The organism is Enterococcus sp. DIV0436a, assembly GCF_051711605.1.
Lineage (GTDB): Bacteria > Bacillota > Bacilli > Lactobacillales > Enterococcaceae > Enterococcus_B > Enterococcus_B faecium.
Window position 1 is genome coordinate 522,672 of record NZ_JBIONA010000001.1, and the last position, 115,343, is coordinate 638,014.

Below are 115,343 nucleotides of genomic sequence, written 5' to 3' on the forward strand. Positions count from 1 at the left end.
CAAAAAATATGCAGCCAACGAAGATGAGATGTTAGGTCACTACGAGCTTGTAGATGAATATACATCTGGTTCGAGAGTCGGCGGACCGGAAGGTAAAGATCCGAATTCCTATTATGAAGGAGAATATCACAAGCTTTCTGTTGTACAAGAGCCCAACATAGAAGGCACAGAGTATGATGAGTTGTATGTCAAACTGGAAATGCGAAATGAATTCAAGCCAATCCACATGAACATCAATAAACTAATTGAAGGAAGTAATATGCCAATCAATGGCGCAGAGTTTGAACTTTATGAAACAGATGGTAACGGACTGGAAATCGGATATCCAGTAGCGAAAGGGCTTTCTGGCGTGAACGAAGTGGAGGAAGAGAAAGGGAGGCTCACGTTCTATTCAGTAGATGAAGACGGGAAATATGTAATCGTGGATGGTGAGAAAGTTATTCATCCAATCGGAGAGCCAGATTCATTTGTTTATAAGGATAGTGAAGAAACTACCAACTATGCAGAATACAAAATCATTGAGAGCCAGAACCCAGAAGGTTTCAAAGAACCTGACGAAAATGACACATGGATCTTGCGACTTTACGATAATGGTATAGGGACTATCCAGCTCAAGCAGACAGGTGAAGAAAATTGGCAATATCTCACGTATACAACAGATGAAGAGGATCGTTTATGGGTAGCATTCACTGCTTACAATACGTTTGATTATCGGGAGATCCGAGTGAGAAAATTAGACCATGAAGGCCATACATTAGATGGTGCAGGTTTCGATATCAGGAAAGTGGGGGATTCTTCCTTCCCGCTGTATCGAGCATACACTGGTAATCCGTTAGAACCAGAAGAATCGAAACGTTTGCCTGGGATCGGATACTTCTATTCTCGTGCCGTAGGAGTAGAAAAGTATGTCGATTTAAATTACGACCAACCTCTGCATCTGTCTATCGGTGAATATGAGGTCTCGGAATCTGTCGCACCAAATGGGTATCGGCTATCTGATCAAGTGTTCCAGTTTGCACTGAATGAAGAAGGTAAGTTTATCATTGAAGATACGGTCATCGAAGACGAAACTGCTCCCTTGCCGGAAGGCTATGAAATCATCGATGGTGTACTACAAGTAACCTTAGAAGATGAACTAGCGCCAATCGATTTGGAACTTTTGAAAATTGACAGTATGAATAGCCGACGTCTTGAAGGCGCAGAATTTTCAATTGAGAAACAAAATAGTGCAGGAGAGTATGAAATCATCGAGGGAGGCTTGGCACCAGATCCAAACGATTCTTCCCTATTCAATGCTTCAGACTTGTTGGAAGGGGTCTATCGGATCAAGGAAGTGAAGTCACCTGACAGCTATAGAAAACTTCCAGGTTACTTTATTTTAGAAATTAGTTATCGAGAAGAACCTGACATAGAAAATGATCGGGTAGTTCCAGGAAAAGAAGCGGGTACACTAAAAGTTGAGATTTCGTATTATCCAAACGAAGAAGCAGAGACGCCTGATCTACAGCAAGAGTTAGAATATGAACTTTTGGAGACAAATCGAATCAGATTACAGCTTAGTGTCGGGAACGATCCTGAAAATCCGTTGCCTGCTACAGGAGGATCCGGACGATTATTCTATATCCTGCTTGCTGCATTCTTCATGGCGCTTGCAGGAGCAGCCTATGGTTTGTTTGTCAGACAATCTAAAAAGGAGGGGGCAAGGTAATGAAAAAAGCTGTTGTGTTTGATGCTTCAATTACTTGTTTTACTACCGCTTGCAGCAGTCCTTCTTCCACAGGCGATGTCGGCAGAAGAATCAGGGGAAGATGTCGTGGAATTCGTGTTGCATAAACGGATGATTCGAGATATCGATTATAACGATCAATTTGAATACCATGAAAATGATGGCTTGGCTATCTCTGAGGAAGCAGGGGAAACAGCAGATATCATTTCACAGACGGTGCCACTAAATGGAGCGACATTTGCCATTTACGACATGACCGATTATTATCATGAAAAAAAAGCTGCTGAAAACATGACTCCTAAAGAATTCGTCCAGCAAATCGCTGAAACGAACAGAAACAATATCCGTCAGCTAATCACAGAAGAAAGGCTTGTCCAAATAGGGACTTCGGTAACAACTGGGAAAGATACGGTTGGCGGATTAGGAGACGGGATTGCACGTATCAAAGCACCTAAGAAAAACCAAGATCGGGATGCAGTTTATTTGATTTTCGAAGAATCGATTGATCCAGAAGTTGGATTGGATGTTGATATCGATCAGACAGCCATCCCAATTGCTGCTATTTTGCCAATTTATCACCCGACAGAATCAACCGAGGAACTGCAAGAGATTCATATCTATCCTAAAAATGTCGGTTATCTAAGAGATCCATACTTCTTCAAGTATGGACGTCAAAGAGGAACAACTGAAAAAGGAAAACCATTAGAAGGTGCTGTTTTTGCTCTATATCAGATGATAGAAGGGGAGAAATATTATTTAGATATGGCTCCTGCTAATGACTTGAAAAATCAATGGATCAAACCAGCAGACAATGATCCTTTGAATGACAAAAATGTAAGCAAATTCATTTCGGATAAAGAGGGCCTTGTTACGACAGGACAACGTTTCTTGCCTTCTGGCACCTATTATTTTGAAGAATTAAAAGGTGTGGAAGGTTACGAGATGGATGAAGCAAGTAAGAGAATCGAGGTCATCATCCCTGAATTTTGGGTGGATGCAAAAGGCCAACCACAATATGTAGTAGTTAACGGACAGGAGATGGCTGAATTAGAATCCGGGAAAGTTCCAGTCTCTGCCTATGAATCCGCAACACCACGTGTTTATAACGAGACCGTAAAAGAAACAACGGACAAACCGAAAGAGCCGAGTGGTCCAAGCAATCCAGGTCAATCAGGAAAATGGTCCGTATTCCCGCAAACGAATGAAGCAAGAACGTTGATTTCTTTACTAGGAATTCTTTTATTGTTAGGTGCTGTTTTATTAATAAAAAAAGAACGGGGAGAAAAAAATGATTGTCACGGGAATGAGTGTACTGTTACTCGTTACTGCGGGAATAGGGATTTTCGGGAACGGAAAACTAGTCAAAGCCGAAGAAGTCGCACAAAAACCAAGTGAAGTGACGATTACATTACACAAAAAAGGTTTCTCATCTGTTCCGGAAGAACGACCGAATAGCGGATTGGTTTCTACGGATTTTGGTGAAGAAAATATTCCAGGAGTCGATTTTGATTTGTTTGACGTAACGGAAGTATATTACGATTTGATTCGAGATAATCCTTTAACACCGGAACGAGAAGACGGTCTTAATTCTGCCGAAGCGATTGAATGGATTCAAAAACGGCACACAGAAAGTTGGTTTTTAAAATATCGACTGACAAGTATTGACAAACAAACAACGAATGAAGCTGGAGAAGCGGTATTTTCTACCGTCCAAGTGACGGAAGAAGCACCTTCTTCTAGAGATAAAGTCTATCTTTTCTTAGAAACTTATTCGCCAGCTCATATTTCCAGAATCGCGTCTCCAATGGTTGTTATGATGCCAGTGATGATGCCTGATATGGTGGATGGTGTGTGGGATGGTTCTACATGGAAAGACACATACAATACAGATGTGCATTTGTATCCGAAAAACGAAATCAGAGAAGCAGATAAACAGATGAATGTAGAGGAAAGCGACCTTAGACAAGTAACGATTATTAATGAAGCTGGAGAACAAGAAACGATTTCTTATATTGATCTAGAAAGAGGAAAAACGGCTTCTTACACGATCACAGCACCTATTCCTTATTTCATCGATTCTGTCCTTGAAAACGGAAGCGCTGTTATCAAAAATTACAAAATCACAGATACGCCTACAGTTGGTCTAACTTATTATGATCAGGAAATAGAAGTGCGAGCCGGCGAGACGATTTTAACAAAAGGACAAGATTATATAGTAGAAGTAGTAAACAACGGGTTTGTCGTGACGATTTTGACAGAAGAAAATGGAGTAGCCAAAGTAGATACTTTAGGTAGATTAGCAGATGCACGTGGAGGAGATTTAACGATCACGTATAATTTGAAGGTTTCCACAGAACTAGAAGCGGATGATTTCCATAACAACACAGCGGTTATTGAAATCGGACGAAATGATGAATTTGATTATGAAGAAGGAGTAGAGCCGCCAGAGAAAGTCACAACAGGTGGAAGAAAGTTTGAAAAATATGATGCATCAAGCAGTGAATTGCTTAAAGATGCAAGATTCGAATTGTGGAATGAAGACCGTTCTGAATACGCAATATTTTATAAAGGGGAGTCGCCTTTAGCTGTTTATGAATCAGGAGCAGATAGAATTGAGTGGGCAACAAGCGGACAAGCAACAGAATTTGTCGCAGATGGAAATGGATACTTTGAGGTTCAAGGGTTAGATTATGGAACCTATCAAATGAAAGAGACCATGGCGCCAGAAGGTTATGTACTTCCAACAGGTGAGGCAGCCTTTACTGAATTTATCATCTCTTATGGAAGCTATAATGAAGAAATTCAGATCGTAGGAGTAGAAAATCCAGGGCCAGAAAGAGTACCGAATATGAAACGCGGGTCACTTCCTGCTACTGGTGGGAACGGGCTCTTGGCATTCTTACTAATCGGAATAAGTTTGATGATTGGAGCGTACAGCTGGTACCGTAAATCTAAAATGAAGTCTGAAGTATAAGCAACAAAAATAAGCTGCAGCAATCGGTTTTATAAAGGTTGCTGCAGTTTTTTTAAATAAGAAGGTGAAGAAAATGAAAAAGAAAACAGGTAATAGACCTCAAACCCAAATCAGTCTTTTATTACAATTATTTATGGCAGTGATGTTTCTTGCCGGAGCTGCAGTTTTTACATATCCATTTTTAGCAGATGCTCTCAGCAATTATTTGGATCAAAGAAGGATCGAGAATTATCAAAAGCAGCTTGAACGCGATAAAGAAGAAAAACATGAGCAACAATTAGCAGTGCATGAAAAGAAAAATCAGACGCTTGCTCATACATCAGTAATCCCAGGAATGGGACAAGTCAAAGATCCTTTTGAGCAAGCGGTTAGAAATGTCCAAAATCCAGGAAAAGAATATTACGAACAACATATGATCGGAGCCATCTATATTCCGAAAATCAATGTTAGCTTGCCTTTATTTGATGAAACGAATGATCTTTTGTTAGATAGAGGAGCGACAGTCCTGCAAGGCACCTCTTTTCCAACTGGAGGAGAGAGTACACATTCCGTGATTACCGCCCATAGCGGTATTGCTGAGAAAAAACTCTTTACGGATCTTGAAGAAATGGAGCAAGATGACCGATTCTATCTTGAAGTGTATGGTCGGATGCTCGCTTATGAAGTCGTTGAGAAAATTGTTGTCCTTCCAACAAAAACAAATACATTAGCAATCAGAGAAAAGCAGGATCTAGTCACACTTATCACTTGTACACCTTACACCGTGAACACTCACCGATTACTAGTGACAGGAAGGCGAGTTCCCTTTACAGAAGAAGTCTCTTCAAAGATAGAACAGACAAAAAAATACCATCTTTATCGATTACTTATACTCCTTCTAGGTATATTGCTAGTGCTAACGCTTTTCGGTTATTGGTGTTATCGAAAATTTAAAAGACAAAAACAACTAAGGAAAAATAACAGATAATAGACCAATTATTAAGAATAACATAATAAATTTAAGCTGCTTGGAAGAGACAAACGCGATTAAATCGCATATTTCCAGTTTTTTTTAACGTTTGCTAAAATGACATTTTCCAGGTAAGCCAACTTGTTTCACAAGGGCTTCTTTGATATTGTAGTAGCAAGAAGAAAGATGGAGGGATTTTTTATGGCAAAAATCATGGTAGTCGAAGACGAAGAGATCATTCGACAATTGATCATGGAGGAACTTGAGAAATGGCAATTTGAAACCTTTGGAACGACCGATTTCAATCAAGTGTTCTCAGACTTTGAAAGAGAAGAACCACAGCTTGTATTACTAGATATTAATCTTCCCGTTTTGGATGGCTATTATTGGTGTCAAAAAATACGTGAAGTATCGAAAGTACCGATCATTTTTATCTCCAGCAGGAATACGAATATGGATATGATCATGGCTATGAACATGGGGGCAGATGATTTTGTGACAAAACCTTTCCAAATCGATGTACTGATTGCAAAAATCAATGCATTACTTCGCCGTTCTTACAACTACACAGAATTATCTAGTGAAATGATGAGCCACAATGGCATTACGTTGAATGTTGACAACGGAAGTATGGAAATCAACGGAGAGATCATTGATTTGAGCAAAAATGAATATCGTCTATTATTTATTTTGATGAAGCACAATGGAAAGATCTTAAGTCGGGAAAAATTGCTGCGAGCACTGTGGGATGACGAACGATTTGTAGATGACAATACATTGACAGTCAACATAAATCGGTTACGCCGAAAAATCGAACAGGCAGGTATCCAAGGATATATCGAAACAAAAGTAGGACAGGGATATATCGTTCCCTGAAAGGATGAGCGGTTAAGATGAATTTTTTTAAATATTTGAAAGATCAGTGGACATTGATCTTGGGATGGCTGTTTTTTATTGCATTGACGATCTTTGTGATGTGGCTGGCGCCAAACATCAAAGTGGATTTGAGCACAATTGCTTATTTAGCTTTGATTGAGGGCGTCTTTCTGATTTTTTATCTGCTGGGTGGTTACTTGAGCAAGAGAAGATGGTGGGGAAAATTAGCCGACATACAAAAAACTTCCCCTTTGCAAAACTATTTGAGCGGTGGACGAACAGAAGAAGAAAAACTTGTGGAAGAATATATCAATCAGCTGATCCGTGAACACCAAGAAGTAATGCAATCAGCAATCAGTAATCAACAAGACCAAAAAGATTATATTGACTCATGGGTCCATGAAATCAAAGTGCCACTTTCCGCTTCTAAATTGCTAGTTCGTTCGATCGAGTTCGATATTGACGATCAAAAGTATACATTACTAGAAAATGAATTATCAAAAATCGATGAATACGTAGAACAAGTTTTGTATTATGCAAGACTCGACAGTTTCTCGCGGGACTACCTCATCCAAGAATATGGACTAAAAGGAATCATTCAGCCTGTGATACGCAGTCAGGCAAATTATTTTATCCAAAAAAATATTCGCTACGAGATTGTTGGTGAGGATCATACTGTTTTGACCGATGCTAAATGGATCGCTTTTATCTTCAACCAATTGCTTAGTAATGCCATCAAATATACGCCGGATCACGGAAACATCATTGTGAGCATAGAAAAGGAAGCACAAGGAGTCAGCCTTTCAGTTAAAGATTCAGGGATCGGTATCCCAGCGGAAGACTTGAAACGGATCTTTGATAAGGGATTTACTGGGAGAAATGGTCGACTTAGCAAAACACATTCAACAGGATTAGGACTTTATTTAGCAAAAAATCTGGCCGAAAAATTAGGTATCCATTTGACGGCTGAATCAACTGAAGGAAAAGGGACAACAATGACTTTATTTTTCCCAATCTTAAATTTTTATAATGAAAAACGTTAGAAAATCGTTAGAAACGAAAAAAAGTGCTTGTGTTGTTAACGTTTTCGCTGATAAGTTTCTTATCATGTGAAATAAAAGGAGATTGGTTATGGAAATTTTAATAGCATTAGTCCCTATGTTGGCATGGGGTAGTATTGGTTTAGTAAGTGGTAAAATTGGTGGCGATGCCAATCAACAAACACTAGGAATGACGATCGGTGCATTTCTGTTTTCTTTAGTTGTCTTTTTCGTTGTTAGTCCTGTAATCACCCCTTGGATTTTCTTGATCGGATTTTTATCCGGCTTAGCTTGGAGTGTTGGACAAAATGGACAGTTCCATGGAATGAAGTACATGGGTGTTTCTGTAGGGTTACCATTGTCTACTGGTTTTCAATTAATTTTGAATACGATTGCGGGAGCCGTTTTCTTCCATGAATGGACACAAACGAAAGATTATGTATACGGTATTATTGCTTTAGCTCTTCTTGTAAGCGGTGCGTATTTGACTGCCCGACAAGATGACGAAGGAAAAATAGATACAGATAATAAAATGCTTGATTTTGGTAAGGGTTTTAGAGCATTGATCTTCTCTACGATTGGTTATGGTGTATATACCATCATCGTCAACTGGGCGAATTTGGATGCGATGTCAATTATCTTACCTCAAAGTATCGGAATGATCTTAGGCGCAAGCTTCTTTGCTTTCCGTAAAGTTAAAGTCGATCAGTTTGTGTGGAAAAACATGATCTGTGGATTATTATGGGGCTTAGGAAACATCTGCATGCTTCTAACAGTCAAATCACTTGGTTTAGCTGTTGGCTTCTCACTTTCACAAATGGGGATCATTATCTCTACTTTAGGTGGGATTTTCATCCTTGGCGAAAGAAAAACGAAAAAAGAGCTCATTTATGTTATTGTTGGTTGCCTTTTAGTCATTTTAGGTGGTATCCTTTTAGGGTATATGAAAACAGTTTAATCGCTGTTTTCCAACCTAAAATGGGGAGGAACTTCAATGGATTTGTTTCGTAAGAAAGAGATCAATCTCAATCATACGAGTGAGATGAAAAAAGAACTAAAAACGTCTGATTTGATCATGCTTGGAATTGGTGCGATCATCGGTACGGGAATATTTGTGGTGACAGGGGTTGCGGCCAATCAAAATGCTGGTCCAGCACTGTCACTTTCATTTGTCTTAGCTGCAATCGTTGTCATTTTGTCTGGACTAAGTTTCGCAGAATTTGCTTCGCGAGTGCCAGTGATTGGTGGGCCATATGCCTATCTGTATGTTGTATTTGGTGAATTTGCTGCCTGGCTGACAGGGTGGTTGTTGATCGGGGAATTTTTACTAGCAGTTTCCTCTGTTGCTTCCGGATGGTCTGGCTATATGCAAGGTTTTTTGAAAAGTTTAGGGGCCGAACTTCCACAAGCATTAACTGGCGGGTACAATCCGGAAAATGGTACATACATTGACTTGATTGCGGTGCTCGTAGTGATATTCGTCACTTACATCGTGTCGCTTGAAGCCAAGAAAGCATTACGTTTGAATAATGCCATGGTATATGTCAAATTTGGTATCATCGCGTTGTTTATCATTGTAGGAATATTTTTCGTTAAACCTGATAACTGGCAGCCATTCATGCCTTTTGGTTTTTCCGGTGTGCTAGATGGTGCAGCTCTTGTGTTTTTTGCTTTCTTGGGATTTGATGCCGTTGCAATGGCAGCCGAGGAAGTCAAAAACCCGCAAAAAGATGTGCCAAGAGGAATCATTGGTTCGATACTGATTGCTACTGTCCTTTACATCATCGTGACGCTGATCTTGACAGGAATCGTTCCGTATACTGAACTAGGAGTCAATGACCCAGTGGCTTTTGCAATGAGGTATGTAGGACATGGAACAGTGGGCGCGGTGATCGCTGTAGGGGCAATTTTAACGCTACTGACGGTAACGATCTCGATGATGTATTCACTTGCTCGTTTACTGTTTGCTGTCAGCAAGGATGGCTTACTTCCTAAGTTTATGACAGAAATCGATCAAAAGCATCGTACACCGAAAAAAGCGACTTATGCCGCTGGTGTGGCAGCTGTATTCTTTGCCGGATTTTTCCCATTGAATGTATTAGCGGAACTAACGAATATCATGGCGCTCGCCTATTTGATGCTTGTTAGTCTAGGCTTACTGAAGTTGAGAAAAATGTTTGGCAAACCAAAAGCTGGAGAATTCAAAGTGCCATTCGTTCCGCTATTGCCAATCGTCTCCATCTTGACTTGTATTGTATTGATGCTTCGTCTGCAAACTGTGACATGGATCGTGTTCGGTATCGTAATGGTTATTGGACTGATCATTTATTTTGGCTATGGCTATGGACACAGCAAGATGAATGAGAAATAGACTCCAATGGAGAAGTTAGAAGAAAGATAAGAAAAACGCCCATCAACAGTTGTAATAAACTGTTGTTGGGCGTTTGTTTTAGTAACAAGCGAAAGGTGATCTATTGGGTTAAATCCAACAGTTTTTGTTTCAGATCTTCTTCCATGTGTCCAAGCTCTACTTCTGCATGACGACGTTTTTCTTTTCCTTCTTTTTGGATACGCAATGTCTCTTGGATTGTTTCGATCAAATCATTTTGAGTGGTTTGAAGGGTCTCGATATCCACGATTCCACGTTCATTTTCTTTCGCTGTTTCGATGGCTGAGATTTTCAGCATTTCTGAATTTTTCTTCAATAAGTCGTTTGTTGTTTCAGAGACTTGGCGTTGAGCAGTTACTGCATCTTTTTGACGAAGCAAGGTCAATGCGATCACGACTTGGTTTTTCCACAGCGGAATGGCTGTAGCGATAGATGCTTGGATCTTTTCAGCCAAGGCCTGATTTGTGTTTTGGATCAAACGGATTTGTGGTGCTTGCTGGATCGTGATCTGTCTAGCTAAGCGAAGATCATGCGTACGTTTATCCAGACGATCTAGGAATTGCGTGTAATCATTGGCAATCTGAACATCCATCTGATCGCCAGTTTCTTCTGCTCTTTTCATCGCTTCTGGAATGATCGTTGTTTGAAGTTCTTCCATTTTCAATTCTCCAGCAGCGATATAAATATTCAGTGCATCAAAGTAGTCTTTGTTTTTCTGGTAAAGCTGTTCTAACATCAGATTATCTTTTAGCAGACCGTCTTTTTCTTTATCTAATTTCACTGAAATCTTGTCAATTTGTGCACCAATCTTTTGATATTTTGCTGTCACTTCATAGATCGATTGTTTGACCTTCCCGAAGACACGCTGGAAGATGTTCCCTTCTCCGGCACGCAGTTCGTCAGGATTGGCTTCTTGGAGACGATACATCAGTTCAGTTAAGGAATCTCCTACAGGACCAATATCTTGTGCTTGCACATGATTCAACATCGATTGTGAGAATTCACTTAATTTTGCTTGGGCAGCCGATCCGTAGCTGATGACAGACTGTGCATCATTAGCATCGATTTTTGCTGCTAGCTGTTTAGCTTGTTCTTGGCGTTCCGCCGGTAGTTTGTCAATTAAACGAGCAGCTGTCTGTTGCTCTTGGAGCTGATCAATCTCCGCTTGTTGTGAAGTGGTCAGCGTATCTGTTGGAGTTGAAAACGGGTTGTTCAATAAATCTTCAAGTGTATCGTTAACTGGTGTAACATCTTTTGTTTCAGTCGGTTTATGATCCATAAAAAATTCCTCCTTGTTGAATCTGTTCTCGATTCTTACATGAATGTCTCTACTTTAGAAAAAGTACTCGAAACAGCCAGACATCATCTGAATGTTCCGAGTCTTCTTTTATGAACAAAAGAGTTAATCCTTTTGTTCTGGTTCATATTTATTATCACGCTTTAAGCTCTGTTTCGCAACAGATATCTCTACGTCGATATCATCTAGATCCTCAGCAACGAATTTTTGATAATCTTGTGCGATTAAAGCTGACAGCTGGTCGATGATCTGCGCGCTTTCTTCTAGTTTTTCATAGGTCTGTTTGTTTTTGATCTCATGGTCATTGATCTCATTATACTTATTTGTCAAATCAACTAGATTCGGCAGATGCGTATAAAGAAACTGACTTGCTTCATGCAGTCGGTTTGGTTCTTTCACCAATTCTTTGAATAAAGCTTTTGCTGCTTTGACTGGATCATGGCGGAGATCGATTGCTTTAAGTTTGGCTGTCTGCTGCATATTCATTTGCAATTGATTGATCTCATTTTTTGTTTGATTCATTGTTTGCCGAAAAAATGAAATTTCATTCGCTGTCATACCGCTTTTTTCATAGTGAGTTTCAAGTTCGTCAGTCAGTGCAGGAATTTCTTCTTGTTTTCCCTTTTTCCTGCGCGAACCAAAGAGTCCCCACAAAACTAAAACTACACCTATCAATAAAAGTCCTAGAACAAAAGAAAAACTATTGTTTCGGACAAAGAGAAATAGCAAGACCAATGCTAGAAGCCACGGCCAATTTCGTTTTATCATAATAAACCCTCCATGTCATTTATCGTTGAGTATTGAATTCTTTTCGTTATTCGATTACATACTTATTTTAGCATACGGACTACTAGAAAGAGTATCGGACTAAAGAAGGATTTTCTATATTTAGAGAAAATCTAAGGTTTATCTATGGTAAACTAATAAGGAGTTTTTGAGAAAAATTGAAAAATGAAAAAAAAGCAGTTATGATTACAAAGAAAGCAGGAGAAGATATGCTGAACAATGAGCAATTTGAAGAAAAAACAATCAGTCGCAAAGAAATCTATAGCGGAAAAATTATTGATGTTGCTGTAGACGAAGTTCGTTTGCCAGATGGAGGAACTTCGAAGAGAGAACTGGTATTTCATCCTGGCGGTGTTGGGATCATTGCTTTTGACGAACAAGATCGTCTGCTTCTTGTCAAACAATTTCGAAAACCTTTAGAAAAAGTGATTTTGGAGATTCCAGCTGGAAAAATCGATCCAGGAGAAGGACAAAATCCCGAAATGACAGCAGCTAGAGAATTAGAAGAAGAAACTGGCTATCGTGCGAAGTCGCTGAGCCATCTTACTTCGATGTATCTTTCACCAGGTTTTGCAAATGAAGTCCTTCATATTTATCATGCACAAGGGGTAGAGAAGGTCGAGAATCCTTTAGCACAAGATGAAGACGAAGTACTGGAGTTGTATCATCTAACTCTTGAAGAGGCGCAACAAGCGATGAAAGATCAGTTGATTTGTGATGCAAAGACGATTTATGCGATTCAATACTGGGAACTATTGACCAAAGGAAAGTAGAGGGATCGGCTTATGGCCAAAGGACCGCTTATTACGCGAAGCGAACTTCGCAAGCGACAACAAGCACAAGCAAGCGAGTCATTAAAAAAACAGCGAAAAGCAGAAACAGCTTATCAGCAAGAAGAAAAAAAGATTGCCAGCTTTTATCGTAAAGAAAGCAAAAAGAATAAACCAATCACGAAAACAAGGATCAGCGAACGGGAAAAGACGACCAAATGGAACTCTTTTTTGATGAAATCTCTTATTATTGTTATCCTAATGTTATGTGTGGTTTTTTTAGCAATCGCATTTATATAGAAAGAAGGAATTAAAAAGATGAAAATCGGTATTATCGGCGCAATGGAAGAAGAAGTAAAAATTTTGAGAGAGAACCTAAGCGAACCATTATCATGGGAACGCGCAGGCGCTTTATTTATTTCAGGTTCATTAGGTAACCACGAAGTGATCGTCGTACGTTCCGGTATAGGAAAAGTCTTAGCATCTATTACCACAAGTCTGTTGATCCAACAATACGGCGTGAACATGGTGATCAATACAGGTTCAGCTGGCGGAATCGGTGAAGGCTTACAAGTAGGTGACATCGTTATATCAGACAAAGTAGCTTATTTTGATGCAGATGCAACAGGATTTGGCTACAAACCAGGACAATTACCAGGAATGCCTCTATATTATGAAGCAAGCACATATTTGCGCAGTGAAATGGTTAAAGCAGCAAAAGCAACGAATTTGAACGCAAAAGAAGGATTGATCGTTACAGGTGATACATTTGTCGACTCGCCAGATAAAATCAAAGAAATCTTAACGAATTTCCCTGAAGCATTAGCTTGCGAAATGGAAGGAGCCGCTGTTGGACAAACAGCTCGTCAGTTCAATATCCCATTTTTGATCGTACGTGCAATGAGCGACACAGCAGATCACTCGGCGACACAAAGCTTTGACGAATTTATCGAAGACGCAGGCAAACGATCAGCAGAAATGGTGATCGAATTTGTCAAACATCTCGTATAAGGAGGACTAAGATGAACGCATTGATCTCGATTGACTACACATATGATTTTGTTGCAGAGGATGGAAAGCTGACTACTGGGACAGCAGGACAAGTAATTGAAAAAAAGCTGACTGCTCATACAAAGAAGTTTATTGATCAAAAGGATTTTGTCGTTTTTGCCATTGATGCGCATGATCCAAAAGATTCCTTTCATCCGGAGAACCGCTTATTTCCTCCGCATAATGTGATAGGAACGGGTGGACGGGAATTGTACGGCTCTTTAAAAAGTTTATACCAAGACTATGAGCAAGAGGAAAATGTTTATTGGATAGACAAACGGCATTATTCCGCTTTTAGTGGAACAGATCTAGACATCCGTTTGCGAGAACGCCAGATCACAGATATTTATTTGACCGGCGTATGTACAGATATCTGTGTGTTGCATACAGCAGTCGATGCGTATAATCTAGGATACAAACTCCATATTTTCAAAGATGCCGTGGCAAGTTTCGATCCCGTTGGACATGAATGGGCATTGAGACATTTTGAATCCACACTAGGCGCAGAAATTTTATAAAAAAACAAAGTAATTTGATAAAATAAAAAGCACAAAATAATAAAAGAAGAGCATAAAACAAACGACTTTGTTTTATGCTCTTTTTTATACGTTATTTTAAAAAAATATTATTCTTTTTACGTTAATAAATCTCTTTATTATCAACAACTTAAGTTATATTTTTTCTTTTTATAAAATACACTTATTATAATTTTGTTTTTTATTGACAGTAAAAATAAATTAGGTAATACTTTAAGTAAACGCTTTCTAATTTGTTGCGGGAGGAATACACTTGTTAAAAAAACGTATAAAATACAGTGCGCTAATGATGAATCTCCTTATGCTCAGTACCCCGGTTTTAATTTCTGTCGTTGAAGTTGCTGCTAACGAACAACAGTCTGTGAACGAAGGAAATGCACACGTGAACATTGAAGGGATGTCAACAATGGAGGAAGTACCAAGAACTAGTGAAGATATGGATACGGAAGAAGGAAATGATCCTATGATGAAAGAATCAGAAAATGAAAAGACAAAAAAGCAATCTGAAGAAGCAAATGAAGAGTGGAAAGGGGTTGTTTTCGGAGAAAGCACAAGTGCTAGTAGGTATGCCATTGAACCATTAGAAGACGGCGTGCGGCTCTCTTCCACGAATAACGGCGGAAAATTCCAGTCAAGCGGATCAGATGGAATGACCTATTATTATCAAGCAATCCCCAAAGACATCAACTTTAGGATGCGGGCGACGATCGAAATAGAATCTTGGACCTATACGAATGCCCAAGAAGGATTTGCTTTAATGGTAAGAGACGCAGTACCAAAAAATCATTTGTTTGGGCAGGCATTTTATTCAAATTCATTTGCCATACTAGGCAGTCGGATCGAATATGTCTGGGACTCGGATAGACAAGAAGTGGTCAACACGAGCGGCAGCAAATATACGATGCGACTTGGATTAGGGACACGGGCAATCACAGGAATATCATCTGAAGATCCGCAAGCTGCGCCAGCTCCTGGGAGTGTCTCAGTGGAAACAACACCTTTAGAGACTTCAGCAGGGTTCTTGGAAAAAGAAACAGGTTCTTATAATATATTCGGAAACGGTCATGGGAATCTGTTTCCGGCCACGAACTCGATTACTAAACTGGACGTAGAGATGAAAAAAACGAATACTGGTTTAGAGGCATATTATTACGATCCTGAAACAGGAGAAGAAATGGCTTCTAACATCATGTATGACTGGGAAAAATTATACGCTTCAGATGAATCGGTTATTTATGCAGGATTTGCTGCAGCAAGGAATATGACGATCAAGGTAGAAGGAATCGAAGTGGCTTACTCAGATCCTGCGACAGATCCTCCTGGACAAGAAAGGCCCATTCGCTTGATTGATCCGATTTACACTGTGACCTCTAGTAATCATTCAGGAAACCAAGACCATACTATGTCCTTTAGAGCAAATGCTGACGGATTATTAACAATCAAAAATCAAGCAACAGGAGAGGTACTTGAGAACGCAAAAGACTTGGCAATCACTGCAAATCGGGAATTTGATTATCAGACAAAACTGATGGAAGGAACGAACGAATTTACTTTCAGTTTTACACCAGATAAAAACTATCCGCCAGAAGAATACGTAGAGATGGCTAGTTATGAAACAAAAGAGATTCTGCATACAGTTGACTACCGTAAACCTAACTATTCGACAGTTTATGTAACACCGGAAGGGTCAGATACAGGAAACGGAAGCAGACAAAATCCGTTATCTCTGACGCAAGCATTGAGATACGCATATGCTGGGCAGACAATCGTCCTGGCTCCTGGAACTTATTCCTTTGAAAGAGGATTGACGATTCCAAAAGGAGTTAACGGGACAAGAGAAAACCCGATTCAATTGATTGCAGAGAAAAATCCAGAAAACAAGCGACCTGTACTTGATTTTAAAGGAACTGGAAATGGGATGACACTGTTTAGTCATTACTGGGTTTTACGTGGGTTTGACGTTACAAATAGTGCCGCTATGCAAAAAGGATTGCAGATTTCTGGAAACCATAATTTGATTGAAGAGATCCATGCTTATCGGAATGGAAATACAGGAATCCAAATCAGTGGTAGCTCAAATGATCCTTTCGAAGCATGGCCAGCGCATAACTTAGTCAAGAACTGTACATCTTTTGAAAATGCCGATCCAGGATTTGAAGATGCCGATGGATTTGCGGCCAAACTGACAATAGGAGAAGGAAATGTATTTGACGGTTGTATCGCGTATCATAATGCAGATGACGGTTGGGACCTTTTTGCTAAAAATGAAACAGGTTCGATCGGAAAAGTAATCATCAAAAACTCAGTTGCTTATCGAAACGGCTGGGTACCGGGAATTGAGGGAGAAGGTAACGGTAATGGATTCAAAATGGGCGGTTCTTCTTTAACGGGCCCTCATGAATTGATCAATAGTTTGTCTTTCGAAAATCTTGCGAAAGGAATCGATTCCAATAGCGGAACAGATATTATCGTCAATAGCAGTACAAGTTTTAATAACGGTTCATATAATGTGGCTCTTTATACCTCTTCAGCAGGAAACACAGACTACCATGCTTCTGGTATCTTATCTTTCCGAACAGAGAATCTTGAGATGAGAGAGCAGATCCGCCCATTGAATCAAAACGAAGATCAAATCTACCACTCGTTGAACTACTATTGGAATGAACGAGAGAAACAATCAGAAAATACTCTTGGACATACCGTATCAAAAGATTGGATCGAGTCTCTAAATACATGTTCGAAAGAAGGTCAGCAGCCTGTTACGCGCTATGAAAATGGAAGTATCCATGTTCATGGACTGATGCAGATTAAACCGGGGAATCGTCAAACAGTAAAGGAAAGAGTGGATGGTCTTCCATTATCTGTAGGTGCTATTTTTGACGGAGAAACCTCGCCGTCTTCGGAATATCCAGAGTATGCAATCGTACAAGAACCAAATCAGACAAAACCAAATGAACAAAATAATCCGATTATTATACAAGAAGCAAATGGTGTGGCGGAGAATGCAGAAGGAAATATCATTGAACTGAAGCCTTTTACAGTTTTTGTGTCAACTTTCACACCAAATCAAGGAACGCCTGTTTTTGAAGATATGCGTTATTTCCCAGAAAAGATCCAAATCGTTGAAACACAGTCAAGTGCTCAATTTTCTAATCATACCGCTATTTTTTCAGCACCTTCAAAAGGAGAATATACGCTAGAAGTCACTTATCGTTCGGAAATATTTGATGGGGAAAAATGGTCTGCTCATACAGAATCTGTTACCCAGCAAAAAGCGATCACTGTGCGAGAAACTGCCGATGTGCCCCCGAGAAATGACAAACCAGAAAGAGAAAATCCAGGAAATGAATCGCCAAATGGAAAACCTTCTCATCCGGATAGGACAGCAAAAAAAAGTAAAAAAGATGGCACTCAAGGACTCCCAAAAACGGGAGAATTTAATAACCCGTTGCTAGCATTAGCTGGAGGAATTTTGTTAATCGGTGTAGTTGTTTATGTCATGAAACAGCGAAAAAAATAAGTGGAATTTCTCCTTTTATGATGTAAAACAATTGACTGAGGAAAGTATAAATAGAAGGAAATGAGACCAATAGATGTCTCACTTCCTTCTATCTTTTTATAGATGAGGTTTTCCTTGCTGCTTTTGATTGGCTGTTCTTATTACTTGATGCAGGACAGCTTTTTCACAATCTCTCCACTAAACGGTGTTCAATCAGCTGACCCTCGGTATTAGCTCAACAAACGGCAAAATATGAGGAACTATTTTTCCGTTTTTTTCTCTAATACTCAGGTCAGGACGCTGATTTCACAACCTCTCGATAAACGGTGTTCAAAAGCCAGTTTCTCGGTAGTAAGTCAAATTTATGCAAAAATGTGGAAAGCCATTTTCACAAAATTTTTCTTACTACTTGAAACTAAGCGACTTTTTCACAACCTCTGATATACGGTGTTCAAAAGCCAGTTTCTCGGTAGTAAGCGGCTTTTTCACAACCTCTGGTACATGGTATTCCAGAAGTAACTTCTTCGAAAAATAAGCCGAAATGTCACAAAAATTTGAGAAGCAATTTTCCCCAATTCCTTCTTATTTCTTGAAGCTGACCACTTCTGGCACATCCTCTTACCAGATTCGCACTCTTTTTTCTGGCGCTAGATACATAGCGTCTTGTTCCGTGATACCAAATGTTTCATAGAATTCGTCAAGGTTTTTTGGTTGCACGTTTGCTCGGAGTTTAGCAGGGGCATGGACATCGATTTGCAGTAAAAGTTGTTGGTATTCTTTTTTTGCTTTTGTACGCCAAATCGTTGCCCAATTGACAAAGAATTCCTCGATAGAAAGATCTGATTCCGTTTTTGCTGCTTCCAATGCACAGCTTAGACCGCCTGCATCAGCAATATTTTCCGAAACGGTTAATTTTCCGTTTACTTTTCCGTCAGCAAAAGGCAGACCATCGAATTCTTCGATCATTGCTTGTGCTTTGTTTTGAAATTGTGTAAGATCTTCTTCTGTCCACCAGTTGTTCAAGTTGCCATATTCGTCAAATAAAGCGCCGTTATTATCAAATGCATGGGAAATCTCATGAGCGATAACAGCTCCGATTCCACCATAATTAGCAGAGCTTGATTGTTCTAGACTGTAAAATGGTGCTTGAAGGATCGCTGCCGGAAAGACGATCACATTCCGAAATGGATGATAATAAGCATTGATCGTGTCAGCACTCATTTCCCATTCTGAACGATCCACTGGTTTGTTCCATTTGCTGAAACGATCTTTTAATGTGAGTTTGCTGAAAACAAGAGTATTTGAAAGCAAAGTACCACCCTGATCTGCAGGTACTGTTTTGAACTGGTCGAATAATGCTGGGATCTTATCGGGGTAGCCTACTTGGATACCTAAGTTATTTAATTTTATGACGGCTTTTTCTTTTGTTGCATCCCCAAGCCAGTCATTTTCTTCTAGACGTTTTTTATAAACGGCGATCATTTTTTTCACCATTTGTTCTACGTCTTTTTTAGCAGCTTCGCCAAAATATTTTTTTCCGTAGTAATCGCCAACTACTTGATCGAATTGTCCAGAGGCAAGGTAATACGCTGCTTTTTTCTGAGGCATTGCTTCGTCTGTTCCAGACAATACGCGAGAATAGATTCCGCTGACTTGGCGGAATTCTTCTGATAAATAACCACTAAGAGAACGTACTGTTTTAATGATCATCCAGCTTTTGAATAACGGAAAATGAGCTTCTGTCAGGATGTCATTCAAATGATCGAAGTACACTGGATCAGTTACGATCACTTTATCTGGAGTTGTCCCAATCAAACCCGTGACAAGTTTTTTCAAGTCCAGTTTATCTGTGTATTGAATAAATGTATCAAAAGATTGCGGATTATACATTTTGCTGTAATCTGCGTTTTCTTCTGCACTTTTTACATGAGGAGCAATCAATTTATCAAATTGCACTGCTTGTTCCGTGATTGCTTCTGCCTGACTTTTTTCTTTGCCGGCAAGCTCTAATAACTGAACAGCCATATCAAAGAAAACGCCTATTAGTTGTGCACCGTTGGGATGGTCTGATGCATAATACGTCTTATCTGGAAGGAATAAAGAAGGCGGATAAGCAAAGAAGGCGTTCGTTTGCGCATTCTTCATATCTGCATCTACATCCAGATTAAATGGCAATGGTAATGTATCCAACAGCCATTCTGGAAATTGCTTATTCAATTCGTCGAAAGACTGCAATGATTCAATTTTTTCGATTATAGGTTGAAGTGGTTGAGCATGCAACTCATTTCTTCGGTCATAATCGTTTGCCAGTTGATAATATGCAAGGAAATGTTTCATTTTTTCTGAAGACACTTTTTCTGGATGGGCAAGCAGATCGTCTGTTTCTCCCATCAAAAGTTGGTCGATCCCGTCAACTAAATCTTGGAAACCGCCTGTAGCTGGTTTATCTGCAGGGATTTTTGCTGTTTTTTGCCATTCTTCATTGACTGCTTCATAGAAATCTTGTTTCAATCGTTCTTTGTTCATTCATCGATCGCTCCTTTTTTGTTTCGTGTGCCCATTATCTTACAAAATGAAGGAATTAACAAATAGAACATAAAAAATTGAAAATTCGAACAATCAAACTGATTTGTTTTTTTCAATCCTTCACTTATAATGAAAAAAAGGAGGCGATCCCAACTGAATCAAGTAGTGGATAAACCTTTATATTTCAAAGTAGATAAAAAAATTAAAAAATTAGCCAGCACTCAGCAGCTGCAGTCAAGAAAAAGTAAATTGCTTTTTTTAGCTCTGGTTTTTGAAGATCAAAGTTATGTGATTATCGATCAATCAGGACATCCGGTAGAATATTCTCCAGCAAAATATACTTATCAAGAGGGTCTTTCTTGTAAAAAATGGAAGCTGATCAATGAAGAGCCAATCGAGTTATCTAGATGGATCAACAGAAAAGAAGATATTCCCGCTTTGATCGAAGAAAAAAGGTCAGGAAAAGAACTCACAAATTGTTGGGTGGGATTGCCAGAAGAACGTTTTTTAAGGTATAAGAAATGGGCTACCCCCTCAGGCTATCTTTGTGGTACTTACGCGGCAGCAGTTCTGCTTGCCTATTATCAAGACTATCGTAAAGAGTGGATGCTTCCAAATGAGATTCGCAAGAAAAATACGGCTGATTCGATGGTTTTGACGAAGGCATTGCGTAGCCAGATCCAACCACTAGGACTTCCTACGATTCCTTTTCAGGTTAGTACAGGGATTTCTAGTTTTTTAAAGAAGAATGGCAATCATGAGCGTGCACGAGCAACTCTTCTAGGTTCATGGCAGCGAGCTACAAAACGTATACGTGAAGGCAAACCTGTGATGATTGGTATTTTGAAAGTACTTGGCAGTACATATGGCAATCATTGGGTGACAGCGTACGCTTATTTTGAAACTGAAACAGGAGAACGTTATTACAAAGTACACGACAACTGGGGCGATTATCATAAAGTCATTCCTGCCAGTTGGAGTAACGGAACAGTTTCACTTCCTTAAGAATTTGCTGAAATTAACAGAAAATCTTGGAAAAATATGTTAAACTATCGAAGAATAGAGAAGTTTTGGGGAGGACTACATGAGTAATAAGTATCAGGATGACACGTTGAAGATTTTTAGTTTGAATGGCAACCGTCCATTAGCTGAAAAAATCGCGAAAGTGTTCGGAACAGAATTAGGTAAAAGCGTCGTGAAGCAATTTAGTGATGGCGAGATTTCCATCAATATCGAAGAAAGTATTCGAGGGGATCATGTGTATATCGTTCAATCAACGAATGCACCTGTCAATGACTACTATATGGAACTACTGATCATGATCGATGCAATGAAGCGAGCAAGTGCGAAAACGATCAATGTCGTATTGCCTTACTATGGGTATGCTAGGCAAGACCGCACGGCGAAACCTCATGAACCGATCACTGCGAAATTGATCGCTAACTTGATCGAAGAAGCAGGGGCAACTCGAGTACTGACTTTAGATCTGCACACGGTTCAAGTACAAGGATTCTTTGATATTCCTGTAGATAATTTATTTACGATGCCGTTGTTTGCTCATTATTACCGTCAATTAGGTCTGACGGGAGATGACATCGTAGTTGTTTCGCCAAAAAACAGCGGTGTTCAGCGTGCACGTAGTCTTTCAGAATATTTGAACAGCACATTAGCCATCGTAGATCATGCAGATGATGCTTCAACTGAGGGTGGTTATGTGATCGGTGATGTTCAAGGAAAGACATGTATCATGGTAGATGATATCTTGAACACAGGAGCAACGCTTGCACGAGCAGCAAATGTATTAAAAGAAAACGGCGCAAAAGAAGTATATGCCTGTGCGTCACATGGATTATTGTCCGATCATGCGAAAAGTATTTTAGACAATGCACCAATCAAAGATATTTGTATCACTGATTCTGTTTTCACAGAAGAAAATCGTCATCCAGAAAACTTAACAATCGTTACATGTTCAGAATTAATGGGTGAAGCGGTCAAACGCATCCATGAAAATACACCGATGAGTCCGTTATTCCGTCTGGAAGAAAAAGAATTCGAATAAACAAAAAAAAGAGGGAAAGAAGTTGTGACAGAAGTGAGCAGCTTCAAGGAGCTGCGACAAGACTTTTGTCACAGCTCCTTTTTTCTATGCCCATGAAACGTCCTCTAGACAAAAATGAGCTCTTCTTTGGTTTGTTCGCTATTTTATGCTAGAATGTGCCTAGCAATAATTTGGAAGGGATGAATGAAGTGAAAACTATTTATCTGGATCATGCGGCAACTACCCCCATGCATCCACAAGTAATTGAAGCGATGACGGCAATCATGCAAGACACGTTTGGAAATCCTTCAAGCATACATGGATTTGGTCGCCACGCGCATGAAAAATTGGAAACAGCAAGACAAATCATTGCAGACAGTCTGCAAGCAAAACCTCACGAGATCATCTTTAACAGTGGGGGAACAGAAGGGGATAATACAGCTATCTTAGAAACAGCGTTCTCGCGTCAAAAAGAAGGCAGACATCTAATCACTACAGCTATCGAACATCCTGCTGTTCTTAATACCATGAAATATTTAGAGACAAAGGGGTTTGACGTTACATATCTGCCTGTAGATGAAAAAGGGAATCTGTCGATCGAAGAGGTCAAAAAAGCGTTACGAGAAGATACGATCTTGGTCTCTGTGATGTATGGGAACAATGAAATCGGAAATTTGATGCCAATCAAAGAAATCGGTGAACTTTTAGCGGATCATCCAGCTTATTTCCATACAGATGCGGTACAAGCGTACGGAAACCAAACGATCCATCCAGAAGAATTAGGAATCGATTTATTAAGTATCTCTGCTCATAAAATCAATGGGCCAAAAGGCGTCGGTTTCTTATATAAACGAGACGGAGTAAATATCCCTGCATTGCTTTTAGGCGGGGAGCAGGAAGAAAAGCGGCGTGCAGGTACAGAAAATTTAGCAGGGATCTGGGGTATGGCAAAAGCAGTTGAACTGCTGTCACCTGAAGAACGTGAAGCACGTAACAACAAATATAAAGGATTACAGCAATTGATTCTTGATACATTAGAAGCAAACGAAATCCCTTATCAAGTAAATGGTGATTTAACGAATAAACTCCCTCATGTGTTGAATCTTCGCTTAATTGGCGAAGCAAATGATTTGCTACTGATGAAGCTTGATCTTAATGGGGTCGCTATTTCTACTGGTTCAGCTTGTACAGCAGGAAATATCGAGCCTTCACACGTATTAGAAGCAATGTATGGAGAAGATACACCGATACTAAAAGAATCCATCCGTATCAGCTTTGGTTTGGGAAATACCGAAGACGACATCCAGTATTTCCTTGATCAATTAGTTCGTGCTGTCAAAAAATAACTAGTGAAGTCATTCTTATATGAACAGATGTCTGAGAGAACGCCTTCATTTTTTAGGGAACTTAACTGAAAAACCTAGTAAAAATCAGGATAAACTTTTATAATAAAGAGAAACTAATTTTATCGAGGTGAAAATCATGGCATTTGAAACAACAGCAACGGTACTGGGCGCACCAATTAGCTATCGTTTGCATCCTGATGCAAAAAGATATACATTGCGCGATAATGGATTTACAGAAACAAACGGAGGCAATTATCAATTGATCCGACCATTAGATGCCACGCCGCAAAGCAAAGAAGGATTCAAATTAAAAATCACTGTATCAAAAGATATTCAAACATTGAAAATGTCGATCACTACAGCAAATGGATTGAAAGCAGTCAATATTTTCAAAGATCCAAAACAGAAAATGAGCCAAGATAAATTTTATTTTCTGATGGATGGGATGATTAGCCGTGGGTTATTCGAAAAAGTCGAATGATCTGTGGATATAAAAAGACAACTAGTTTTGAAACGGCCTATTGTTAGATGACTAACTTTGTAAGGACGACGCAAATTAGTTGTCTTTTTTATTTTTAAATTTAACACATGTTGTTATTTTTAATATTTTGCTGATTTATTGTTTCTAAGTAAAGAAATTTAAATTGAAACGATTGTTATTTAGGGAAAAAGGTATTTTTTGAAAAAAGAATCCCGTATAATGATTGTTGTGCAAACGCTATACAAAATGAAAAAGAAAAGAGGGATGTTTATGGAAAATGAACAGTCGGTCGTTTTAACGAATTGGAAGAGAAATTATTTGTTCTTTTTATCGGGACAGTTTTTGTCAGGAATCACTAGTATGGTCGTCCAATATGCGATCATCTGGTATTTGACAAGAGAAACCGGTTCGGCGACAATTTTGAGTTTTGCTACTTTACTAGGAATGATTCCCATGGTTTTACTAAGCCCATTTGTAGGACCGCTAGTGGATCGCTGGGATAAAAAAGCTCTTTTGATTGTCACGGATATTATTGTAGCGATTTTCGCGCTTATTTTAGCAGTAGTCGGAACGATTTCAGAATCCTTCCCGATTTGGCTAGTTTTTGTGTCTTTGTTTATGCGTTCGGTCGCACAAACATTCCAAATGCCAACGATCCAGTCGATTATGCCGACAATCGTTCCATCTTCTCACATAACAAGGACGAATGGACAGTTAGGAATGGTCCAATCAGCGAATTTCATCATTGCGCCAGCTCTAGGTGCGGCTTTGTTTTCAGTCGTTCCTGTCAATTACCTTATTTTATTAGATGTATTGGGGGCAGTTTTTGGTGTCGGCTTATTGATTTTTGTGAAGATCCCAAAAGTTTCTCCTGAAATATTGGAAGTTCCGCTTACTATTTTTAAAGATGCAAAATTTGGGCTGCAGCAATTGATGGATAACAAAGGGTTATGGTACATAACGATCAATGGTGCATTTGTGATGCTGTTGTTCATGCCAGCAATCAGTCTGTATCCATTGATGACGCTAGATTACTTTGGTGGTTCCGTTGGACAGGCGGGAGCAGTGGAAGTAGTCTACGCAGTCGGAATGCTCTTAGGCGGTGCACTGATCAGTTTTATAGGAACATGGAAAGACCGAATGAAACCTATTATTATAGCCTACATCATTATGGGCCTGACGATCGGTGCAAGCGGATTGGTTCCAAACGATAGTCAAGGGTTCTTGTACTTTCTTATCTTGAATGCAGGAGCAGGTTGTGCAACGCCATATTTCAATACACTGCTGATGGCAATGATCCAGCAGAGTTATGAATCGAATGTTTTAGGTCGTGTCTTAGGGAACTTCAACTCTTTGATGAACCTGGCAGGTCCAATTGGATTATTATTTGCAGGACCATTAGCTGATCGTTTAGGGGTAGAAAAAATGTTCTTGTTTTCTGGAATCGGGATTTTATTATGCGGAATCGTTTTATTTTTAACATCAGCTGCCCGAAATTATGATAAAGAATTACAGAAAAAACTGGTAAAAGAACACCATGAGCAAAAAGACGAATAGTATGGAATGGAGTTGTGACAGAAGTCTTGTTACAACTCCATTTCTGATCCTAATGTTCCTGTGGCAATAAGCCTACTCAAATGAAAAATATGAGTAATTATTTTTATTTGTTTAATACTTGATATAGGGCAGTTTTTTCACGACCTATCGTACTTCCTCTTTGCTTCATAGATTTCTTTGATTTGTTGCTCAGATAACGGAGTGCCAAATGGTAGTTTTTCCTTTAAGAGTTCTCTTTCCGGTGCGTCTACGCCTACATTGACATCGTTCTCGATAGGTACGCTGTAATGATGGATATGTCCATGAAGATTGCGGATAGTGTCGTTAGGCCCGAGCAACATCGGATAATGAGTCAAGTAATATTGTTGATGGTCGAATTTAACGATGGCACCTACATCATAAAAATAAAATTTGGGACTTCCGTCAGTAAGCCTAGGATCATTTTTTTCTAAATAACGGAAAAAAGCGCGACTGTCATGGTTCCCTTTGATCAAGTGGATTGTTCCTTGCAGTTGAGTGACCAGTTCCAAAATTTCTGCATTTGCTTTTTCATATTGCGGATGCATAGCAAGGTCGCCTAGATGATAAACATGGTCGGTTTCTTTTATTACTGCATTCCAGCTAGTGATCAACTGTTGGTTCATTTCATCCACATTTGCAAAGAGCCGCGGAGCAAAGTCGTTTTTTCCTAATAAGCGTTCATGGAAAAAGTGCATATCACTGGTAAAGTAATTCATGTATCTTTTGCCTCCCTTTTTTCTTAGAGTAAACAAAATCACTTATCTGAGCAACTCATAACATCTAAAAAGAAAAGGTTGTAAATGAGACGTGCAGCTTTAAGCGATAAGAAGCAATTTTGAAAAATAGTTTTTCACAATTTACAAAATTATTCCTTATTGCCGAAAGGCTGGCCCTTTTTATGAGTATGCCAATTTTTTATATCGAATGCTCAAAAGATGAGTGATTTTTTGGTTGACTATCATGTTTGTGTACTGAATAGGTCCAGTAGAACAGTATTTTTACGACTTGATAATTAAGGGATGAAATTTTCAGAAATATGACGTATAATGTAAAATACTGAAAAGTTGCGACCTTCAACTCGTAGATGTTTCAGAATCTAATTGAAATGATGGTGATATCATGACAGACAACAGCAAAACACGCGTTGTCGTAGGGATGAGCGGCGGTGTCGACTCATCTGTAACAGCACTTTTGTTAAAGGAACAAGGATACGACGTGATCGGAATATTCATGAAAAATTGGGATGACACGGACGAAAACGGTGTATGCACGGCCACGGAAGATTATAAGGATGTAGCGAAAGTAGCTGCTCAAATCGGGATTCCTTATTACTCTGTGAATTTTGAAAAAGAATATTGGGATCGTGTATTTGAATATTTCCTAGCCGAATACCGCGCAGGACGTACACCTAACCCAGACGTGATGTGCAACAAAGAAATCAAATTCAAAGCATTCTTGGATTATGCAATGGATCTTGGCGCCGATTATGTAGCTACTGGACATTATGCGCAAGTCACTCGCGATGAAAACGGCGTGGTCCACATGCTTCGTGGAGTAGACAATAATAAAGATCAAACTTACTTCCTTAGCCAATTATCACAAGAACAGCTTTCAAAAACGATGTTCCCTCTAGGTGGCATGGAAAAATCAGAAGTACGGGCAATTGCTGAACGCGCAGGCCTTGCGACTGCTAAGAAAAAAGATTCAACGGGAATCTGCTTTATTGGTGAAAAGAACTTCAAACAATTTTTGAGCAACTATCTGCCAGCAAAAAAAGGAAATATGGTCACTCTTAATGGTGAAGTCAAAGGACAACATGCTGGCTTGATGTATTATACGATTGGTCAACGTCAAGGACTAGGGATCGGTGGCGGAGGAGATTCGCAAGAACCCTGGTTTGTTGTAGGAAAAGATCTAGCGACAAACACATTATATGTGGGGCAAGGGTTCCATCATCCTGCATTGTATGCCACAAGCTTGGATGCAAGTGAAATCCACTTTACGACGAATGAACCAATGCCAAAAGAATTCAAGTGTACAGCGAAATTCCGTTATCGTCAGCAAGACGTTCCTGTGACAGTTCGCTTATTGGATGATAATCGTGCAGAAGTCGTATTCGACGAACCTGTACGTGCAATCACTCCTGGACAAGCAGTTGTATTTTATGATGGAATGGAATGTCTGGGTGGTGGTTTGATCGACCACGCATATCAAGAAACAAAAGTTTTACAATACGTTTAAGCGATATTAAATGAATCAAAACAGCTATGGCTAACAAAAGAAACACCTTTTCTTTTGGATAGCATAGCTGTTTTTTTGCAATAAAATTAATTTTTATTCATTTTATACTTGAAATACTTGTGTAAAAAGTTCATAATATCCAATAATATGAATAAAGTTGCTTTTTGTTAAGCAAGAGCAGTTGCAAAATAGAAGGGAATCTTTTGCAAGTGATTTGTTCAATTTTATAAGTGAGGGTGATGGAAATGGAAAAGAAATCAACGGGTATTAGCAAATGGGGACTGGTTGCTCTGGTTGTCAGTTCGTCAATCGGAAGCGGTGTGTTTGGGATCACAAGTGATCTGGCTAGTTCTGCAGCTCCAGGGCCAGCGATCCTTTCATGGATAATCGTTGGGATTGGTATTTTAGCTTTGGTATTATCGCTGAATCATTTAGGAGAAAAACGTCCAGATCTAGATGGTGGTATTTTCGGTTACGCGGAAGCTTCATTTGGTAAATTAGGTGGCTTCATCAGTGGTTGGGGTTACTGGTTGTCTGCGTGGCTGGGAAATGTTGCTTTTGCAACGATGCTGATGAGCGCCATGGGAGAATTTTTCCCGATATTCAAAGGTGGACAAAATGTTCCTTCTATTTTATTTGCAAGTATTTTTATTTGGGGTCTGACTTTATTAGTAAACAATGGAGTTGAAGGAGCGAGCGTCATCAATACAATCGTGACGATCTGTAAATTAGTGCCATTATTCCTATTTTTAATATTTGTATTTATCGCATTTAAAGTGAATATATTCACTGCTGATTTTTGGGGTAACGTATCTGATAATCTAGTGAATGGAACAGGGCAGCAAGGAACGATCTGGTTGCAGATTAAAGGTTGTTTGATGGTTATGATGTGGGTCTTTGTAGGGATCGAAGGCGCAAGTGTTTTAGCCAACCGCGCGAAGAAACGTTCAGAAGCCCAGCAAGCATCGATCATTGGTCTGCTTTGTTTATTGTTTATCTATATCCTTGCTTCGATCTTGCCATACGGCGTCTTATCTCAAGAAGAGTTAGCAACTATTTCACAACCTGCTATGGCAAATATTTTAAAAGGAATCGTGGGAAATTGGGGAGCAGCGCTGATCAATATCGGCTTGATTATTTCGATCATTGGTTCTTGGTTGTCTTGGACGATGCTCCCAGCAGAAACAACGATGTTGATGGCTCGAGACGGTCTGTTGCCGAAAGGTTGGGGAAAAACGAATAAAAAAAATGCCCCAACTTATTCGTTAGTTGTTACTGCAATCTTGACTAATCTATTCTTATTGACTTTCTTAGTTACTGATTATGCCTATCAATTTGCCTATTCTTTATGTACAGCGGCAATTTTGATTTGTTATCTACTTGTCGGGATCTATCAAGTCCAGTTTTCTTTAAAAGAAGGAATCAAAAAACAAGTAGTGATCGGTGGGATTGCTGTAGTTTTTGAATTGATGGGCATCATTTTAGCAGGATTTTCTTATGTCCTTTTATGTAGTATTGCCTATCTTCCTGGTTTTTGCTTCTACTGGATCGCTTGTCGTGAAACCAAACATCAAATTACGGGAAAAGAAAAAGTAATGATTGGGCTGATTTGTGTGGCCGCACTGCTTTCAATCGGGTTGCTTGCTGTAGGCTGGATCAAGATATAAGGGGGAAAGAAACATGAAAATCGCAAATTTCGGTGTAGAAGAATGGCTAAATAAATGGGAAAAGAAAGCGGTATATGATATTGCACAAAGCTCGATCGAAGCATTGACATTAGACGAACTCGTTGGCTTAGATGGGACTAGCGTAAGTGAATTTTTCGAAAAACGCAAAAACGAACCATTGGACTATGGCTGGATCGAAGGATCAGATGTTTTCAAACAAGAAGTCGCTTCTCTTTATCAAACCGTCAATCCGGAAAACATCTTACAAACGAATGGAGCGACTGGTGCTAATCTTTTAGCTCTATACGCGTTAGTGGAAGCAGGAGACCATGTTGTTTCGATGCTTCCTACTTATCAGCAATTATATGACATCCCCAAATCTTTAGGTGCCGCTGTTGACTTTGTTCATTTGAAGGAAGAAGAAGATTGGCAGTTTGATTTAGAACAGCTAGAAGCCTTAGTCAAACCTGAAACAAAAATCATCTGTTTGAATAGTGCAAACAATCCTACAGGCACATTGCTAGATCGGAAAACTTTAGAAAAAATCGCAGAAATTGCTCGTACAGTAGATGCATATGTATTGATAGATGAAGTATATGCGCCTTTAACGGATAAAGGTGAATTCTTGTCGATCGTAGATGTCTATGAAAAAGGTATAGCAACCAATTCCCTATCCAAAACCTACTCCATTCCAGGTATTCGTATTGGCTGGACAGCTACTGGACCTGAGTTGGCAGAAGTTTTTCGAAAGTATCGAGACTACACGATGATTTGCGGCGGAGTCCTGTCAGATGATCTTGCTGTACATGCATTGAAGAATAAAGAAAAAATATTGGAGCGAAACAAAAAGATCATTACAGAGAACCTTGTGATTTTAAAACAATGGGTAGCCAATGAACCGAAAGTTGAACTTGTCGCTCCCAATTACGTCTCTACTTCTTTCATTAAATTAGCCATCGAAGAAGATGACCAGACATTTTGTATCAATTTATTAGAAGAAACAGGAGTACTATTAGTACCAGGAAGTGCCTTTGATTTACCGAAGCATGCCCGACTAGGTTACTGTTGTAAAAAAGAAACCTTGGAAAAGGGATTATTCCTCTTATCTGAGTTCTTGAAAAAACAGGCCTAAACAAAAACACTGCAAGGACAGTCTGTGACAACTGTTCAAGCAGTGTTTTTCATTTACGCTTATTGTCTATGAGAAGGAGAGTGCCCTGAAGATATGGAGACTCCTGAAGCTTTTTCTTCTGCAGTTTCTTGCTGATGGATTTCTTGTGTATTGTGTCGTACAAGCAAGAAGTTGACCAAAACAAGAAGAGAAGTCGAAAGAAAAACGCCACGATAACCAAATGCACTGGAAACACTGGAGCCGATCATAGGCCCTACTACGTTACCAGTTGCTTGGAAAGATTGGTTATAACTGAAGATCCGTCCAGCAGCTTGATGAGGCGAATATTTTGTGATCAATGCTTGGACAGCAGGGAGCAGACAAGCATCAGAGATACCAATCAAAAAACGTAAGGCAGCTAATTGCCAAACATTCGTGACGAATGCCATTGGGATATAAACCAGAATCGCAAAACCCAAACCAATCGCAAGTATTCTTTCACTCCCGATCTTGTCACCTAAGCGACCAAATCTTGGAGCGGCTATCAAAGTGGCAATCCCAGGTATCGAAGCGATGATTCCGCTGATCAACGTAACATTCCCATGTCCATGCAGCAATTGGCGAATGTACAGACTGATGATTGGACTAATGGAATTGTTGGATGCTTGGATGATCATCGTTGTGACGAACATACCGATGACGACGTGTGGATATTTCAAGTCTTTGAAAATCTGTTTGGCAGAAACCATGTTTTCTTTTTTCACTGGGACAAATTTTTCATGGACGAAAAACAGACTCAACAAGAAGACGAAAAATAAGATGATCCCTGTAATGAAAAAGGTAGGGCGATAGCCAAACGCTGAAGCAGAGATCCCGCCAAGAAGCGGTCCAAGTAATGTTCCTGTAACAGAACCAGTTGCTAAGGTTCCAAGAACTTGACCACTTTTTTCTTTTGGCGTCCCAGTTGCGACAAGGGCAGTGGCATTACTGATATAACCAGAAAAAATCCCTTGAAGCAGACGCAATGCGACTAATTGATACACACTAGTCACGCAACCCATCAAAGAAATGACGATTGCCATTCCTAATGAAGCACGCAACAGCATCAATTTTCTTCCTTTTTGGTCGGCTAATTTTCCCCACCAAGGAGAGATCAGCGTAGTCACCAAGAAAGTAGATGAAAAAGTCAATCCGCTCCAAAAGTTCAATTGTGACGTACTATAATTACCTAACGTATCTATGTAAAGTGACATAAAAGGCATGACTAAACTAAATCCGATACCAGCCATAAATGTTCCAAACCATAAGACAAACAAGTTTTGTTCCCAAGTTTCTCTTTTCCTAAATAATTTTTCCTTTATTCTTGCAGCCAATTAGACTCCTTCTTTCTGAAAATTTTCATCTACAGCTCTTTATTATAAACTACAATATGTAGTTTATCAATGAAAGTCTCTTTTTTCTCTTTCTTTTTCGTGGTAAACTGAAAGAGTGAAGGATTTATTTTATGAGAGGAAACATGGAAATGAAAAAAAGAAATCTGTCTCAAGAGAAAATCATCGACTGCTTTCGAGAACTAGCAGAAGAGATGGATGTTCAGCAAATAACCTTTCAGCATTTAGCCAAACGCTTGGATATCAAGGCTCCCTCGCTGTATAACCATTTCAAAAATATTCGTGATGTCAAAACAGCGCTAACAGCGAAACTTCTGCAGGAACTTAATGACCAGCTGCGTCGGGCTCTTGTAGGAAAAAGTGGTCAGGAAGCACTGCAGATCTATGCAGAAACTTATCGATCCTTTGCTTTTTCAAATCAAGCAGTGTATGAGTTACTGATCAGTGTACCGCATACCAATGAAGCTGTTTTATTAGATGGAATCCATGAAACGAATCAGATCATTTTGCAGATATTTGAGGCTTTTCAATTAACGAAAGAAGAAAAAGTTCATCGAAGCAGGGAACTTCGTAGTATGATCCACGGTTATCTTTCCTTACGTTTTTTAGGATACTTTACAAAAGAACCAACAATCGATCCAGAAGACAGCTATTTTTGGATGATCAATGACTTTATCGCTACTTTGCCTTAAACAATCAGATTCATTTGTAACAATTTTAAGATGTTCATTAAATGACCCTTTTATAAGAGAAAATTCTTGCAACTTTCTTGAAAAGTGACTAAGATGAGTCTAGAAAAGCTGAAAGAAGGAGCACGAGTATGTATCAAGTAATTACCATGTTCGGGGACAATGAGCCTTGGTGGTTTTTTGAAGACTGGGAAGAAGATATTGAAGCAGAAGAAACATTCGAGTCTTTCGAAGAAGCACGACAAGCGTACGAAAAACAATGGAACGAAATCCATCAAAATTATGAATATATCAATGCAAAAAGTAACTTTCTCAGCGCCTTTTGGAATGACGGAGATGAGCGCTGGTGTGAAGAGTGTGACGATGATTTACAGCAATACAAAGGACTTGCGTTGTTGAAAAATCATCAGCCCATCACAGTAGAAAGCGGAAAGGAATTTTATGAAACAACTAATTCTAGCGGAAAAACCAAGCGTTGCGAAAGACCTAAGCAAGGTGCTTGGTGCTAATCAAAAGCACAAAAATTATTATGAAGGACCCAAGGTGATCGTTACTTGGGCCCTTGGTCATTTATTAGGATTGAAAATGCCGGAAGATCTGAATAAGGAATGGCAGAGCTGGCAAATGGACACGTTGCCAATGATCCCTAAAAAACTAGGAATCAAACCACTTCCTAAAACAGGACATCAATTAAAAGCAATCAAGCAGCTAGCTCAGCGAAAAGATGTCTCAGAAGCAGTCATTGCGACAGATGCCGGAAGAGAAGGGGAACTTGTTGCTCGCTGGATCTTAGAGTATGTGCATTTCAATAAACCAGTGAAGCGGTTATGGATCTCTTCTCAAACAGATAAAGCAATCAAAACTGGATTCAAGCAACTAAGACCTGCGAAAGAATATGATGCATTGTATGAATCTGCTCTTGCCCGGGCAAAAGCGGACTGGCTGGTAGGATTGAATGTGACCAGAGCCTTAACTGTGAAGTACGCGGATAATTTATCAGCAGGCCGTGTGCAGACACCGACACTAGCATTAGTGAGAGACCAAGAAAAGAAAATCGAGCAGTTCCGTCCACAAACGTATTTCACGATCACGTTGCAAGCTGGAAAAGAACAAGCCAAAATGCTTCAAAAAAATCAATTTGCTTTAAAAACACAAGAAGAAGCACAAAAACTTGTTCAATTGATCAGTACAAGCAAAGGAACTGTCACAGAAGTCCAAGAAAAATTAAAAACGGAATCTGCGCCATTGCCTTATGATTTAACAGAGATCCAAAGAGAAGCCAATCAACGCTATGGCTATTCTGCAAAGAAAACATTAAATCTTGTACAAAGTTTGTATGAGACCCATAAGATCGTTACTTATCCGCGTACAGACAGCAAATATCTGACAAATGACATGAAAAGTACGATGAAAGAACGATTGCAAGCAGTCAGCGACTTTGCTCCTGAGGTCAAGCAGTATTTGAAAAACGGAGCCATCGTCCAACAGACAAAAGTATTCCAAGACAGTAAAGTGACCGATCACCATGCACTTTTGCCAACTGAAAACAGAGCACGTTATGAAAAATTAAGTAATGAAGAGCAAAAAATCTATCAAATGATTGTCTCTCGTTTTTTAGGACTGTTTGCTCAACCCCATAAAGTCAGCCAAACAAAAGTTACGGTTGAATTTGGTAAAGAACGATTCATTTTTCGGCAAAATCGTGTCGTCCAAGCAGGATGGAAAGGCGAAACTGAAACTGAGACGGAAACAGTCAAATGGGAAAAAGGAATGAGAATCAATCCCGATTTCGCCATCAAAAAAGAACTATCTGCACCGCCTAAACCATTGTCAGAAGCAAGCTTGCTTGGTCAAATGGAAAAATACAGTCTGGGAACCCCAGCTACGCGTGCAGAGATTATCGAGAAACTAATCAAATCTGAACTGATGGAACGTACCCCTCAAGGACTGCAAGTATCTCCTAAAGGTAAGCAATTATTAGTATTGGTAAATCCCTCTTTAGTAACACCAGATTTGACAGAAAGCTGGGAAAAAGACCTTGAAGCTATTGCTGCAGGAAAGAAACAAGCAGGAACCTTCTTGAATGGAATCGAAAAAGAAACAAAACGCTTGGTGAATGAGATCAAATCAAGCAAACAAGAATATCAAGATTTCTCGATTACCCAAAAGAAATGCCCAGAATGTGGGGCCAATCTGCGCGAGAAAAACACACGTGACGGCAAAATCTATGTCTGCACCAATTCAGATTGCAACTACCGCAGAAGAAAAGATCCAAAAGTCTCTAATCATCGATGCCCGCAATGTCACCGGAAAATGGAAATCATCGAAGGTAAAAACGGTGCTTATTTCCGTTGTAAATACGATGGAACGACAGAAAAAATGCTTGATAAAAAAGAGCAGAAGAAGAAAATGACCAAACATGAAGAACGACGCTTGCTGAAAAAATATGCACAAGCAGAAGAACCAGAAGAAAGCCCATTAGCAGCAGCACTAAAAGCGGCAATGAAGAAATAATAAGATATGAAAGAGGTTGTGACAGAAGTGGTCAGCTTCAAGAAATAAGAAGGAATTTACGAAAATTGCTTCTCAAATTTTTGTGAAATTTCGGCTTATTTCCGAAGAAGCTACTTCTGGAACACCATTTATTCGGAAAAAAGGACTGTGACAAGACTTTTGTCACAGTCCTTTTTCATTTAAAAAAATGTTTACTTCATTTGACGTATATTATTGGTGAGGCTTCAATTCATTTGGCTTCACTTTTTCTGTTTCTCTTATGATATAAACAGGACGCTGTTTCGTTTCTAAGAAGATTTTCCCGATATATTTCCCGATGATTCCAAGACATAACAATTGGATTCCACCAATGAACAGGAAGATCGAGACCATGGAAGGCCATCCTGATGTAGGATCACCAAACAACAATGCCCGCAAAATAATGAACAAAATTGCAATACCAGAACCGACACAAGACAAAGCGCCGATAAATGAAGCAATCGTTAACGGTGCATCCGAGAAGTTCACGATACCATCAATCGAGTAGTTGAATAATTTCCAGAAGGACCAAGATGTTTCGCCAGCCACACGTTCGCGGTTTTCATAAGAAATATATTCTGTTTTAAACCCGACCCAGCTAAATAATCCTTTTGAAAATCGGTTGTATTCTGTTAATTCTAGGACGGCATCCACCATTTGACGAGTCATCAAGCGGAAATCACGAGCGCCATCGACCATTTCTGTATCGCTGATTTTATTGATCAACTGGTAGAATTTTTTCGCAAAGAAACTGCGTATCGCAGGCTCGCCTTCACGAGTCGAACGCCGGGTGCCGACACAATCGATATCAGAAGTAGTGATCCGGTTGATCATCTCAGGAAGCAGTTCGGGCGGATCTTGCAGATCAACATCCATCACGGTCACTAAATCTCCTGTAGAAGCTTGCAATCCAGCGTACAGAGCCGCTTCTTTCCCAAAATTTCTGGAAAATGAGACAAAGCGGACATAAGGATAAGCTGAGGCTAGCTTCTTGATTGCTGCTAACGTACCGTCTTTTGATCCGTCGTCAATAAACAAATATTCGAACTCATGGGCACCTTTGAATTTTTCAACCTCATCAAAAAAAAGAGGAACAGTTTTTTCTTCATTAAAACATGGGACAACAATTGATACTTTCATCGTTTCTATCCTTTCAATCGTATGTTTATATATGGTTTACATTCAAAATTTAATAAACCTTAAATAACACCTTTAAAATTTGATTTTACGTAAAAGAACAGGTATTCTTTTTGTAAACTAACGTATTTAGTTTACCATGTTTCCTCGGTTTATCAAACTTTTAAGAACAATTTTTATTAGTTGGCAAGTAGTTTTGGATAGAGAAAAAGGAGGAAGTTCCAGTCTATTGACTAGGAGCAAACAAAATGAAAATACACACACCTATCGGCTTTTTATGGTTAGATGCAGATGAATCCGGATTGACTGCTGTATCTTTTCAGCCAATTTCAGAAAGCGAATCAGCGAATCAGCGAATTTTAACGCGCACACAAGAACAGTTTGAAGAATATTTTGCGGGAAAAAGAAAAGAATTTGATGTTCCTTTATCTATAAAGAGAGGTACGCCTTTTCAGCAAAATGTCTGGAAAGCTTTGTCGACCATTCCTTATGGAGAAATCCGAACGTATAAAGAAGTAGCCGTTGCTGTTGATAGTCCGAAAGCTGTGCGAGCGATTGGGCAGGCAAATCGAACCAATCCATTGCCAATCGTTATTCCTTGTCATCGAGTGATCGGGCAAAATGGAAAACTGACAGGATATATGGGAAACGCAATAGATGGGGTTGAAATCAAACGCCAATTGTTGTTGTTAGAAGGATATCTGCAAAATTAAAAACAGTTGTGATTCGGACATTGTTCCATGCGAGAATCACAACTGTTTTTTCATGTTCATTCTAAACTTTGATCAGCCAAATAAATAGTAAAGCCATCACTGTTTGGAGAAGCCCGACAGCTAATCCATAAGATAAGAAGCGTGTACCTTCTTTCATGAATTTTGCAAAGTCTAAACGCAGACCAATTGCCGCTAAAGCAGTGATCTCAAACCAGCTGCTGATAAAATGTGCCGATTGGTCAATAACTACAGGTAAAGAAAACAAGCTGTTGACCAAACAAAAGATCACAAACCCTAATACATACCAAGGAAGCGGTAATTTTCGTTTTTTCTGCGTATCAGTTGGCGTTTCAAACAGAGCTGGTTGTTTCTTGTGCATGAATTTTTCAAACAGATAGACAACAACAACGAGCATCATAATACGTAGAATCTTAAATAGCATGGCGAATTCGACAACAGAATTGTCAAGTAAGCTTGCCCCAGCGACTACTTGACCAACAGATTGGAGTGTACCACCCAAAAGTGCACTTTTTTCAATGAGATTTCCACCAAACAACTGTAATCCAAGAAAAGGGAGAGTCAACATCATCACAGTACCCAGTAGATTGACTAGTGTGATGATCTGTCCTTTTTCTTCCTCTTTCGCATGGATGGAAGGGGCGATTGAAGCAATAGCAGAAGAACCACAAACAGCGTTTCCTCCAGCCATCATCAAAGAAGAAGTATCGCTGAATTGCAGTTTTTTACCAATCAAGTAAGCACCGATGATAGTGACTGACATTTGCAGTAACACAAAAACAATTCCTTTTACACCAATTTGAGCAATCGTTTGAGCTGTGACAGTTGCACCTAGTAAAAAAACAGAGAATTCTAATAGTTTGCTTTCAGCAAATTTTGTGCCGATTGCTAGAACAGGCTGTTTAAAAAAAGTATTTCCTAATAAAATACCCAATAAAATAGCAATAGTCGCTCCACCTAACTGTGGCAGATAAATAGCAAGAAGCCTGCTGAAGGCAGCGATGGCAAAAGAAAGCAGTAAACCGGGTAAGATTTCGCGGACCGCTGAATCCTTTACAGATTTTATTGGATGTGACAATGATTTCATTTGATCGGTTCCTTTCGTCAATAAATACTAAAAGCATACTCGAACATAGTAGCACTAAACCAGTATTTTGACAAAAGAACAAGAGGTCGTGACAAAAGTCTTGTACGACCTCTTGTTTCGAATAAACGGTGTTCAAAAGCCAGTTTCTCGGTATTAAGCCAAATTTATGCAAAAATGTGGAAAGCCATTTTCACAAAATTTTTCTTAATACTCGAAACTAAGTGGCTTTTTCACGACCTCTTGGTAAACGGTGTTCCAGAAGTAGCTTCTACGGAAATAAGCCGAAATTTCACAAAAATTTGAGAAGCAATTTTCGTAAATTCCTTCTTATTTCTTGAAGCTGACCACTTCTTTTACGACCTCTTGGTAAACGGTGTTCAAAAGCTTGCATCTGCGGTAATAAGCCCAACCAGTACAAAAACATGAACAGCTGTTTTTGTTTGGCCGTTCTTATTACTTGATGCAGAACAGCTTTTTCACAACCTATTGAATCGATTATTAAGCGATTTTTTTAGAAACAAATTTTCCATGTTTGCTATGTTCTTTAATTAAGAAACGTACGTAATGAGCAAGAACGTAGAAGACAACTACACTTGCAAACAGACATTCCGCAACTTTTAAGAAATCCAATACGCTACTATAGATACCTAAACTGTTGAAGTAATGAACAGTAGTAAATATAGCTGTTGCAGAGATAACAAGCGGGAATGTAAAGGCTGCATAGCTTGGATAAAAACGAAGCTTGAACAAACGTGGAAGCATAGACAGCACAACGAAATACAATACTTGAGATAAAGCGAACAATGCTACGACAAGATAAAAATTAGGTTCAGCAAAGTTTTTAAGATAACCTGTTAGGCAAAGAGAACCAGGTGCTGCAACGATCGTAATCAGCGGACGTGTCGGATGAGCCATATTTCTTACGAAAAAGACACGTTTGATGATGATCGGCAATAAGAACGCATAGCAGATCAATGAAATCCAAAAGAAAATTTTTCCAATAAGTGGGAAGAAGTTCCCGGCAGTTACAGTGATGACCCCAAATCCAACGTAAATGATAAACCAGCTTGGATAAATTGCTTCAATTGAAAGATCAGCTTTGATAACATGGTGATAATTGAAATAAAAGACAAGGATCACTTGGAAGATAACAGCGCACAGCCAAATGAATTTGACAATTGGTGCAATACTTTCATATGAAACAAAATAAGTACAAATAACCATGAGTGACATCGTAAAAGTTGGTGAAACGGAGGCGATGATTGGATCATGCAACGTTTGTTTCGTGTGTTCGAATAAGATAAACAATTTAACAAAAATGAATATCATAAGAATCATAGAGATACCGCCAGTTAGATTGCCTAAAGCAACATGGTGATAGTCTTTAAACAGATTTCCAAGGGAAGCTAACCCAAGGATCAACCCGCAGATCGGGATCGGAATAATTTTCAAAAAGTTCTTCATATATAATATTCTCCTTTTTATTTAATAGATTTTAGTACCAAGATGAACGAATACATTGTAAAATGAATAGGAATGTATGATTACGAGCAAGCAGACAGCTGATTGTCTTCATCTAAGTTACTAGTTGGATCAGCAACTGTTTTGTTGTACATTTCTATTATAGATGGTTTTTTGTATATTTAAATCAAATAGTTTTTATAGTAATTATCATAAAAAGTTATGGAAGTGGTGCCATGTTTAAGTTATTAACGACTTTTCGAGCAGTATATGAAACAAGAAATTTTTCCAGAGCAGCAGAAGTACTGTTTTTATCTCAACCAGCAGTCTCGAATCAAATCAAACAGTTGGAGCGGGAATTGAATATCGATCTTTTTCAACGTAACGGAAGAAAAGAGATGCTTCCAACTAAGCAAGCCGACTTATTATATGAACGGACACTGGTTTTGTTAGAAGAATGGGAAGAAACTCAGCAAAAATTGCTCAATGAACAAAATGAAGAAGAAGTATGTCGGATCGTTGCTTCCCACACCTTTGCTGTCTATCTTTTGCCTCAGTTGATGAAACATCTGATCAAAAGGTTTCCTAAAGTGCATTTTGAGATCGAAATCGCGAATTCTCATGAATCATTAGAACAAGTAGCGAAACATGAATCCGATTTTGGTTTTATCGAAAAGCCATTAGAGACTTCCGGCGTACAAAGATACTCTTTGATGGAAGACCAGCTAGTCATCGCTGGGGACCCAAAAAGCAAATTGTGGCTTGTAAGAGAAGCAAACTCTGGTGTTTTTCATTACACGCAGCGTTATTTTGAAGAGATGAATATCCAAGATAAGAAGATGATCGTGAAAAGTAACGATGTAATTGTTGCGTTGCTGAAGGAAGGAATCGGTCGCTCGATTTTGTCTAAGCGCTCTGTTCCAGAAAATGTGCCAATGACTCCGTTGAATTTCCATCGATATTTTTATTTCATCCAACGAACCAATCTGGTTTCTGATCAGCTGCTAGAGATTGCCGAAGAGATCCTTCGATACAATGAAAGCACAGAAACTTCTCACAGCGAGGAGAATCTCAGCTGGTAGATAATTGCATGTATCAAAAAAAGTTCTATGATACACTAAAGATAAGCAGTAGGCTTTTGTACTGCATTTGCTCAAGCAACTGCACAAACGGAAAGTTAATTTTTCCCAAATGTCTATGGAAAGACTTTCCATTATCTAACTGGACCGCTATAATAATCAGCAGTATGGTTTTTAAGAAAAGGGATGAAACATGGAAAAAAAATTAAAAGCTTCGAACGATAATCGTATTGATTATGGCGTGATTTTACCAGTCTTTCTGTTATGTTTGATTGGTCTGCTCTCATTATATGTAGCACTTAGCCATGATCCGAACAATCCAGCAGTCTTGAAAGGCGTAGGGATGCAAGTTGTCTGGTATTTAGTTGGAGCGGCAGCAATCGTTGTCATCATGCATTTGAATTCCAAATGGATCTGGAAACTGACTCCTTACCTTTATGGTTTGGGGTTAGTGGTAATGGGACTCTTGCTCAAATTCTATGATCAGAATTTAGCTGCTTCAACAGGGTCTAAAAACTGGTTTCGATTCGGTGCGTTTACTTTCCAGCCAGCAGAGTTGATGAAGATTGCGTACATCTTGATGATGGCACTGATCGTAACTAAACATAATACGCAAGTAAAAGAACGGACGATGAAATCGGACTTTTGGCTGATTGGGAAGCTCTTGATCGTGACAATACCGGTTTTAGCATTGATCATGGCCCAAGATGACTTTGGAACGATGCTTGTCTTTCTTGCGATCTTTGGCGGGATTTTCCTGATGTCTGGAATCTCTTGGCGCATCATCGCACCTGTAGTAATCTTGGCAGTAGTCGTTGGAGCAGGAACGATCTTCTTGGTTACGACTGAAGGCGGAAGAGACTTGCTTTATAAAGTTGGATTCAAATCTTATCAGTTTGCACGTATTGATTCATGGCTGGACCCTTTCCATGATACGTCAGGAATGAGTTATCAGCCGGCCCAAGGACTTTTGGCAATTGGTACCGGTGGCTTGTTTGGTAAAGGATTCAACGTAAGCAATATCTATGTGCCTGTTCGTGAGTCCGATATGATTTTTACCGTTATCGGTGAAAACTTCGGCTTTATCGGTGGTGCATTCGTCATTTTCTTGTATTTTATTTTAATCTATCGTATGATTCGGGTGTGTTTCGATACGAATAATGAATTTTACGCCTATATCGCAAGCGGTTTGATCATGATGCTGCTGTTCCATGTCTTTGAGAATATTGGAGCAAATATCGGATTACTTCCTTTAACAGGGATCCCATTGCCTTTCATTAGTCAGGGAGGATCCTCGATTTTAGGGAACATGATCGGTATCGGGTTGATATTATCGATGAGATACCAAAATGAAGCACCTGCAAGATCTTCAAGGAGGTAAGAAAATTGTACACCTTTTACTGGTACCCGAAATGTTCAACATGCAAAAAAGCCAAAGCGTGGTTAGACCAGCATGGCGTTAGTTATCAAACCGTTGATATGATCAAAGAAGTACCGAAGGCCTCAACGATTGAGACTTGGCTAGAAACGAGTCAAGTACCAATCCGTCGCCTGTTCAACACAAGCGGGATGAAATATCGGGAACTTGGACTGAAAGATCAAGTAGGCGAGTTTACGGCTTCAAAAGCGAGCCAAGTCTTATCGACAGATGGTATGCTGATCAAGCGACCACTGATCTTACGAGAGGACCAGCTTGTTGCAATTGGATTCAATGAAAAAATTTATGAAGGAGAACTGATATAAAATGGCAGGCAAGCATTTGAAGAAAAAGGACAACCTTTGGATCTTATTTAATGGAAAAGAATACTGTGTTGGTTTGACAAATGAAGCGCAAGAAGAACTTGGAGACATCACGTTTGCCAATCTGCCAAAAGCAGGACAATCGCTAAAAAAAGATGAACCTCTGATCGAAGTTGAAGCGGAAAAAGCGGTCAATGAATTTGCCAGCCCGCTAACGGGTACAGTTTCTTCTGTTAATGATAAAATCGGTGAAGATATCAATATCTTGAATGATTCAGATGAAATGAATGCGTGGATCTTAAGTTTCAAAGATGTTGATCCAAAAGAATTTGACGAATTATAAAATCAGAAAATCACTTGAAAAAAGTTGACACTGATTCTTCCAGTTGCTATAATCATAAGCAATCCTATATGAAACGAGAAAGCTTTGAAAAGAAGAGTACATGTCACGGACGTTTGAAGAGAGCCCTGTTTGCTGAAAATGGGTAACGAAAATGAGATGGAAGATGGTCTTAGAGCAGAGTAAGCGAGCGTAAGCAAACTTACTACGGGAGTGCCCGTTACAGCGCGACAGTATACGGAAAGAAGCTAAGTCCAAGTACTGGAAGAGGCTGTTATTGCGAAGTAACGGTAAATCAAGGTGGTAACACGGAAGTTCAAGCTTTCGTCCTTTTGCTTAAGGCAAGAGGGCGAAGGCTTTTTTGTTTGAAAAATCATAAGAGAAAGATGTGAATGGCATGTCATTAATCCAACTAACGAATGTCAAAAAGACATTCAATGGGAAAAACGGAAACATCCAAGCCGTCAATGACGTTTCACTAAACGTTGAAAAAGGGGATATTTATGGAATCGTCGGCTATTCTGGCGCAGGAAAAAGTACATTAGTCCGTCTCCTGAATGGACTTGAGCTTCCCACGAGCGGCGAAGTGATCGTAAACGATCAAGATATTACAAAATTAAAAAACAAAGAATTACGTACATTCCGAAAGAAAATCGGTATGATCTTCCAGCATTTCAACCTGTTATGGTCAAGAACTGTACTTGAAAATATCCAGCTGCCGCTGGAATTAGCTGGCGTACCAAAGAGCAAACGTAAAGAACGGGCAGAAGAACTGTTGCGTTTAGTCGGGTTAGAAGGACGCGGACAAGCATATCCTTCACAACTTTCCGGCGGACAGAAACAACGCGTCGGTATCGCACGAGCATTGGCAAATGATCCTGAGATCCTGCTTTGTGATGAGGCTACTAGCGCATTGGACCCGCAAACAACAGAAGAAGTATTAGACTTATTGTTAGCGATCAATAAGAAATTGAATTTGACCATCGTCTTGATCACACATGAAATGAATGTGATCCGCAAAATCTGCAACAAAGTCGCTGTGATGGAGTTGGGGAAAGTCGTAGAAGAAGGAGACGTATTGACTGTCTTCAGACAACCGAAAAAAGAAGTAACCAAACGCTTTGTACAACAAGACATCGAACCAGAAGCTGATTCGACAGAACTATTAGCTGAACTCATCAAAGAAAATCCAAGCGGCCGTTTGGCAACTTTGACCTTTAGCGAAAGAAATGCCAACGAGCCAGTCATTTCCCAAGCGATTCGACGCTATAACATCGATGTCAACGTTGTGTATGGAAAGATCAAACAAGTGAAAGAAGGTTCCTTTGGTTCATTGACTGTCTTGATGACTGGTGAAACCAAAGAATTAGATCAAGCAGAAGTGTTCATCAAAGAACAAGGAGTAGGAATTGAGGTGATCCATCGTGGATAAAAGCTTTTCAGAAACATATCTAGATTTTAAACAAATCAACCCGGAAACGATGAATCAGGCTATCCTTGATACACTATATATGACATTAATCTCAATGGTCTTAGTGACGATCATCGGATTAGTTTTGGGATTGATCCTTTACTCTATTGGACGCAAAAACAAACCGTATGCTCGAATCATTTATGGAATCGTATCGATCATCAGTAATATTTTCCGGTCAACGCCATTTATGATCCTGATGGTTTTGATCATTCCATTTACTAAAGCAATCGTAGGCACTATGCTAGGTGCGCAAGCAGCCATTCCAGCTCTTGTTTTATCCGCAGCACCATTTTATGCCCGTCTAGTAGAGATTGCTTTTCGTGAAGTCAGCCCTGGTGTACTGGAAGCAGCAGATGCAATGGGAGCAAGTTACTGGGAAATCATCTGGAAGGTCTTGATACCTGAAAGTATTCCCGCATTGATTTCTGGATTAACAGTTACAACGATCTCGATGATCGGATTTACTGCGATGGCCGGCGCGATCGGCGCAGGTGGACTTGGAGGTCTTGCTTGGCAGGAAGGCTACCAGCGTGGTAATCTAACAGTGACATTCGTTGCGACTTTAATTATTTTACTAATCGTATTTATCGTTCAAGGAATCGGTGATTTCTTAACTAAGAAAACAGACAAAAGATAATAGGATATAGGGGGATGTAGGATATGAAAAAGAAAATTTTTGGATTTGCAGCAGCGCTTTTGCTGACTGTAGGATTAGCAGCATGCGGTAACAACAGCGACAGCAAAGATTCAGCAAATAAAGCAGACGACACGACATTGAAAGTCGGCGCTTCACCGACACCGCACGCAGAGATTTTGGAACATGTGAAACCATTATTGAAAGATGAAGGAATCGATCTTGAAATCGTCAAATTCGATGACTATGTATTACCGAACCAATCTTTGGAAGAAGGCGACATTGATGCCAATTACTTCCAGCATATTCCTTATTTGAACAAAGAAATCAAAGAAAAAGGATATGACTTTGTCAATGCCGGTGCTGTCCACATCGAACCAATGGGCTTGTACTCTAAAAAAGTCAAAGATGTTTCCGAATTAAAAGATGGTGCAACAATCATTACTTCAAATTCTGAATCAGACTGGGGACGCATCATCACAATTCTACAAGATGCTGGCTTAGTCAAAGTCAAAGATGGAGTAGATCTGGAAACAGCAACATTCGATGATATTGAAGAAAACCCTAAGAACTTGAAGTTCAACCATACGATCGACCCATCACTTTTAGCTTCTACGTACCAAAATGATGAAGGTGACCTAGTTGCAATCAACGCAAACTTCGCTTACGGCGCAGGGTTGAATCCATTAGAAGATGCCGTATTGCTTGAAAAGGACAACTCTCCTTACGTGAATATTATTGCGACTCGTAAAGGTGATGAAGACAGTGACAAAATCAAAAAACTGATTGAAGTGCTTCACCGCAAAGAAGTCCAAGAATGGATCACAGACAAATGGGGCGGCTCTGTTAAACCAGTAAAGGCTGATGCAAAATAAGGTATGGAACAAAAAAGATGAGAAATAAGTCTGTAATGGCTTATTTCTCATCTTTTTTATACCTATTCTAATTTAGAAATCAAAATTGTTTAATAATAAATAAAAGATATTTGATTTTAGTAAGGAAGGTCATTGCGCTTCATTCTCAATTAGTCTAAAATGAGTGAGAACGAAAGAGAATTTGGGGGTATAATGCATGTCTGTCTTAGAAATAAAAAATCTACATGTGTCGATCGAGGAAAAAGAAATCCTTAAAGGCGTAAACCTAACAATGAAAACCGGAGAAATCCATGCCATCATGGGACCTAACGGCACAGGAAAATCTACCTTATCTGCCGCTATCATGGGCAATCCAAACTATGAAGTAACAGAAGGCGAAATTTTGTTTGACGGGAAAAATGTTTTAGACTTGGAAGTAGATGAACGTGCGCGACTTGGCTTATTTTTAGCTATGCAATATCCAAGTGAGATACCAGGTATCACGAATGCGGAATTCATGCGTGCAGCGATCAATGCGAAACGTGATGAAAACGACAAAATTTCTGTTATGGCATTTTTGAAAAAGTTAGATGAAAAAATGGCTTTACTAAATATGCCAGAAGAAATGGCTGAACGTTATCTGAACGAAGGTTTTTCTGGCGGAGAAAAGAAACGGAATGAGATCCTGCAATTGTTGATGTTAGAACCTACATTTGCAATTTTAGACGAAATCGATTCAGGTCTGGATATCGATGCTTTGAAAGTCGTTGCTAAAGGAGTAAATGAAATGCGCGGAGACAATTTCGGTGCATTGATCATCACCCACTATCAACGATTATTGAACTATATCACACCTGATGTCGTTCACATCATGATGGAAGGCCGAGTAGTCATGACAGGGAATGCTGACCTAGCTAAACGTCTGGAAGCAGAAGGCTACGCTGGTATCAGTAAAGAATTAGGAATCGACTATAAAGAAGAAGAAGCGTAAGGGGGAGCAAGAATGAAAGAAAAAAACTGGCTCGATTATCTTGACGCGGTAAATGATTTTTCTTTAAGTAAAGGCGAACCTGATTGGATGAGAACCTTCCGTCAAGACGCACTAGCGAAAGCAGATGAACTGCCATTGCCGCATATCGATCGGGTGAAATTCCATCGCTGGTCGTTATTTGATGTGAAAGAAACACAAACCATCAGTGAAACAGGCACGATTCCGGCATTTGATGCAATGAAAGACAATCCTGTGCTTGTCCAACAAGGTTCATGGACGATTTTTGAACAACTGCCTGTGGAATTAGCAGAAAAAGGAGTCATTTTTACCGACTTGTTCACTGCAATGATCGAATATCCAGAACTAGTCCAAGAATATTATATGAAAAAAGCAGTAAACATGAACGAAGACCAATTGACTGCACTCCATGTAGCTTTTATGAACAGCGGTATTTTCCTGTATGTGCCTAAAAATGTCGTGATCGATGAACCACTCGAGTCCTTATTCATTCAAGATGGCGCATCCGATGAGCACTTCTTCAAGCATGTGTTGATCGTGGCAGATGAACATAGTGAATTTTCTTATCTGGAACGTTTCCAGACAACCAAAGAACAAGTAGCAAAATCATCAGGTAATATCATCGTGGAAGTCATCGCTAAAGCTGGTTCAAAAATCAAATATTCAGCCGTAGATCAATTAGGAGAAAATATTACTTCTTATATGAATCGCCGTGGGCACATTTTACGAGATGCTTCTGTCGACTGGGCAATTGGTGTCATGAATGACGGTCATGTGATCGCTGACTTTGACTCAGATTTAGCAGGAGAAGGTGCACACGCAGAAGTCAAAATCGTGGCAATCAGCTCGGGCAGACAAATCCAAGGAATCGATACGCGAGTAACCAATAAAGCCCCTCATACGATCGGGCATATTTTGCAACACGGAGTGATCCGAGAAAAAGGAACATTGACCTTTAATGGTATCGGCCACATCTTGAAAGGGGCAAAAGGTGCAGATGCCCAACAAGAAAGTCGTGTCTTGATGCTTTCTGATAAAGCACGTGGTGATGCGAATCCTATTCTTTTGATCGATGAAAACGAAGTAACTGCTGGACATGCTGCCAGTGTAGGACGAGTTGATCCAGAAGAAATGTACTATCTGATGAGTCGAGGATTGCATAAAGAAGAAGCAGAGCGCTTAGTGATTCGAGGATTCCTCGGTTCTGTCTTAACAGCAATCCCTGTAGAACAAGTTCGGAAAGAATTAGTCGAAGTAATCGAAGGGAAGTTGAATGGATGATCGATGCTAAAAAGCTACGCAATGATTTTCCTATCTTATTTCAAGACGTCAATGATGAACCTTTAGTTTATCTGGATAATGCAGCGACGACCCAAAAGCCAAAACAAGTACTCCAGGCATTAGCGCACTATTACGAACACGATAACGCCAATGTTCATCGCGGTGTCCATACGTTAGCAGAACGCGCGACCCATGATTATGAACAAGCAAGAGAAAAAGTACGGGCGTTCATCCATGCAAAAGAAACAGCAGAAGTGCTGTTTACTCGTGGTACGACGACAAGCTTGAATTGGGTAGCCAGAAGCTTCGGCGACCGCTATATCAAAGCAGGAGACGAGATAGTGCTCTCTTACATGGAACATCATTCTAATGTTATCCCGTGGCAGCAGTTGGCAAAACGAACAGGTGCTGTCTTGAAATATATCGAACTAACAGAAGAAGGCTTCCTGGATATGGAGGATGCAGCGAAAAAGATTACGGACAAAACCAAAATCGTCTCCATTGCTCATGTATCCAATGTCTTAGGTGTCATCAATCCTGTTCAAGAATTAGCTGAACTTGTCCATGAAAACGGCGGGGTCATCGTAGTAGATGGTGCTCAATCTGCCCCGCACATGGCCATTGATGTCCAAGCACTAGACTGTGATTTCTTTGCTTTCAGCGGACACAAAATGTGCGGACCAACAGGTATTGGTGTTTTATATGGTAAACGAAAATGGTTAGAAGAAATGGAACCTGTTGAATTTGGTGGCGAAATGATCGATTTTGTCGAATTATACGACAGTACATGGAAAGAACTACCTTGGAAATTCGAAGCAGGGACACCAAGTATCGCCGGCGCTATCGCATTAGGCCATGCAATCGATTATTTGCAAAAACTCGGTATGGACAATATCCATCGATATGAAGAAGAACTAGCCGCTTATGTGTTGCCAAAATTACAAGCAATTGATGGATTGACTGTTTATGGTCCACAAGACCCGAATTTTCGGACAGGAGTCGTTGCATTCAATTTGGATGGGTTACATCCCCATGATGTCGCGACAGCTTTAGACATGGAAGGGGTAGCCGTCAGAGCAGGTCATCATTGTGCGCAACCGCTATTGAAGTACCTTGAAGTATCAGCGACTGCTCGCGCGAGCTTTTATTTCTACAACACAACGCAAGACGCCGACCGTTTAGTTGAAGCAATCATGGCAACAAAGGAGTTTTTCCAACATGGGACTATCTAAATTAGACAATTTATACCGTCAAGTGATCTTGGATCATTCTTCCCATCCGCATCATCGTGGAAGCTTGACTGACTCGACAAGCAAGATCGAATTGAACAACCCCACATGTGGAGATGTGATCGAATTGCAAGTCGATGTAAAAGACGGAATCATCCAAAATATCGCCTTTGACGGCAGTGGCTGCTCCATCAGTACGGCAAGTGCCTCGATGATGACAGACGCCGTCATCGGAAAATCAATAGAAGAAGCAGAACATTTAACTGTAGACTTTCTACAGCTTGTCCAAGGAAAAGAAGTCAAAGATCCCGACCAATTAGGCGATGCTGCTATGCTTGGTGGTGTAGCTAAATTTCCCGCTCGGATCAAATGTGCGACACTTGCCTGGAAAGCACTAGGAAAAGCAATGGAAAACGATGGTACCGCAGCTTTCCATCATTACCACAAGGAAGAGGAGTGAGAACATGGGCGTACCAGAATTAGAAGAATATAAATTCGGGTTTCACGATGATGTCGAACCGGTTTTCAGTACAGGAGAAGGCTTGACAGAAGAAGTGATCCGTGAGATGTCAAGAATCAAAGGCGAACCAGAATGGATGCTTGAATTCCGTCTGAAATCTCTAGAAACATTTAACAAAATGCCAATGCAAACATGGGGCCCCGACCTTTCAGACATCGATTTCGATGCCATCAAATATTACCAAAAACCAAGTGACAAACCCGCTCGTGACTGGGAAGACGTACCAGAAAAAATCAAAGATACATTTGAAAAGATTGGTATCCCAGAAGCAGAACGAGCTTATCTAGCCGGTGCTTCCGCACAATATGAATCAGAAGTCGTGTACCATAATATGAAAGATGAATTCGAAAAGTTAGGAATCGTCTTTACTGACACTGACTCTGCTTTGAAAGAATACCCTGAATTATTCAAAGAGTACTTTTCAAAACTTGTACCGCCAACTGACAACAAATTAGCAGCGCTGAATTCAGCCGTATGGTCAGGTGGCACCTTTATTTACGTGCCAAAAGGTGTCAAAGTCGATGTTCCATTACAAACTTACTTCCGGATCAATGCGGAAAACACGGGGCAATTCGAACGTACGCTGATCATCGTTGACGAAGGAGCAAGCATCCACTATGTCGAAGGTTGTACGGCACCTACTTATTCAAGTAACAGCCTGCATGCCGCCATCGTAGAAATCTTTACAAGAAAAGATGCGTATTGCCGTTACACAACGATCCAAAACTGGTCAGACAATGTGTACAACTTAGTAACCAAACGAGCAAAAGCATACGAAGGCGCAACCGTTGAATGGATCGACGGAAACCTAGGTGCAAAAACAACGATGAAATACCCAAGTGTTTACTTAGATGGAAAAGGTGCACGAGGCACCATGCTCTCCATCGCCTTTGCAGGAGCAAACCAAATCCAAGATACGGGTGCAAAAATGATCCACAATGCACCAAATACATCTAGCTCTATCGTCTCTAAATCAATCTCAAAAGACGGCGGCGAAGTAAACTATCGAGGACAAGTAACCTTCGCCAAAAACAGTGCGGGTTCGATCTCTCATATCGAATGTGACACAATCATCATGGACGAATGGTCGAAATCCGATACGATCCCATTTAATGAGATCCACAACAGCCAAGTCTCTTTAGAACACGAAGCCAAAGTTTCAAAAATCTCAGAAGAACAACTCTACTATCTGATGAGCCGAGGCCTGACCGAATCTGAAGCAACTGAAATGATCGTCATGGGCTTTGTTGAACCATTCACCAAAGAACTTCCAATGGAATATGCAGTCGAACTCAACCGATTGATCAGTTATGAGATGGAAGGGTCTGTGGGGTAATATCTATTTCATTGCTCGAAACGTTGATATTAAAGCGTTTCGAGCATTTTTTTATTTGGATTTTAATGATTGGCTACGTTTAGAATTATTCGCTCATAAATTTTGCGAATCGGTCACCAGTTTTCTTAACAGATTGTGGTGTGACATGAGCATAGATATTCATGGTAGTTTTAATATCTTTGTGACTTAATCGTTCTTGTACTTCTTTTATCGAAGCACCACTTTCAAACAATAAGCTACAGTGGGTATGCCTAAATCCATATGGAGTAATTTGAGGCTCCATCGGTGTCTTTTTATAAATCCAATTTAACCAATCGGTTACTACTTGAGTATAGTGGATCTTGTCTTAGTTTGCAGTGAATAAAAACTATTTTTGTTAATATATATTATATCAATGTCGAATCGTTATGCTCATTCTATTATCCGCCACAAGGAGTTTTACAACTGCTTAGAAATCAGATTACTCGTTCAAATAATAATGCAAATTGAATCAATAAAAGAAGCGTTGAATAAGAGCTCATTCTTTCAACGCTTCTTTTATTAGGAGATTTTAATGACCATATCAACTTCTCTTTCAGGATTAGGTAATTCATGAAAGCTAGTGTTTATAGTGCTTAATTGATCAACTAACCATGTTTTATTTTTTGACTCTTAGACGAATTTAAAATTAATATCATTGTTCTCGTGTTGAAGAGGTGTCTCCAAATAATCTGGTGAATATTCATAATCAACTTAACCTGCTAATACAAAAGAGGGTAATCCATAATTTAGTATCAGATTTAATGGATGGTCGTAAGCTTTTATTTTTTTTAACGTCATATTGTACATATCTTCAGCCATAAAAGTTGAGTTTGTGATTTCATATTGTGTTTCATTAAAAAAAGTTATCCGAATAATCGCTTATTTTTGAAAAGTCTTTATTGGCACCAGCCTCAAAAAATTGTTCAACTTTTTTAGTATAAAGTTGTGCTAACGCTCCTTTTTCAATATTAACTTTGATATTTTCATGTCTATCAATTTGTGTGCTGTTCAGTAAGGGAAGATCAGCTTTTAATTTTATATCGTCTTGATTTCTTTCAATTTCAATTGGCAAAATCTTTTCAGTAGATTCAGTTTCTGATAAAGGGACATCTAGTTTTTTATCATGATAATAAGCTTCAAATCCATTTGGAACCGGAAAAAAATGTATTGGGTAATTCTTTTCTGAGGTTGTTGTACTAGTTTCCGTACTTGTAGAACTTGTGTCAGAAGTGGTACACCCGCTTATAGTTCCGATGAGTAAAACGCAGGTTAAAATGATTGCAAATTTCTTCAGAAAAATTCCTCCTTAAAATTGAATATGGACTAATACTAGTCCCATTGTAGCATACCAAATCTTTAACATTAATAAGAAAAAGGACTAATTTTAGTCCAAAAGGTGTGCTATTCTTGAAAGAGGAAAAAATTATTGATAGAGAAAATGTAATCGGTAGCAATATTAGACGATTCCGAGTAGAAAAAGGAATCGGTCAAACCGAGCTAGTTAGAGACCTACAGCTTAGAAAAATCGCTATAACTAGGGAAACATTGGTTAAGATTGAAAGCGGCCGCCAACACATTAAGTTGGATCAATTGAGAGCTATTAGGGATGTTCTACAGGTGTCTTATGAAGACTTGCTTCAATAACTACTTGTAGTCTTTAGTATAAGAAGCTATTTTTACACCCTTATGTATCACAAAGAAATACTGGTATAATAATGAATGGGATATGTAACGATAGGGTATACTATATTCTCAACAGGTTATACTGAGAATCCAATTAAACGAAATCATTTGAAAGTATACAAAACGTTGTTGGATAAAGCATATGAATTTGTATTTTCAGAACACTTTAGATTCTTAGAAAACTATGATTTACCTAGTTCACTGGATGTTGGTATTGAACTATATGATGGAGTAGAAAAGAAAAATCTAAAGTTAAATTTATCAAAAGATTATAGCAAAAATAGTCCAGTGTTAAGAGAGCTAGAAATGCAATGAATCCAATGATAATTTATCTTAATGTAAATTGCTTAACTCTAATTGTTTCTCGTGATTATGATTTTGCTACTGATGTATATGTTGAAGAAAATAAAGGCTTGAAGTTAGAGCTTACTGGATATAATTTGTCGCAGCAATTGATACTATTAGTGGGGCGGTAAACTCTTTAGCAACCACATACTTCTGAATATAACTTTCAATCAATATCTGTAGGTGAAGATAATGTTGGACAATTGTAAGAGTCTTGTTATCATTTAAGAAATTGAAGGAGGAATCTTGCTAATTGATGAAGTAGACGCAGGTCTTTTTCCAGCTGCACAAATTGAATTTTTTTATGTCTTAACCCAATTTTTTTAAGACTAGGGTATTCAGGTGATAATGACCCAATACTCTCCAACGATGATTAAAAAAGTTTTTATCCAAAGAGATATTAAAAACTATAAATAAACTATTTAACGAATACTTTTGATAAAATTCAAGTGATGACAGATTAAAGCTGGATATATATGCAGATATGTATGTAAGGACAAAAAGTTGATGAAGATTTAATACTGCAAAAAATAAATATTTCAGGAGGTGTATTTTTTGCCAACAACCAACTCCCTTTTGAGGTATCTGGCAGGAAAAAGTCAATTGTATAAATTTGAAAAAAACAATAGACAAGAGTATTGGAGAATATGAAATTTATATCGAGATATCGAGCATTTTGCAGAGGGAGCCGGGGTGGCCCATTCAGCTATTAATTCAAAAGAATATGAAAATGACTGCAATTAATAATTTAGATAAATCTATGCGTTCTTTATGGTATTCAATATTAAATTATCCCAACAAATTTATCAATCTGATTAACAAAACCATTGTAAACATTGAAGAATGGCCAAGACAGAAAGAAATTTGTAAAAAAGAGTTTAATCATCCTTTTTCTTTAGAGGAAGGGTTTGCGACCTTCTTCCTAAATATAACGAACGTAAGTGGTATTACTAGCGGTGGACAGATAGAGGGGACAAAACAAGAAAGTAAGTACAAGGTAGGTTGTTGCTTTAATAAGCAATCTTTAATAAAAAAATAAGGGATATTTCTTTACTAAAAGATTCAATTAACTAATATGGATGTTGAATCTTATACAGATGGTATTTCATTTAATTATCCAAAAGAGACAATGTTCATTTTTTTGAGCCTCCATATTTTAATCAATGTAAAAAAATCTTTATTTGAATTTATTGATAAAGATAAGCATAGCATTAGGGATTATTACTTATGACAATCCAGATGAAATTTATTGAGATTTATAAAGAATTTCGCTAAAAATATAAGTATATGCTTAGATATTCTGTTAATAATAAGCGTAAAGAAAAAGCTTGGGAATATCGTTTTACTAGTTAAATTACAAAAATTGATAATTTTGCTAATGTAGAACCTTTGAAACTAATTGATAAGTAGCTTTTTACCAAAAGCACACCACGTAACTTGAATACGATTGAAAACTAATCATTAAAATTTATTATTAGCAAAGTGATTAATCCTATTCAAAAAGCACCTAGCTTCAATTATCGTCAATGAACTTAATTTCATAGCTGAAGAAAAATCTGAATAAAGAAACGATGGCTGAACCCTTGATAGATAAGGGTTCAGCTCTTTTTAGGAACTTATGTCATAGCCACTTTTTTACATAAATCAGCTAATTAGAGAACAAATTTTGTAATTTGAGATGATAAACTTCTAAAAGACGTTGATACAGATCAGTTTCAAAATCGCTGTAATGACAAAGATCAAGGACTATATACTTAGAAGAATCAAGACCAGCAGGAATCAGTAGAGGTGAACCAAAGATGAAAAAGTCGTATTCTTCAGTGATGGGAAGTGTGAGTCGCTCGATATCTACAAAGGGGATCTTCTTTCCTAAATTCAAGATTTCTGCGGAAATCAGATGTTCAGAGACGTTAACAAACCCAACTTTCAATTTATAGTTTTCATCGATTTCTGAATAATACGGATAAAGTAAACTGGTTTGTAGAAAGACTAATTCACTTACGCATGATTTCAGCCATGTATAGTTTTTTCGTTGTGCGATTTTTTTCCAAAAACCTTCGATTTTGATTGTCAAGATACGTAAAAGTGGGTATTTATCTCTAATATAAGAAGAGACAAATAGTGTGGTCAAAGGAATTTTTTGCTTGAACATGCTAAAATTACCAATTGATAGATAGAGATTCAAAAGCAAAGCTGGCTCTTTTTCAAACTGGAGTGTACCAATAAATGTCTGACAATGCTTCTGAAATTCCTCTAAGATATCTTTGACCTCATTGCTCGGTTGTTCATACGAATGATGAACGATCGGCACACGAATGTCTTGATTAGAGGTAAGAAGCGGCCAGTAATAGAATAAGTAAAACAAAGAGTTTACCTCTAAGATATCTAAACGAAGATTCGCAATTTTGAAGAAGTCGTAAAAAAAGTCAATGTTTGTTTCGCTTGGAATAAAGGAATCTCTTGATAATCTATAGATATCCGTAAAATGATTATTTTCGATCCTCAGCAAACAAATCAGGCAATGGAGGCTGGCTTGTTTTTTTCCTAAATCAAACTTATTCTTGTGTTGCGATCCTTCGTGCTTATAAATCAATGCACGAACTTCTTGGCTGTAAGGAATGCTATCCAGGCTTTCCCCTAATGAAACAAACCAAAAGAAATTGAAAAAGATGATGCGAATCAGCATTTCAGAACCAGATAAGGTAAGATTCGATAAATTCAAGTTGATATTGTATTCCTTCAAATATTCAGCCAATTTTTTTGTTTGCCGAAAACACGTTGAGCGGCTGATAAATTGGCGATTGCAAAAAGCTGCAAGATTTTCATCTTGTTCGGTCAGAAGACTGATCAATAATTTATAAGGAACACTTTCTGTTGATAGGTAATGTTGGTATTGGATATATTGAACAAGTTGTTCAGGAATGGATAACTTATTTTTATTATGTAACAGTTTAATATCAGTAAATTGTTCTAAATCATCTTGTATATCACATAGGATTTTTTTGAAACGAGTCGCACTGAAATAGAAATCTAAGTTTTCTCGTACATGATCTAAACTATATTCCCCCGGCCGTAAGGTCATCACCTTTCCATACACGCTTAATTTCATTCTCGCATGGTCATCTAATAAAATTTTTTCAATCAATTCTTCACCTTCTTTTTATGTTTTTATTATTAATACCGTATTTATTTTTTCTTGTAAATACTTGTCTCGATTTTTTAAAAAAACTATACAGGATTTAGAAATATTTTTTTTTAATTTATCTCAAAATTACCACTTAATGAGTATATTTTTTGAGAGAAAAGAATAAATAACCTATTTTCAATAACTAATTATTAGATATATTTATTAATCTATCTCAAGTTTAATTTCCTTTAAAATAACTCTGATTGAATAGTTAGAGCCAAAAGAGAAGAGAATTAGAAAGATTGGTGAATTTTTTCTTTTTTTTATATTATCTAATTGAATATTAAATTTTTTCTAAGGAGGTATCCATAAATGAAGAAGCGAAATTATTTTATCGTTTTCTGTCTATTTTCTCTATTTTTCGTCACCTATTTCCATATCCAAAAAGGGGAGACTGTGGCAGCCAATGAAGAATCAACCATAGAAGTATTAAACAATGAATACGGCAAAGTAAGTATTAGGAAAATAGATCATCAGCTAACGATCTTGTATCGATTAAATGCGCAAACGCAAGAAACCCGATTTTTATTCCAGCTACATTCAAAAGATGCACCTGAAACGAATCTGCTTTCCTCTTATGTTTCTCAGGAATATCAAGAATACACAGATGAACAACAACGAAAATGGCTAGCAGGTTATTTTTCTCAAACTATTGAAGAAAAAGAATGGACCATTGAGTTGCCGAGTACGAGCAAAGAATTTCAACTCAATATTCAGATAGAAGAAAAAACGGGTCAGTTACTTTTATCCGAACCTGTTTCCTTTTCATTTTCTATAGATAATAAGAATCAGGAAACTGCACAAACAAATGAAAAAACGTCTGAAACATCAACTTCTTATGAAAATCATGAGATATCGGATGATTCATCGTTAGATAAAGACGAATATCGTCCGTTTGAACAACCACAATTATTTAATGCACAGTTGAAACCTAAGGGGTTAGCTACGATTGAACCAGAATATACCACAGATGAGCAAGGAACATACCCTAAGGCAATGTGGCAACCGGATAATAGTCAATATGTGCGTAATCATCAGGGCAATCGCCAAGGACAACAGCAATGGGACGGGCTGAATGGGTGGGATGGCAATCCAACCAATCGCAACAATTCTTATATTGAATATGGTGGGGAAAAAGAGGATGCCGATTATGCCATCCGAAAATTTGCCAAAGAAACAGCGACTCCTGGATTGTTTGACTTGTATCTGAATGTTCGAGGAAATACTCAAAAAAATATCACTCCTCTTGATCTCGTATTGGTCGTAGACTGGTCTGGAAGTATGAACGACAATAATCGGATCGGTGAAGTAAAGATTGGTGTCGATCGTTTTGTCGATACTTTAGCAGATAGCGGTATCACAGACAAAATCAATATGGGATATGTCGGCTACTCAATCGAAGGATATAGCTACAGTAACGGTGCAGTACAGATGGGTTCATTTGATTCAGTGAAAAATCAAGTAAAATCCATTACACCTTCATGGACAAATGGTGGTACTTTTACACAAAAAGCACTAAGAGATGCAGGAAACATGCTATCCGTTCCAAATGGACATAAAAAAGTGATCGTTTTGCTGACGGATGGTGTACCAACATTTTCCTATAAAGTACAGCGGGTACACGCACAATCAAGCAGCAATTATTACGGAACTCAGTTTTCTAATACGCAAGATCGGCCGGGAAATACTTCTCGAATCTCAAGAATCTATGATGCACCTGACCAAAACAATCTATCCAGAAGAATCGACAGTACGTTTATCGCAACCATCGGAGAAGCGATGGCACTCAAAGAACGAGGAATCGAAATACATGGTCTTGGCATCCAACTTCAAAGCGATCCGGCAGCTGGTCTCTCAAAAGCAGAAGTAGAGTCTCGTATGCGACAAATGGTTTCATCAGATGAAAAAGGCGATCTTTACTATGAATCAGCTGATCATGCAACAGATATCTCTGAATACCTAGCCAAAAAAGCTGTACAGATCTCAGCAACTGTAAGCAATGGACAAATAAATGATCCAATCGCAGAACCATTCATTTATCAGCCTGGTACACTTTCAGTCAAGAGTGTGGGGACAAGTCCTACAACGGTCACTCCATCTATTTCCATAGAAGGAAATACCATCAAGAGCAATCAGATCTATTTAGGAAAAGACCAAGAAATCCAAATCCATTACCAAGTGAGAATCCAAACAGAAAATGAGGACTTCCATCCAAATTTCTGGTATCAAATGAACGGCAGGACAACTTTCCAGCCAAACATTGATACCAATGAATTAGCTGAATTCGGTATACCATCTGCTAAAGCTCCCGGAGTCAGTCTTCACATCAAAAAGTTATGGGAAGAATTTGACAACAATCTAGCTGATCGTCCAGATCAAGTTACTTTTGAGATTCAACGGGAACATACGACAAATGCTGCAGCTTGGAAAAACGGATATATCCGCATCACTAAACCAGCTGAAGATACTGCAAATACGTGGGAACGTGCAGACGTCGACAAACTCTCTGCAAATAGTGGAGAAAGTTATCAAGAGATACTATCACTGCCTCAATATAATAATCAAGGTCAAGCATTCAGTTACCAAACAAGCAAAGAACTACCTGTACCAGGATATGATTCTCAACAAATAGACGCACTGACATGGAAGAATACTAAACAATTCACACCGTTAGACTTAAAAATAACGAAAAATTCCTCTACAGGAGAAAAGGATCTTATTGGCGCTGTTTTCAAATTAACAGGAGATTCTATTGATACTTTACTAACTGATAATGGTGATGGGACCTATTCTCTTCCGGGAAATGTCAAATTGCAAAAAGAAATGACTTATACACTGACAGAAACAAAAGCTCCAGAAGGTCATGAATTAAGCAAAAAGACTACTTGGGAAATCAAGATTGCTTCTGATGGTACGGTAACCATTGATGGAAAAACAGTCACTACTTCCGATGATACGATCCAGTTGACCATTGAAAATCCTTTTGTTGAAATTCCTATAGCAGTACGTAAGTATACGATGCAAGGGACGGACAAAGAGATAAATCTTAAAGGAGCAGCATTTTCCCTACAGAAAAAAGAAGCAAATGGTACTTATCAGCCAATTGACAGCCAAACAACGAATGAAAAAGGTCTTGCCAGTTTTGATTCACTCACACCTGGTAAATACCGAGTCGTTGAAACAGCTGGTCCTGCCGGATATGATACTTCGCCGGGAAATTATGAATTCCAAATCGATAAATATGGAAAAATCATTTACACGGGAAAAAATACCGAGATGACAAATAATGTATGGACGCTCACTCATCAAAATCGACTAAAAGCGTTTGATCTAACGGTACACAAAAAAGAAGACAACGGACAGACATTAAAAGGAGCAAAATTCAGACTGCAGGGACCAGAAATGGACTTAGAATTGCCAAAAGATGGACAAGAAACAGATACCTTTCTATTCGAAAATTTAAAACCTGGAACTTATACGCTGACCGAAACTTTTACACCAGAAGGATACCAAGGTCTAAAAGAGCCAGTTACTATAGTTATACACGAAGATGGGTCAATTCAAGTGGATGGACAAGATCATGAATCTGTTCTGTCACCAGGAGCCAAAAACAACCAGATTTCTTTAGACATCACGAATCAGGCAAAAGTACCATTACCTGAAACGGGAGGAATTGGCCGTTTAGGAATCTATCTAGTAGGGATGATTGGTTGTGCGTTTTCTATTTGGTATCTTTTTTTGAAAAAAGAAAGAGGGGGCAGCTAAATATGAAAAAACTTGGTTGGCTTAGTATGTGTCTCTTCTTGTTACTATTTAAACCAGCTTTTACTCAGGCAGCAACAGAAACAGAAACAGAAATGGTTCAGATTACTTTACACAAATTGCTTTTCCCAAACGGGCAACTGCCGAAAAATCATCCAAATGACGGACAAGAAAAAGCGTTATTACAAACGTATCGAGGATTAAATGGTGTCACATTCCAAGTTTATGATGTCACAGATTCTTTTTACCATCTACGGGAAAAGGGCAAAACGGTAGAAGAAGCACAAACAGAGATCGCAAAAAACGGTGCGTCTTCCGGTACGTTTACCGCAGAAGCAACAACTACAACTCTTAACAACGAAGATGGTATCGCTTCTTTTTCTCTGGCCGCTAAAGATCAAGAAAAAAGAGATAAAGCGTATCTTTTCATTGAATCCAAAGCACCAGAAGTCGTCAAAGAAAAGGCAGAGAATATGGTAGTTGTTCTTCCTGTACATGGACAAAACAATCAAAAACTTTCAACTATCCATTTGTATCCTAAAAATGAAGAAAACGACTACCCTGATCCACCTTTTGAGAAGGTATTAGAAGAGCCTAGAAATGATTTTACGATTGGTGAAAAAATCACTTATTCCTTGCATACGACAATTCCTGTAAATATCCTTGACTATCAAAAGTTCGAATTGTCAGATAGTGCGGATGAAGCATTAACGTTTTTACCTAATAGTTTAACGATTTCATCGAATGGAGAAAAGCTGACAGAAGGCTTTGTCATACAGAAGAAACCTCACGGATTTGATGTTTTATTTTCGATCCCTTCGTTGGAAAAATATGCTGGAAAAAAACTGACCATTTCTTATCAGATGCAGCTAAGCAGTACAGCACAGGCGAACAAGGAAATCAACAACAACGGAACACTGGATTTTGGTTTTGGTATCAGTACAAAGAAAGTCTCTGTATATACAGGGAGTAAGCAATTTGTCAAAATCGAGACAAATAAACCAGATAAACGATTAGCTGGCGCAGTATTCCTTATTAAAAGCAAAGCAGGAAATTACCTCCAGCAAACAGCCAACGGATACAAGTGGACAAAGAACGAATCAGATGCGCTTCACCTGATTTCCGATAAAAATGGCGCTTTTTCAATTTCCGGGTTGAAAACAGGAAGTTATCGATTAAAAGAGATCGAAGCACCTTCTGGTTATATTTTAAGTGAAACAGAAATTCCGTTTACCATTTCAACTTTTCTTTCTGAGGATAAAGAGGCGGACAGTATATTGAAAGTAGTCAATAAAAAAGAAAATAGCCGTCCATTTCTTCCAAAAACAAACGAAACGAAAAATACACTTTTAGGCGTTGTTGGTATGGTATTCGCAAGCTTTGCAATCTGGTTGTTTATCAAAAAAAGAACAGGAGTGAAAAAATGAAAAATCATAAAAAAATAAACGTTATGTTAGGAGTACTTTTCCTTATTTTACCATTACTCACAAACAGCTTCGGCGCAAAAAAAGTGTTTGCAGAGGAGACAGCAGCTCAAGTCATCCTTCATAAAAAGAAAATGACTGATTTACCCGATCCTTTAATCCAAAACAGCGGGAAAGAAATGAGCGAATTCGATCAATACCAAGGATTAGCCGATATTTCATTTTCAGTTTATAACGTCACTCAAGAATTTTATGCGCAACGAGATAAAGGAGCGTCCGTGGATGCAGCAAAACAAGCAGTCCAGTCTTTGACTCCTGGTACACCAGTTACTTCAGGAACGACAGATGCTGATGGAAATGTCACTTTATCTTTACCTAAAAAACAAAATGGGAAAGATGCAGTCTACACGATCAAAGAAGAACCAAAAGACGGAGTGTCAGCTGCCGCAAACATGGTTTTAGCTTTCCCTGTATATGAGATGATCAAACAAGCAGATGGCTCTTATAAATACGGGACAGAAGAACTAGATACTATCCATCTCTACCCTAAAAATACAGTCGGTAATGATGGAACGTTGAAAGTTACAAAAATCGGTACTGCCGAAAACGAAGCACTAAATGGAGCAGAATTTATTATTTCTAAAGAAGAAGGAACACCAAGCGTCAAAAAATACATCCAAAGTGTCACAGATGGATTGTACACTTGGACAACTGATCAAACCAAAGCCAAACATTTCATTACTGGTCATTCTTATGACATCGGCAACAATGACTTTGCCGAGGCATCTATTGAAAAAGGCCAGTTGATCGTTAATCATTTAGAAGTTGGAAAATATAATTTAGAAGAAGTAAAAGCTCCTGATAATGCGGAAATGATTGAAAAGCAAACAATCACGCCTTTTGAGATCCTGGCAAATAGCCAAACACCAGTAGAAAAGACCATCAAAAATGATACGTCTAAAGTTGATAAAACAACACCTCAATTGAATGGAAAAGATGTCGCAATCGGTGAAAAAATTCAATATGAGATTTCTGTCAATATCCCATTAGGTATCGCTGATAAAGAAGGAACGCAAAACAAGTACACAACATTCAAACTTATCGATACTCATGACGCTGCTTTAACATTTGATAATGATTCTTCAGGAACGTATGCTTATGCCTTATATGATGGAAATAAAGAAATAGACCCAGTAAATTATTCTGTCACTGAGCAAACAGACGGATTCACGGTTTCAGTTGATCCGAATTATATTCCTTCATTAACTCCTGGCGGTACATTGAAATTCGTTTACTATATGCATTTGAACGAAAAAGCAGATCCAACCAAAGGATTTTCTAACCAAGCAAATGTCGATAACGGGCATACAAATGATCAAACACCACCGTCAGTCGATGTCGTTACTGGGGGCAAACGATTTGTTAAAGTAGATGGTGACGTTACATCAGACCAAACACTTGCTGGAGCAGAATTCGTCGTTCGTGATCAAGATAGTGACACAGCGAAATATTTATCGATCGACCCATCCACAAAAGCCGTCAGCTGGGTATCGGCGAAAGAATCAGCAACGGTTTTTACAACCACAAGTAACGGTTTAATCGATGTGACAGGTCTAAAATATGGCACGTACTATCTGGAAGAAACGAAAGCGCCAGAAAAATATGTTCCATTAACAAACCGTGTAGCATGTACTATCGATGAACAATCTTATGTAACAGCAGGACAGTTGATTTCTCCTGAAAAAATACCAAATAAACACAAAGGTACACTTCCTTCAACAGGCGGTAAGGGAATCTATGTGTATATCGGTGCAGGAGTAGTCCTTCTATTGATTGCTGGACTGTACTTTGCTAGACGCAAGCACAGTCAGATTTAGTCTTTTTGCAAGAATTGGAAAAAGGAGCAGCGGATTACGCAAATGCTCCTTTTTCTTTTATTATCAAACAGTCATCACAAGGAGAACACAAATGAAACCAAAGAAAAGGAAACTTCTAGATCTGCTGATGCTTTTCTTGCTTCTCTCAGGAATAGGGATACTAGCTTATCCATTTGTTAGCGACGCGCTGAATAATTATCTGGATCAGCAGATCATCTCTCATTATCAGCAACAAGCGGTCAAAGAAAATGAAGAAGTCATGGCTAAAATCCAAGAAAACATGACAAAGAAAAACCAGCAATTAGCAAAAGAAGGTGGAAATCCAGGTGCAGATCCCTTTACTAAGAAAAAAGAACCTGTGAAAAAGGATAGAACCTATTTTGAGAAACATACGATCGGTATTTTGACGATCCCCAAAATCAATGTCAACTTACCGATTTTTGATCAAACAACGATGAAACTATTGGAAAAAGGAGCTTGTCTGCTCGAGGGAACCTCATACCCTATTGGAGGCAAATCGACACATGCGGTACTTTCTAGCCATAGAGGCTTGTCGCAAGCAAAATTGTTTACAAATTTACCTCAATTAAAAATAAAAGATCACTTTTATATTGAAATTAACGGACAGTATCTTGCGTATCAAGTCGATCAAATCAAAACCGTAGAACCCACAGAAACAGAAGCGCTGCAAATCCAAGAAGATCAAGATCTAGTCACACTGGTTACTTGTACTCCGTATATGATCAACAGTCACCGTTTACTGGTGCGTGGACACAGAATCGTTGTTGAACCAGAAGAAATAAAGGAATCCTTAGAAAAAGTGAAACAGGCAAAGTGTACTGCATTTTTACTTGTAAGCGGTTTGATCGGTGTGCTCTTGTTGCTATTTTTAGTGATCCTAATAAAATTTTTAAAAAAGTAAGTATATAGTTTACGTAAACAGAATATCTTTTGTGTATAGTGGAATCTCACGAATGAAACGGAGTGTAATAAGATGGAGATAGAATTTAGACGAAAGCACGAATTCATCAATTAAGTATTAAATACAGTTACACATGGAATCGCAGCGTTATTAAATTTGCTTTTCTTCTACATTATTTCATAGTCTAATTTTTATAAAGGTAAAGAAAGTTTTCCAAGTATTCGATCATTGTTCGATCTATCTATCTCTTGATCACTGGTACGTATACACATTTTTGTCTCTTAATAGTACATGGAAAACGACTGATTTGATCTTGCTTAGTGTCATTTGAATACCATCAATAATTGGGAGTGTTTACAAATCTTTGACGTTAACAAAAAATAAATAAGGTGTCGAAAGTTTCAATGATCATTTACAATGTGATGTTCAATCATCGTTGTCTTATCTAATCTCTATCAAAATATTAATTTAACTGAATCACTAATCTTAGTTGTTGGAAGTAGCGCTGATGTTTTTAACTATCTATGTAAGTAATTGAGCGCTAAGAAATACGAATAAATTGGAGGTGTGACATAAGTTAGTTACACTCTATAAAAAATAAAGAGCACTCGAAAATGGCTTATTTTTTCGAGTGCTCCTTATTTTTTATATTTATCTTCAATGTTTCCAGTATCTATTTTTGTCAATCCCATTGCGCTTAAATCATATTTATTCTCTTGGACGACTAAATATAGGGAGAATTGATCTGAAGAGTTACACATGCTTCTTTTTTAGCGACTTATGTCACCGTTTCTTCTTTTTATAATATCTTTATGATAAAATCAACTTTATTTTCAGATTTAGATAATTCTTGCAAATATCTATTGTACTTAATCGATCAACTATCCATAACTTTATCTTTGAGTCGTAAATAAACATAAGATTATTGATATGGAAGAAATTCAAAAAGATATGAAACTAATCAGATAGGTAAGAAATATCTTAAGTTGTAATAAAGAGATACAATAACCCTTAATCAACAATTACTAAAGAGCTTAAAAAAATACGTGAATCATTTAGAAAAAAATCAATTATCTTCAATTATAGTAAATGAACTTAACTTCATAGCTGAAACAGAATAACTTGAATCCTCAAATAACTTCTCTACCTGCTGTTTTGGTTACGATATTGGCTACGTTCCCGATGATAATATCTGCTGCTATATACTGTCAGTCTATAGTAATTTGTTAAATGAAATATCTATACAAAGCTTATTCCTTTACTCTGATTCCCAAAAGAGTCATTGGAAGGGTCTGTGGGGTAATACTTAAATAAAGGCTAGGAACCTGATAACATCAAGGTTCCTAGCCTTTTTATAATAAAATGAAGCGAAAATAATTTCTTTTAAAGAGCCGAGATTATCAGCTATATAAGAGTGAATTTGATGCAAAAAACAGAGCCGAAACAGTCTTGGTGTTCGTAGCTCTGCTTATATGTTTCGAATTTAAGACAAAGAGTTGGCAAAAGATGTTGATAAGGAAGATAAGATAACTGTGTTATATAAACTAGGTAACTAACTGTAACAAGCTAATTTTAAGAGATTCTTATTAGAAGACGTTTAGGAATATAACTAAGAAAATGATTATACAGGTAATTGTCATTTCAATAATGTTTTCTAATTTTCGCGTCTTTGTTTTAAGAAAAAGGCCAGAATCAGTTGGAAAAAAGTTCGTACGATAGTGAAGAGGGGCAAAATTTCCTACTAATATTCCCACTAACAAGAGATAAAACGGCCAGGTTGGTGTGATTCCTCTATAAAAAAATGCCCATGCTACCGAAATCCCATAGATTAACAACTGAACAATTTTTACAATGAAAAAATTGTTCTGCCATTACTCAAAGTCTCTTCCTCCTTGTATCGTTTATTTGTTTCATTTTATCATTATGATAGGCGCTTGAACAATCCATTTTGTATTTTATTGAGTACTCTTGGATAAACTACCAGCGATTATCATATTTATTTATGTTACTGTAAGCCATCATATAAAAGTAAATGAGCAGATCATAGAAATATAAAAAAGAACTAAAATTGATCTAAATTATGTGCAGCTTGACTACGTACCAATCTATATTACTTACTAGATTGGTCGTTAATCTATTCGGATCGAATGAGCAAAATATTTTTGTGAATGTCCATCCTTGATTATGATTCCAAAAAGAATCATTGGGAGGCTGTGGCGTAAATATTATACTATAAGCCAGAAATACCTATCATTCTGAACTTTTTTATTTAGGAACTTTCATCTCAAGGCTTTTTCAATTAATTTGTACCCCTGTTTTTTGGATAAGATCATGTGCATTGATTTTTTCTATCTCTACGTTCATCTCCTACTTAATGCCTATCTGGCTCCTGAGGGCTTCTTTTTAAGGCGTCGTCATAGTCTTGGCTGAGGATTTCTTGGTAATCTGAGGGAATGGCTTCCCAAGTGAGCAGGCGAACGTTCATGACGTGTTTTCCTTTGTGTTTGATTACAGCATGGTTTTTCTCTTTTTCTACCTCTCCAGCGTGAAAAGACAGCCATGTACCATGGCCAAAGATATCATTACATACCCAACGTTCGATGGAATTGTCCACGTATCCTACAGGGAGTGTGGTATAGCCGATTTGTGGTTTCAAAAAAGGATTGAATCGATCGATCGTTTCATTTTTGTATTGATAATTGATAAGAAAAAGATAGACCAAACAAAAGACGAGCAGAAAGAAAGATAGTGTCTTTTTGAGTGAGAAGGGTTGTTTTGATGAATAAGATTTCTTGTTAACAAGAGGTTCATCTGGCAATGTTGGTTCTATTGATTCGGTAGCTGATTCAATAGAAGGAAAATCAATCGGCAGACCTAAAGTATGATGTAAAAGTGACAGCATTTCAAGGTCTGGCATTGTACGAGAATTTTCCCAACTAGAAATCGTTTTATCGGAAACACCAATTTTTTCGCCTAATTCTTTTTGCGTAAGCTTACAATTTCTGCGGTAAGTTCGTATTTTTTCTCCGATGTTCATCTTCTTCTCCTTTCGATTCTACAGTATATAGATTTATTCTACATGACCTATACACTTGATAGATACGTTTTTTTGATGAAAAACGGTATGATTTTATCAAAGAATCATTTAAGTAAGGGAGAGTGGTGATAATCAAAAAAAAGTTCACAGTTTTACTCACAATCATAGTGACCGGTATCATGAGTGGTTTTGCCTTGGTTAGTATAAATAAACAGGTACTCTATCGGACAAATGAATTTTTCCATCAAACAGATACTTATACTCCGATTCGATTGCCACAACATTTTATTGGGCAAGAAGAATATGAGCAGCTAATCATGGTATTTGAAAATGTCTCATCAGAAACTGAGCTTTCTTATATGAAAAAAACAGTAAATGAATCCAATGAAGTAGATACATCTTGGAACTTCAAGATACAGCCAAAGCTTGAAATGACATTGTATTATCAAGGGGATGTCAAATCTTCTCACGAGAAGGTACCCTATTCTAATACCTCCTTTCGCGTAACGTCCATTGAAGAATCGATCAAAATAAAAGATTTTGAAGGTGAATTTTTCTTGATGACGAGAGAAAAAGAAGCCTATGAACGGTTCATTTCACTATTCACTGATCGATTCAATCAAGCATTTCACACTGATTATGCCACTAATATTTTTGAAGACTTTGAAAATAGCTATTCGTATTCGGTTATTTCAAATACAGACGTATATAATTATCGAGTGTATTTAACTATTGGATTGATTCTTTTATTCCTTTTGTTATCATCCTTTTTCTTATTGATGAATAAAGAAATCAGTTTATTGTTGAATAATGACTTTTCATTACATCAAGTATTGTGGTGTTTATTGGGGAAAAAGAAAATCATTATTACATTCATAATTGCAGGAATCATTGGTGGTTTTATTTTTATGTATTATAAGGAGCAATTTCTTTATTTGTTCCAGATGTACGTTTTCTTGTTCAGCGGAATATATGGTATCTCTTTGATTTCTCTTTTATTAGTTGAAAAAATCGCTTCGTTAAGAGAAGCGTTCAACTATATCCAATACATTCTTTTTACATTTGGATTGTTGTTTTCTCTTCTTTTGACCGTTGCCAATGTCGAATTAGCAACTATCGTTTTTTCTTCTTCACAGTTAGCTGTTTCCCATGAACCACCAAAAGAAATCGCTGGTGAGGACTATCATGTATTTTATCCAGTAACCATCGGGAAAAACCACGTGGATTTTATTTATTCCAATCGTTTTGCATCAGCAGCAGATCAGGAATTATATGAAACTTTGAATAAAAACGAAAGTATATTAGTCAATGTATCAGATTACTTGAATGAAGAAAATGAACAGTTTGGCAGAGGGATAAAAATAAATCTGAATTATCTTAAGAAATTTCCTTTGATTGATGTCTCTGGAAGGTTGATCCAAATAACCGAAAAAGAAACGCACCCTGTTATATTGATCCCTGAACGATATAGACATACAGATTTAAAAAATGACCTGGCGCAAATAACAGAATATTATCAAGAAATCAGTGAAAAAGAACCGAAATTTCTATTTATAAAAAACAATCAACCCATTTATACATTTATTCCTTCTATCCCCTGGATCGAACATTATCCGGTTGTTGAAATACTGACATTGAAAAACAGTACGTATTTGGAAAGAAATATTCTCAGCGGAGAAATCTATCCACCGTTAAAGATCAAGATAGGCTCTTTGTCGAAAGAAAGGTTATTTGAGCTGATTGAAGAAAGTCAGTTACGTGATAACTTGCAGTTATCATTTCCGTATACTCAGACTGAAGAGATAGCTGTCAAAGTGTTAAGCAGATCATTTCATTACTTGATACAGATATTTTTACTCACTTTCTTTTCTTTCTTCTTGTTGAGCTATGTCATGTTATGCATATATTTTGTCTACAATTGTCGGAAAATCGCTATCTTTCGTTCAAGTGGTTATTCGCTCTTTGAAACGTATAAAGATTTCTTCATGATGAACCTCATCAAATGGGGAACGACAAGTGTAATCTTCCTTTTTCTTATAGAAAGAGAGCCTAAATATCTTTTTAATATTTTTTTCTTTAGCTTCATTGATTTTATTCTTTCAGTTGTTTTTATTTTGTCTACAGAAAAGAAAAGTCAGTTATTGCTGATGAATGGAGGTTAACAATTGGAGCCGTTGATAGTGATAAAAGGTGCGAAAAAAATCATTCGAAACAAAACGATTCTTCATTTGGATCGTTTCACTGCGGATGCTGGGGATCTTGTGACTGTTGTTGGAGAAAGTGGAGCAGGTAAAAGTACGTTATTGAATATATTAGGATTGAATGATCAGTTCAGTTCAGGACAATTCTATTTGTTCGATCAAGAGACGAAACAATTAACTGGGAGAGAGAAGCGCTTGATAAAAAGAAATACCATATCTTTTCTTTTTCAAGATTTTGGGTTGATTGAATATGAAACAATCGATTTTAATTTAGATATTGGATTGAAGTTTTCGAATTTAAATGTTTCAGATAAGCGAACAGCAAAGTATGAGGCATTGAAAAAAGTAAATATAAACAAGAAGCTAAGTACGCCTATCTACACATTATCTGGTGGTGAGAAGCAAAGAATCGCCTGTGCGAGAGTCTTATTGAAGAATAGCAAAATCATTTTAGCCGATGAACCGACTGGGTCATTGGATAAAAGAAATAAGGATAAAGTAGTTGAAATCTTATCGCAACAAGCTTCCCAAGGTACGTTAGTTATCGTAGTCACGCATGATCCATATCTGACCAAAATAGGAAACAAGAAGATCATGCTTTAAAAATCAAAAAGGAAAGGATGTCGTTTTATGAAAAAAGCAGTTATTATTTGTGCACTAGGGATAGGTTTTGTTGGAGGAAACGCTATGTCATCTGAAGTGGAAGCAAATTCAGTTCACGGTGAAATCTATTACAAATCTTTAAAGCCAGGAGAGATTCATTTTGATGCTAAAGGTAATATTATTAAGTCAAATTTACCAGTAGACCGGGAAATTTCTAGAACAGCAATTAATCATAGCTCTGGAAGATGGGTTTATTATAGTGATACAACTTGTACGAGAAAAACAGGTCATTCTAACCACTATAGTCGTGTCTATAATCGTCACGGTGCAAAAGCGAAAGTTGGAAACTCTATTCGATCAGCAAATGCAACAAAAGGAGTATGGGCCTATGCAAGTGCGACAGGAAATAGAACTGACACATTCTCATGTTGGTACAATCCAACCGGTTGGTATTAAGTATCCAAAAGTTTATATAAAATAGAAAAAACATATAATGAAACAGCGTTAAAAGTTATTTTTGGTAGTTTTAATATATTCATTTTTAGTTGTATAAAAATATATCATAATAAAAACAACAAAAAAATGTCTGGAAAATCGAACATAAAAGTGTCTGATTTGAATATCCCAGCAGCGGAAGAAGAAAAACAAAATCGATAACATTTGTTCTAAGAATTAGTTACGTTAAATACGGAACGCAAGATAGACTTGAAAAACGGTAACAAAAGAAGTAGTATATTAAGGTGTGATGTGCTACTTGACATTTATTCTGCTGAGCGAACTTTCTGGATTGTGTAGCCTTATATCTATTCAGGACGTATCGAGCAGATTAGTAAAGGTGTTCTTGATGATTTTCATCTTGAACACCTTTGTTTTTAGCAATTCGCAAAAAACGAAAAGTAGGAGAATTGATAAATGAAAAAAAGATTTTTAGCACTTGCCATCGTACTAGGCACTGGCTTATTGTCAGGCTGTACGAATGCCGGTGAAAAAACAGCCGTTAGTTATAAAGGCGGTACAATCAGCGAACAAGAAGTAATGGATAGCTTGAAAAAAATGCAAGGAGCAGATTCCGCTGTGCAACAGTTGATCGTTTATCAAGTATTTGAAGATAAATATGGAGATGACGTATCAACCAAAGAAATCGATTCTCAATATGATCAAACAAAGAAACAATTGGGTGATTCATTTGATTCACAATTGAAATCTGCAGGTTACACAGAACAAACATTCAAAGACAGTATCAAACAAAGTCTAGCCTTTCAAGAAGGTCTAAAGAAACATATCAAATTGACCGATGAAGATTTAAAAACGGCTTGGGAATCTTTCCATCCAGAAGTGGAAGCTCAAATTATCCAAGTAGCAAGTGAAGATGATGCAAAAGATGTGAAGAAAGCTGCTGATAAGGGAGACGATTTCTCTAAATTAGCCAAAGACAAGTCAACTGATACTACGACAAAAGAAGATGGCGGAAAAGTGAAATTTGATTCCACTACTACAACGGTTCCGGCAGAAGTCAAAGAAGCAGCCTTTAAGTTGAAAGATGGTCAAGTTTCTGATGTGATCACTTCTACCAATGCTTCAACTTATACTACGGAATATTATGTGGTTAAAATGGTGAAAAACCAAAACAAAGGCAACGACATGGATAAATACAAAAAAGAATTGAAAGAAATTGCAACAGACACAAAATTAAGTGACAGTACCTTCCAGAATAAAGTAATTGGCGAAGTATTGAAAGACGCTAATGTAAAAATCAAAGACAAAGACTTTGAAAATGTTTTGAGTACATTCACTTCAGATTCTAGTACAGCAAGTAGTAAATAAGCGGTATAAATAAAAAATATGAACTATTTAAATCAATAAAACTGTTCATCTAAATCTTTTTATTAGAACTAAATCAACAGTAGTTTAATTACTACTTGATTTAGTTCTTTTTATTTTAAAAATTTTTTTTACTTAGAATCCAGCGACCCTAGATATTTTTCTGTATAATCTTAAATAAAGAAAACAATATCAAAAAATGCACGTAGAAGTAGATAAATGGAGTGGTTTTGCAAATTTCTTTTATTTCTAGAAGTTATTCACGTATACGGATTTGTTTTTCTCACAAATAAAAAGGCAGGAAGTACAATGGATCATTTGTATATAAAATATATTCATCAATTTTCCGTTTTGGTGTTAGGCACACTAATTATAGCGGGGATTGTCGCATTTATTATTCAAGGCCGTGACATATTAACAGTACATCAAGAGTTTTTCAGTTATGCATTTGGTATTCCTCTGATCGCTATAAGGTCTGATAACAAAAAGTGGAAGAAACGCTATTACATTCTCTTGCTATTTTTGTGTTTTTATCTGCCACCTAAGATTTTTACTTTATTAGGTATACAATGCCTATCATTTTCTTTTATTTCCTATATCATTGTTTTAATTTTCCTCAGTTTCATAGTATGGATGTTTTATCTTGTCAAAAAATAAATGAATGTTTCATGAACAGTACTTCATCACAGCCTAATTTTTTTCTTTATGCTATCGTTATATTAAAGAAATCAATCAGAAGGGAAAGAAAGTGATGAAAAAAGTTTTATTAGTGGTAAACCCCAGTTCAGGCGGTGAACAAGCAAAGGAATTTGAGCAATTAGCGATAGCAAAATTGGAATCGGTGTTTGATGAAGTGGTCGTCTTGCATACAAAAAAAGCAGGGGATGCAAAAAACTTTACTCGCGAAGCGGCTACGGAAGGGTATCATAGTGTGTTTGTCATGGGCGGAGATGGAACAGTCAACGAAGGAATCAGTGGAATCGCTGAACAAGAACATCGGCCAAATTTCGGATTTTTCCCATTGGGTACGGTGAATGACTTGGCTCGAGCATTAGGGATACCGCTAGAACCTGAGGAAGCGATCAATCATTTTTCGATTGAATCAGTCAAGCCATTGGATATTGGAAAAATAAATGACGACTATTTTATGAATGTCGTCGCAATTGGCTCTATCCCTGAAGCAATCAATGATGTAGATGCGGAGAAGAAGACGAAATTTGGAAAACTAGCTTATTTCATGTCAGGAATCAAACAGTTAGCTTCCACACAATCCTACTCGTTTCACGTAGAAGTTGATGGAAAGAAGGAAGAAATTGAGAGCAGTACCTTGCTGATAGGACTAACTAACTCAGTCGGCGGTTTTGAAACATTACTTCCAAATGCAAAAGTGGATGATGGTAAGCTCCATTTGGTTTATTTAAAAGATTCTTCTTTGATCGATACGCTTAAAACATTGCCAGACCTATTAAAAGGAGTAGATGAATCTACGAAAAATCTAGCCTACCTTACTTGTGAGCAATTAGTTGTGTCATTAGCTGATGAGGAAGAATTGACGACGAATGTTGATGGAGATGAAGGGGATAAATTACCTGTGACAATCAAAGTATTGCCCTCACATTTACAGGTTTATTGTTAAAATGGAGGTTGTGACCGAGGAGTTGGCGGGAGAACACCGCTTGTTCGGGATAAGGGACTGTGACAAGACTTTTGTCACAGCCTTTTTTTTGTACAAAAAAGAAATTTACACCTAATAGAAAAATTTTTCCATAAAAATACATATTTTAAATATGAAAGTACAATTGGAAATAGATTAAAACGATAAAATAAAATTGTCAAAACGTCAGAGAGGATGGTGGAGAATGAATCAATGTGTAAAAAAGCTGATTGCGTCGATTTTGTTTGTCTTCCCTCTCTTGATGGTGACATCCGTTTTTGCCGATGTAGAGAAAACAAACGAATCAACGCAATCAGAGAATCAAAGTTTTGACAAGACTACTTTTTCAGAAGAATCGATTACTTCTGAAACTACAGAATCTCAAAGTGAGGCTTCTACTAATAAAAGGCAAGAAGAAAATAAGACAAGTGAGACCTCAGAAGTAGCTGAACAAACGTCTGATAGCAGTGAAGCGGCACTGGCAAGAGCTGTTTCAGCGGATGGGTACAGCGAAGCTGCCACAACAGAAGAACTGGCGCAGCTTCTCGCAGACGAATCAGTAACTAAGATCCGACTGATTCAGCCTTTGACTTTAGACAGGGAATTAGAGATCAAACGAGATATCGTTATTGATTTTGGTGGATTCGCTCACAATTTCGGCACACACCATATTTATATCAATGAGATACCTCAGTCGATCGAGTTCCAGAATTTTAAAGGAACAGCTGCACATCCAGGTGGATTGACACCAAATATCGATGGAAATGCCATTATCATTGCTTATATGACCGATTTTTGGGGAAGCAGATATCATTTTACGGGAGAAATAAAATTTACCGGGACACTTGATTTGTATGATGGGTCCAAATTAGGACTGATTTACGCTCCTCGTGCAACTGTCACATTAGATGGTGTTTCCGGTGTGTTGGATGTCCAACCAGTGAAGGAAGGACTGAATGCCGCTCCGGGTAAAGCCTATTTTTGTAGAAGCTATCAATTGAATGTGATCAATGGTAGTCAACTTTATGGACCGTATCTAGGGAAATTCTACGGTTTTCTAGATTCAGGAGATGAGACTGGTAGTGGAAAAACAGCGCCAGGAATCCATATCTTAAGCGGTTCAAAGGTCTCTCTTGATTATGATCGGGCAGATGGCGTTAGCGATGAAGGAGAGGCAGTCGATACGCTACCTGGTAATGTCATGTTTGAAGTCAGTGGTTCGGGAAGCGAATTTTCGGTAAATACAAAGATCAATATTACCAATGACAACAATCGCGGAATCATCCAAATGAGAGGTTCAGGATCGAAAGTCACTGTATCGAATGGTGGGAAAATCACCATCAATACAGCAACTACGGGCGGATTTCGCTTGCAAGGAGATTCTAGTCAAATCCATGTATCAAGTGGTGGACAAATCTCGGTCAAAATGGCTGGAGATGACGATCAACCCGGGAACAATGGGATGCGTTTTGTAGGAAAAGGCCTTTCTTTGATCGTAGAAGGAGCCGGATCAGTTATCGACATCGATAAGCAGAGTGGGCGTTCCAGCGCAGTTCGTTTTGAGAATGGTACGCAAAAGCTGACAGTAACCAATGGAGGCTCATTGAGGGTAAGAAATACAGGTGATGGCAAATCTTACGTGAACAGACTCAATCAAGGAAATCAAGCGATCCAATTTTATGACGCTTCTGGTTTTCTAGAAAGTCCAGGTTCAGCTGATTTTACAGTCACTGGAGAAAAATCAAATATCGATATACGCGCAGATTCCGGAGCAACTGTAGATACAACTGGAGATATTGATTTAAATTTTACGGCAGGTGAAAAAACTTATTTAGTCATGGTCGGGAAAACAGGGGAAGATAAGACCGGCATCATCAGTGGGGATGTGTTGAATGTGGACTTAGAATCTCCTACCTATTTTGATTTCCAAAACAAACGGATTGGAAGCGAGACCAATGGCATAGGCGGCTGGGTATTCCAAGGAAATGGAGATTCTTCTTTAAAGATCGCCCATTCAGAAATCGCTTTATGGCGAAAAACAGGCGCAACATTCGATAACTTTGAAAAAGACCCGGATTATTTTTCTGATATGACAGACTTATCGATCAATGGGACCGACTTAGGCAATTTCGTATCAAGCCCTAGTGCAGGTTTAACAAATGAATTTGCTCAGACAGGTGCCGGAATGAAAAATTATAATCGAATCAGTGCCAATAATCAGCTCCCGATGATTGAATCCTTAAGAGTGCCAACGAATGCAGATAAAAAAATCTATGGGCATGTCGTTGTTCCCGAAGGTGTCGAGGCAAAGCCAAGAGATGCTTGGACAGGCGAAGTAGAAGTGACTTTACGTATTACTTACGCAGATACGACGAAATCATCTGTAGAAATTACTGCTCTCACGCAAGGACAAACAGATGAAAATGAAGGGGCAGGATATAACCCATGGGGAGAAGGCGAACAAGGCGGCTTGTTCGAAGTTCAAGTACCCAATGATGAGAGATTAAAAACGGAGGATCAAGTGCAAGTTGTTGCTGCTAAAAAAGTAAGAGGTGGCCAAGAAGTGACAGAACTGGACTCTGCCAAAACGACAGTCGATGTGATTCCTCCTGAACCTGCTAATTTAAGTACCACATTGATCAATGCAGCTTCTCGCACGATCACAGGTACAGGTGAAGCAGGAGCCTTGGTTTCATTGAAAAAAAATCAAGCTGTTTTGTCAGAAACAACTATTGATGATACAGGGGAATTTGTTCTTTCTATCCCAGAAAATCAACTTTTTGCAGGAGATGTATTAGAAATTGTATTAAACGACCAAGCAGGAGAAGCTACTGCTAAGGGTGTGCAGAACAAGCCAAGTACCAACGATGAAATTGGGAATCACAATCCAAGTGATACGCCAGTTGTTTATCATGATGCCCCGCCTTTTGCACCTGCTACGAAGATCGTAGTAGAAGGTGGTCTCTCATTTCTTGCCCCTTCCAAACTCGATTTTGGTCAGATCAAAGCAACTGGTTTGACACAAGAAGCATTTGGCCAAATGGATATACAGGAAAAATTATGGATTTATGATCAGCGAGAAACGAAAAATCCGTGGATCTTAACGATAAAATTATCTCAGCCTTTCACAAATGATGCAGGATTTTCTATGCAGGATGTCCTATATTTCAAGAAAGGAGAGGAGTATCAATTAGTGAATGAAGAAGAACTGGAAATTGTCAGAGGACAAAATTCAACGAATGTGCAAGCAGATTATTCAGAATATTTAAATAACGGTCGGGCGTTTAAACTTGTCTTAACCAAAGAAAATCAGATAGCTGGTAATTACTCAGCAGAGATAACATGGACATTAGCAGATGCGCCGACAGAATAAAGATCAAGGAGGATGATTGATGAATCGAATATGGAATAAAAGTCATCGAAACAACTGCTCTTTACTTATGATCCTTCTCCTTGGATTCATCCTTTGGCAGACACCTGTCCATGCCTCCGAATTCAATTTTGCGGTAGATTTTGAATTACCGGCTAATCAGATTGATAAGAACAAAACATATATAAATGTAAGGATGGAGCCTGGGAAAACACAGGAAATCCCCTACACGGTCTTTAACCGAACAGATAAATCAGTAACAGTTGAGACATTGATCCACTCCGCTACGACGAATTCAAACGGTGTGATCGAATATGGAGAATCAAAAAGTAAATTTGATGAAACATTAAGTTATGATATGAAAAACTTAGCAAAAACAGTGGGAGAAATAACTGTTCCTCCTCAAAGTGCGGTCACTGAGACACTTTCACTGAAAGCGCCAGAAAAAGAGCTGGCTGGTGTGGTCGCAGGAGGGATCACGTTTCAAGAAAAAAAAGAGAACGTTTCTAACAAAAGTACAGTTGGTGTCGTCAATCAGTTTTCTCAAGTGAAAGCAATCTTGATTTGAAATAGCGAAAAAGAGTCTTCCCCAGATTTGAAATTAAAAAAAGCTTATGCGGATCAAAGCGATGGAAGAAATGTGATTAAGGCGAATCTTCAAAATCCAAATGCTTCTTATATGTTCGGCTTGACTACATCGGTTGAAATCTACAAAAAAGAAACAAAAGAGCCTTACCTTTCAATAAAAAAAGAAAAAATAGATGTAGCACCCAATACAAATTTTGATTTACTTGTCCCATTAGAAGGAAAAAAATTAGCTCCGGGACATTATCAAGCGGTTGTGAAGGGTGCTTGGAAAGAAAAACGCTGGAATCTCCATACCGATTTTGAAATAACTGATGATGCAGCGGACCAATTGAATGAAAAGGATATTGATTTAAAAAATCAGCCAGAAACATTTGACTGGCGATGGCTGATACTTGTTGGAGTCATTCTTATTGGCTTATTTGCTGGATTATTTATTTTAAAAGAAAGAAGGAAAAAGAAATGAAAAAAACAATTGCATTAAGTACCGTTCTAGCTGGAAGTCTATTATTATGTACACAAAGTGTTTTTGCTGAGAATAAGAGCTCAGCCACTACAGAAGGAACGATTTCTGTGACCAAACCAGATGCTGCAAATCCTGAAGACGTTGTTCCAGTTCCTCCTGTTGATCCAAATGATCCTGATACTCCTTTTACACCTGACGAACCAAATCAGGGAACATCCGGATTACTGACGATTGACCAAGCTCCAGATCTTGATTTTGGAACAATCAAGTTAGGTACAGCAAAAACAGTATATGCTGCATTACAAAGCGGAACGGACAGTACTGGAGCACAAACACAAGTACAGAATTTCGTACAAGTAACGGATAAAAGCGGAAATTATGCCGGTTGGAAATTATCAGTCAAACGAACAGAATTTATTGGTACAACATCTGATACGAATAAACTAACTGGTTCAAAGGTGAAATTCAAAAACGCCGTGATTCGAAATAGCGCAACTAATAGCAGTGGAATGCCATCTACCGTTTCTGGAACTGGCGCTGAAGGAATCGAAATCCCAGCAGATCAGGCAGTAGATCTAGTAACTGCAGGAGCAAATGAAGGGATTGGCACATGGATTTATTCATTAGGAGAGAATGTGGAACAAGGGAGACAATCAGTGGAATTATTTGTTCCTGTATCCAATTATGCTGTAGACAACTACGTTTCAACATTCACATGGTCGTTAACAGATGCTCCTACAGAAGAGGAAGCGTAAAATCATATCAACGATTTCAGGGAGTGGAGCCGATTCAAGGCCCACTCCCTGAAATCTGCTATGCTTACGTCTCAGCTCTTATTCATCAACTCGAAGCAGTTTTTTGGAAGTCATGGAAACGTTCCTTTGTCTTTTCAAAGATCTTTCGACCAACGAGTAAGGAGTCACCGTTGAAAAATTCTAACACATAATGAGCAGAATCAATTTTCTGCAATTGCGATAAGTTGATACAGTAAGATTTTAAAAGTAAAAAGTAAGCATACTTTTCTAACTCTGTCTTCAATTGTTTTAAAGAAGTATTCACTAATTTATCTTCTGTAGTTGTTTTGACCATAACTTGGTTTTTCAAACCTTTGATACTTTCAATATATAAAATTTCCCGAGGATACAGGACGAGACTTCCACCTTTTTGATCAATAAAGATTTTATCGACATTTACGATCTGCTGTTCTTTCCAATTGATCTGTTCTAGCACTTGACGAATTTGTTCAGATAAATTCCTGTCTTTTCTGATATATCCAATCGGAAGGATTTTCCGATTGATGATCTCTACTGCAAAATTCGTATAAGCGGTGAAAAAAACAATATTACTATGTGCATTTTTTTTACGTATTTGTTCGGCGACATCAATACCTGTGAGTGATTGCTTCAAGTCGATATCGATAAAGAAAACATCGTGATTATCAATAGTGCCCAACTGGATCAACTGATTGATTTGAGAGACAGAAGTGAGCTGCACGATATTCTCGATATGATGATTGACCAATTCTTTGATGATCCATTCGCTGTGAAACTGGTTATCTTCTATGATAAAATACTTTTTCATATGCAGGCTCCTATCAAAAAAATATGTGTACATTTTGAAACAAAACAATGGAGGAATAAGATGGTCGCAACAGTGACACTTTATTTGACCTTTACTTTGATTTTAGATTTAGGTATCTATTTATTCTTTTCGAAACAACTGCTAGTAAAAAACAGCTTTGGTTGTATAGCTTTGATGGTGGTGACACTTTTACTTCCTATCCCTAAAGTGAGTTTTCCTTACCTAGTTGGCTTATTATTGATGTTTCTTTTTTATTTTACTACGAAAAACCTGTTTATCAGCTGTTTGATCAGTAATCTTTTTTTTGCTATCACTGGACTCAGCTTTTTTCTGGTTTTTGATCTGATGGATTATTTAGGAAAGAGACATCTTGGAACAGCAAGTTTTTTTGCACTACTTATCGCATTTATTTTCTATCTATTAGTAAAAAGTATAGACAAACAGACGAGATTTCTCAACTTGCTTTTTACTTATCCAACTGAACACTATTTTGGAGGTATTTGTATTTTATTAAGTTGGGGCGTGATTTACTTGGTATTGGGAAGTGTTCACTTCCGCTCATCTAATTATCTGCTTCTATCTCTTTTGTCGATAGTCATCAGTTTTTTTCTTTGTTTTTTTCCATTATGTTGATCAGTTTCCAAGTAAAAGAAAGACAACATCAGGAATCGCTTCAACTGTATCAAATAAATGAAGAATATTACCATCATCTAGAGGAATTCAAACATGATTATAAAAGTCTACTGTTTTCATTAAAAATTACTCTTCAAGAAAATAAAAAAGAAACGTTGGAATTTTTAAAAATCTTAGAAGATCATTCTGCAGCTATTTTTGAAAAACCGCAAATACAACAGCTAACAAATATTGTATCCCCAGCTGTCAGGGGTGTCTTTTTAAAATTTCTAGAAAAAGCAGAATCGGAGAAAATCCCGATCCAAGTAGTTATTCCTGTCGAAGTGAAAACAATCCCGATTGATCTGGTTGTTTTTATTCGCTGTTTATCTATTTTTATTTCTAACGCATTCGATCATCGTGTAGCCGATCAGAGTCCGATTACGATCAATCTGCTGGAAGAAAAAGAGGGATTACGTTTTAGTATAGCGAACAAGGCAAATCCAACGAATTTGACGCTATCGGAGATGGTCAAAAGAGGAAAAACCTCTAAAAAAAATGGCGGGTTAGGTCTATACAGTGCGAAAAAAATGCTGGATGTTTACGAAAATGCAGAACTAAAAATCGATTTTTCAAAGCAGAATCACTGTTTCTTTGTAGAAATGTATCTGGCATCTAGAAAGAGCAAATCAGCCTACTGACTTACTGTCAAAGGATAAGCTTGAGGAAAGTCTACACGGAGATAGAGACAACAACACAGCATATTCAAAAGAAACAGAAGCGTGATGACCGTTGTCACCCTTCTGTTTGTTTTGCTATGTAGTTAAACAAAGTAGTTGACACTTCCGCTACTTAGTATTAGTACGAAAGTATACTTCATGATACTAAGTAGATAAGAAGTGAAAAGCGGAACCCACGATCGTCAAAATGCTAACTGCTTTGCTTACACCAGATAAAGGGAAGAGCAATATCGCTTATTTTAGGCGTGGAGAAGCAAGCAAATCCCTACGATCACAAAAAAAATGCTGACCCAGCAGTTAAGAGAGTTAGAACAAGATGAAAGTATCCATCGAAAAGCCTATAACCAAGTCCCGCCTAAAGTAGAGTACTCGCTCACCGAAGAAGGAAAATCATTAAGAGAGATTCTAGTAGCGTTGTCTGTTTGGGAAGAAGAACGTATCGAAAAACAAAAAGCCTCAAGGGAAGAAGACACGCTACTGCATACACATGGTGGCTACCTAAATTATTGATTTTCTATGACATTTATTTTAAATAAAAGAAAACAGGAGTTTTTTTAAAAGCATCATCTATTTTTTATGTAAAAAAATGGTATGATTAATCAAGTAAGAAGTGATTGGAAGAAGGCAAGCAAATGAATAGTATGGAAAAAGTCAACCAGTTTAGAGATGAACGTAATTGGCGACAATTTCATAACGAAAAAGATTTGGCTATCTCTATTTCTTTGGAAGCATCTGAATTGTTAGAACTTTTTCAATGGAAAACGCCGGAAGAAGTAAAAGAAACACAATTAGAACGAATCAAAGAAGAACTGGCAGATGTATTGATCTATTCATACATGATGGCAGACAACCTTCACCTGGATCTAGATGAGATCATTGAAGAAAAATTGATCAAAAATAATTTGAAATATCCTGTAGAAAAAAGCGCAGGTGTACGAAAAAAATACACAGAGTTGTAGAAATGTGTCATTCGGCTGTTGGAAAGAGCAAAAGAAAAACAGTAAAATGAGTCTGGAGGGAGAGAAAATGAAAAAAAAAGGAAAAGCAAAAAGATGGCTAGTCAATATCCTCTTGTTCCTCTTGTTATTAGTAGGACTAGCTTTGATTTTCAATGAACAGATCAAGGATTATCTTGTCAGAGAGACAGGAGATAAATATGCTATAGCGAATGTAACAAAAGAAGATCTGAAAAAGAATAACGATAAAGATGTCAGTTTTGACTTTGATGCGGTAGAACCAATGACGACAGAAGGGGTCATGAGGTCGCAAATGAGAGGAACAGATCTACCAGTGATTGCTAGTATCGCAGTCCCTTCAGTTTCAATCAATTTACCGGTTTTCAAAGGCTTGGATAATACGTCACTACTTTACGGAGCAGGAACATTATCTCCAGATCAAGAAATGGGAAAAGGAAATTATGCCTTAGCAAGCCATCGTGCAACGAACCCTGAATTGCTGTTTACACCGCTAGAAAATTTAGAGATGGGTGCCAAGATCTATTTGACAGATTTAGAAAATGTGTATACATACAAAACATTTTTTAAAGAAAAAGTTGCTCCTACAGATACCCAATTACTGAATGAAGTCGAGGGAAAAGAAATTGTCACACTAATTACTTGTGGCGACATGGACGCCGTCACGCGACTAGTTGTACAAGGAGAACTGGAAAGTGTTACATCGATAAAAGATGCGACAGATGATATGAGATCTGCTTTCAATCTAGAGACAAAAACATTTTAGGATACTGGGACATAAGTCGTTACAGATTAAAAACAGCCAAAGGATATGAATCGATAAGGAAAAACCAATTTGCTGAAAAAAAGAGAAACGCAAAGAGGTGCATCTCTGATTTGGTTGTTTTCTAGATAGACTTGTGTTCCAGTTTTTTTATTTTTTATATGAAAAGGCTTGCATAAATAAAAATTCGATGGTATGATGATTTTGAATAAGAAATGGATTGTTACTGTACGGCAGGCAAAACCAGAATTCAGCTAAGAAACAGTAGGCGAATTCTAGGTTTTTTTATTTTTCTTGAGAGGGCGAAGCAAAATGAAAATTGATAAAATTTTGAATAACAATGTCGTCATTTCGAAAAATGGATTCGGGGAAGAAGTCGTTTGTATGGGAAAAGGACTAGCTTTTCAAAAAAAGATTGGGGACGAGATTTCGCCAGAAGCGGTCCAAAAAGAATTTGTTTTAAGAGATTCTTTTGCTAAAAACCAATTCCAGCAGCTGATGGCTGATATTCCGGCAGAGGAGATCGAATGGGTCAAACAAGTAGTCGAACTGGCTGAAGATAAACTAAAAGTTGAATTTTCGCCTAATATTTATCTGACATTGACCGATCATCTTCATTATGCGATCACACGAGCAAAAGAAAATATCCAACTGCCTAATCCATTATTATTTGAAACAAAAAAATTTTATCCGAAAGAATATCAAGCAGCGAAAGAGGCTCTTTTGTTCGTGAAACAAAAGACGGGTGTGGAACTTTCTGAGGATGAAGCCGGTTTTATTGCCTTTCATTTTGTGAATAGCCAACAAGGAAACGAAGACATGCAAGTGACGATGACCGCTACCACAATGGTAAGAGATATACTGAGTATCATCAGTAAATTCTTCGGCATCGTGTTCGATGAAGAATCTTTGAATTATCAGCGTATCATTACTCATCTGCAGTTTTTTGCCCAGCGTTATCTCAAAGGGGAAGGATCTGACGAGCAAGATGAATTTCTCTACGCATTAGTTCAAGGAAAGTATCCAAAAGCGTTTCATTGTGTCGAACGGATCAATGAGTATCTTCGACAAACGCAAAAACAGGAAATGGGGATCGCAGAGCAGATTTATTTAACGATTCATATTCAAAGAGTAGTAAGTGAGAAAAAAAGCATCCAATCATAAGGATTGTTACTGTATGGCAGGCAAAACCTGGATTGAAAAAATAGGTTCACGAATGTTTGTGACTGTTTTTTTCAATCTGGGTTTTTATTTTTTAAATAAAAAAGAAAGAAGGAAAAAACAATGGATAATCAAGCAGTTGGTCGTCGTGTATGGGAAGCGGTAGGAGGACAAAAGAATGTCAAAAGTTTAGTACATTGTGCTACGCGGTTGCGATTCAGATTAAAAGATGAATCTTTAGCAGATACGCAAAAGTTAAAAGAAGACCCGGACGTGATCCAAGTCGTACAAAGTGGCGGTCAGTATCAAGTAGTGATTGGCAGTAATGTAGCAGATGTTTATCAATCGATCGTGGATGAGGAAGGTCTTGCAGTTTCGGAGGATGGAAAAGAAGAGTCCAAAAATATTTTGAATCGTCTGATCGATATTATCTCTAGTATATTTACACCTTTTCTAGGGGCGATGGCAGCCGCCGGGGTATTGAAAGGATTCTTATCATTGGCAACGGTGATGGGCTGGCTGACAGCTGATAGCGGTACTTATCAAATATTGTTTGCTGCAGCAGATGGTGTCTTTACCTTCTTACCTGTCATGCTTGCTTTTACAGCAGCTAAAAAGTTCAAAGCCAACCAGTTTTTAGCAGTAGCAATTGCTATGGCACTTGTGTATCCAGCTATCACAGCAGTTGCTGGTGCGGGAGAAGCTATCAGTTTCTTTGGGATCCCAGTGATTCTTTCACCATCTGGTTATACTTCTTCTGTCATACCAATCATTCTAGCCGTATGGGTTCAAAGTAAATTAGAGCCATTCGTAAAAAAAGTGATTCCGCAATTTCTGCAAATGATTTTAGTTCCGCTTGTCGTTTTAGTAGTGATGGTTCCATTAACATTTCTTGCTTTAGGACCAATCGGGACGGTTGCCGGTAATGCTTTAGGCGGTCTCTTCAACTCGATTTATGGATTTAGTCCAATCGTAGCAGGTCTAATCATGGGAAGTTTATGGCAAGTATTCGTGATGTTCGGCATGCATTGGGGATTCGTACCGATCATGTTTTTGAATATCGAACAATATGGGTTTGATGTATTGATGCCAATGCTTCTTCCAGCCATCTTGGCACAAGGTGGGGCTGCTTTAGCTGTAGCATTGCGAACAAAAGATACGAAACTTCGAGCATTAGGGATTTCTTCTACAGTGACTTCGTTATTTGGAATCACTGAACCAACTGTGTATGGTGTGACATTACCTTTGAAGAAACCATTCATTGCCGCTTGTATTTCTGGAGGTATTGGTGGAGCTATTATCGGATTTTCCGGAGTAAAAGCTTTCTCCAGCAGTTTGGTCAGCTTATTGACGATTCCGACTTTCATTAATACGGTGGATGGTGTAGAGTCAAATGTGACAGTAGCAGTAATAGCTACAGGAATTGCTTTTGTTCTTGCATTCGTAGGTACATTGATTTTAGGATTTGACGAACAAACACAAGACAATCAATTAGAAAACAAACATGCGAATGCAGGAGAACCGATTACTTCAGCACGGCATACCTTAAAAAGTCCTTTAACGGGTAAAGTACTGCCATTGAGTGAAGTACCAGACCAAGTTTTTTCTTCTGGCGTGATGGGAAAAGGTATCGCTATTGATCCAGAAGTAGGAGAACTAGTTGCACCTGCAGACGGAGAGATCACGACTATTTTTCCAACTGGACATGCTGTAGGGATCACAACGACTGACGGAGCGGAGATTTTGATTCATATCGGGATGGATACAGTAGAATTAAATGGGAATGGCTTTGAGATCTTAGTCAAACAAGGGGATCTCGTCAAAGCAGGAGATTTATTGATTCGTTTTGACATCGAAGCAATTAGAGCAGCTGGCTATAGCGTAATCACTCCAGTTGTCATTACGAATACTGATGCATTTGCCGATATACTTGAATTAGACCAAAAAGAGATTATTGCAAACGAAGATGTTCTGGCAATTGTAAAATAAGGAGGAAATCAGGATGCAATCACGTTTTTCAGAAAAATTTTTATGGGGTGGAGCAACTGCTGCCAAATCAATTAGAAGGGGCTTATGATCGAGACGGAAAAGGACTATCCGTTGCAGATGCTATGCCTGGAGGTAAGCAGCGCTTTGCGATTATCGGCAGTGAAGAATTTGACTGGACGATTGATCAAGAAAAATATATTTACCCGAATCATCGAGGAATCGATCATTACGATCGTTTCAAAGAAGATCTTGCCTTGTTTGCGGAAATGGGATTCAAATGTTATCGTTTTTCGATTGCCTGGACACGAATTTTTCCAAATGGAGACGAAGGTACTCCTAACGAAGCGGGATTAGAATTTTATGATCAGCTGATTGATGAGTGCTTAAAATATGATATTGAACCTGTGATCACGATTTCTCATTACGAAATGCCTCTTCATTTGGCAAAAGAATACGGTGGCTGGAAAAATCGAAAACTGATCGACTTCTATGAACGATTTGCTCAGACAGTATTAGAGAGATACAGCAGTAAAGTCAAATATTGGATGACTTTCAATGAAATCAATTCGGCCTTTCACTTTCCAGCTTTAAGTCAAGGATTAGTAAAAAGCAATGGAGCAGGAGAGTACCAAAATATTTTCCAAGCATGGCATAATCAATTCGTTGCAAGTAGCAAAGCCGTAAAAATCGGCCACGAATTGCGTTCGGATATCCAAATCGGCTGCATGATTATCTATGCAACAACTTACAGCATCGATGCCAATCCAGTCAATCAGGCAGCAACAATGATCCAAAACCAAGAATTCAATTTTTTCTGCACGGATGTCCAAGTACGTGGAGAATACCCTGCATACACAGCGCGTACCCATAAAAAATATGGAGTCGATCCGGAAAAATTAGAGCAAACGGAAAAAGACTTCCAGTTGCTAAAAGAATATCCAGTGGACTACATCGGATTTAGTTATTATATGTCTACGGCAATCAATGAGACTGATCCACAAGCAGCAACTTCAGAAGGGAACTTGCTGGGAGGAGTAAAAAATCCGTTTCTTGAGGCAAGTGAATGGGGCTGGCAGATCGATCCAGAAGGGCTGAGAATCGCATTGAATGAATTATACAATCGTTACCAGAAACCATTATTCATTGTTGAAAACGGTCTTGGAGCCATTGATCATATGGAAGAGGATGGCACGATTATTGATGATTATCGGATCGATTATTTACGTCGTCATATCGAAGCGATGGCTAATGCAGTAGCAGACGGTGTAGATTTGATGGGCTATACGCCTTGGGGATGTATCGATCTTGTCAGTGCATCAACAGGAGAAATGAGTAAACGTTACGGCTTTATCTATGTGGATCTAGACGATGAAGGAAATGGGACACTGAATCGATCAAAGAAAAAATCTTTTGATTGGTATAAAGAAGTAATTGCCTCAAATGGCGTAAACTTGTAATTAAAGCAGCTGAATGAAAAAGAACACACTTCTCACATGTGATTTGTGTTCTTTTTTTATTTTTTATGTGCTATTCTTTTAGTAATAGTAAAGCAAAGGGTGACGTTATGAAAAGGACACGTGTACTATACTTGGAAGTCGCAGATAAAATTAAAGAAGATATTTTCTCAGGAAAATATCCAGTCGGTTCGATGTTGCCGACAGAAAGTGAATTAGAAGAACTGTTTCAAGTCAGCAAAATCACTGTCCGAAAGGCAATCGAACTGCTGGCATCAGATGAATATGTCGCAAAGAAAAGTGGTCGTGGGACGACGGTTCTAAGCAATCGTCCTTACAATCGATTATCCAAAGCGGCAAGCTTTACGCAAATCTTGGAGAACTCCCGATATGAAGTCCGGAAAGAAACGCTGGATTTGCAATTGGTCCATATAAAGAAGGAAGATCCTTTGTTTTCCTTTTTCGGTGAGCAAGCTGTTTGTTTTAAGCGCTTATATTATTTGAACAATCAGCCTTATATTTATTTTGTTCATTATCTTCCACAAGAAATGATGCAATTCAGCAGAGAAGAATTTGGCAAAGAATCTTTGTATCGTTTGCTGACGAAAAAAGGATATACTATTGACTCATTTTCTGATGATTTCTCGGCAGTATTTTTAACAGAAGAAGAACAAGGAATTCTGAAAACAGACGCACAGATCGGCATCAAACGGATACGGAAATCGTCTACGCAAATTGGGGAAATGATTGAATATTCGGAGGCGGTCTACCATACGGAGCTGCATCCTTACCATATTGATTATGAAACATAAATAAAAAAAGAGGTTGTGAAAAAGCTGCCCTGCATCAAGTAATAAGAACAGCCAAACAAAAATAGCTTCTCATATTTTTCGTTTGGTTAGGCTTATTACCGCAGATACACGGCTGTTTCTGGATTACCATTTATTCTGGATAAGGGGGTGTGGCACGATTTTCAGAAGGAATCTATGAACCAATCACTGTATTGATTTTAGCTTCGATGGTAACCCCATTCGGCTTGACGATCGCTTATTTCTTAGGGAAAATCATTCGTAAAAATATACTCAATCGTCAAGAAATCGATACATTGAAGACCGCTTTTCCTATGGGGATCTGTCAGATCACAGAGGGATGTTTCCCTATCGTATTGAACGACTTGGCACGCAATGTCATAGCAACGGGAGTCGGTGGGGCAGTAGGTGGCGGATTAAGCATGTTTTGGGGCGCAGATAGCCGTATTCCGGCATCGGGAATGTTTGCAGTCGCTACGATGACCAGACCATGGGCATTCATTGGTGCATTGTTAGCTGGTTCTTTTGTCACAGGAATAACCATTTTATTATTGAAAAAACCAGTAGATCCGAATGCAGAAATCATCCAAGAAGAAAAAGAGGAAGAAGACATATCTTGGGATGATTTGACAATTAGTTAGGAGAGGCAGAATGGATTACAAGAAAAAAGTACAATAGATGTACCTTGAGGCAGGAATGGTATGAAAGAATCAGAGTTAGAAAGAATCGAATATACAGATTTTGGTTTAGGAGCGATCGAAACTGTCCAGAGCATCGGCACCCTCCTTGAAATGACGATGAAGGAAAAATGAGAACCTTTCGTTGTCGAAAGGGTCTGGTATACCTTATGTCGAAGGAAAGGAAACAAAAAAACTTTCCTGTACTATTCCAAAAAGGAAAGAAAGTTATTATACAGTAAAAAAAGAAATTATTCTTCATGCTAGAGATCAGTACACGTTCGAGCCCAATATCAAACACTAGTTCCAGGCAGGCGCAACAGGTGCGGTTATCACTGAATTTTCTTCCAGCAGTGACGATTCAAGTGATATTTTTACAAATCCAGCTATTTATCGTTAACAAAAAGATTTTTAGGAGAAGCTGATGAACAAAAATGATCAAATTTTGATCGTTTAGTTCGTCGGCTTTTTTATTTAGAGAAACATCATTTATCAGTGAAACATAACACGAGAACAAAATGATTTTTTCGTTAATAAAAGAAACAAGTATTTGTTGTTTAAAATAATACACGTTATTGGCATATAGGACGAAATCCCAGTATCTTCTATAAGTAAGTCATTTCATATCGATGAAAACACGTTATTTATTTTTGTTTTATCTATAAAATAGCTGAAAAATGATTTTTTTCTAAATACTATATATAGTGGTGTCTATCCTATATACCACTAAAAAACTACAAAATCTAGTCTTTTATTTTAAAAAAACACGTGTAGAATGAAGATAGACTTTTGAGTTAGGGAGTGTTTTTTTATGAAACTTACTGTTTTTTGCGGTTCCCGTTTTGGTAATAAAGAAAGTTACAAATTTATTGCGCAAACGTTAGGAAAATACATGGCACAAGAAGAAATCGAACTGGTTTACGGTGGTTCATACTCCGGGATTATGGGAGTGATTAGTAAAACAGTACTGGAAAATAACGGAAAAGTCACAGGTATCTATCCGAATGGGCTTTTTGAAACTGAATTGCCTGGAAAAGATGTTACTACATTTATTCCTACAGAAACGATCGATGAAAGAAAGGTATTATTATTTGAAAAGGGAGATGCTGTCCTCGTTTTCCCTGGAGGTCTAGGTACATTGGAGGAATTCTCACAACTTCTTTCTTGGATAGCAATCGGTCTGACGCCCGACAAGCCAATCGGAATATTGAATATTGGCGGTTATTACAGCGGCTTGCAACAATTATTAGAAACTTTTGCAAAAGAGGATTTTATGGATAAAAAATGGTTGGATCAAGTAATCTTTTCCAACAATCCATTGGAACTGGTCAATGAATTACGAGCAGTATCTATTAAAAATCAGTTATTATTGAAGGAGGCAAAATAATGAGTCAAATATATTTAGCAGGACCATTTTTTTCAGAGGAGCAAATCGATCGAGTAAGTCGTATCGAAAAAGCGTTGGAGGAAAACAAAACAGTCACAAGTTTCTACTCTCCACGTCATCACCAAGAAAGCAATTATGAACTATTCAGCGCTGGATGGGCGCAGGAAGTATACGAAAAAGATATGGAAGAACTGACAAATGCAGAATTTGTTGTTGCTATCCTTGACTTTGAGCATCAAACAATCGATCCAGGAACGGCTTACGAATTAGGTGTGGCAACTATGTTGAAAAAACCGATGATCATTGTACAAGAAGAGACGGTACCTACGAACTTGATGATTACACAAAGTCTCCATACGTATTTAAAATCAGACCAAGCTGTACGTGAATATGATTTTGAAACATTGCCTGTTGAAACTTACGTAGGCGAGTACTTATAGAAGAGGAAGGGTTGTATGTCAGTGATTTTGATTTCAGGAACGATTGGTGCAGGTAAGAGCAGTTTGACGGATATGCTTGCAAAAGAGATTGATTCTAAACCATTTTATGAAAATGTCGAAGATAACGAAGTATTGCCGCTCTTTTATTCAAATCCTGAGCAGTACGCTTTTTTATTGCAAATCTTCTTTTTGAACAAGCGATTTTTAGCAATGAAAAATGCTTTAGTGAACGATGACAATGTGCTAGACCGATCCATCTATGAAGATAGCCTGTTGTTCCATCTAAACGCTGATTTAGGTCGGGTAACGGATATCGAAGTACAGCAGTACGATAGCTTATTAGATACGATGCTAAACGAGTTAGATGATGTTGCTCCAAAAAAACGGCCTGATTTGATGGTCCATATCAAAGTTTCTTTGGACACGATGCTAGAACGTATCAAAAAACGTGGGCGTGACTATGAACAGCTAGAAAGCGATGAGACGTTATATACCTATTATGAAACGTTGAACACCCGCTATAATCAATGGTATGAAGATTTTGATGTATGTCCTAAAATACAAGTGGATGGGGATAAATTCGATTTTGTAGAAAATCCAGAAGATGCAAAAAAGGTGATCCGTCAGATCCAAGAAAAATTAGCTGAATTGGAAGGAAAGCCTGCTGGAAAATATTTTACGGATAACCAGCATGCAAAAGGTCAAGAATTAGGCTAAAAATAAAAAACCAAACGACGGGAAAGAAAAATTACTACGTGATGTAGAATAAGCCTTTCTATCGTTTGGTTATTTTATATTCAAATATTTGAAATAAATAAATCTTTACTCTTTGATTTGTAAACTGAAATGATCCACTGTTTGTTTTACTGATGAAGCTTGATCAAAGGAAGAAGCTGAGTTTGAAGTTCATAAAAATCAGCCATAGTGAGTTTTGCTTGGATTTGTTTATCTTCTTCTACTTTTTACATAATTTTGAACAGGATAAGATTCAAATGTTTTAAATGAATCTTTGACTAGTTTGTGACAGTTGTCGCATATGCTCAAGCTTCCTTGGTCATTAAATTCTGTATGGATATTTTTGTTGTTATTACATGTACAATAATCAGGACTATCGATCATTCATTTCGTCTCCTTTACAATCATCTTGCTTCTTTACTATAGCAGAAAAGAAGGGGAGAAACAAAAGAAGATCCAACAGACGGCACTATAGACTGTAGATGTTGCCATCCTCATCCTTCAAACGGTAATTACCGATTTTTGTAAATATGACTGTTGTTTCTTTTTTATTTTCTTTTCCTGAAATAATATATTCGTCATCTTTGGTAGTGATCTTGATATCTGTCAGCACTGTTTTTTCTTCAGATGATTCAGAAGAATCAGTTCCTTGTGTCTGATACGTGCGTGTCCATTCCATTTTTTTATCTGTAAATGTCAACTGTCCCGCGGATAAATCCATATCTTTACGTACTTTTAGCGTATATACACTGTTGGTGATATCTGCTTTTTCCGCTTTTAAGACAGAAGAATCGGTTGTTTCGTCCGAGGATTGGTCAGAGCCGCCAAACAAATCACAGCCAGTCAATGTCAAAAGTCCCGCAGACAAAATAAATAGTACGATTAATTTCTTCAAAATACTTCCCCCATTTGATAGGATAAAGAAATTATACCATTGGAATGTAAAACTTCAAACGGATGGAAGAGAAAAACGCACAAAACACCCACAAATAGAGTAAATTTTAGAATAAAATTTTAAAAAGGCAAAAAATCCGCCACTTTCAGAAAGCGTTTTAAAAAAAGTGTTGCAATCTTTTAAAAAAATGCTATATTAAAAATGAACCGGTTCAAATACTTGTTTAAGTATAATTAATAGTGAGAGGAAGTTGCTCTACTGAAGACTTTAGTTATATGGATATTGATGACAAGCAACACTATGCAAAGAATGCGGTCATCATAATCGAACAACAAGAAAGAGAAATCAAATGTAACTGGCAGGAGTGAGAATGTATGGCATCGATCCGTGATGTGGCTAAGATGGCTGGTGTTTCAGTGGGAACAGTTTCCCGTTACTTGAATGGTCAGCAACTGAAGGAAAAGAACATGAAAAAAATAGCAGAAGCGATTTCAGCGTTGGACTATAAAGAAAACATCATTGCTAAAGGGTTGAAGAATAATCGAAGCTTCTCTATTGGACTTTTGATAAACGGGATTTCCAGCCGTTTTGGGTCGGAAGTTGTCTCAGGGATCGAAAGAGTAGCTGAAGAAAATGGGTATAGCTTATTATTAAGCGGGTTTGCCGATCAGCCAGAAAAAATTGAACAAAAAATTGAATACCTGATGAAGCATGTGATCGATGGGCTGATTGTCTTCTTATCCGAAGAAGAGTGGTCTGGATTTGAAATGCTCACAAAAATGAGTATTCCAGTTATCGCATTGAATTGTCCAGAAGGACCAGCAGGTATTGATACAATATTAGTGAATGATCGAGAAAGTGTAGCAAAAGTGATCGCTCATCATGGTGAACAAGGACATAAAAAAATCGGATTTATTGCTGCCACTCAAACAGACTACGTAGCAAGAGAACGTTTAGCAGGAGCCAAAGAAGCGGTCCAAAATGATCCATCGATCCAATTAGAGGTCTTTACAGGAGACTATTCTAGAAAAAGCGGCTATTACGGGGCAAAAGCATTATTAGAAAAAGGGGCAACTGCTATTTTTGTCAGCAATTACAATATGTCGATTGGTGCCATCGAATGTTTCAATCAAGAAGGTGTCAGAATCGGGAAGGATATTGCGTTCAGTCACTATGATTATTTAGATAAAAACGATCTGAGTATCCTTCCGAAAATCACGATCACGCCACCAACAGATAAAATCGGGGAACGAGCAGCAGAACAGCTGTTAAAACGAATCAAAAAAGAAGAGGAAGAAAATGAAAAAGTGATTGTGATGGAAAATATCATACATGGAATCAACTAAAACGAACTAAAAAAGAAAAAGAGGTGCTTTGATGAAAAAATATCAATTTCCAGCAAATTTTTGGTGGGGTTCTGCAGCAAGTGGCCCACAAACAGAAGGAAGGATTTCAGGCGATGGAAAAGGAGAGAACATTTTTGATTATTGGTACAAAAAAGAACCGCAAAAGTTCTTTGATCAAGTAGGACCTGAAAAAACCTCGCAAGTTTATACGAAGTATCAAGAGGATGTACAGTTGATGAAACAGACTGGGCATAATTCATTTCGAACATCTATCCAATGGAGCCGTTTGATACCTGATGAATCTGGAACAATCAACGAAGAAGCCGTTCGTTTCTATCATCGTTATTTTGATGAGTTGATTGAAAACGGTATCGAACCCTTTGTGAATCTGTATCATTTCGATATGCCGATGTATCTGCAAGAAAAAGGCGGATGGTTGAACCGAGAAACGGTTGAAGCCTATGAAAAATATGCCAAAAGTTGTTTTGAATTGTTTGGTTCGAAAGTAAAAAAATGGTTTACTCATAATGAACCAATCGTTCCAGTCGAAGCAGGTTATTTATATCGATGGCATTATCCAGAAGAGTCAGATATGAAAAAAGCGATCCAAGTTGGCTATCATGAAGCGTTGGCTTCAGCGTTAGCCATCAAATCTTACCATGAAATGGAGCAAGGTGGTGTTATTGGTATCATCTTGAATCTGACACCAAGCTATCCAAGAGACGAATCAAACCCTGAAGATGTTAAAGCAGCGCAAATAGCAGATGCGTTCTTCAATCGTTCATTCCTTGATCCAGCTGTAAAAGGCGAGTTTCCAAGTGAATTGATTGAGATAGTAAAAGAACTTGATCTCATGCCTGTGATCCATGCAGAGGATTTGACGGTTATCAAAGAAAATACAGTAGATCTTTTAGGTATCAATTATTACCAGCCACGCCGGGTAAAAGCAAAAGAAACACCAATCGATACTAAAAACGGTCCAATGCCTGAGGATTATTTCGACAATTATGAAATGCCTGGTCGTAAAATGAATCCTTATCGCGGATGGGAGATCTATGAACAAGGAATCTATGATATTTTGATCAATGTACGAGATCATTATGGAAATATCGACTGCTTTATTTCTGAAAACGGTATGGGTGTAGAAAACGAAGCACGATTTATCAAAGAAGATGGCATGATCCACGATGATTATCGGATCGAATTTGTCCAATCTCATCTGAAATATGTCCATCAAGCCATTCAAGAAGGTGCCAATTGTTTAGGCTATCATATGTGGACATGTATGGATAACTGGTCGTGGACCAATGCATATAAGAATCGATATGGCTTTATTTCAGTAGACTTAGCACAAGATGGAAAAAGAACAATCAAAAAATCGGGTCATTGGTTCAAAGACGTATCAGATAAAAACGGATTTGAGGCTTAAGAAAGAATAGTTGAGAGCAAATGCGTGAAATTCTCCATTCTTACCATTTTGTGAAAAAGAAGTTCAATTATTTACGATCTTTTTCAACTTTTTTGTCTTTCTATTTCATTTTTTGTATATAATAGAATAGTCAAAATTAAATAGGAGTGGAGGAAAGCATGAGGAAAAAAAGACCGTTTCTTCTCTTTTGGTTATTCGGTTTTTTCTTACTGCTTATTTTATCCGCAGCATTTTCAGGAAAAATGACAGCAGATCTTGCTCAGAAAGAAACAGAAAAAATCGTAGCAAGCAAAGAATCAGTAGATAATTTCAAAAAAGAATTCTCAACTTATTGGTGGGCGGAGTATAAAATAACTGCCAATTACGAAAAAGGCGAATTGGACATTTATTTGCCAAAAGGAAAAGAAGAAAATCAATTTATTAATATCGATGACGTACTTAGTGCGATTTCTCTCAGACAATATCAATTTAAAGACAAGCATTTGACCGTTTTGCTTTTGACTCATGATGGCGACAAAGTAGCCCGTTTGAAAAATGGAAAAGTGATCACCGCTTATTCTGAAAAAGTAGACAAAAAAGTGGTCGCCGATCGTTTAGCGGAATGGAAAAAGACAAATGAACAAGTCAAGAAAACAACTGTCTCTTCTCAAAAAAACGAGTCGACAGGAACAAGTCCTTCAGATTCTGGCAGTGGACAAACGATAACGGGAAGTGAAGAAAATCAAGCCTCAATTATTACGAATGAGTCATCACAAGGACAATATCAATCCTATGGACAATGAAAAACAGAGGTTGTGAAATCAGCGTTTTGACCTGAGTATTAGAGAAACAAACGGCAAAATAGTTCCTCATATTTTGCCGTTTTTTGAGCTAATACCGAAGGTCAGCTGATTGAACACCGTGTATCAAGAGGTCTTGAGCCTGCCGTTTAACTCTGAGCCACAAGGAGCAATTTCAAAAAATAGCTCCTTATATTTTTCGTTTGGTTGGGCTTATTACCGCAGATGCAAGCTTTTGAACACCGTTTACCAAGAGGTTTAAAATTAGCGTCCTGACATAATCTAATACCGAGGGTCAGCTGATTGAACACCGTGTATCAAGAGGTCTTGAGCCTGCCGTTTAACTCTGAGCCACAAGGAACAATTTCAAAAAACAGCTTCTCATGTTTTATAAATATTGTGACTTGTGGCCGAGGAGTTGGCAGGAGAACACCGTTTAAGGAAGAAGTTGTGAAAAAGCTGTCCTGCATCAAGAAATAAGGAGCTGCGACAAGAATTTTGTCACAGCCTCTTTTTTTGTACGAATACCGAGAAACTGGCTTTTGAATACCGTGGAGTGAAGCGGTCACCACAAGACTTTTATCTCTTCATTAGTTTAATCGCTTACATCGCAGCGGTTTTATGCTGTGAAAAGTGGACGGAATAATCTTTAGAAAGAATAAAAAAATCTTAAGATAACAACTTTTTTAGGAAATTTTCATTTTTCAGGAGCAAAATAAGAAAAAATGTGAATAGAGAGAAGTGATATACGTGACACAACTTAAAAAATTGTGCCAAAATCGTTTAGCAATCGTTTTGACAGCTGTTTTCTTTTTCTGGCTGAAGACGATCATTGCCTACTATGCAGATTTTTCATTAGGTGTGGAAGGTACGATCCAGTACTTTATCTTGTGGATCAACCCAATTGCGACTACCTTATTGTTTTTTGGCCTTTCTTTGTATATTAAAAAGCCAAAGCCAGCGTTAGCTATTCTTTTGATCATTGATATTTTAAATACGCTTTTGTTGTACTTGAATATTATTTTTTATCGGGAATTCACAGATTTCATTACAGTCAAATCTGTATTAGGCTTTTCGAAAGTGTCGCAAGGATTGTCAGGAAGCTCCTTTTCTTTGATGAAGCCCCATGATGTCATCTACTGGCTGGATATCGCTGTGTTCATTGGGCTACTGGTTTGGTTGAAGGTCAAGAAAATACCTATCAAAAGCAACCCTGTCGGCAAACCGATGGCTATCGCTGTTACCTGTCTTTCAGGGCTTATTTTTTCAGGAAATCTAGCGCTGAGCGAAGCCAACCGTCCACAATTGCTGCAGCGAACATTTGACCGTTCATATATTGTCAAATATCTAGGAATCGATGCGTATACTATTTATGACGGAATCAAAACAGGAATGACTAGCAGTGTTCGCGCGCATGCAAGCAGTAATGGGATTGATGAAGTTTTAGATTATACAAAGAAACATTATGCAGAGCCAAATCCCGAAACATTTGGGATCGCTAAAGGGAAAAATGTGATCGTTCTCCATTTAGAAAGTTTCCAGCAGTTTTTGATTAATATGAAGGTAGACGGACAAGAAGTCACACCGTTTTTAAATAGTATTTTCCAGAATCAAGCAACGATCAGCTTTGACAATTTCTTTCATGAAGTAGGACAGGGAAAGACAAGTGATGCTGAAAATATGTTGGAAACTGGCACATTTGGTTTACCTCAAGGCTCATTATTCACAGAACTTGGGTCAGACAATGTCTTTCAAGCCGCACCAGCGATCCTTGGACAAAAGCAAGGCTATACAAGCGCTGTTTTCCATGGGAATGTAGCTAGTTTTTGGAATAGAGATCATGTATATAAAAACTTAGGTTATGACAATTTCTTTGATCGATCTTATTTTGATGAATCCGACGAAACGTTAGGTTATGGGATATTAGATAAAGATTTATTCAGAGAATCTGCCCAATATCTTGAGCATCTACAACAGCCGTTTTACACGAAATTTCTTTCCGTAACCAACCACACGCCTTATTATACGGATGACAAGAATTTCGACTTTCCATCTTTGAATACTGGCAATAGCACAGTAGATAATTATGTTCGAACGGCACATTATCTGGATCAATCATTGGAACAATTTTTTACGTATTTGAAAAAATCTGGTATTTACCAAAATTCAATCTTTGTGATTTACGGGGATCATTTTGGGATCTCGAATACAGATAATAAAGATTTAGCAAGCGCTCTTGGTAAAGATCCAGATACATGGGATGAATTTGACAACGCACAGATGCAACGAGTGCCATTGATGATCCATATGCCTGGTTATACTAAAGGGACAGTCAATCATGAATACGGTGGAGAAATCGATGTTTTGCCGACATTACTACATCTATTGGGAATCGATGATAAAGATTATCTTCATTTTGGTACAGACTTATTATCTTCTCAGCATGATCAAGTAGTTGCTTTTCGAAATGGGAACTTTGTGACACCCAAATACACCGTCCTAGGAGGAAAAGCTTACAATAATCAGACAGGAGAAATCATCGATACGAAAGCAGCAGGAATCGATGAGGAAATCTCCAAAGATCAGGAAAAAGTCAAGACTGCGTTAAGTCTTTCAGATAAGCTGAATCAGGAAAATCTCTTGCGGTTTTATGTGCCAAACGGATTTGAGACGATTGATCCGAAAAAATATGACTATAAAAATGAAGCGGAACGTAATGAAGCAATCGAAAAGCAAAAAGGCGAACATTCGACAAGTGTCTTTTCAAAAAATGGTAATAAAACAACAACCAACTTATATCCAGTAACAAGAACAGACGTTGAACAGCAAAAAAATAATCAATAAACAATCAAACCAACCTTCAGTAGTTAGACAACATTCTAATGCTTGAAGGTTGGTATTTTTTATGAAAAAAACATTTTTTTATTTTTTTCGTGTATTTTTCCTTTTTAACGTATCTATTTATTGAATGTGGAAAAATTTAAATTAAAAAGGAGAACTATTATGTATGATGGTGAATTGATCAAGAAACTTCGAGTCAACAAGAAGTTGACACAGTCCCAATTAGCGGAAGGAATCTGTTCTAAGACTTCTCTAGTCGGGATTGAGACAAATTCAGTGAAAAAAATGTCATTTGTAACATTGAGATCATTTTTAGAGCGAATGAACATGACACTTGCAGAATATGAATGGATGCGAAACCAGCTGGATGAACCAATAAAGTTAAAGAAAAAAAGACGAATGCTAGATCGGGTACAAGAAGACAGCTTTGATCCTTATAAAGAGATCAGCAATAACCGTAGGCATTTTAAGAAAACAGAAGATCTGTATTATTTGGTTTTGAATCTTCACATGGTCGAAAAAACAGAAGTATCTGAGACAGAATTTGAATTTTTACGTTATGAATGCCGAATCATTGAAGAATACTTGATGCAGATACCAGACTATGGTCAATTTGAACTATCTATTCTAGCTGATTTTCCTTGGATATTCAGTGATCGGTTCATTGAGAACAATTATTTGAAAATCAAAAAAAGAATGCGACGATTAGCACAGTTGAACAATCATGAGCAGTATCTCTTTACTTTTTTAATGAACCTGACTTCGTTTTATATAGAAAATGGTCGGTTGAAAAAGGCACGTAGTGTGAATGAAGATATGAAACGGAGCTTAGCACATAAAGAAAGAAGTACAGTGATCTATGAAACATTGATGGCAGATTATTATCAAAGATTGATTTCTGCTGCTTTAGGGGAAGAAAAGACGAAAGACTACCAAGAATTCTTCACAGTGCTCGAATATATGTTAGGAAAGAATCAACGGAGGTCCTTAGAGAAAAAACTGCTGGCCATTGCTGAACCCAGCAACTAGACCAGCAGTTTAGAATTTGTATCACTTCGCCGCTTTTTCAGACGGTTTGTTTATATCGAATGGCGGGAAAAAGCGGGCGATCTCTTTTACCGCAGCATCACGGGAATCAGAAGCGTGAATGATGTTTTCAGTCCCCGGCAGCGCGTAGTCTCCTCGGATCGTACCTGGAACAGCATCGGCAGCTTTTGTTGCTCCAACCATCTTACGGACGATATCGATCACTTCCTCGCCGACCAGCACAAGATAAACGACAGGACCGGAAGTCATGTAATCGATCAGTTCATCAAAAAAACTGCGCTCAGTCAAGTGCTGATAATGTTCTTTTGCTAATTCAGGAGTCATAGTTTCAAACTTCATTTCAGCAATGGCCAGTCCCTTTGCTTCAAAACGTTGGATGATGCTTCCGACTAAATGGCGTCTCACGCCGTCTGGCTTGATAATAACAAGTGTTCTTTCCATAACAGCACCTCGTTTCCTACTATATTTCTATTATAGCGGGAGGTGGAAAATGAGACAAATAAAACCGCGTGAGACAGGAATATAACGTGTGTATTTTAAAAAAAGTATGAAAAACATGGAAAATTGATTTGACATCCTCTTTTTTAGTTGTTATATTAACGAAGGAAAACCGAATAAGATTTGTTAGGTGAGGCTCCTATACAAACATAGGCTACTGCCCAAAAACGTCGAGAGACGCCAATGGGTAGAACAGGAATTGTCGAGATAAGGCTTTTCATAAGGTAGCTAAAAGCAGGTATCTGCTTTTTACGTTGTACAGTGTCAAAACTCAACGATGAGATCTGAGAAGCTTTTTTTAATATGCTTTTTCAAACCTTTCGCTGAGTATTTGGCGAGAGGTTTTTTTGTTGCCGCAAATCCCCATCGGTGAAAAATAAAAAGGAGGTGGTCTAATTGGAAAAATAACTATTCGAAAAATGATTGGAAGTCATGAATTAAAATTACTTAGTAAAGGAGATGAGAACAAATGGATGACAGTCATTCGAAAAACAAGGATCTAGAGGAAAGGCCAGGGCTATTATCTATCTGTTCTCAGCCCCTTTCAGTTTTTTCTCTATCGATCCGATGAATAGCTAAAGACCAAAAGCAGCGAGAACAGCTGTCTTTTGGACACAAAGGAGAGATTGAGATGGAAAAAAAGAAAGATACACAAAAAATCTATGCAGCTTTTGCTGGAAAAACGAAACAAGAATTATTTGAACTATTCCATGCATCAGCAAATGGATTGACAGAAGAACAAATCGAACGTTCAAGAGAAAATTACGGTGAAAATGCGATTTCATATGGCAAAAAAACACCATTCATTGTAGAAATATTGAAAGCATACATCACGCCATTTACATTAGTGTTGATCGCATTAGGAATTATTTCATTCATCACGGAATATGTATTAGCAGCTCCTGGAGATAAAGATCTTTTCGGTGTAGCCATTATCTTCACTATGGTTATCGTCAGCGGGACAATGACGTTGATTCAGTCCGTACGTTCCAATCAAGCGGCTGAAAAACTGAAATCACTTGTGAAAGTAACGGCAGCTGTAAAACGTAATGGAAAGTACACAGAGATTCCTATGGAAGAAATCGTCTGTGGAGATCTTGTTCGGCTTTCAGCAGGGGATATGATACCAGCGGATATGCGTTTATTGTCCGCAAAGGATTTATTCATTTCCCAAGCAGCATTGACAGGGGAAAGCTATCCAGTAGAAAAGCATGCGAAAGTATGTGAAGACGATCAGCAAAGCGAAACAAGTTACGAAAATCTTGTCTTTATGGGAAGTAATGTCATCAGTGGAAGTGCGGAAGGAATCATTGTTTCTGTTGGAAATGAAACACTATTTGGTCATGTAGCAGAAACGCTATCTGAAAAACCAATTCAATCAAGCTTTGAATTAGGCATCCATAAAACATCCATGCTACTGATCAAATTTATGTCATTGATGGCTCCAGCAGTTATCGTCATCAATGGGCTTACAAAAGGGGATTGGCTAGAAGCTTTTCTTTTTGGACTATCTGTAGCAGTTGGTCTAACACCTGAAATGCTTCCAATGATCGTTACGACGAATTTGGTCAAAGGAGCAAGTGTGATGGCCAAAAAAGGAACAGTGATCAAAAATTTGAATGCCATCCAGAACTTTGGTGCAATCGATGTGTTATGTACGGATAAAACGGGGACATTGACACAAGATAAAATCATTCTTGAATATCATATGGATTGTGAAGGAAATGAAGATGATCGTGTTTTGCGCCATGCGTATCTAAATAGCTACTATCAAACAGGGCTGAAAAATTTGTTAGATGTGGCTATCATTGATGAAGCAACAGAAACTTTAGATACAGATAAGATCAATTATCAAAAAGTGGATGAAATTCCTTTTGATTTTGAACGTCGTCGTATGAGTGTTGTGGTTGCTGATCCAGCTGGTAAAACACAAATGATCACAAAAGGCGCGATTGAAGAAATGCTGAACATTTCTAAATTTATTGATCTTGGCGGTACTGTTACACCATTAACAAAAGAACGAAAAGAAGCCGTACTTGCAAAAGTACAGTCACTTAATGAAGATGGCTTACGAGTGATTGGTGTCGCACAAAAGACCAATCCAAGCGTCGTTGGAGAATTTTCAGTCAAAGATGAGTCAGACATGGTTTTGATTGGTTATCTTGCTTTCCTTGATCCACCAAAAGAAACAACGAAACAAGCGTTGAAAGCTCTGAAAGAACATGGTGTAGCTGTAAAAGTTCTGACTGGGGACAACGAATTAGTTACACGTTCAGTGTGCCGTCAAGTAGGTCTAGAGATCAATGAATTGGTTACCGGTGAGAAAATCTCGGAAATGAGTGATCATGAATTAGCACAAGTAGCTGAAGACCATGAAGTATTCGTAAAATTGAATCCTCAGCAAAAAGCACGTTTGACGACAGCTTTACGTAAAAATGGTCATACTGTCGGATTTTTAGGAGATGGTATCAATGACGCTCCTGCAATGAAAGTGGCTGATATCGGTATTTCTGTAGATACAGCTGTGGATATTGCGAAAGAATCTGCAGACGTGATCCTTTTAGAAAAAGATTTGACGATTTTGGAAAGAGGCCTTCTTTCTGGACGAGAAACTTTTGGGAATATCATGAAATATATCAAGGCTACAGCAAGTTCTAATTTTGGCAATATGTTTTCCGTGCTGATTGCAAGTACGTTCCTGCCATTTTTACCAATGCTGCCTTTACAACTTTTGTTTTTGAATCTGATCTATGATGTTTCCTGCATTTCCTTGCCATGGGATCGGATGGATAAAGAATATTTGGACGAGCCAAAAAAATGGAATGCATCTAGTATTGGGGAATTCATGGTTTACTTTGGTCCAACAAGTTCGATATTTGATATTACTACTTACTTGTTGATGTATTTTGTTATTTGTCCTGCTGTAGTGGGCGGAAGTTTCCATACATTGGATAGTTCACAGCGAGTGATTTTCATCGCATTATTCCATGCAGGATGGTTTGTCGAATCACTATGGACACAAACCTTAGTGCTCCATGCACTGCGTACACCGAAAGTACCATTTATCCAAAGCAACGCAACATTTGCCATGTTTGTTATCACTACATTAGGAATTATTGTCGGTTCTGTCCTTCCTTTTACAAGTTTTGGTGCTGAATTAGGCTTGATGCCACTTCCTGGCAATTACTGGTTATGGTTATTTGCTACAGTCATCGCTTATCTGGCGCTTGTGACAGCTGTGAAGAAAATCTATATCCGTCGATTCCAAGAACTCTTATAAACGAGAAGGCTGGTTCTTTGCTTCTGTTCTTTTTGGACCAGTCGTGCTAAACTATGTGTATTGTTTTGGAAAGGATTAATGTATAGATGAAAGGTGCAATATTTGATTTAGATGGTTTGTTAGTTGACACAGAAAAAACGTATCGTGATGGCTGGCTTTGGGGATTTCAGCAATTTGATATCCATATCCCAAAAGAAATCGTTGACGCTTGGGGCGGAAAAAACTGGAAACAAAGTTTTGATATTTTAGTGAAAGCAGCAGGTAGCCCTGAAAAAGTACAGGAAGTCCGAGCGAAGCGTGAAGAATATTTTTATCAACAGCTGACAAGCGGAGCCATCCACTTAAAACCATATGCAAAAGAAATATTGGCAGACTTAAAAGAACGTCATATGAAACTAGGCATTGCTACGACCACTGTTACGAAAAGAGCAACAGATATCTTGGATCACTTTAAATTAGCTGATTACTTTGACACGTTTACATTCGGAGACGAAGTGTCGGAGAACAAGCCTTCACCGATTCCTTATCTGACAGCTTTGGAACGAACAGGATTAGAAGCTAGTTCAGCCTTTGCAGTGGAAGATTCTTTAGTAGGAGCAACAGCTGCTTCACGAGCAGGATTAGGCGTTGTTTTGATACCTGATTCCAGTTTTGTCCGAAATTATACCGTCGAAGAAAAGGAAAAATTGAAACTTCTTGCGGAAGGAAAAGATCTTCGAACTGTTATTGAAATGTTAAATAAAAAAACAGAAAAATAAATATAGAAAAAATAATTTGAATTTCGTACTTGACTTTTCAGTTTTCCTCATGTAGATTAATCCCAACAACAAAATATCGATTTCGTTGAAAAGGAAAGTAAGTTTGGAAACTTTGCAGAGAGGCTCTGGCTGGTGAGAAGAGTCAAGTAAGAAAAGCTGAAAATGGCCTTGGAGAATAATTTGTCGATAAGTAGGCAAATTCGGAACTGTTCGACCGTTAAAACGAACGCCAATCTCTCTTTTTGAGATGTTGGGCTTGAGGGAAGGAAACTTCCGAAAAAAGGTGGTACCGCGATACGTCGTCCTTTTACTGACATAGTTTATGTTAGTAAAAGGACTTTTTTTTTGAATATTATTTGCATTGAAATGGTAAGTACGATAGAAGAACCTTTGACAGAGAGCTTCGGTAGCTGAGAAGAAGCAAGGAACGACTATTGGAAAATGGCCATCGAGCAATTCATCCCGAGCATAGATGTAAGGCGATGACGGCTGCGACCGATATCTTGCTAGAGTATGATCGTACTTGAAGAGGAGTTGTGTGTGAACACAGCTTGAACATGAGGTGGTAACACGCAAAAAAGCGTCCTCAAGAAAATGACATTTTCATTTTCTTGAGGACGCTTTTTTTAGATAAGGAGGAATTTTAATGATTGAATTGCGAGATGTTTCTGTATGTTTCAAACAAAAAGAAAAAGAGATACAGGCAGTAGATTCTGTAGATTTAACGATTGAAAAAGGCGATGTTTATGGAATCGTCGGTTACTCAGGTGCAGGGAAAAGTACGTTAGTTCGTGTGATGAATTTGCTGCAGAAACCAACAGCAGGAGAAGTCATTGTCAATCAGACGAATTTGAGTCAGCTCTCTCCCAAAGAATTGCGAAAAGAAAGAAAGGCCATCGGTATGATCTTTCAGCATTTCAATCTAATGGAAAGCCGAACTATTTTTGACAACGTTGATTTTTCTTTAAAGTATTCTGGAAAATCGAAACAGGAACGTCGTCAAAAAGTGAATGAACTACTGGAACTTGTCGGTTTGGAAGAAAAAGCATCTGCTTATCCTAAACAACTGTCGGGGGGACAAAAACAACGAGTAGCAATCGCACGAGCTTTGGCGAATGAACCTAAGGTATTATTATGTGATGAAGCAACCAGTGCACTTGATCCGAAAACGACCCTTCAGATCCTTGCATTGTTAAAAAAATTGAATCGCCAGTTAGGTTTAACAATCGTCCTGATCACTCATGAGATGCAAGTTGTCAAAGAAATCTGCAACAAGGTAGCGGTTATGGAAGATGGAAGAATCGTTGAAAAAGGTAGCAGCATCCAGATCTTCAGCAATCCTGAAGAAGAATTGACCAAAGATTTTATTCGAACAGCTACTCATCTTGACCAAGCATTAGAAACGATCATTGCCCATTCTGCTTTTGCCGATCAGATCGCCAATAAATGGCTGGTGGAATTAAGTTATATTGGAAATCAGACGAACGAACCTCTAATCGCTCATCTGTACAGCAAATATCAAGTAACAGCGAATATTTTATATGGCAATGTAGAGTTATTACAAGAAACGCCGTTAGGGAGTTTGATCGTTACTTTAGCTGGAGAAACCAAACAGCGGAAAAAAGCATTGGATTATTTGATCAAATCTGGTGTAAAAATAAATATTTTACAAAAAAACGAATTAGATAGTCGTATCAAAGTGATCGAAGGAGGAAGATAAAATGACTGATTTCTTTAAAACATATTTGCCCAATGTTTATTTGATTCCGGATGAATTTGTCGAAGCGACGAAGCAAACACTATATATGTCTTTTTGGACAGCATTCATTGGCGGGATGATTGGAATCATCTTAGGTGTGACGTTAGTAGTGACACGCCCTAATGGATTACTAGCTAACCGTCTGCTATTTGAAATACTTGATAAGCTGATCAATATCATTCGTTCCATCCCTTTCATTATCTTGCTTTCTCTTTTAGCATTGACTACTCGTTTCTTAGTTGGAACGACGATTGGTGCGAAAGCAGCTTTAGTGCCATTGATTTTTGGAGTTGTTCCGTTTTTTGCTCGTCAAATCGAGAACGCACTGCTAGAAGTTGATCCTGGGGTGATCGAAGCGGCAGAAGCGATGGGAACCAGTCCAATCGGTATCATTTTACGTGTGTATTTGTTAGAAGGTTTGCCTGGTATCATTCGGGTCTCGGCGTTGACTATCATCAACGTGATCGGACTGACTACCATGGCTGGAGCAGTAGGTGCAGGCGGATTAGGGAATCTTGCTATATCGAGAGGGTATAATCGATTCCAAACAGATGTAACGATTGTGGCTACATTATTGATTCTAATCTTAGTTTTTTTAAGTCAATTTATCAGTAATCAACTGATTAAAAAAATTACACATTGAAAGTGGAGGAGAAAAAATGAAAAAAATTATTCGTTTTGTAGTCATTACATTTGTAGCAATTATTTGGTTGGCAGGGTGTAGCCAAGGAAAAGCAGATACAACTGACAAAAAAGAAACTATCGTAAAACTAGGGATTATTGGAGAAGATACAGATGTATGGGACAACGTGAAAGACCGTTTGAAAAAGGAGAACATTAATTTGGAATACGTGAAATTTACAGATTACAATCAACCAAATGTGGCTTTAGCAGATGGATCGATTGATTTGAATTCTTTCCAACATCAATTCTTTTTAGACAATTACAATAAAGAACACGGAACTGATTTAGTATCGATCGGAAATACTGTCAATGCACCGCTGGGAATTTATTCTAACACTTTGAAGGATGTAGCTGATATCAAAGACGGAGCAAAAGTAGCAATCCCTAATGATGTTACAAATGGCGGCAGAGCTCTTCTGTTATTGCAAACTGCTGGATTGATCAAAGTGGATAAGGCAAAAGGACAAGCGCCCACTGTTTCTGATATTACCGAGAATAGAAAAAATCTAGACATTTCTGAATTAGATGCTTCCCAAACAGCACGTGCTTTGTCAGATGTAGACATTTCAGTGATCAATAGCGGTGTAGCTGTAGATGCTGGATTTAATCCTGCTTCTGATGCCATCTTCTTAGAACCAGTGGATGACCATGCACGTCCTTATGTGAATATCATCGTTGCAAGAAAAGAAGATGAAAACAATAAAACGTATCAAAAAATAGTAGACGCTTATCAAACAGAAGACACAGTCAAAGTAATCGAGAAAACATCAAAAGGATCAAGCGTGCCTGCATGGGAAACATTCGGGAGAAAATAAGAAAAATGACTAGCATAGGAGGAATTTTTTATGACAACAACAATCTCAACAAACCAATTGAAGGATCTAATCCAATATCGTTTACCAGAATATCAAGCACTTGCTCTAGATATCCACGAACATCCTGAAGTAAGTAACTATGAGTTTTATTCCTCAGCAGCGTTGATTAAACAATTAGAAAAAGAAAGGTTTTGGGTAGAAAAAGAAGTAGCTGGACACCGAACAGCCTTTGATGCACGTTATATTTCCAATAAACCCGGTCCCACAATTGCCTTTTTGGCAGAATTCGATGCTTTACCAGGTATTGGTCATGCATGCGGGCATAATTTGTTTGGTACTTACTCCGTATTAGCCGCCAGCATAGTGAAGCAATTCATTGATGAAACTGGTGGAGAAATCCGTGTATATGGCACCCCAGGGGAAGAAGGGGGCGAGAACGGATCAGCTAAAGGCAGCTTTGTTCGAGAAGGTTTTTTTGCGGATGTCGATGTAGCGTTATGCGTCCATCCAGCTTTTCGTTATGGGAAAACGACAGAATCTTTAGCGAATGATCCAGTCGACATCAAATTTTACGGTGTCGCTTCCCATGCAGCAGCAGCACCTGAAAAAGGAGTAAATGCTTTGGAAGCATTGATCCAAGTGTTTAATGGAATCAACGCTCTACGCTTGCAATTGCCAAAAGATGTCAATATCCATGGGATCATTACAGACGGAGGAGTAGCTGCCAACGTCATTCCAGATTACGCTGCTGGACGTTTCTATTTACGTGCAGGAAATCGGCAAACATTAGATAAAGTATATGAAAAAGTGGAAAATATCGTACGAGGTGCTGCGATAAGTACGGGCACGACTTTTGAGTTTGGATTGTTCCAAAATGCAGTTGATGATGTCATCGTTACTCCTTCTTTTGATGACTTATTCTTCCAGCATGCAAAAGAAGCAGGTGTTCCAGATGAAGAAATAGAAACGGAACAAAGAACAAGTCTCGGTTCTTCTGATGTAGGAAATGTCAGCCAAGTCATACCAACAATCCAGCCTACGGTAGCAATCTCTGAGACATATATTGCCGGACACACAGAAGAATTCAAAGCTGCTGCTAAAAGTGACAAAGGCCTTGCTTCTATTGCGATTGCAGCAGAACTACTCGCCAATACAGCTCTTGATCTGTTGAAAGAGCCAAAGCTATTAGAAAGAATCAAGCAAGAACATCAAGAAATAGTAGCAAGAAAAAAACAAGAGGGTGCTACTTTCTAGTAAAAAATAAACTTGTGTGTGAAAGTTATAAAAATAATTTTCAGAAAAATGAAAAAATATTTTCTTTTTCATTGACAAATGATCTTATGGAAGGTAAACTTCGTACAAGTCAACTTTTCACGCAGTAGCGGTTAGGTGTTTTGTTCAGAAAGTCGGTGGTCGCTGTGAACCGATCAAGCCTAATTGACGAATTACATGGAAAGTCCATACATTTGAATAAAAGTTTGAAAGTGAAAAACAGATCTGTTTTTAATTAAGGTGGTACCGCGGAGTCATTCGTCCTTAGTTTAAAACAGGTCTTTTTATTTTTATAAAGGAGGAATCGCGGATGAATTGCGGCGGAGTAATCCGATATCTTAACTTTTTTAGAACATAAGAACAACTAAAAAAGGAGAGATTATCATGGGAAAAAAAGGAACACCAAGTTTTTTAGAAGCAACACTTGTATTAATGGTTATTGTTTTAGGCATTGCGATTGGCGTTGTCGGATTAAAGGTCTCACCTAATATCACGATCTTAGCAGCGATCGGAATGGTCATGTTGTATGCAGTGATAAAAAGATACCCGACAGATTGGCTGCACGAAGGAATCATCAATGGCATCAAACCAGGAATCATCCCAATCTTTATTTTTATTTTAGTCGGTTCATTGATTGCTGTATGGATACAAGCAGGGATCATTCCAACTCTAATGGTCATTGGGTTCAAATTGATCAGTGTCCAGTGGTTTGTCCCTTCTGTATTTGTTGTGTGTGCAATCGTAGGTAGCGCTGTAGGGAGTGCCTTTACTGTTATGTCAACGATTGGGATTGCATTTTTCGGTATTGGGACAACACTAGGCTTAAATCCAGCGCTGGTTGTTGGAGCTATTGTTTCAGGTGCCGTTTTTGGAGATAAGATGTCTCCATTATCCGAATCAACAAATCTAGCAGCGGCTATTGTTGATGCCGATTTGTTCAAACACATCAAGCATATGATGTGGTCAACTGTCCCGGCATTTGTTGTTTCTTTCTTTTTATTCATGATTTTAGGACACACAAGTAAAGCCGCAAGTCTTTCATCTATTCGTGAAGTGACTGATGTTCTAGAAGCAAACTTTACTATTTCAATCTGGTCACTGATTCCTTTATTTTTAATGTTACTGTGTGCATGGAAAAAGGTGCCGGCAATTTTAACGATTTTGTTGAATATCGCTGTAGCAGTAGGAATGATTTTTATTCAAAACCCACAAACTTCCTTAACGAAGTTGGCTGGGGTCATCGAATCAGGGTTTGTTTCAAATACTGGAAACCAACAAATCGATTCACTGCTTAGCCGCGGAGGAATCGAAAGTATGATGCCTACTGTGTCATTGATTATTCTAACTTTGTCATTAGGTGGATTGTTGATCGAATTTGGCTTGATCTCAACCGTGATGGAACGAGTATCAAGAAAGATGACGAACACACCAAATTTGATTTTTACAACATTGATGACAAGTATCGGAGTAAATATTTTTATTGGTGAACAATTCCTATCTGTTATTCTGCCTGGTAATGCATTTAAAGAAACTTATGAAAAAGCAGGATTTGATCCAACTGTATTAGGTAGAACGCTAGAAGATGGTGGAACAGTAATCAACTACTTAGTGCCTTGGGGAATTGCCGGAAGTTTCGTAGCAAGTACATTTGGTATTCCTACACTCACTTACTTGCCATTCGTATTTTTCAGTTTGCTTTCTCCTGTGTTTTCGATGGTCAGTGCCTTCACAGGTTGGGGAATCTCAAAAAAATTTGTGAAACCGCAAGAAGCAGTAAGCAAGACAGCGCAATTAGAACAATAAAAACATAAAAAGGGATTGTGACAAGACTTTTGTCACAATCCCTTTTACGAATAAACGGTATTCAAAAGCCAGTTTCTCGGTATTAAGCCAAATTTATACAAAAATGTGGAAAGCCATTTCACAAAATTTTTCTTAATACGCGAAACTAAGCGACTTTTTCACAACCTCTCGATAAACGGTGTTCAATCAGCTGACCCTCGGTATTAGCTCAAAAAATGGCAAAATATGAGGAACTATTTTTCCATTTGTCTCTCTAATACTCAGGTCAGAACGCTGATTTTACAACCTCTTAATAAACGGTGTTCAAAAGCTTGCATCTGCGGTAATAAGCCTAACCAAACGAAAAATAGGAGAAGCTATTTTTGTTTGGCTGTTCTTATTACTTGATGCAGGGCAGCTTTTTCACAACCCCTTATTCACGGCGTTCCAGAAGTAGCTTCTTCTTATTTCTTGAAGCTGATAACTTCTGGAACATCCTCTTTTTTTATTTGGACGGATAATGGTCATTCCATTTCTTTGATCATTTTTTTCATTTTGTCGATCTCTTCTTCTTGTGCCTGAATGATTTCTTCCGCTAATTTTTTTACTTCAGGATCTTTTAAATCAGCTCGTTTACTTGCCAGGATAGCGATAGAATGATGAGGAATCATGGCCTTCATCCAAGCTGTGTCGTTGACAGTAGTTTGGCTTCGTACCATAAACAAGGAACCGGCAAAAACAAGAAGACTAGCGGCTAAGATCATAACATTTATCTTTTTGTTTTCATACATTTTCCACATGAACAACAGCATGATGACTGCCATGACTGCACCCATCATCAACGCCATGAATACTCGTGTACGACTGAAGAAGATATGATCGAGCGCATAGACATTCAAGTACATCATACCAAACATAACTACCGTTGAAACACCGATCATCAACAAAAACTTCCAATACTTTTTCATTTAAAACAAACTCCTTTTTTTCATTCCTTTCTTCTATCATGTCATGAGCATGGAGAACAATCAATTATTTTGCACAGAGGGTTTTTGAACACCGTTTACCAAGAGGTCATGAGACTGTTTATTCGGAAAAAGGAGTTGCAACAAGACTTTTGTCACAACTCCTTTCTTCAATAGCTCCATCTATTCCACATAAATAAAATAAAATTTTCTATCGATTTCATTCATTCGTCAATACGAACGCATCATTCTTTTTTTGATAACTGAAATAAATGAACAGGTAAAGCAGGCCAGTCAATACAGTTACCCCAATGGAGTTCGTGAACAGGATACCAAGGAAAATCAATCCTAAGACAGCTAATGCAAAAAAGCTGATTCCTTTATCCCATAATGTTCCTTTTCTTAGTGCCAGTACAAAGGATGCCGCACTGATAATGATCCAGATCAATAATACTGTATACGAAAGGGAACCTGCCAGATAGCCAAATAATTTGTCACCGACAAAATAAGAAAGAGCTACACCAAGATAAAGAACACTGGTACAAAATAAAACAGCACGTTGCGGTACTTGATGCTTGTTTAAAACAGCTAGTTTTCTAGAGGAACCTTTTCGATCCTTCAAACGGAAGAACAAAATTCTTGAAGATGCATACACACCCGAATTGATAGATGAGAACAAAGCAAGGACAATCACAAAATTGACGATATCCGCTGCAAATGGGATATTCATTTTTTCAAATACCATCACAAAAGGACTGACATTCGTGCCTGCTAAAGTATTCCAAGGAAAAAGAATCAAAAGCAAAAACAAAGGAATGATGTAAAAGGAAATGATTCTTCCCATGACACCTTTGATTGCTTTAGGAATCGCACGTTTAGGATCATCTGCTTCGCTTACCGTGATAGCAATCAGTTCAGAACCGCCGTAAGAATAGATAACTACAAGCAAAGAACTGATGATTCCCTTCATACCATGAGGAGTAAACCCACCATGGTCAGTCAATTGCTGAAGGGTAGGGAAAACGCCTGTGCCCAACATTTGCTGACCGACAAGATAAGTAGCAAAAATGATCAGTAAGATAATGACACTGATTTTAGCAAAAGCCAGCCAATATTCTGTTTCTGCGAATAACCGTACCGAATAAAGATTGATGATCGTAGTTAAAACAGCCAACATAAAAACAAATACCCAGGCTGGAATGTGCGGGAACCACAACTGCAAAAAGGAAGCAGCTGCAACAGCTTCAGCGATGATATTGATAATCCACATAGACCAGTAGACCCAATCAGTAAAATCAGCAGAATGAGCACCTAGATAAGGGCGTATCAAACCAGATAATCCGTGATGCGTGTCGCCACCGCTTAAAACGATTTTTCCCAGACCTTTCATCACGATATATAAAATCAGCCCACCAATCAAAAAAGCAATCAATACAGAAGGGCCGGCGATCCCAATCGCTTCGCCACTTCCTTTAAATAGACCTGCACCGATTGCTCCACCTAAAGCTAACATGGTGATATGTCTGGAGCTAAGTTGTTTTTTCAATTTTTTATCTTCCATAAATGACCTCTTTCTTTTAAATTCACAATCAAAATTTATATTAAGAATAAATAGCAATATTTAACAATGACTAATGATAACAAATTTTCAGACAATTACAACTATTCAGAAAACTTTTAGGCGAATTTTAATAGAAGAATGATTTATTTCATCATATTTTCATACAAATGTTAAATTTTCATACAAATATAGGAAACGTTTTACTGGCTTTTTACTATTTAAACAGGCTATCATAGGAAAAAGTGACAGAGAAAGTGAGGCGGAAAAGATGAACAAAAATGACGTACTGCTAGTTGCAAAAAATAAATCACTTTATTTTTTGCCTTCCATCCGCTCTTTAGATGTTTGGTCCGGAAAAGATTTACTACAGTCGGAATTCATTAAATCAGCTAGACAACAGTTGGCAAATTATCAGCTGATCGTTTTTTTAGATTATGGATTTGATATGGAGATGGCTCGACGCGTGCGCCCATTTACCAATGCAAAAATTGTGTTATTTTTTTGGAATCACTTCAAAGCAGAACACGAGGCGATGCTGAAGCAGGCACAAGATGAACCGGCAATCGATGAGATTTATCATTTTGATTTTTTGGAAGCAAAAGAACTTGGGCTGAAACATAATAGTTCATTTTATTCGAAACATATGAATTTTTCTTCTAGCGAACCAAAGACGGATCTATTTTTTGGTGCAACGAATAATGGGAGAAAAGAACGAGCAGAAAGCTATAAGCAGGAATTTATAAAAAGAGATGTTACGACCAACTATTTCATTCTTCCACATCGAGGGAATGAACAACCTGGATATCTTACTTATGAAGAGTACCTGAAAAAAACAGGGGAATCGCGCGGGATTCTGGAACTGTTGCGGGAGGGTCAGCAAGGAGTGACTTTGCGGACATTTGAATCCATGTATTTTCAAAAGAAACTAGTGACGGATAATCAAGCGATTGCTCATTATCATTTTTATCGTCCTGAAAATATTTTTTTGCTTCGAGAACGTGATTTAGATGAATTACCGGAATTTCTGCATACACCATTTAAGCCAATCCTATCAGAGCTATTGGAATTTTATGATGCAGAAAATTGGGCAAAACGATTTATCACTAACGATTCCACTATTTATGAGCAATACGAATATGACCTCTCCTCTGTTGAAAACAAATAAAAAACCTACATTTTGAAGAGATTATGTACTGAAACAAACAAGCACAATTCTTATGGCATCATGAGAGTTGTGTTTTCTTTTTGATCTTTTATTGGGCTTAAAAAAAGAGAACCAGCTGCTGATTCAGCTGATTCTCATCAGAGAGCCTTTTATTCTGCGCCAAGGATTCCTTCTTTTGCATGGACTAATTGGGTCAAAAAGGCACAATATGGTGTAGCAATATCATATTTTTGTCCTTTTCGCCAAATGGCACCATTGATGTAGTCGATTTCAGTCAAACGATGGTTTTTGATCAGGTCTTGGTACATAGATGGGTAATGCAACCCGATGTTGTCAGGATCATAAGTAGAAGCAATATGTTGGTACACTTCTTCTTGATCTAGTATGATTCCTTCTTTTGCTGCGATAGAAGCAAATTCAGATACGATTGTTCGAACCATGCTCTCTGCCGCTTTTTGCGCGCCTAGTTCAGCAATATTACAATCCAAAATCGTGCATAAACCATTCAATGTTCCATTTACACAAGCTTTTCGCCAAATGGAATAACGAACGTTATGGCTATAGATCGGATTTAAATTTGCTTCTTGAAAGACTTCTACAACTTTTTTTGTAAATGCTTCGCCTTCTGGTTCCAAGTTCTCTAGTTCGATTTCTCCATCACCTAACAATGTGACTTTTCCGGGACCAGCTAGACCAGCTGTCCACATCGTGATCCCAAATAAGATATTTTTCTTTGGCACATATTTTTCCAGTACATCTTCATGACCTAATCCATTTAGTAAA

General features: G+C 38.1%; 92 protein-coding genes, 6 pseudogenes, 1 riboswitch and 3 other annotated features (2 of these 102 cut by a window edge). Of the genes and pseudogenes, 79 read left to right on the forward strand and 19 right to left on the reverse strand.

Annotated features, from left to right (window positions below; all coding sequences use genetic code 11):
- The 8 genes and pseudogenes from IGL15_RS02460 to IGL15_RS02495 form a co-directional block, all read left to right on the forward strand.
- Window positions 1-1,708, forward strand: partial view of a VWA domain-containing protein gene (locus tag IGL15_RS02460; protein WP_181045216.1) — the 3' portion only. The gene continues 2,801 nt to the left of window position 1, outside the view; 1,708 of the gene's 4,509 nt are visible here — the last part of the coding sequence; the start codon falls outside the window, past its left edge; the stop codon is at window positions 1,706-1,708.
- A 21-nt stretch (window positions 1,709-1,729) separates the two neighbouring features.
- Window positions 1,730-3,019 (forward strand): annotated as a pseudogene (locus tag IGL15_RS02465) (pilin N-terminal domain-containing protein); the annotation flags it as partial.
- Entirely contained in the window at window positions 3,015-4,700 is a 1,686-nt protein-coding gene (locus IGL15_RS02470; RefSeq protein WP_104765201.1) for a SpaH/EbpB family LPXTG-anchored major pilin, read from the forward strand. The pseudogene IGL15_RS02465 and the gene IGL15_RS02470, both read left to right, overlap by 5 nt.
- A gap of 73 nt (window positions 4,701-4,773) precedes the next feature.
- Window positions 4,774-5,667, forward strand: a complete 894-nt coding sequence (locus tag IGL15_RS02475; protein ID WP_002326335.1) for a class C sortase — start codon at window positions 4,774-4,776, stop codon at window positions 5,665-5,667.
- 183 nt (window positions 5,668-5,850) lie between these two features.
- On the forward strand, window positions 5,851-6,525 hold the full coding sequence (gene sapR / locus IGL15_RS02480) for a two-component system response regulator SapR (RefSeq protein WP_002291233.1): 675 nt from the start codon (window positions 5,851-5,853) through the stop codon (window positions 6,523-6,525).
- Window positions 6,526-6,542: 17 nt separating this feature from the next.
- Window positions 6,543-7,568 (forward strand): two-component system sensor histidine kinase SapS, encoded by a 1,026-nt coding sequence (gene sapS / locus IGL15_RS02485; protein WP_002286770.1) that lies wholly within the window; start codon window positions 6,543-6,545, stop codon window positions 7,566-7,568.
- Between the two features lie 88 nt (window positions 7,569-7,656).
- On the forward strand, window positions 7,657-8,523 hold the full coding sequence (locus IGL15_RS02490) for a GRP family sugar transporter (RefSeq protein ID WP_002286769.1): 867 nt from the start codon (window positions 7,657-7,659) through the stop codon (window positions 8,521-8,523).
- 36 nt (window positions 8,524-8,559) lie between these two features.
- On the forward strand, window positions 8,560-9,936 hold the full coding sequence (locus IGL15_RS02495; protein ID WP_002286768.1) for an amino acid permease: 1,377 nt from the start codon (window positions 8,560-8,562) through the stop codon (window positions 9,934-9,936).
- Between the two features lie 100 nt (window positions 9,937-10,036).
- Here IGL15_RS02495 and IGL15_RS02500 read toward each other — a convergent pair whose 3' ends face one another.
- Together IGL15_RS02500 and IGL15_RS02505 are read right to left on the reverse strand one after the other, a co-directional pair.
- On the reverse strand, window positions 10,037-11,233 hold the full coding sequence (locus tag IGL15_RS02500) for a toxic anion resistance protein (RefSeq protein ID WP_002286766.1): 1,197 nt from the start codon (window positions 11,231-11,233) through the stop codon (window positions 10,037-10,039).
- A gap of 123 nt (window positions 11,234-11,356) precedes the next feature.
- Window positions 11,357-12,019, reverse strand: a complete 663-nt coding sequence (locus tag IGL15_RS02505) for a 5-bromo-4-chloroindolyl phosphate hydrolysis family protein (RefSeq protein ID WP_002286764.1) — start codon at window positions 12,017-12,019, stop codon at window positions 11,357-11,359.
- Window positions 12,020-12,246: 227 nt separating this feature from the next.
- Between IGL15_RS02505 and IGL15_RS02510 the strand changes: the two genes are divergently transcribed.
- The 5 genes from IGL15_RS02510 to IGL15_RS02530 all read left to right on the forward strand — a co-directional run bounded on the left by IGL15_RS02510 (window position 12,247) and on the right by IGL15_RS02530 (window position 17,913).
- On the forward strand, window positions 12,247-12,810 hold the full coding sequence (locus IGL15_RS02510) for an NUDIX hydrolase (RefSeq protein ID WP_002325125.1): 564 nt from the start codon (window positions 12,247-12,249) through the stop codon (window positions 12,808-12,810).
- A 12-nt stretch (window positions 12,811-12,822) separates the two neighbouring features.
- Window positions 12,823-13,107 carry a cell wall synthase accessory phosphoprotein MacP gene (gene macP, locus IGL15_RS02515; RefSeq protein WP_002286760.1) on the forward strand — a complete coding sequence of 95 codons (285 nt, stop codon included), beginning with the start codon at window positions 12,823-12,825 and terminating at the stop codon, window positions 13,105-13,107.
- A gap of 18 nt (window positions 13,108-13,125) precedes the next feature.
- Window positions 13,126-13,818: a 5'-methylthioadenosine/adenosylhomocysteine nucleosidase gene (locus IGL15_RS02520; RefSeq protein ID WP_002291218.1), complete on the forward strand. Its 693-nt coding sequence runs from the start codon at window positions 13,126-13,128 to the stop codon at window positions 13,816-13,818.
- Window positions 13,819-13,829: 11 nt separating this feature from the next.
- Complete coding sequence (locus IGL15_RS02525) at window positions 13,830-14,375, forward strand: cysteine hydrolase family protein (protein ID WP_002291217.1); 546 nt, start codon at window positions 13,830-13,832, stop codon at window positions 14,373-14,375.
- A 271-nt stretch (window positions 14,376-14,646) separates the two neighbouring features.
- Complete coding sequence (locus IGL15_RS02530; RefSeq protein ID WP_104765200.1) at window positions 14,647-17,913, forward strand: right-handed parallel beta-helix repeat-containing protein; 3,267 nt, start codon at window positions 14,647-14,649, stop codon at window positions 17,911-17,913.
- Between the two features lie 597 nt (window positions 17,914-18,510).
- On the opposite strand, the gene IGL15_RS02535 is transcribed toward IGL15_RS02530, so the two are convergent.
- Complete coding sequence (locus IGL15_RS02535) at window positions 18,511-20,418, reverse strand: M13 family metallopeptidase (RefSeq protein ID WP_104765487.1); 1,908 nt, start codon at window positions 20,416-20,418, stop codon at window positions 18,511-18,513.
- Between the two features lie 129 nt (window positions 20,419-20,547).
- Between IGL15_RS02535 and IGL15_RS02540 the strand changes: the two genes are divergently transcribed.
- The 5 genes from IGL15_RS02540 (at window position 20,548) to efmA (ending at window position 25,840) form a co-directional block, all read left to right on the forward strand.
- Window positions 20,548-21,423, forward strand: coding sequence for a hypothetical protein (locus IGL15_RS02540; protein ID WP_002291211.1), 876 nt, complete (start codon window positions 20,548-20,550; stop codon window positions 21,421-21,423).
- Between the two features lie 79 nt (window positions 21,424-21,502).
- The gene (locus IGL15_RS02545) at window positions 21,503-22,477 is read left to right on the forward strand and encodes a ribose-phosphate diphosphokinase (protein ID WP_002286741.1); all 975 of its coding nucleotides are present in this window, start codon (window positions 21,503-21,505) and stop codon (window positions 22,475-22,477) included.
- Between the two features lie 179 nt (window positions 22,478-22,656).
- Complete coding sequence (locus tag IGL15_RS02550; protein WP_002291210.1) at window positions 22,657-23,802, forward strand: cysteine desulfurase family protein; 1,146 nt, start codon at window positions 22,657-22,659, stop codon at window positions 23,800-23,802.
- A 136-nt stretch (window positions 23,803-23,938) separates the two neighbouring features.
- Complete coding sequence (locus IGL15_RS02555) at window positions 23,939-24,283, forward strand: DUF1831 domain-containing protein (RefSeq protein ID WP_002286736.1); 345 nt, start codon at window positions 23,939-23,941, stop codon at window positions 24,281-24,283.
- A 270-nt stretch (window positions 24,284-24,553) separates the two neighbouring features.
- A complete protein-coding gene (efmA, locus tag IGL15_RS02560; RefSeq protein WP_002291207.1) occupies window positions 24,554-25,840 on the forward strand; it encodes a multidrug efflux MFS transporter EfmA in 1,287 nt (428 codons plus the stop codon).
- A 137-nt stretch (window positions 25,841-25,977) separates the two neighbouring features.
- Here the strand turns inward: efmA and IGL15_RS02565 are convergent, their stop codons facing one another.
- Window positions 25,978-26,577 carry a metallophosphoesterase gene (locus IGL15_RS02565; RefSeq protein ID WP_002291205.1) on the reverse strand — a complete coding sequence of 200 codons (600 nt, stop codon included), beginning with the start codon at window positions 26,575-26,577 and terminating at the stop codon, window positions 25,978-25,980.
- Window positions 26,578-26,980: 403 nt separating this feature from the next.
- Here IGL15_RS02565 and mnmA point away from each other — a divergent pair, with 403 nt between their 5' ends.
- The 3 genes from mnmA (at window position 26,981) to IGL15_RS02580 (ending at window position 30,901) form a co-directional block, all read left to right on the forward strand.
- Entirely contained in the window at window positions 26,981-28,102 is a 1,122-nt protein-coding gene (gene mnmA / locus IGL15_RS02570) for a tRNA 2-thiouridine(34) synthase MnmA (RefSeq protein ID WP_010718311.1), read from the forward strand.
- 245 nt (window positions 28,103-28,347) lie between these two features.
- Window positions 28,348-29,769, forward strand: a complete 1,422-nt coding sequence (gene arcD, locus IGL15_RS02575) for an arginine-ornithine antiporter (protein ID WP_002286721.1) — start codon at window positions 28,348-28,350, stop codon at window positions 29,767-29,769.
- A gap of 13 nt (window positions 29,770-29,782) precedes the next feature.
- Entirely contained in the window at window positions 29,783-30,901 is a 1,119-nt protein-coding gene (locus tag IGL15_RS02580; protein WP_002298286.1) for an aminotransferase, read from the forward strand.
- 59 nt (window positions 30,902-30,960) lie between these two features.
- Here IGL15_RS02580 and IGL15_RS02585 read toward each other — a convergent pair whose 3' ends face one another.
- Window positions 30,961-32,253, reverse strand: a complete 1,293-nt coding sequence (locus IGL15_RS02585; protein ID WP_002325116.1) for a multidrug efflux MFS transporter — start codon at window positions 32,251-32,253, stop codon at window positions 30,961-30,963.
- Between the two features lie 149 nt (window positions 32,254-32,402).
- On the opposite strand from IGL15_RS02585, the gene IGL15_RS02590 reads away from it, so the two are divergent.
- The 3 genes from IGL15_RS02590 to IGL15_RS02600 all read left to right on the forward strand — a co-directional run bounded on the left by IGL15_RS02590 (window position 32,403) and on the right by IGL15_RS02600 (window position 35,474).
- Complete coding sequence (locus tag IGL15_RS02590; protein WP_002323745.1) at window positions 32,403-32,963, forward strand: TetR/AcrR family transcriptional regulator; 561 nt, start codon at window positions 32,403-32,405, stop codon at window positions 32,961-32,963.
- Between the two features lie 128 nt (window positions 32,964-33,091).
- Window positions 33,092-33,469 carry a DUF1033 family protein gene (locus tag IGL15_RS02595; protein ID WP_002291196.1) on the forward strand — a complete coding sequence of 126 codons (378 nt, stop codon included), beginning with the start codon at window positions 33,092-33,094 and terminating at the stop codon, window positions 33,467-33,469.
- A complete protein-coding gene (locus IGL15_RS02600; RefSeq protein ID WP_002306019.1) occupies window positions 33,402-35,474 on the forward strand; it encodes a DNA topoisomerase III in 2,073 nt (690 codons plus the stop codon). The genes IGL15_RS02595 and IGL15_RS02600 overlap by 68 nt, the downstream gene beginning before the upstream one ends.
- A gap of 210 nt (window positions 35,475-35,684) precedes the next feature.
- On the opposite strand, the gene IGL15_RS02605 is transcribed toward IGL15_RS02600, so the two are convergent.
- Entirely contained in the window at window positions 35,685-36,632 is a 948-nt protein-coding gene (locus IGL15_RS02605; RefSeq protein WP_002289773.1) for a glycosyltransferase family 2 protein, read from the reverse strand.
- Between the two features lie 245 nt (window positions 36,633-36,877).
- Between IGL15_RS02605 and IGL15_RS02610 the strand changes: the two genes are divergently transcribed.
- Window positions 36,878-37,342 carry a methylated-DNA--[protein]-cysteine S-methyltransferase gene (locus IGL15_RS02610; protein ID WP_002289775.1) on the forward strand — a complete coding sequence of 155 codons (465 nt, stop codon included), beginning with the start codon at window positions 36,878-36,880 and terminating at the stop codon, window positions 37,340-37,342.
- A 61-nt stretch (window positions 37,343-37,403) separates the two neighbouring features.
- Here IGL15_RS02610 and IGL15_RS02615 read toward each other — a convergent pair whose 3' ends face one another.
- Window positions 37,404-38,447, reverse strand: coding sequence for a YeiH family protein (locus tag IGL15_RS02615; protein WP_002289776.1), 1,044 nt, complete (start codon window positions 38,445-38,447; stop codon window positions 37,404-37,406).
- Window positions 38,448-38,945: 498 nt separating this feature from the next.
- A complete protein-coding gene (locus IGL15_RS02620) occupies window positions 38,946-39,911 on the reverse strand; it encodes a TDT family transporter (protein WP_002291188.1) in 966 nt (321 codons plus the stop codon).
- Between the two features lie 233 nt (window positions 39,912-40,144).
- On the opposite strand from IGL15_RS02620, the gene IGL15_RS02625 reads away from it, so the two are divergent.
- The 12 genes from IGL15_RS02625 to sufB all read left to right on the forward strand — a co-directional run bounded on the left by IGL15_RS02625 (window position 40,145) and on the right by sufB (window position 51,404).
- Complete coding sequence (locus IGL15_RS02625; protein WP_002291186.1) at window positions 40,145-40,990, forward strand: LysR family transcriptional regulator; 846 nt, start codon at window positions 40,145-40,147, stop codon at window positions 40,988-40,990.
- A 190-nt stretch (window positions 40,991-41,180) separates the two neighbouring features.
- Window positions 41,181-42,368 carry an FtsW/RodA/SpoVE family cell cycle protein gene (locus IGL15_RS02630; protein WP_002291183.1) on the forward strand — a complete coding sequence of 396 codons (1,188 nt, stop codon included), beginning with the start codon at window positions 41,181-41,183 and terminating at the stop codon, window positions 42,366-42,368.
- A gap of 5 nt (window positions 42,369-42,373) precedes the next feature.
- Window positions 42,374-42,730 carry an arsenate reductase family protein gene (locus IGL15_RS02635; RefSeq protein WP_002295166.1) on the forward strand — a complete coding sequence of 119 codons (357 nt, stop codon included), beginning with the start codon at window positions 42,374-42,376 and terminating at the stop codon, window positions 42,728-42,730.
- A gap of 1 nt (window position 42,731) precedes the next feature.
- On the forward strand, window positions 42,732-43,070 hold the full coding sequence (locus IGL15_RS02640) for a glycine cleavage system protein H (RefSeq protein WP_002291179.1): 339 nt from the start codon (window positions 42,732-42,734) through the stop codon (window positions 43,068-43,070).
- Between the two features lie 75 nt (window positions 43,071-43,145).
- Window positions 43,146-43,402: a binding site (T-box leader), on the forward strand.
- Window positions 43,403-43,464: 62 nt separating this feature from the next.
- Window positions 43,465-44,499, forward strand: coding sequence for a methionine ABC transporter ATP-binding protein (locus tag IGL15_RS02645; protein ID WP_002304234.1), 1,035 nt, complete (start codon window positions 43,465-43,467; stop codon window positions 44,497-44,499).
- Complete coding sequence (locus IGL15_RS02650; protein WP_002287674.1) at window positions 44,492-45,178, forward strand: methionine ABC transporter permease; 687 nt, start codon at window positions 44,492-44,494, stop codon at window positions 45,176-45,178. The genes IGL15_RS02645 and IGL15_RS02650 overlap by 8 nt, the downstream gene beginning before the upstream one ends.
- 23 nt (window positions 45,179-45,201) lie before the next feature.
- A complete protein-coding gene (locus IGL15_RS02655; RefSeq protein WP_002287678.1) occupies window positions 45,202-46,050 on the forward strand; it encodes a MetQ/NlpA family ABC transporter substrate-binding protein in 849 nt (282 codons plus the stop codon).
- 196 nt (window positions 46,051-46,246) lie between these two features.
- Window positions 46,247-47,020, forward strand: coding sequence for a Fe-S cluster assembly ATPase SufC (gene sufC / locus IGL15_RS02660; RefSeq protein WP_002287679.1), 774 nt, complete (start codon window positions 46,247-46,249; stop codon window positions 47,018-47,020).
- 12 nt (window positions 47,021-47,032) lie between these two features.
- On the forward strand, window positions 47,033-48,319 hold the full coding sequence (gene sufD / locus IGL15_RS02665) for a Fe-S cluster assembly protein SufD (protein WP_002287681.1): 1,287 nt from the start codon (window positions 47,033-47,035) through the stop codon (window positions 48,317-48,319).
- Window positions 48,316-49,551, forward strand: a complete 1,236-nt coding sequence (locus tag IGL15_RS02670; RefSeq protein ID WP_010718306.1) for a cysteine desulfurase — start codon at window positions 48,316-48,318, stop codon at window positions 49,549-49,551. Before sufD ends, IGL15_RS02670 begins: the two co-directional genes overlap by 4 nt.
- On the forward strand, window positions 49,538-50,008 hold the full coding sequence (gene sufU / locus IGL15_RS02675) for a Fe-S cluster assembly sulfur transfer protein SufU (protein WP_002323751.1): 471 nt from the start codon (window positions 49,538-49,540) through the stop codon (window positions 50,006-50,008). The genes IGL15_RS02670 and sufU overlap by 14 nt, the downstream gene beginning before the upstream one ends.
- Window positions 50,009-50,012: 4 nt before the next feature.
- A complete protein-coding gene (gene sufB / locus IGL15_RS02680) occupies window positions 50,013-51,404 on the forward strand; it encodes a Fe-S cluster assembly protein SufB (RefSeq protein ID WP_002287686.1) in 1,392 nt (463 codons plus the stop codon).
- An 85-nt stretch (window positions 51,405-51,489) separates the two neighbouring features.
- On the opposite strand, the pseudogene IGL15_RS02685 reads toward sufB, so the two are convergent.
- Window positions 51,490-51,771, reverse strand: a pseudogene (locus tag IGL15_RS02685) (tyrosine-type recombinase/integrase); the annotation flags it as partial.
- 507 nt (window positions 51,772-52,278) lie between these two features.
- Window positions 52,279-52,719: a hypothetical protein gene (locus IGL15_RS02690; protein WP_025480810.1), complete on the reverse strand. Its 441-nt coding sequence runs from the start codon at window positions 52,717-52,719 to the stop codon at window positions 52,279-52,281.
- 104 nt (window positions 52,720-52,823) lie between these two features.
- Between IGL15_RS02690 and IGL15_RS02695 the strand changes: the two genes are divergently transcribed.
- The 3 genes from IGL15_RS02695 to IGL15_RS02705 all read left to right on the forward strand — a co-directional run bounded on the left by IGL15_RS02695 (window position 52,824) and on the right by IGL15_RS02705 (window position 54,492).
- On the forward strand, window positions 52,824-53,069 hold the full coding sequence (locus IGL15_RS02695; protein ID WP_002313380.1) for a helix-turn-helix domain-containing protein: 246 nt from the start codon (window positions 52,824-52,826) through the stop codon (window positions 53,067-53,069).
- A 75-nt stretch (window positions 53,070-53,144) separates the two neighbouring features.
- Window positions 53,145-53,423 (forward strand): hypothetical protein, encoded by a 279-nt coding sequence (locus tag IGL15_RS02700; RefSeq protein ID WP_002314576.1) that lies wholly within the window; start codon window positions 53,145-53,147, stop codon window positions 53,421-53,423.
- 760 nt (window positions 53,424-54,183) lie between these two features.
- Complete coding sequence (locus IGL15_RS02705; protein ID WP_002314578.1) at window positions 54,184-54,492, forward strand: hypothetical protein; 309 nt, start codon at window positions 54,184-54,186, stop codon at window positions 54,490-54,492.
- A 609-nt stretch (window positions 54,493-55,101) separates the two neighbouring features.
- Here the strand turns inward: IGL15_RS02705 and IGL15_RS02710 are convergent.
- Entirely contained in the window at window positions 55,102-56,598 is a 1,497-nt protein-coding gene (locus IGL15_RS02710; protein WP_010718305.1) for a helix-turn-helix domain-containing protein, read from the reverse strand.
- Window positions 56,599-56,952: 354 nt separating this feature from the next.
- On the opposite strand from IGL15_RS02710, the gene IGL15_RS02715 reads away from it, so the two are divergent.
- The 4 genes from IGL15_RS02715 to IGL15_RS02730 all read left to right on the forward strand — a co-directional run bounded on the left by IGL15_RS02715 (window position 56,953) and on the right by IGL15_RS02730 (window position 64,625).
- A complete protein-coding gene (locus IGL15_RS02715; RefSeq protein ID WP_104765488.1) occupies window positions 56,953-60,405 on the forward strand; it encodes a SpaA isopeptide-forming pilin-related protein in 3,453 nt (1,150 codons plus the stop codon).
- A 2-nt stretch (window positions 60,406-60,407) separates the two neighbouring features.
- On the forward strand, window positions 60,408-61,829 hold the full coding sequence (locus IGL15_RS02720) for a SpaH/EbpB family LPXTG-anchored major pilin (protein ID WP_104765489.1): 1,422 nt from the start codon (window positions 60,408-60,410) through the stop codon (window positions 61,827-61,829).
- Window positions 61,826-63,703 (forward strand): SpaH/EbpB family LPXTG-anchored major pilin, encoded by a 1,878-nt coding sequence (locus tag IGL15_RS02725; RefSeq protein WP_104765490.1) that lies wholly within the window; start codon window positions 61,826-61,828, stop codon window positions 63,701-63,703. Before IGL15_RS02720 ends, IGL15_RS02725 begins: the two co-directional genes overlap by 4 nt.
- A gap of 91 nt (window positions 63,704-63,794) precedes the next feature.
- A complete protein-coding gene (locus IGL15_RS02730) occupies window positions 63,795-64,625 on the forward strand; it encodes a class C sortase (protein WP_002333168.1) in 831 nt (276 codons plus the stop codon).
- A 2,371-nt stretch (window positions 64,626-66,996) separates the two neighbouring features.
- On the opposite strand, the gene IGL15_RS02735 is transcribed toward IGL15_RS02730, so the two are convergent.
- Complete coding sequence (locus IGL15_RS02735) at window positions 66,997-67,662, reverse strand: helix-turn-helix domain-containing protein (RefSeq protein WP_002300116.1); 666 nt, start codon at window positions 67,660-67,662, stop codon at window positions 66,997-66,999.
- 125 nt (window positions 67,663-67,787) lie between these two features.
- Here IGL15_RS02735 and IGL15_RS02740 point away from each other — a divergent pair, with 125 nt between their 5' ends.
- The 10 genes and pseudogenes from IGL15_RS02740 to IGL15_RS02785 all read left to right on the forward strand — a co-directional run bounded on the left by IGL15_RS02740 (window position 67,788) and on the right by IGL15_RS02785 (window position 79,117).
- Window positions 67,788-69,824, forward strand: a complete 2,037-nt coding sequence (locus IGL15_RS02740; protein ID WP_104765551.1) for a DUF1430 domain-containing protein — start codon at window positions 67,788-67,790, stop codon at window positions 69,822-69,824.
- Window positions 69,825-69,827: 3 nt separating this feature from the next.
- A complete protein-coding gene (locus IGL15_RS02745) occupies window positions 69,828-70,466 on the forward strand; it encodes an ABC transporter ATP-binding protein (RefSeq protein ID WP_002291166.1) in 639 nt (212 codons plus the stop codon).
- Between the two features lie 27 nt (window positions 70,467-70,493).
- On the forward strand, window positions 70,494-70,922 hold the full coding sequence (locus tag IGL15_RS02750; RefSeq protein ID WP_002288545.1) for a hypothetical protein: 429 nt from the start codon (window positions 70,494-70,496) through the stop codon (window positions 70,920-70,922).
- A gap of 456 nt (window positions 70,923-71,378) precedes the next feature.
- Entirely contained in the window at window positions 71,379-72,290 is a 912-nt protein-coding gene (locus IGL15_RS02755; RefSeq protein WP_002288548.1) for a peptidylprolyl isomerase, read from the forward strand.
- 216 nt (window positions 72,291-72,506) lie between these two features.
- Window positions 72,507-72,944: a hypothetical protein gene (locus IGL15_RS02760; protein WP_002321907.1), complete on the forward strand. Its 438-nt coding sequence runs from the start codon at window positions 72,507-72,509 to the stop codon at window positions 72,942-72,944.
- Between the two features lie 94 nt (window positions 72,945-73,038).
- Window positions 73,039-73,923: a diacylglycerol/lipid kinase family protein gene (locus IGL15_RS02765; protein ID WP_002291161.1), complete on the forward strand. Its 885-nt coding sequence runs from the start codon at window positions 73,039-73,041 to the stop codon at window positions 73,921-73,923.
- Between the two features lie 223 nt (window positions 73,924-74,146).
- Window positions 74,147-77,314 carry an Ig-like domain-containing protein gene (locus IGL15_RS02770; RefSeq protein ID WP_002296199.1) on the forward strand — a complete coding sequence of 1,056 codons (3,168 nt, stop codon included), beginning with the start codon at window positions 74,147-74,149 and terminating at the stop codon, window positions 77,312-77,314.
- Window positions 77,315-77,381: 67 nt separating this feature from the next.
- Entirely contained in the window at window positions 77,382-77,879 is a 498-nt protein-coding gene (locus IGL15_RS02775; protein ID WP_002321906.1) for a DUF916 domain-containing protein, read from the forward strand.
- 18 nt (window positions 77,880-77,897) lie between these two features.
- Window positions 77,898-78,362 (forward strand): annotated as a pseudogene (locus tag IGL15_RS02780) (DUF3324 domain-containing protein); the annotation flags it as partial.
- Window positions 78,359-79,117, forward strand: a complete 759-nt coding sequence (locus IGL15_RS02785; RefSeq protein WP_002288559.1) for a WxL domain-containing protein — start codon at window positions 78,359-78,361, stop codon at window positions 79,115-79,117. The pseudogene IGL15_RS02780 and the gene IGL15_RS02785, both read left to right, overlap by 4 nt.
- An 85-nt stretch (window positions 79,118-79,202) precedes the next feature.
- Here IGL15_RS02785 and IGL15_RS02790 read toward each other — a convergent pair whose 3' ends face one another.
- Window positions 79,203-79,943, reverse strand: a complete 741-nt coding sequence (locus IGL15_RS02790) for a LytR/AlgR family response regulator transcription factor (protein WP_002291154.1) — start codon at window positions 79,941-79,943, stop codon at window positions 79,203-79,205.
- Window positions 79,944-80,003: 60 nt separating this feature from the next.
- Here IGL15_RS02790 and IGL15_RS02795 point away from each other — a divergent pair.
- The 9 genes and pseudogenes from IGL15_RS02795 to IGL15_RS02835 all read left to right on the forward strand — a co-directional run.
- Window positions 80,004-81,256, forward strand: a pseudogene (locus IGL15_RS02795) (GHKL domain-containing protein).
- A gap of 321 nt (window positions 81,257-81,577) precedes the next feature.
- Window positions 81,578-81,805 (forward strand): winged helix-turn-helix transcriptional regulator, encoded by a 228-nt coding sequence (locus IGL15_RS02800; RefSeq protein WP_002293846.1) that lies wholly within the window; start codon window positions 81,578-81,580, stop codon window positions 81,803-81,805.
- Window positions 81,806-81,927: 122 nt separating this feature from the next.
- Window positions 81,928-82,254 carry a nucleotide pyrophosphohydrolase gene (locus IGL15_RS02805; protein WP_002293844.1) on the forward strand — a complete coding sequence of 109 codons (327 nt, stop codon included), beginning with the start codon at window positions 81,928-81,930 and terminating at the stop codon, window positions 82,252-82,254.
- Between the two features lie 67 nt (window positions 82,255-82,321).
- Window positions 82,322-83,035: a class A sortase gene (locus IGL15_RS02810; protein ID WP_002293843.1), complete on the forward strand. Its 714-nt coding sequence runs from the start codon at window positions 82,322-82,324 to the stop codon at window positions 83,033-83,035.
- A 309-nt stretch (window positions 83,036-83,344) separates the two neighbouring features.
- The gene (licT, locus tag IGL15_RS02815) at window positions 83,345-84,196 is read left to right on the forward strand and encodes a BglG family transcription antiterminator LicT (RefSeq protein WP_002291144.1); all 852 of its coding nucleotides are present in this window, start codon (window positions 83,345-83,347) and stop codon (window positions 84,194-84,196) included.
- Window positions 84,197-84,316: 120 nt separating this feature from the next.
- Window positions 84,317-86,182: a beta-glucoside-specific PTS transporter subunit IIABC gene (locus tag IGL15_RS02820; protein ID WP_002296194.1), complete on the forward strand. Its 1,866-nt coding sequence runs from the start codon at window positions 84,317-84,319 to the stop codon at window positions 86,180-86,182.
- 13 nt (window positions 86,183-86,195) lie between these two features.
- A pseudogene (locus IGL15_RS02825) lies at window positions 86,196-87,639 on the forward strand (glycoside hydrolase family 1 protein).
- Window positions 87,640-87,746: 107 nt separating this feature from the next.
- The gene (locus tag IGL15_RS02830) at window positions 87,747-88,448 is read left to right on the forward strand and encodes a GntR family transcriptional regulator (protein ID WP_002293839.1); all 702 of its coding nucleotides are present in this window, start codon (window positions 87,747-87,749) and stop codon (window positions 88,446-88,448) included.
- 161 nt (window positions 88,449-88,609) lie between these two features.
- Window positions 88,610-89,086 (forward strand): annotated as a pseudogene (locus IGL15_RS02835) (PTS fructose transporter subunit IIC); the annotation flags it as partial.
- Window positions 89,087-89,483: 397 nt separating this feature from the next.
- Here IGL15_RS02835 and IGL15_RS02840 read toward each other — a convergent pair.
- Window positions 89,484-89,693, reverse strand: coding sequence for a phenylalanyl-tRNA synthetase subunit beta (locus IGL15_RS02840; protein WP_002296192.1), 210 nt, complete (start codon window positions 89,691-89,693; stop codon window positions 89,484-89,486).
- Between the two features lie 240 nt (window positions 89,694-89,933).
- Between IGL15_RS02840 and IGL15_RS02845 the strand changes: the two genes are divergently transcribed.
- From IGL15_RS02845 to IGL15_RS02855, 3 genes are read left to right on the forward strand one after another with little or no spacing between them, the layout of a single operon-like run.
- The gene (locus tag IGL15_RS02845) at window positions 89,934-90,509 is read left to right on the forward strand and encodes a TIGR00730 family Rossman fold protein (RefSeq protein WP_002293608.1); all 576 of its coding nucleotides are present in this window, start codon (window positions 89,934-89,936) and stop codon (window positions 90,507-90,509) included.
- A complete protein-coding gene (locus IGL15_RS02850) occupies window positions 90,509-90,949 on the forward strand; it encodes a nucleoside 2-deoxyribosyltransferase (RefSeq protein WP_002293607.1) in 441 nt (146 codons plus the stop codon). Before IGL15_RS02845 ends, IGL15_RS02850 begins: the two co-directional genes overlap by 1 nt.
- A gap of 15 nt (window positions 90,950-90,964) precedes the next feature.
- Window positions 90,965-91,666 (forward strand): deoxynucleoside kinase, encoded by a 702-nt coding sequence (locus IGL15_RS02855; RefSeq protein ID WP_002293834.1) that lies wholly within the window; start codon window positions 90,965-90,967, stop codon window positions 91,664-91,666.
- A gap of 487 nt (window positions 91,667-92,153) precedes the next feature.
- On the opposite strand, the gene IGL15_RS02860 is transcribed toward IGL15_RS02855, so the two are convergent.
- Window positions 92,154-92,579, reverse strand: coding sequence for a hypothetical protein (locus IGL15_RS02860; RefSeq protein ID WP_002293832.1), 426 nt, complete (start codon window positions 92,577-92,579; stop codon window positions 92,154-92,156).
- Between the two features lie 374 nt (window positions 92,580-92,953).
- Between IGL15_RS02860 and IGL15_RS02865 the strand changes: the two genes are divergently transcribed.
- From IGL15_RS02865 to IGL15_RS02885, 5 genes are all read left to right on the forward strand, one after another.
- Window positions 92,954-93,925 carry a LacI family DNA-binding transcriptional regulator gene (locus tag IGL15_RS02865; protein ID WP_002293830.1) on the forward strand — a complete coding sequence of 324 codons (972 nt, stop codon included), beginning with the start codon at window positions 92,954-92,956 and terminating at the stop codon, window positions 93,923-93,925.
- A gap of 31 nt (window positions 93,926-93,956) precedes the next feature.
- Window positions 93,957-95,354, forward strand: a complete 1,398-nt coding sequence (locus IGL15_RS02870; protein WP_002293829.1) for a glycoside hydrolase family 1 protein — start codon at window positions 93,957-93,959, stop codon at window positions 95,352-95,354.
- Between the two features lie 158 nt (window positions 95,355-95,512).
- Window positions 95,513-96,136, forward strand: coding sequence for a hypothetical protein (locus IGL15_RS02875; protein ID WP_002293828.1), 624 nt, complete (start codon window positions 95,513-95,515; stop codon window positions 96,134-96,136).
- A gap of 747 nt (window positions 96,137-96,883) precedes the next feature.
- Complete coding sequence (locus IGL15_RS02880) at window positions 96,884-98,977, forward strand: LTA synthase family protein (protein ID WP_002293776.1); 2,094 nt, start codon at window positions 96,884-96,886, stop codon at window positions 98,975-98,977.
- Window positions 98,978-99,136: 159 nt separating this feature from the next.
- Complete coding sequence (locus IGL15_RS02885; protein ID WP_002293329.1) at window positions 99,137-100,003, forward strand: Rgg/GadR/MutR family transcriptional regulator; 867 nt, start codon at window positions 99,137-99,139, stop codon at window positions 100,001-100,003.
- A gap of 21 nt (window positions 100,004-100,024) precedes the next feature.
- Here IGL15_RS02885 and ndk read toward each other — a convergent pair whose 3' ends face one another.
- The gene (gene ndk, locus IGL15_RS02890; RefSeq protein WP_002293327.1) at window positions 100,025-100,462 is read right to left on the reverse strand and encodes a nucleoside-diphosphate kinase; all 438 of its coding nucleotides are present in this window, start codon (window positions 100,460-100,462) and stop codon (window positions 100,025-100,027) included.
- Window positions 100,463-100,634: 172 nt separating this feature from the next.
- Window positions 100,635-100,809: riboswitch (M-box (ykoK) riboswitch) on the forward strand.
- 341 nt (window positions 100,810-101,150) lie between these two features.
- Between ndk and mgtA the strand changes: the two genes are divergently transcribed.
- From mgtA to nhaC, 7 genes are all read left to right on the forward strand, one after another.
- Window positions 101,151-103,799: a magnesium-translocating P-type ATPase gene (gene mgtA / locus IGL15_RS02895; protein ID WP_002296188.1), complete on the forward strand. Its 2,649-nt coding sequence runs from the start codon at window positions 101,151-101,153 to the stop codon at window positions 103,797-103,799.
- Between the two features lie 86 nt (window positions 103,800-103,885).
- Window positions 103,886-104,557, forward strand: coding sequence for an HAD family hydrolase (locus IGL15_RS02900; protein WP_002293780.1), 672 nt, complete (start codon window positions 103,886-103,888; stop codon window positions 104,555-104,557).
- 76 nt (window positions 104,558-104,633) lie between these two features.
- Window positions 104,634-104,867, forward strand: a binding site (T-box leader).
- A gap of 42 nt (window positions 104,868-104,909) precedes the next feature.
- Window positions 104,910-105,148 (forward strand) — a binding site (T-box leader).
- A 55-nt stretch (window positions 105,149-105,203) separates the two neighbouring features.
- Window positions 105,204-106,277: a methionine ABC transporter ATP-binding protein gene (locus tag IGL15_RS02905; protein WP_002293784.1), complete on the forward strand. Its 1,074-nt coding sequence runs from the start codon at window positions 105,204-105,206 to the stop codon at window positions 106,275-106,277.
- Window position 106,278: 1 nt separating this feature from the next.
- Complete coding sequence (locus tag IGL15_RS02910) at window positions 106,279-106,959, forward strand: methionine ABC transporter permease (RefSeq protein WP_002293786.1); 681 nt, start codon at window positions 106,279-106,281, stop codon at window positions 106,957-106,959.
- Window positions 106,960-106,975: 16 nt separating this feature from the next.
- Window positions 106,976-107,815, forward strand: coding sequence for a MetQ/NlpA family ABC transporter substrate-binding protein (locus tag IGL15_RS02915; RefSeq protein ID WP_002296185.1), 840 nt, complete (start codon window positions 106,976-106,978; stop codon window positions 107,813-107,815).
- Between the two features lie 30 nt (window positions 107,816-107,845).
- Window positions 107,846-109,069: a M20 family metallopeptidase gene (locus IGL15_RS02920; RefSeq protein ID WP_104765613.1), complete on the forward strand. Its 1,224-nt coding sequence runs from the start codon at window positions 107,846-107,848 to the stop codon at window positions 109,067-109,069.
- Window positions 109,070-109,471: 402 nt separating this feature from the next.
- Window positions 109,472-110,890 (forward strand): Na+/H+ antiporter NhaC, encoded by a 1,419-nt coding sequence (gene nhaC / locus IGL15_RS02925; RefSeq protein WP_002296182.1) that lies wholly within the window; start codon window positions 109,472-109,474, stop codon window positions 110,888-110,890.
- 503 nt (window positions 110,891-111,393) lie between these two features.
- On the opposite strand, the gene IGL15_RS02930 is transcribed toward nhaC, so the two are convergent.
- Together IGL15_RS02930 and IGL15_RS02935 are read right to left on the reverse strand one after the other, a co-directional pair.
- Window positions 111,394-111,837, reverse strand: a complete 444-nt coding sequence (locus tag IGL15_RS02930; protein WP_002296181.1) for a DUF305 domain-containing protein — start codon at window positions 111,835-111,837, stop codon at window positions 111,394-111,396.
- 217 nt (window positions 111,838-112,054) lie between these two features.
- Window positions 112,055-113,395 (reverse strand): amino acid permease, encoded by a 1,341-nt coding sequence (locus IGL15_RS02935; protein ID WP_002296179.1) that lies wholly within the window; start codon window positions 113,393-113,395, stop codon window positions 112,055-112,057.
- A 268-nt stretch (window positions 113,396-113,663) separates the two neighbouring features.
- Here IGL15_RS02935 and IGL15_RS02940 point away from each other — a divergent pair, with 268 nt between their 5' ends.
- Window positions 113,664-114,560 (forward strand): hypothetical protein, encoded by an 897-nt coding sequence (locus IGL15_RS02940; RefSeq protein WP_002290034.1) that lies wholly within the window; start codon window positions 113,664-113,666, stop codon window positions 114,558-114,560.
- Between the two features lie 149 nt (window positions 114,561-114,709).
- Here IGL15_RS02940 and IGL15_RS02945 read toward each other — a convergent pair whose 3' ends face one another.
- Window positions 114,710-115,343, reverse strand: the 3' portion of a protein-coding gene (locus IGL15_RS02945; RefSeq protein WP_002296177.1) for a 2-dehydropantoate 2-reductase. It continues 308 nt past the right edge of the window; the window shows 634 of its 942 coding nt (coding positions 309-942); the start codon falls outside the window, past its right edge; the stop codon is at window positions 114,710-114,712.

Bases quoted from the DNA above. Each gene is read 5' to 3' on its own strand.
- IGL15_RS02470 (WP_104765201.1), top strand. From the start codon at position 3,015: ATGATTGTCACGGGAATGAGTGTACTGTTACTCGTTACTGCGGGAATA.
- IGL15_RS02475 (WP_002326335.1), top strand. From the start codon at position 4,774: ATGAAAAAGAAAACAGGTAATAGACCTCAAACCCAAATCAGTCTTTTA.
- sapR (WP_002291233.1), top strand. From the start codon at position 5,851: ATGGCAAAAATCATGGTAGTCGAAGACGAAGAGATCATTCGACAATTG.
- sapS (WP_002286770.1), top strand. From the start codon at position 6,543: ATGAATTTTTTTAAATATTTGAAAGATCAGTGGACATTGATCTTGGGA.
- IGL15_RS02490 (WP_002286769.1), top strand. From the start codon at position 7,657: ATGGAAATTTTAATAGCATTAGTCCCTATGTTGGCATGGGGTAGTATT.
- IGL15_RS02495 (WP_002286768.1), top strand. From the start codon at position 8,560: ATGGATTTGTTTCGTAAGAAAGAGATCAATCTCAATCATACGAGTGAG.
- IGL15_RS02500 (WP_002286766.1), bottom strand. From the start codon at position 11,233: ATGGATCATAAACCGACTGAAACAAAAGATGTTACACCAGTTAACGAT.
- IGL15_RS02505 (WP_002286764.1), bottom strand. From the start codon at position 12,019: ATGATAAAACGAAATTGGCCGTGGCTTCTAGCATTGGTCTTGCTATTT.
- IGL15_RS02510 (WP_002325125.1), top strand. From the start codon at position 12,247: ATGCTGAACAATGAGCAATTTGAAGAAAAAACAATCAGTCGCAAAGAA.
- macP (WP_002286760.1), top strand. From the start codon at position 12,823: ATGGCCAAAGGACCGCTTATTACGCGAAGCGAACTTCGCAAGCGACAA.
- IGL15_RS02520 (WP_002291218.1), top strand. From the start codon at position 13,126: ATGAAAATCGGTATTATCGGCGCAATGGAAGAAGAAGTAAAAATTTTG.
- IGL15_RS02525 (WP_002291217.1), top strand. From the start codon at position 13,830: ATGAACGCATTGATCTCGATTGACTACACATATGATTTTGTTGCAGAG.
- IGL15_RS02535 (WP_104765487.1), bottom strand. From the start codon at position 20,418: ATGAACAAAGAACGATTGAAACAAGATTTCTATGAAGCAGTCAATGAA.
- IGL15_RS02540 (WP_002291211.1), top strand. From the start codon at position 20,548: ATGAAAAAAAGGAGGCGATCCCAACTGAATCAAGTAGTGGATAAACCT.
- IGL15_RS02545 (WP_002286741.1), top strand. From the start codon at position 21,503: ATGAGTAATAAGTATCAGGATGACACGTTGAAGATTTTTAGTTTGAAT.
- IGL15_RS02550 (WP_002291210.1), top strand. From the start codon at position 22,657: ATGAATGAAGTGAAAACTATTTATCTGGATCATGCGGCAACTACCCCC.
- IGL15_RS02555 (WP_002286736.1), top strand. From the start codon at position 23,939: ATGGCATTTGAAACAACAGCAACGGTACTGGGCGCACCAATTAGCTAT.
- efmA (WP_002291207.1), top strand. From the start codon at position 24,554: ATGGAAAATGAACAGTCGGTCGTTTTAACGAATTGGAAGAGAAATTAT.
- IGL15_RS02565 (WP_002291205.1), bottom strand. From the start codon at position 26,577: ATGAATTACTTTACCAGTGATATGCACTTTTTCCATGAACGCTTATTA.
- mnmA (WP_010718311.1), top strand. From the start codon at position 26,981: ATGACAGACAACAGCAAAACACGCGTTGTCGTAGGGATGAGCGGCGGT.
- arcD (WP_002286721.1), top strand. From the start codon at position 28,348: ATGGAAAAGAAATCAACGGGTATTAGCAAATGGGGACTGGTTGCTCTG.
- IGL15_RS02580 (WP_002298286.1), top strand. From the start codon at position 29,783: ATGAAAATCGCAAATTTCGGTGTAGAAGAATGGCTAAATAAATGGGAA.
- IGL15_RS02590 (WP_002323745.1), top strand. From the start codon at position 32,403: ATGAAAAAAAGAAATCTGTCTCAAGAGAAAATCATCGACTGCTTTCGA.
- IGL15_RS02595 (WP_002291196.1), top strand. From the start codon at position 33,092: ATGTATCAAGTAATTACCATGTTCGGGGACAATGAGCCTTGGTGGTTT.
- IGL15_RS02600 (WP_002306019.1), top strand. From the start codon at position 33,402: ATGAAACAACTAATTCTAGCGGAAAAACCAAGCGTTGCGAAAGACCTA.
- IGL15_RS02605 (WP_002289773.1), bottom strand. From the start codon at position 36,632: ATGAAAGTATCAATTGTTGTCCCATGTTTTAATGAAGAAAAAACTGTT.
- IGL15_RS02610 (WP_002289775.1), top strand. From the start codon at position 36,878: ATGAAAATACACACACCTATCGGCTTTTTATGGTTAGATGCAGATGAA.
- IGL15_RS02615 (WP_002289776.1), bottom strand. From the start codon at position 38,447: ATGAAATCATTGTCACATCCAATAAAATCTGTAAAGGATTCAGCGGTC.
- IGL15_RS02620 (WP_002291188.1), bottom strand. From the start codon at position 39,911: ATGAAGAACTTTTTGAAAATTATTCCGATCCCGATCTGCGGGTTGATC.
- IGL15_RS02625 (WP_002291186.1), top strand. From the start codon at position 40,145: ATGTTTAAGTTATTAACGACTTTTCGAGCAGTATATGAAACAAGAAAT.
- IGL15_RS02630 (WP_002291183.1), top strand. From the start codon at position 41,181: ATGGAAAAAAAATTAAAAGCTTCGAACGATAATCGTATTGATTATGGC.
- IGL15_RS02640 (WP_002291179.1), top strand. From the start codon at position 42,732: ATGGCAGGCAAGCATTTGAAGAAAAAGGACAACCTTTGGATCTTATTT.
- IGL15_RS02645 (WP_002304234.1), top strand. From the start codon at position 43,465: ATGTCATTAATCCAACTAACGAATGTCAAAAAGACATTCAATGGGAAA.
- IGL15_RS02655 (WP_002287678.1), top strand. From the start codon at position 45,202: ATGAAAAAGAAAATTTTTGGATTTGCAGCAGCGCTTTTGCTGACTGTA.
- sufC (WP_002287679.1), top strand. From the start codon at position 46,247: ATGTCTGTCTTAGAAATAAAAAATCTACATGTGTCGATCGAGGAAAAA.
- sufD (WP_002287681.1), top strand. From the start codon at position 47,033: ATGAAAGAAAAAAACTGGCTCGATTATCTTGACGCGGTAAATGATTTT.
- IGL15_RS02670 (WP_010718306.1), top strand. From the start codon at position 48,316: ATGATCGATGCTAAAAAGCTACGCAATGATTTTCCTATCTTATTTCAA.
- sufU (WP_002323751.1), top strand. From the start codon at position 49,538: ATGGGACTATCTAAATTAGACAATTTATACCGTCAAGTGATCTTGGAT.
- sufB (WP_002287686.1), top strand. From the start codon at position 50,013: ATGGGCGTACCAGAATTAGAAGAATATAAATTCGGGTTTCACGATGAT.
- IGL15_RS02700 (WP_002314576.1), top strand. From the start codon at position 53,145: ATGGGATATGTAACGATAGGGTATACTATATTCTCAACAGGTTATACT.
- IGL15_RS02705 (WP_002314578.1), top strand. From the start codon at position 54,184: ATGACTGCAATTAATAATTTAGATAAATCTATGCGTTCTTTATGGTAT.
- IGL15_RS02715 (WP_104765488.1), top strand. From the start codon at position 56,953: ATGAAGAAGCGAAATTATTTTATCGTTTTCTGTCTATTTTCTCTATTT.
- IGL15_RS02720 (WP_104765489.1), top strand. From the start codon at position 60,408: ATGAAAAAACTTGGTTGGCTTAGTATGTGTCTCTTCTTGTTACTATTT.
- IGL15_RS02725 (WP_104765490.1), top strand. From the start codon at position 61,826: ATGAAAAATCATAAAAAAATAAACGTTATGTTAGGAGTACTTTTCCTT.
- IGL15_RS02730 (WP_002333168.1), top strand. From the start codon at position 63,795: ATGAAACCAAAGAAAAGGAAACTTCTAGATCTGCTGATGCTTTTCTTG.
- IGL15_RS02735 (WP_002300116.1), bottom strand. From the start codon at position 67,662: ATGAACATCGGAGAAAAAATACGAACTTACCGCAGAAATTGTAAGCTT.
- IGL15_RS02750 (WP_002288545.1), top strand. From the start codon at position 70,494: ATGAAAAAAGCAGTTATTATTTGTGCACTAGGGATAGGTTTTGTTGGA.
- IGL15_RS02755 (WP_002288548.1), top strand. From the start codon at position 71,379: ATGAAAAAAAGATTTTTAGCACTTGCCATCGTACTAGGCACTGGCTTA.
- IGL15_RS02760 (WP_002321907.1), top strand. From the start codon at position 72,507: ATGGAGTGGTTTTGCAAATTTCTTTTATTTCTAGAAGTTATTCACGTA.
- IGL15_RS02765 (WP_002291161.1), top strand. From the start codon at position 73,039: ATGAAAAAAGTTTTATTAGTGGTAAACCCCAGTTCAGGCGGTGAACAA.
- IGL15_RS02770 (WP_002296199.1), top strand. From the start codon at position 74,147: ATGAATCAATGTGTAAAAAAGCTGATTGCGTCGATTTTGTTTGTCTTC.
- IGL15_RS02775 (WP_002321906.1), top strand. From the start codon at position 77,382: ATGATCCTTCTCCTTGGATTCATCCTTTGGCAGACACCTGTCCATGCC.
- IGL15_RS02785 (WP_002288559.1), top strand. From the start codon at position 78,359: ATGAAAAAAACAATTGCATTAAGTACCGTTCTAGCTGGAAGTCTATTA.
- IGL15_RS02790 (WP_002291154.1), bottom strand. From the start codon at position 79,943: ATGAAAAAGTATTTTATCATAGAAGATAACCAGTTTCACAGCGAATGG.
- IGL15_RS02800 (WP_002293846.1), top strand. From the start codon at position 81,578: ATGCTGACCCAGCAGTTAAGAGAGTTAGAACAAGATGAAAGTATCCAT.
- IGL15_RS02805 (WP_002293844.1), top strand. From the start codon at position 81,928: ATGAATAGTATGGAAAAAGTCAACCAGTTTAGAGATGAACGTAATTGG.
- IGL15_RS02810 (WP_002293843.1), top strand. From the start codon at position 82,322: ATGAAAAAAAAAGGAAAAGCAAAAAGATGGCTAGTCAATATCCTCTTG.
- licT (WP_002291144.1), top strand. From the start codon at position 83,345: ATGAAAATTGATAAAATTTTGAATAACAATGTCGTCATTTCGAAAAAT.
- IGL15_RS02820 (WP_002296194.1), top strand. From the start codon at position 84,317: ATGGATAATCAAGCAGTTGGTCGTCGTGTATGGGAAGCGGTAGGAGGA.
- IGL15_RS02830 (WP_002293839.1), top strand. From the start codon at position 87,747: ATGAAAAGGACACGTGTACTATACTTGGAAGTCGCAGATAAAATTAAA.
- IGL15_RS02845 (WP_002293608.1), top strand. From the start codon at position 89,934: ATGAAACTTACTGTTTTTTGCGGTTCCCGTTTTGGTAATAAAGAAAGT.
- IGL15_RS02850 (WP_002293607.1), top strand. From the start codon at position 90,509: ATGAGTCAAATATATTTAGCAGGACCATTTTTTTCAGAGGAGCAAATC.
- IGL15_RS02855 (WP_002293834.1), top strand. From the start codon at position 90,965: ATGTCAGTGATTTTGATTTCAGGAACGATTGGTGCAGGTAAGAGCAGT.
- IGL15_RS02865 (WP_002293830.1), top strand. From the start codon at position 92,954: ATGGCATCGATCCGTGATGTGGCTAAGATGGCTGGTGTTTCAGTGGGA.
- IGL15_RS02870 (WP_002293829.1), top strand. From the start codon at position 93,957: ATGAAAAAATATCAATTTCCAGCAAATTTTTGGTGGGGTTCTGCAGCA.
- IGL15_RS02875 (WP_002293828.1), top strand. From the start codon at position 95,513: ATGAGGAAAAAAAGACCGTTTCTTCTCTTTTGGTTATTCGGTTTTTTC.
- IGL15_RS02885 (WP_002293329.1), top strand. From the start codon at position 99,137: ATGTATGATGGTGAATTGATCAAGAAACTTCGAGTCAACAAGAAGTTG.
- ndk (WP_002293327.1), bottom strand. From the start codon at position 100,462: ATGGAAAGAACACTTGTTATTATCAAGCCAGACGGCGTGAGACGCCAT.
- mgtA (WP_002296188.1), top strand. From the start codon at position 101,151: ATGGAAAAAAAGAAAGATACACAAAAAATCTATGCAGCTTTTGCTGGA.
- IGL15_RS02900 (WP_002293780.1), top strand. From the start codon at position 103,886: ATGAAAGGTGCAATATTTGATTTAGATGGTTTGTTAGTTGACACAGAA.
- IGL15_RS02905 (WP_002293784.1), top strand. From the start codon at position 105,204: ATGATTGAATTGCGAGATGTTTCTGTATGTTTCAAACAAAAAGAAAAA.
- IGL15_RS02910 (WP_002293786.1), top strand. From the start codon at position 106,279: ATGACTGATTTCTTTAAAACATATTTGCCCAATGTTTATTTGATTCCG.
- IGL15_RS02915 (WP_002296185.1), top strand. From the start codon at position 106,976: ATGAAAAAAATTATTCGTTTTGTAGTCATTACATTTGTAGCAATTATT.
- IGL15_RS02920 (WP_104765613.1), top strand. From the start codon at position 107,846: ATGACAACAACAATCTCAACAAACCAATTGAAGGATCTAATCCAATAT.
- nhaC (WP_002296182.1), top strand. From the start codon at position 109,472: ATGGGAAAAAAAGGAACACCAAGTTTTTTAGAAGCAACACTTGTATTA.
- IGL15_RS02930 (WP_002296181.1), bottom strand. From the start codon at position 111,837: ATGAAAAAGTATTGGAAGTTTTTGTTGATGATCGGTGTTTCAACGGTA.
- IGL15_RS02935 (WP_002296179.1), bottom strand. From the start codon at position 113,395: ATGGAAGATAAAAAATTGAAAAAACAACTTAGCTCCAGACATATCACC.
- IGL15_RS02940 (WP_002290034.1), top strand. From the start codon at position 113,664: ATGAACAAAAATGACGTACTGCTAGTTGCAAAAAATAAATCACTTTAT.